Source organism: Sulfitobacter sp. HGT1 (assembly GCF_013282155.1).
GTDB lineage: Bacteria > Pseudomonadota > Alphaproteobacteria > Rhodobacterales > Rhodobacteraceae > Sulfitobacter.
Map to the genome: position 1 here is coordinate 113142 of NZ_BLWI01000010.1, position 113081 is coordinate 226222.

Sequence of the window (113081 nt, forward strand, 5' to 3'; positions counted from 1 at the left end):
TGGCGATCAGAAATCAGTTCTAAGAGTAATCTCGAACTTTTGTTCCTTATCAAAGGTTTCCTTTTTCAAGGCCTTTGACACGTTGAACTGGAGCGGCCCCACGGGGGTTTCCCAGAACAGGGACAGACCGACCACGTGACGGAATGAGCCGTCCTCGCCAACGATTGTGCCGCCGGTTGTGTTCACATCCGACAGATCCCAAAGATTGCCGACGTCATAGAACACACCGCCGGAAATCCCGTATTCCTCGGGCAGACCAACAGGGAATTCGGCTTCGAACCGGGCCACCACATAAAGGTTACCGCCAAGTGGATCGTCGAAACCTACGCTTTGATCGCGCGGGCCAATGCCACCGGCTTCAAAACCGCGCATGATCGACGGCCCAAGCACAAAGCGGTCAACCACACGGTTGGTGCCGCTGCTCCATGCCAATGCGCCGCCCTCAAGAGACGCACGCAGGGTGACTTCCTCGTTCAAGATCTTCTTTTCGCCGATGACCTTTGCCGCGGTTTTCACAAACTTCGAGTCACCACCCAGGCCGGCGAAATCCTGACCGAATTGCAGCAACACGCCGGATGTCGGGTCAATGCCGGTACGGCGGGTGTCATAGCTGTAGGTATAGCCGATCGTCGATGCGCTCTGCGCGCCGACGGCAATATCGTTGCCAATCACCGGACCATGCACAGGCACGTCACGGGCTATCATCTCGAAATCTTCATAGCCATAACGCAGTTGCAAACGCCCGTTTTCGCTGACGGGGAAAGACAGGCTCGGGCTGAAGTTGAACCGTTCGGAATCAAAGCTCGAGAAGGACGAATTGGTTTGGGCATAGTCAAGGTTCAGGCCAAATGCCACGTCACGCCCCAGCAGGCTGGGTTCAACAAAGCTAAGACCATACCGTTGGGCATCGGTCGCAGTACTGACCGCCAGCGTCAGCTTTTGCCCACGACCCATGAAGTTTTCCTCGGCAAAGCTGATCGCAAGACCAACCCCGTCCGCCGAAGAGAACGACCCACCAAAGTTCAGCGAGCCGGTTGGTTTTTCCTCGACGTTTACATCAATCACCACCTGTTCGGGGCTGGACCCCTCACGCGCGTTCACGTCTGCTGTTTCGAAATACCCAAGGGCCCGGATGCGTTCGGCACTGGCGCGAATTTCACGCGGGTTGAACGGGTCGCCTTCGACGCTGTCAAACTGGCGGCGCACAACGCGATCCATCGTGGTGGTGTTGCCTTCGATGTCGATCCGTTCGACAAAAACGCGCGGACCACGGGTAATGCGGTATTCCACATCCAATGTCTGTTCGCGGTCGTTGCGGGTGACCACGGGTTCGATGCGCATGAAATCAATGCCGTCCCGGATCGCCTGACGTTCCATCCGCGCGATATCGGTTTCAACCAATGTCGGGGAATAGACGCCACCCTGTTTGGATTTGATGATCTTTTGATATGCGGCGGCATCCACACCTTCGATGGTCGACGACACAGTCATTTCACCGAATTTGAACTGCTGGCCCTCTTGCACGTTGTACTGGACGAAATAGCCGTCACGTTCTTCGGTCAACTGGGCGTTCACCGCCGAAATGCGCATGTCGACATAGCCACGCGAGACATAGAAATCGCGCAGCATCTGTTTGTCGGCTTCGGTGCGATCCGCAACAAAGGTGTCACGCTTTACCAATATCCGGAAAAGCCCGGCCTGTTTGGTGCCCAATACCCGGCGCAAGCGGCGGTCGGAATAGACGCGGTTGCCGACAAAGCTCAGGCGTTCGATTTCGACATTGTCGCCTTCAAAGATTTCAAACACCAGATCGACGCGGTTCTGGCTGCGGCGGATGATCTTGGGCTGGACCCGTGCAGAGATACGGCCGTCGTTGCTATAGGCCTGTGCAATCGCATTCGCGTCTTTTTCGGCCTGGGTCGGGTTGAAAACACGGCGCGCATCGGAATCGATCACCGAGGCAAGCACCTCGTCCTTGATCCGGGCGTTGCCTTCAAAGCTGACGCGGTTGATTGTGGGGTATTCCACCACGGTGATCACCAAAGTGCCGCCGCGTGGCTCAATCGTCACAGATTCAAACAACCCGCTGGCTTGCAAGCGCTGGTATGCGTCGTTCAACTCTCCGCCCGACACCGCTTTTCCGCGTGCGATTCCTGCGCGGCTGAGCACGGCGCTGTCGCCGATCCGGTTATTGCCTTCGATCTGGATGGTGCTGAATGTGTATTCCTGCGCGTCCGCTGGTGAGCCTGGAACCATCCAAGCCACTGACATCATAACACAAAAGGAAGCGCCACGTAGCGATTTCGCAAATGTCGATGTCGCTGAGTTTCGGACGAAATTGTCCTGCCTGTTGGTACGCCCCATATTTCACACCCGTTTTTTAAATCTATTTTAAGTCTGACTAGACAAATTAACACGTGTTGTCAAAACCAAGAAGCCGATGATGCCCCTATATAAAGGCATCTATCGGCTTGTGGTCTCATCATCAGGTAGAAAAGCGGCAGGTTTAAAGCGATCCGAGGAACGCCCCGGCTGCCAAGGCAAAGGCCAGCGTGCCAAAATACAGGGCACGATCCCAGTTGAGATCAAGCAAAAGGCTGAGGCCCCGGCAGCTGGTTTTGATCGTCTGCATGAAATATTCCTTTGCGTGTTCCACAAAGGTCTAAATCCGCAATACGGCAAATTTTTGGCGAATTGTGGCGGAAATAAGGCGAAGGGATATTTTCCGATCTTACGGGCAGAAAATATCGTTCCCAAGGGCGAATACCATCAGACCCAGCACCAGCGTCAGGCCAATCGTCATCAATATCCGCAAGGCCCCATCACTGGGAGGCTTACCGGTTACGGCTTCGTAGGCATAAAACACCAGATGACCGCCATCCAGCGCCGGAATCGGGAAGAGGTTCAGGAGCCCCACCGCCGTGGACAGCACCGCGATGAAATAGATGAACGATTGCGCCCCTTGCGATGCCATTGCACCGGATGTCTGCGCGATCCCCACCGGACCGGACAGGTTGCAGGTGCTGATATTGCCGACGATCATGTGCTTGAGGCCGGAAATCGACCCTTGGATGATGCGGCCTGTGTTGGTCACCCCACCCCAAAGCGCCTCAAACACGCCGGGGGTTGTGGTGGCCGCGTCAAAGGCCGTGCCGCCGGCAATGCCGATGCGGGTCTGCGATTTGAACCCGCCATCGGGCTGGGGTTCGTCGATCACCTTGGGACGCATGGTAAATTCAAGGGTCTCTCCCTCGCGCCAGACGGTCAGCAGCACGGCCCGCCCCTCCGAGGCTTCTACGAATTTCTTAAGCTGGCTGAACGCAAAGATCGGCACGCCATCAATGGCAGTAATCACGTCACCCGCCATCAATCCTGCTTCGTAAGCGGCAGATTGCGGCATCACCTGTTTGACCAAAGTGGGCATCAGATAGGGGCCGGGCACAGTCATTTGCTGGCCATCGCGCATCACGTCGTAATCCAGCGGTTGCCCCAGCGGGACCGCGTCAAACGCATCGGAATAGGCCGTTTCATCATCCGCAGAGGGGATCGGAATTCCGGCAACCGACAGGATTTCATCGCCCGGTTGCAACTGTGACCCTTCAAACGGCAGCGCGCGCATCTCGCCCACGGTCAGCGGCTCCTTTGGCACACCGACCTGCAGGGCAATCACGAAAAAGATCAGGATCGACATGGCAAAGTTGAACACAGGACCGGCTGCAACCGTCGCCGCACGCGCCCATAGTGGGGCACCGTGCATGGTGCTGCGCAACCGGACAGGATCAACCTGAGCAGCCTCCATCGCGGCTTCGTCCTTGCCCGACGCGGCATTGGAATCGCCCGCGAATTTCACATAGCCGCCAAAGGGCAATGCCGCGATCTGCCAAACCGTGCCGCGTTTATCGACACGGCTGTACAACACCGGCCCGAACCCGAGCGAGAAAACATCGGCGTGAATGCCAGACCACCGCCCAACGATATAGTGGCCGTATTCATGGATCGCGACAATCACCGACAAGGCGATGACAAAGGCCAGCAACGTCCAGATCAGCCCGCCAAACTGCGGAATCAGTGCAAAAATGTCCAAAACGTTACCCTGCCCTTTTTGTGATGACGGCCTGCGCCGCTTCTCTTGCCAGATGGTCCACTTGTGCCACGTTATCAAGGGTCATGGTGGCATCAATAAGACCTGTGTCGGAATTTAGCTGTGTCAAAACGTCCTCGACGACCTCGGCCATTTGCGGAAACCGCAAGCGACCGTCGATAAATCCATCCAGCGCGGTTTCTTTGGCGGCGTTGAAAACAGCCCCCGCCATGCCACCGCGTTCCATCACCTCGCGGGCCAGACGCAGCGCGGGCCAGCGGATTTCATCCGGGGTGCGAAATTCGAAGCTGCCGATCTTGGCCAGATCCAGCCGTTCGACCGGCAAATGCTTGCGGTGCGGATGGTGCAGCGCAAAGCCGATGGCGTGGCGCATGTCAGGGGGGCCGACATGGGCCATCAACGCCCCGTCGTTAAAGCCGACCAGCGCATGGATCATGGATTGCGGATGTACCAACACCTCGATACGCGCGGGGTCGATATTGAAAAACTCATGGGTTTCAATGACTTCCATCGCTTTGTTAAACATGGAAGCGCTGTCGATCGTGATCCGCTGCCCCATGTCCCAATTCGGATGGCTAGAGGCCTGATCCAGTGTGGCATCGGCCAGTTTCTCAAGCGGCCAATCGCGAAACGCCCCCCCGCTGGCGGTGATGATGATGCGTTCGACGGCGGCCATATCCTCGCCGATCAGGGCCTGAAAGATCGCGGAATGTTCGCTGTCCACAGGCAGGATCGCGGCACCGTGGGTCTGGGCGGTTTCCAGCATCAGCCGACCGGCACAGACCAGCGATTCCTTGTTGGCCAGCGCCAGTGTGGCGCCTTGTTTCAACGCCTCAACGCCGGGGGCCAGACCTGCGGCACCGACGATTGCCGACATCACCCAATCCGCGGGGCGGGTCGCGGCTTCGCGGATGGCATTAGTCCCGGCGGCGGCGCGCACCCCGCTGCCCTGCAAGGCCGCGCGCAGATCATCCAACCGTGCGTCATGGGCGGTGATCGCAATATCGGCACCCAGATCGATGGCATCCGCCGCAAGCTGCGCAATATTGCCCGCGCCGGTCAGGGCCACCACATCATAGTCGTCTGGGGCACGCCGGATCAGGTCAATGGTGTTTTGCCCGATTGAACCGGTCGCCCCGAAGATACTTACCCGACGTTTCATGCCGGATCAGTTCAGGGTTGGCGTGATGGTCAGAAACTGGCCGATGATCAGCAGGAACAAGGCTGCGCCCAACATGCCGTCAAACCGGTCCAGCAAACCGCCGTGACCGGGGATCAAGTTAGAGCTGTCCTTGGCCCCGACCCGCCGTTTCATACCGGATTCGGCCATATCGCCCATCTGGGACGCCATGGACACCGCGATCGACACCCCGACAAGCTGCATCCCGATGCCGGTGTTGATCGAAAACACATAGCCGACAATTGCCGCACCGACCCAACCGGCAGCGGTGCCGGACCAGGTTTTCTTGGGGCTGACACGGGGCCAGAACTTGGGCCCGCCAATCGCACGACCGGCGAAATATCCCACAACATCCGTGACAACGACCACCAACACCAGCCACATCATCCAGCCAAAGCCATAGCCATCGCGCAGTTGCACCAGACCAAAGCCCGCAAGCAGGATCAGGACGGTAAAACACATAAAGATCGTGCGGTGTTTGGCAAGCTGGCCGAACCCGACCAGCGCAGGGGCCAGCAAGACCGGCAGCGCAAATCCGATTGGCAGATATATCGCCGCCAAGGTGGCACCGCCCACCAGCAGGCCCATCTGGATCTTGGTGCCCGGTTGGTCGGGGCTTAGCATGCCCACCAGTTCCCAGGCCATCAAACCGCAGATGATCGCGACCAGCACATGAAAAATATGCCCGCCCATAAAAATACCGGCAAGGCCGATGACGACCATTGCGGCCGCTGACCCCAGACGTGCTGCAAGGTCAGACCACTTGTCCGATTTATCAGTCATAAGCTGCATCCTTTTGTGCCGGTCATGGTTTCACGGCACCAAAACGCCGGTCCCTGCCTCCGAAAGAAGCGCAGAGTTCGCCAAATTCGGCCTTTGAGAAGTCGGGCCAGAGCGTGTCGATAAATTCATATTCCGCATAGGCCGACTGCCACAGCAAAAAGTTGGAAATCCGCGCCTCGCCGCTGGTGCGGATCACCAGATCGGGGTCGGGCAAGACATGGGTGTCCAGATACCGCGGCAGGGTTTCCTCGTCCACATCCTCGGGGGCCAAAAGCCCGGCAGCCACATCATGGGCCAGCCGTTGGGTCGCGCGGGCAACCTCGTCGCGGCCGCCGTAATTCAACGCGATTGTCAGATGAACGCGGGTGTTGCACTCGGTTTCTTGTTCCAGATCGTTCATCAGCTTGATCAGTTTGTCATCCAGCTTGACCCGGTCACCGATAAAACGCACGCGCACGCCTTCGGCCTTGAGCGCCCTTGTTTCTTTGGTGATGTAGCGCCGGAACAGGCTCATCAGGCCGGCCACTTCGACTTGCGTGCGTTTCCAGTTCTCGGTCGAAAAGGCAAAGATCGTCAGGTATTCCACCCCGAAATCGGGACAGGCTTCGACGATTTCGCGCACCCGCTTGGCACCGGCGTGATGGCCGAACAGGCGTGGCCTGCCGCGCTGCGTTGCCCAACGGCCGTTCCCATCCATAATGATCGCCACATGACGCGGTGCCCCTGGAACCAGTTCAGACGTTGGGTTGGACGCGGCAGGCATCAAACTTGCATGATCTCGGCTTGTTTCGTTTCAAGCTGTTCGTCGATCATGGCGATGTATTTGTTCGTCAAATTCTGAACTTCGCCTTCCCAGACCTTTTGGTCATCTTCGGACATGCCGTCAGCCTTGGCTTTTTTGATCTGGTCCATGCCGTCGCGGCGGATGTTGCGAATGGAGACGCGGGCGTTTTCGCTGTACTGGCCGGCAACCTTGGTCAGTTGGGTGCGGCGTTCTTCGTTCAATTCCGGGATCGGCAGCATGATGATCGTGCCGTTCAGCTGCGGGTTGATGCCCAGACCGGATTCGCGGATCGCTTTTTCGACTTTGCCAACCAGCCCTTTGTCCCAGACGTTGATCGTAACCATCCGAGGCTCGGGGACGTTGACGGTGCCAACCTGGTTGATCGGTGTCTTGGTGCCATAGGCATCCACCATCACCGGCTCCAGCATCGACGCCGACGCGCGGCCTGTGCGCAATGACGCGAATTCGGTGCGCAAAGAAGCAATTGCGCCATCCATGCGCCGCTGCAGATCGTCGGTATCCAGCATAAAATCGTCTGACATGATGTCCCCGGTGGTTTGGTATCTGTTAAAAGTTCAATCGATATAGCGGCAACAGTCCCCCATTGTATAGAGAGAGCTGCGCGCGCCCTTGATCCTGCGTTATCCCTGGACCCGCGTATAGGTGCCCTGACCCGCCAGAATGCCCCGGAAACCGCCCGGTTCATCCAGCGAGAATACGATGATCGGCAGGTTGTTGTCGCGCGCCAGTGCGATGGCCGACGCATCCATAACCCCAAGCCGCTTTTGCAGCACGTCGTCATAGCTGACCGTGTCATAGCGTTTGGCATCGGCGAATTTTGCCGGGTCTTTGTCGTATACCCCGTCAACCTTGGTGCCCTTAAAGATCGCCTCGCAGGCCATTTCATTGGCGCGCAGGGTCGCGGCGGTGTCGGTGGTGAAATAAGGGTTGCCGGTGCCGGCGGCAAAAATGCACACGCGTTTCTTCTCAAGGTGGCGCACGGCGCGGCGGCGGATATAGGGTTCGGCGACTTCGTTCATGGTGATCGCGGAAATCACACGGGTGTGGATGTCCAGCTCCTCGAGCGCGGATTGCATGGCCAGCGCGTTCATGACGGTGGCAAGCATCCCCATATAGTCGGCCGTGGTGCGTTCCATGCCCTGCGCGCTGCCCTGAAGGCCGCGAAAGATGTTGCCGCCGCCGATGACCATACAAATCTCGACACCCAGATCATGCACCGATTTGACTTCGCGCGCGATCCGCTGGACTGTTGGCGGATGCAGGCCGAACCCCTGATCCCCCATCAAAGCCTCCCCCGAAATCTTGAGCATCACCCGTTTGAATGTCACTTTAGGGAGGTCATCTGTCATGGGGGCACCTTTCGAGGGTGAGAGAAGGGTTTTCTTTGCGGTGTAAAATGTCGCAAATAGCAGAAATGTTCAATGCTCCGTCAAAGGTCCGTGCAAAGAAATGCAACTAAGCCCCCTCACGTCTGTCGATGCAGTGCTTGCAACCGTTGATCCTGCCTTGCCGGTGTTGATCGCGGGGCCGACGGCGTCGGGCAAATCCGCCCTTGCCTTGGCGCTGGCCGAAACCCAGGGCGGTGTGATCGTCAATGCCGATGCCAGTCAGGTCTATTCATGCTGGCGGGTGATTTCGGCGCGCCCTTCCATCGAGGAAGAAATGCGCGCCAAGCATCTGTTATACGGTCATATTTCGGCGGACCAACCCTATTCCGTCGGGCATTGGTTGCGGGAACTCAACGAGATTTTGCAGCAAGGGATCAGGCCGATTATTGTGGGGGGCACGGGGCTCTATTTCGGGGCCTTGACCCAAGGGTTGGCCGATATCCCCGCCACCCCTGATGCGGTGCGTGCCGAGGCAAACCAAATGACCCGCGAGGCGATGCTTGCCCAGCTTGATCAGCAGACCGCGGCCCGGTTGGACCTGAACAACCCCATGCGGGTGCAACGCGCCTGGGAGGTACTGAGCGCAACGGGCCGCGGTCTGGCCGACTGGCAGGCCAACACCCCGCCGCCGATGCTGCCATTAAGCGCCTGCACCGCCATTGCCGTGGATGCCGATAAGGATTGGTTGAACAAGCGCATCATCCAACGGTTCGACCAGATGCTGGATCAAGGGGCGCTGGACGAGGTGGCCGCCGTGCGCCCCGATTATGACCCCGCCCTGCCCGCGCACCGCGCCATTGGCGTGCCGGAGTTGATGGCCTATCTTGAAGGGCGCACGGATTTGGACACGGCGCGCGAAAGCGCGATCATCGCAACCCGCCGATATGCCAAACGTCAACGCACGTGGTTGCGCAATAACACCCAAGCCTGGCGGTCATACCGTCCGTCATAGGCATATCACCGATTTCACAAATATAACTTTTATTTGCCGCCTAACTGTATAATGCTGGGCTCAGCTTTAATATATGCGATGTTTGTTGGATAATGAATCTTAGCTCCGTCCGGATACTCTCGCTTGCCCAACTGTCTCAGGGACAGGATTGGCGGATGGTGCTGTGCCATGATATGCCGTCGCATCTTCTGATATGGATCACACGCGGTCAAGGATTGTTGCAACTGGATGGCCAGCGCCGGGGGCTAGGCGCGCATAACGCGGTTTTCATCCCCGCGCAGTCGTTGTTTTCAATGGAACTGGGCCGTCAGGGCATCGGACAGGCTGTCGTTATTCCGGACGGCACCCCCCTGCGTTTGCCGCAGGTGCCACGGCATTTGCGGATCAGGGATGTGCAGGCGCAGACTGAATTGACCGGATTGGTCGAGGCCGCGCAACGCGAACAACAAGCCTCGCGGCCCCTGTCCGGTGATGCGCTTGAGGGCCACGCCGCGCTGATGTCGGTGTGGTTACGGCGCCAGATCATGCAGGATGAACATATTCCGGACCGCCGCAGCGCAGGTGTCAGGCTTAGCGCACGGTTTTGCAAAATGGTGTCCGATAGATATGCAACCGGTGCCCCCATGGCCACCTATGCCGAAGCGCTGGATGTGACCCCGACCCATCTGACCCGCGCTGTCAAAGCGGCCACCGGCAAAACCGCGGCTGATATCCTGACAGAACGCGTCGTCTATGAAGCGCGGGTTTTGCTTGGCACGACAGATCATTCGGCGCAAAGCATCGCGCGGCATCTGGGCTTTGGGTCCGCTGCCTATTTCACGCGGTTCATTCAACACCACACGGGCAAGCCCCCCAGCAAGCTGCGGGCGGCCAAAACGGCGTGACCTGAACGGGGTGCATGTCGCAAATAGAATGGCCGGATGTCGCAAACTAATCGTGAAACGCCGAAAGCCGACATTGACCTTGCCCGCCAACTCGTGCCTCATGGGGGCATTAAGGTGCCGCCGCGAAATCCCGATCCTTCGCATAATGAGCACCAAGGGAGACCAGCAGCGCGTCTAAGTGGCCAAAGGCCCGACGACGTGCGGCGCAGAAAATCACATTGGGCTGACACGCCCGAAATTTCGGTTGGGCGCGGGTCGTCTGCCGCGCAATAGGGATGTTCCATGGGGATTTTCATTCTGCGCCGTCTGGGCGTGATGCTTTTGACAGCGCTTTGTCTGACATTCATCGTTTTTTGGTTAACCAATCTTTACCCCAATCTGGAAAAACTGGCCAAGACCCAAGGCAACTTTCGCATGTCGGACGAGGCGGTTACCAGCTATCTTGAAAACCGCGGTTATTTGCAGCCCACACCGGCCAAATTCGGGCAATGGCTGGGCGTTGTGCCCGGCTGGATCACCGAAGCCGAGAGCGGCAAGGTAACCGGACGCTGCTTTACCAGCGACACCCCGGTCGACGACCGCCCCAGATTTTGCGGGATCTTGCAGGGGGACTGGGGGTTTTCGACTGTTTTCAAAGAAGACGTTGGCCCCACGGTGCTGACCCGTCTGGCGCTGACGGGCAAGCTGATGCTGTGCGTTTTGCTGCTGATGGTGCCTTCGGCGTTGATTGTGGGCGTGCTGGCGGGGATGCGCGAAGGGTCGCGGCTGGACCGGTCGCTGTCGACCTTTTCAATCGCCACAACCGCCACCCCTGAATATGTGTCGGGCGTTATCTTTATCGCGGTTCTGGCGTCCTCGCGGTTTGGCCTATCGCCGTGGCTGGCCGACATGGGCTGGATCGACGGGAAAACCCTGTTTCTGGGCTCTGCCACCTCCGCGATGGAGGACGCGACATTCTGGAACTTCTTTCTGCCTGTGCTGACGATCTCGCTTTACGGGATGGGCTATATCGCGCGGATGACGCGGGCCTCGATGACCGAGGTGATGACCGCACAATATATCCGCACAGCGCGGCTCAAGGGGGTCAAGTTCAGCGATATCGTTTTGAAACACGCCTTGCGCAACGCCCTGATCGCGCCCTTCACGGTGATCATGCTGCAAATTCCGTGGCTCTTGAACGGGGTCGTCATCGTGGAAACCCTGTTCAATTACAAAGGCTTCGGCTGGCTGCTGGTTCAGGCCGCATCGAATAACGATATTGAGCTGCTTCTGGCTGTCTCTGTCGTCTCTGTCATCGTGGTTCTGGTCACACAGCTGATTTCCGACATCGGCTATGTGTTTTTGAACCCGCGCATTCGCATCACATAAAGAAAGGGCAAGGACATGGAAACTTTGACATGGACAGGCTCGATGGGATGGCTGAACCCGGTGCTGGGATTGGCCGTCGGGGTTATGGTGGTCGCCTATGCGCTGCAAATCCTGATGTCACTCATTCCCGATGCCCAAATACGCACCGTCGGGTCCGGCGGGGTTACCGCCGCAAGCCAGGGGGTATCGGGGCTGTTGGGCCGTCTTGGCGGCTACGGGTTTCTGGCCGCAATCGGCATTTTACTGGTCTACCTGTTGGCAGGGGTCATAATCGGACCCGCAGCGGGAATATTTGGCGGATTGGCACAGCAATTATTGCCGGTCTGGATCGCGCTTGTGGTGCTGTTTGCCCTGTCGTTCACCTTCAAGCGCAGGCTGGGGCTGTACGGCAAGCTTTTCGACAGCACCGTGGGGATGATCGGTTTCGGTCTGGTGATGTTCTGGGTATTTGCAGGAGTTTTCGGGGGCGTCTTTGACATGCTGATCACCCATGACAGCCTGAGCCAGGTGTCGGGGATGAAGAACAAACTGCCCGGCACGCCTTTGGCGCGGGCAGAACCGGAGGATTATCAATGGTTTCTGCTGGGCGGTGACAACCTTGCCCGTGACGTGTTCAGCCGGTTGATCAAAGGGTCGTGGGTCGTGGTGCAGATCGCGCCGATGGCCACTTTGTTTGCCTTTATGGTCGGGATCACGCTGGGCCTGCCTGCGGGGTATTACGGCGGCAAACTGGATGTGTTCCTGAGCTTTCTGGCGAACCTGATCCTCGCCTTTCCGGTGATCTTGCTGTTCTATCTGCTGGTCACGCCCGAGATCGTGCTGACCGGTATCCCGAATTACATGGCGCTGGTTTTGTTCATCTTTCCGCTGGTGTTTCTGGCCGTGCTGCTGAATTCGCGCTTTTACACGCAACCGTCCTTGCGCACGCCCTTGCTGATTGTGGTGCTGGGCATTGCGGGATGGCTGTATCTGTCGCTGGTGTCGACCGACGGGGCGATTGTGGATGCGCCCACCTACCGCCTGCCCGGCCTGCCCGCGTTTATGGATCTGTTCGACATTGATCCCGGTGTGCTGGTGGTGTTCGTGTCGGTGGTTTTCGTGAACGCGCCCACAGTCTTCAGAATTGTGCGCGGCCTCGCGCTGGACATCAAAACCCGCGACTACGTGGCCGCCGCCCAGACCCGTGGCGAAGGCCCGTGGTACATCATGCTTTGGGAAATCCTGCCCAATGCGCGCGGGCCGCTGATCGTCGATTTCTGTTTGCGCATCGGCTATACCACGATCCTTTTGGGGACCTTGGGGTTCTTTGGGCTGGGGTTGGAATCGGAAAGCCCGGATTGGGGCACCACGATCAACGCGGGCCGGCGTTTGCTGGCGCTCTATCCCCATGCCGCGATTGCGCCGGCGGTGGCACTGCTGAGCCTTGTTTTGGGGTTGAACCTGTTGGCGGATGGTTTGCGCGAGGAAAGTTTGCGCGATTGATATGAGGACGGGACCGGGGGCCAGCCCCCGGAGACCCCCGGGATTTTGGACCATTTGGAAGCAGGGTTTGCGACCAGCCGGTCAAGGGAGACGGACCATGGCGAAGCTTGAGTATGACGGCCCTATTCTGGAGATCGACAAACTGTCGATTTCGTTTTTCACGCGGCTGCGCGAAATTCCTGCGGTGATGGATTTTTCGGTCTCGGTGAAACCCGGCGAAGCGGTGGGTTTGGTGGGCGAATCCGGGTGTGGCAAATCAACGGTGGCGCTTGGGATTATGCAGGATCTGGGCGTGAACGGCCGGGTTGTCGGCGGGTCGATCAAGTTCAAGGGGCGCGATCTGGCCGAGATGAGCGATGAGGAGCTGCGCGATATTCGCGGCAGCCAGATCGCGATGATCTATCAAGAGCCGATGGCGTCGCTGAACCCTGCGATGCGGATCGGGCGGCAGTTGATGGAAGTGCCGATGATCCATTCCGGCATGTCCGAAAGTGACGCCCGTGCCCGCGCCTTGCAGGTGGTGACGGATGTGAAGCTGCCCGACCCCGAGCGGATATTGAAGGCCTATCCGCATCAATTGTCCGGCGGGCAGCAGCAGCGCATCGTGATCGCCATGGCCTTGATGTCGGAGCCGGCCTTGTTGATTCTGGATGAACCCACCACGGCGCTGGATGTCACGGTCGAGGCGGCGGTGGTCGAACTGGTCAAGGATCTGGGCAAGAAATACGGCACCTCGATGCTGTTCATCTCGCATAACCTTGGGCTGGTGTTGGAAACCTGTGACCGGATTTGCGTGATGTATTCGGGCGAAGCGGTTGAACGCGGGTCGATCGAGGATGTGTTCGACGAGATGCAGCACCCCTATACGCAGGCCTTGTTCCGGTCGATCCCCCTGCCCGGTGCCGACAAGAACGCGCGCCCGCTGATCGCCATCCCCGGCAACTTCCCCCTGCCCCACGAGCGGCCAACGGGGTGCAACTTTGGCCCGCGTTGCGATTATTTCGAGGCCGGGCGCTGTGATCAGGGGCCGATCCTGATGGAGGACGTGCCCGGCAACGAGCGCCATGCCACGCGCTGTTTGAGATATCAGGAAATCGACTGGAAAGCGCCGCTGGAGCTGGCCGAGGTCAAGACCAAGGGCGAGATTGGCAGGGTTGTCCTGAAGATGGACAAGCTGAAGAAATACTATGAGGTGGCGGCAAATTCGATGTTTGGCGGATCGGCCAGGAAGGTCGTGAAAGCCAATGAAGAATTAAGCTTTGAGGCGCGCGAATCCGAGACTTTGGCGATTGTGGGTGAATCCGGATGTGGCAAATCCACCTTTGCCAAGGTGTTGATGGGCTTGGAAACCGCAACATCGGGTCAGGTGTTGCTGGATGATATCGACATTGGCGGCGTCCCGATCGAGGAGCGGACCACGCAAAACGTGGCAGACATCCAGATGGTGTTCCAAAACCCGTTCGACACGTTGAACCCGTCGATGACCGTCGGGCGCCAGATCATCCGCGCGCTCGAGATTTTCCGGATCGGCAAGAACGAAAAGGAACGTCGCCAGCGCATGTTAGAGCTGCTTGATCTGGTGAAACTGCCGCGCGAGTTTGCGGGCCGTATGCCGCGCCAGTTGTCGGGTGGGCAAAAGCAGCGTGTGGGCATTGCCCGCGCCTTTGCCGGGGATGCGCGGATTGTGGTGGCCGATGAACCTGTGTCGGCCCTTGATGTATCGGTGCAGGCGGCGGTGACCGATCTGCTGATGGAAATCCAGCGCGAACAGAAAACCACCTTGCTGTTCATCAGCCATGATCTGAGCATCGTGCGCTATCTGTCGGATCGGGTGATGGTGATGTATCTGGGCCATGTGGTGGAACTGGGCACCACGGATCAGGTGTTTTCGCCGCCCTACCACCCCTATACGGAGGCGCTTTTGTCTGCCGTTCCGATTGCCGACACGCGGGTGAAAAAGAAACATATCGTGCTTGAGGGGGATGTGCCCTCTGCCATGAACCCGCCGCCGGGCTGTCCGTTCCAGACGCGCTGCCGGTGGAAATCACAGGTTTCGGGCGATCTGTGTGAAACGGTGGTGCCGACATTGCGCAGCGTTGCGGAGGGGCATCAGGTGAAATGCCATCTGACCGACGCGCAACTGGCGGAAATGGAGCCGGTGATCGAGATTAACGTCGCCGCAGAGTGAAGGCCCCAGACTAAAGGCCGCAGAATAAGCCAGGGGCGGCCGATGCATCTGCACCGACCGCCCCTGTTGTTTTAATTTGGTTGCCTTTGAAGGGCTGGTTACTTTTTGTAAACTGTATCCAGCTGGCGCACGATCACGTCGGCAAAACCAAGAATCATCGCGTTATAGAAATCTTCCTCGGAAGGTTGCACACCAATGAAGCCTTCGGGAATGACCTGTTCAGCCGGATAGGCCGCAACATTCACCGGAAAGCTTTGCGAACCGATGCTGTTGTTATCGTCCGAAATCACCACAACGCCGGCGATTTCGTTGAAACCTTCGATTGAGGTCAACATCGGGTTACCGTTCAAGGAAACGCTCCGCAAATCTACCTTGATCGTTGGCAGGCTGGCATCGGAGCCAAATTTCACACGGGTCGAGATGGCTTGCTGCAGATCGGTTGCGATCTCGGGGAAAACCTCAAGGGCGTTTGTGTCTTCGGCGGCCTCAAGGCCCGCTTCGACGGTGACTTCGGAGAAAATAATCTCTTCATTGGCGAAGGCGGCTGCCGACATGGCTGCAAGGCTGACCGAAGTTGCCAGAACAATACTTTTTACTGAGTTAAACATTTCATAGTCCTTATCGTCTTGCTTGCACGCAGGGGCGTTGCTGCCCGGATTGCGTTCTGCAGTATCAACATTGGATAAGGGTGTTTGGTTCCGTCCTTGCGCAGCCTATTATTGCGAAGGGCGCGGGGCGCATCAAGAGTTGTCTTTAAATCAATGTCTTACAGCCCGGCGATAACCTTGACGTAATTCTTGGTTTCCTTGAACGGGGGGATGCCGCCGTATTTCTTCACGGCACCTGGGCCTGCGTTATAGGCGGCAAGGGCCAGCTTCCAATTGCCAAATGCGCGAAACTGAAGCTTGAGATAGCGCGCGCCGCCATCAAGGTTTTGGTACGGGTCAGACGGATCAACGCGCAACACCCGCGCGGTTTCCGGCATTAACTGCGCCAGTCCCAAGGCCCCTTTGTGGGATTTCGCGGACGGGTTCCAGCCGCTTTCCTGTTGGACAAGACGCAAGAACAAATCTTCGGGGATGGCGTGGCGGCGGGCGGCTTCGCGGGCCATGCTGTGGTACTGGCCCTTATACTTGCCCTTGTATTTCGGCACGTCCCATTTGGTCGGGGTGACAACGCGGGTAGGTTGCAACCGAACCGACGCCGCATATTGTTTGGACGCGCGGGTATCGAGCAGTTTTTTCTGCGAGGCAAACAGCTTGGAGCGGCTCTTGGACGAGAAAACTTCGGCGGCGACGGGGCTGGAAACCAACCCTACGCAGCACAATGTCATGATGATGAATTTTTTCACGAAGCCCCCAAAGCAGCCTGATTTCGCAAAACATAGCAAGATGGCCCAATTGCGCCACCCTTTTATCGCCACTTGCGGGGGTGTGATCGCGCAATAAGCGATCCTTTGCCCTGTTTCTTGGAGGCGGCACTGGTATAACGTCGTCCAACGCAAGGGCCTGCGGGATTCGCAGCACCCTTCCAACCTCATAGCAGACAGGGGGCATCATGGCCGGCTCAGTGAATAAAGTGATCCTTATTGGCAACCTGGGGCGCGATCCCGAGGTGCGTTCCTTCCAGAATGGCGGCAAAGTGTGCAACCTGCGCATCGCGACCTCTGAAACCTGGAAAGACCGCAACACAGGTGAACGCCGCGAAAAGACCGAATGGCACACCGTGGCCATCTTTCAGGAAGGGCTTGTGCGCATCGCCGAGCAGTACCTGAAAAAGGGCTCCAAGGTATATATCGAAGGGCAGTTGCAGACCCGCAAGTGGCAGGACCAATCCGGTGCCGACCGCTATAGCACCGAAGTCGTGCTGCAGGGCTTTGGCGGCACATTGACCATGCTGGACGGCCCGTCCGGTGGCGGTTCCGGTGGTGGTGGCGGTGGCGGCTATGACAGCGGCCCATCCGATCCGGGCGGTTATGGCGGCGGCTACGATTCCGGCCCCTCCAGCAGCGGTGGCGGTTCCAGCAGTGGCGGTGGCGGCGGCGGTGGCCGGTCCTCGCGCGATCTGGATGATGAAATCCCGTTTTAATCGGGCGCAGCTGTGCTGGGTCTGACACGGTCAGACGCAGCGCAGCGTGATGGTTGGTGTGATACGCCAGAAATTAGCGATAGATTTAATGCCGCCGGTTCATCTGGCGGCATTATTTATTGGGGTATCCCAAATTTAAGGGGGCATCCCGAAACGCCCCGCCCGCAGTCAGCGGTCGGCTAGCGCATCCGCCAGCACACGCCGCACGGTTTCGCGGGGCACATCACCGGTCACGAATGAACTGCCAATCCCGCGCGCGAGGATAAAGCGAAGCTCGCCCTGCACGACCTTTTTATCCTGCCCCATCAGATCAAGCAGCGCATCGGCATCGGGCAAATCGCCTTCGATATCGCGCAGATCGGTCTTCATCCCCATCGCTTTCAAATGCGCGCGCACGCGGCTGGGGTCTTCCTGGGAACACAGCCCAAGACGCGACGACAGTTCGAACGCCAGCGCACAGCCGATCGCAACACCTTCGCCGTGCAAAAGCCGGTCGGAATACTGTGTGGCAGATTCAAGCGCATGACAGAACGTATGGCCAAGGTTCAGCAAGGCACGTTCCCCCTGCTCTGTCTCGTCGCGCATCACGATGTCAGCTTTCATTTGCACAGACCAGCGCACCGCCTCGACCCGCGCGGCCATATTCCCTGCGGCCAGCGCCGGCCCTTGGGTTTCCAGCCAGTCAAAGAACGCCGCATCGCCCAACAGCCCGTATTTCACCACCTCGCCATAACCGGCAAGGAAATCGCGCGGCTTGAGCGTGCCAAGAACGGCCGTATCGGCCAACACCAGCGCGGGTTGATGAAAGGCCCCCACAAGGTTTTTGCCCTGCGACACGTTGATTCCGGTCTTGCCGCCCACCGAACTGTCCACCTGCGCCAGCAGCGATGTCGGGATTTGCACAAATCGCACACCCCGACGCAAGATCGCGGATGCAAAGCCCACAAGATCGCCAATCACCCCGCCACCCAAAGCGATAACAACGTCTTTGCGTTCGACCTTTTGATCCAGCATCCAATCTACGCAGCGGGTCAATTGCGCCCAGCATTTTGTTGCCTCTCCGGGGGGCAGGCTCAGGGATTCCATCGTGATCCCATCCGCCGCCAACCCGGCGCGCAGGCTGTCCAGATGCAGGGCGGCAACCGTTTCGTCGCTGATCACCACCACCCGCGGGCGCGGCAGGAAGGGGGCGATATATTTGCCCGCTTCGGCCAGCAGACCCGGCCCGATATGGATGTCATATTCTCGGCCCGGCAGGCCCACATGGACGATTTCACGCATCTATTTTCTCGAGTACATCGGGGCGTGACAGCAAGGTGTCGATCACGCGGTTGGCCATTTTCTCAATCGACAGGTTTGCACCGGAAGTCGTTGAAAGATTGGCAAGTTTATAGATCGGCACCCGTGCCTTGAACAGCTGTTCCAAGGTCTGGCGCGGGTTGCTGGTGCGCAGCAAGGGGCGCGTGTTTTTGTATCTGACGCGGTTCCAGATCACGTCGATATCCGCATCCAGCCAGACCGAAACCCCCTTGGTCGAGATGTTATCGCGGTTGATCTCCGACAAGAACGCGCCGCCGCCCGTTGACAGGATACCGGGTTCTTCGTCCAGCAGACGGGCAATCACCTCGGTCTCGCGCTTGCGAAAAAACGGCTCTCCGTCGCGTTCAAAGATTTCGGGGACGGTCAGGTTGGCGGCGGTTTCGATCTCGTGATCGCTGTCCAGAAACGGAACGCCCAATTTGACCGACAGCGCCCGCCCAACGGCGGTTTTGCCCGCACCCATCATGCCCACCAGAACAACCGACTTTTTCAGCCGGTATGCAGGTCGTTTTTGGGCCGTATCGGCTGGGGTTTGCTCAAATTCGTTCATTTGTCTTTGAATGACGTGATCTTACTGAAAAGGCCATATATAGATATTCAAAATGTTCGAAAGAAAGCAGGCAGTATTTATGGGCAAGCTAATCAAGTTTTTGATTTTCCTTTTGGTCTTCGGATTCATGGGGCTTGTCGCCTATGCGTATCTTGGCCCGTTTTTTGGCGCAAATTTCGCGCCGGATCAGATCGAGGTGCGCGAGCCCGTGCAATTGCCAGCCAAGTGACGCCGATGTTCAGGCAGATTTCCGCGCTTTGTCTGATGTGCTGGCCGGCCCTGACCATGGCGCAGGCCCCTGCCGCTGAAACGGCCCCCCTGTCGGTGATCGACTGGCTTGGCCAGCAACCAAAGGCGATGCCCGTCCGCCCCAAGCGCCCCACCAAACCCGAGGAGGCCCCAGTGGCCAAGACGGCACTGCCCCCGTTGGTGACCGTCACCGCCCTTGGCGAAGGCAGCCCGCGCGCGATCGGTCTGGTCCCTGCGCATGTCACCGGTTTGCCGCAGGATCTATGGGCGGGCAGCAGCGTCAGCGACATCACCAGCCGCTTGGCCAACCTGCCCGACTTGCATCTGCCCGCCGCACGCGCCCTGTTTTTCAGGCTTTTACTGGCCGAGGCAACAGCCCCCGAAGGCCGCGCCGCCGAGGGTGATGCGCTGGCCCTTGCCCGTGTCAGCGCCTTGATCGACAACGGTGCCGTCGATCCTGCGCTCTCGTTGATTGAACAGGCCGGTGTCGCCACATCGGCCGATCATTTCGCGCTGTGGATGCAGGTCAGCTTGCTGGTCGGCACCGAAGACCGCGCCTGTACGCTACTGATGCAAAAGCCGTACCTGACCCGTGATTACAACGTCCGTATCCTGTGTGCGGCGCGTGCAGGCAACTGGGACACTGCCGCGCTGACCTTTGGATCGGCGCAGGCTCTGGAATTGCTGCCGCCCGAACGGCTGGCCCTGCTGGACCGGTTCCTGAACCCCGACCTGTTCGAAGGCGAGCCGAACCTGACGGTGCCGCGCACAATGGACCCGATGGGCTTTCGCCTGTTCGAGGCGATTGGCGAGCGGCCCCAGACACGGTCCTTGCCGCCAGCCTTTGCCGTGGTCGATCTGCGCGATGTGGCCGGTTGGAAGGCCCAGCTTGAGGCCGCTGAACGGTTGACCCGTCTTGGTGCCTTGCCCGACAACCGGCTGTTGGGCATCTATTCGGACCGGGCGCCTGCGGCTTCGGGCGGGATATGGGACCGGGTCGAGGCGCTGCAACGGTTTGACACCGCCCTGCGCACCCGCAGCGCGGACGCGGTTGCCAAAACATTGCGCCCCGCGTGGCAGGCCATGCAAGAGGCAGAGCTTGAAGTCAGCTTTGCCACGCTCTTTGCCGAAGGCTTGCAGGCAATCCCGCTCGAGGGCAGTGCCGCGGCCTTGCGCAACCGGATCACGCTGTTGTCGCCGTTTTATGAAACGGTTGCCTCTGGTACCACGGTTCCCCCAACGGCAGAGATCGCATTCATGAGCGCCATTGCCACAGGCACCGCCCCTGGCCGCGTTCCCGACATGAATCAGGCCGACGCCATTGCCAGCGCCTTTACCACCCCGTCGCCCCGCAGCAATCTGGTCAGCGATGCGCAGAACGGCAAACTTGGCATGTCTATTCTGGCAACGATCGCGCTGCTGGAAGACGGTGCAAATGGCGACACCGCCGCGTTGCGCGACGCCTTGTCCACGCTGCGCGCTTTGGGGTTGGAAGACTTCGCCCGCCGCGCCGCCCTGCAAGTGCTGCTGCTGGAGCGCGGCTGATGCACAGCGACACCTTTCACTGGATATCCACCTTTCTGGAGGCGCAGGCCGCAGAGCTGGGTGCCGCGACGAACACGCTTTTGGCCTATGGCCGCGATCTCAAGGATTTTGACAGCTATCTGGCCCGCAGAACCCTTGATTTCACCACCGCCACCCGCAACGACGTCGAAAGCTATCTGGTGTGGTGTGACGCGCAGGGCCTTGCCAAATCCACCCGCGCACGCAGGCTGTCGGCTGTCAAACAGCTTTACCGTTTCGCCTTTGAGGAAGGGTTGCGCGACGATAACCCCGCGATCCAGATCACCGGCCCCGGTCAGGAAAAGCGTCTGCCCAAGGTGTTGTCGGAAGACGAGGTGGACCGCCTGCTGGATGCCGCACGCAATTCGGGCCGCAGCTTGCAGGACCAGCTGCGCAACACCTGCCTGATGGAGCTGTTATACGCGACAGGCATGCGGGTCAGCGAACTGGTCAGCCTGCCGGTCAGTGCCACCCGTGGCGATCCGCGGCTGTTGCTAATCATGGGCAAGGGCGGCAAGGAACGGCTGGTGCCGCTGTCGCCCCCTGCCCGCCAAGCGCTGGCCGACTGGCTGGTCGAGCGTGACAAGATCGACGCCGCTGCGCAGGCAAAGCGACAGCCCGCCTCGCGGTTCTTGTTCCCGTCCCGTGGGGTTGCGGGATATCTGACGCGGCACCGGTTCTATCTGATGATCAAGGAATTCGCGGTTGCAGGCGGCGTTGATCCGGCCAAAGTGACCCCGCACACCTTGCGCCACGCCTTTGCCACGCATCTGCTGGCCAATGGTGCCGATTTGCGGTCGATCCAGACAATGCTGGGCCATGCCGATGTGGCAACCACCGAAATCTACACCCATGTCCTCGAGGCGCGCCTGTCAGAGCTGGTTTTGGAAAATCACCCGCTGGCCAAGGCGGCACGGCGCAGTTCCGGCGGCAGCACGTCTTCGGACGGCCAGTAGCCGCTGCGCAAGGCGCTGTGGTAGCCTTGGGTAAGTCCGGCGCGTTCCATCGCCGCCACCGCCGCCTCGACATCATAGCCCAGCTTGTGAAACGTCACCTGCCCTTGGTCCAGAACCGCAAAGCGGGTGTCCTGCCCGCCATCATGGGGCGGCATGCCGATCACGCCCGCATTGATCCAGCGCCCCTTTGCGCAGTCCTTGGTGAACGGTATCCCGCTATGGCCCGCGACAATCGCGTCCACGGGGCCAATCGCAGCCTCCACAGCGGCCCATTCTTCCTCGAAAACCTTCCGATCCGAACAGGGCCAGATAAACCGCGCAATATCGGTCATCCCGCCATGGATCACGGCAAAGCGTTGGCCCGCATGGGAGAAACTGATGATATCCGCCGCCGCCGCCATCCAGTCGCGTTGGTCCGGCCCGATCTGGCTATTTGCGACCCCGTACCACCCTTCCGACAGCAGATCGCAGGTCGTGCCTGCGTCAAACCCGCAGCCGCAATCCGGTGCCCCGGCCGCCAGCTGCTTTTCGCAATTGCCTGCCACCAGCGGGATACCCGCCGCGCGCAGGGCATCCGTGGTCGCTGACGGATCGCCGCAATAGGCCACCACATCGCCGGTACAAATCATCCGTTCCGCCGGGATCGCACGCTGCCGGGCCGCGTCCATCAGGGCATGAAGCGCCTGCAAATTCGAATATGGGCCACCAAACAGCAACACCGGGCCCTCGACCCTGCCCAAATCTTGATGCTTCACAATGCTCATCCCTTGAATGAAACCGCCCACGCGCCCATAACGTAACCACAATCGCAAAAGGTATATTCTCAAATGGACACGGTCCCCGCAATGCTTGACGGAGAGTTCTGGATCAGCGTCGGCATTATTTTGTTTCTTCTGGTGCTGTCGGGGTTCTTCTCCGGCTCTGAAACGGCCCTGACGGCGGCGTCGCGCGGCAAGCTGCGCGCCCAGGCTGACAAGGGGTCCAAGGGGGCCGAACGGGCATTGGCGATCACCGAAGACAACGAACGGCTGATCGGCTCCGTCCTGTTGGGCAACAATCTCGTGAATATTCTTGCAGCCTCCCTCGCCACCGCGCTTTTCACGCGGTTGTTTGGCGAATCCGGTGTGGCCATGGCAACATTGGTCATGACCCTGCTGGTCCTCATCTTCTCCGAAGTGCTGCCAAAAACCTATGCGATCACAAATGCCGAAGCCGCAGCCGGTCTGGTGTCGCGCCCGATTTCGATTGTTGTCTTGATCTTCAGCCCCATGGTCAGCGCGGTCCGGTTTCTGGTGCGCGGGATATTGCGCCTGTTTGGCGTAACGATCGACCCTGACAGCAACATTCTGGCGGTTCGAGAAGAAATCGCCGGCGCGCTGCAACTGGGCCATTCCGAAGGGGTCGTCGAAAAAGAGGACCGCGACCGGATTCTGGGGGCGCTGGACCTGCGCGAACGCGTGGTCGAAGAGGTCATGCTGCACCGCTCGGGGATCGAGATGATAGACGCCCGGCTGGACCCGGCCAAGATCCTCGAACAATGCCTTGAGTCCAGCCACACCCGCCTGCCCGTCTACCGCGATGATCCCGAAAATATCGTCGGCGTGATCCACGCCAAAGACCTTTTGCGCGCCATGTACAAACGGATCACCGAAGCGCCGGCCGGTGCCGAACCCTTCAAGGATTTCAACATCACCGATGTGGCGATGAAACCCTATTTCGTACCCGAAACCTCAACCCTTGACGAACAGATGCGCCAGTTCCTGCGCCGCCGCACCCATTTTGCCCTCGTCGTGGATGAATACGGCTCCCTGCAAGGCCTGATCACCCTCGAAGACATCCTCGAAGAAATCGTCGGCGAGATCACCGATGAATTCGACGCAGAGGCAGACATGGGCGTGACCAAAGCCGAAGACGGCCAGTATTTCGTCGATGGTGCCATGACCATCCGCGACATCAACCGCGCCACCGACTGGAACCTCCCCGATGACGAAGCCAACACAGTCGCAGGACTGGTGATCCACGAGGCGCAAATGATCCCGACCCCCGGTCAGGTCTTTGTGTTCCACGGCTTCCGCTTCGAGGTCACGGCCCGCGATGGCAACCGGATCACCCAATTCAAAATCCGCCCCCTCTAGCCCCTTCTCTGGCGTGAAAATATCCCGGGGGTCTTGGGGGCTGGCCCCCAATCTTCAAAAGAAATGGCCCCCGAGAACCAGTGCTAACCGCGCAACCGGGCCCCATCTGGGTCAAACGGGGCCTGTTCCAGCACGACCGCGCCATGGGGCACCCCCAGCACCATCACCTCGACCCTGTCGCCCGGCTTCACGTTTTTCACAAACCCAAGCGCCAGCGACAGCCCGACCGAATAGCCATAGCCCCCTGAGGTCACACGCCCAACCCCCACGCCATCCTTGAATATCGGCTCCCCGCCCGTCGCGTCCGCGTTTGACGCATCAGTCGCATCGGCATCCAGCGCCAGAACGACCAGCTGTTCACGGGCGGGCTTCTGCAGCACCTCCAGCAGGGCCGGTTTGTTCAAAAACTCTTTGTCCAGCTTGCACAAACGGTCCAGCCCCACTTCTTGTGGCCAGTATTCGGGGCTGTATTCGCGGCCCCATGACCCATAGCCCTTTTCGATCCGCAGCGACATCAACGCACGCGATCCGACAGGGCCAGCGCCCACATCGCGGCCTGCCTTTATCAGAGCCCCGTAAAGTGCGGGTTGATCGGCTGCATCACAATGCAGTTCCCAGCCCAGATCGCCGGTGAATGACACGCGCAAGGCCAGCACGCGGATGCCCGCTATCTCCAGCCATTTTGACCGCATGAAGGGGAAATCGGCCCCGTCCAGCGATGTGTTCGTCAGCCGTTGCAGCATCTCGCGTGATTTTGGCCCCGCGACGTTAAAGCCGCACATCGCAACGGTCTGGCTCTCGAACACGGTCCCTTCGGGCAAAGGCACCGCGTTAAAGAACCGCTGGTGATAGCGTTCGGCCATGCCCGACCCGATGATCCAGAACTCCTCGTCTCCCAATCGCGTCACGGTGAAATCGCCCGCAATCCCGCCGCGCACCCCGATCAGCGGGGTCAGACAGGACCGCCCCACAGCCTTGGGCATGGTGTTGGCGAAAACGCTGTTGAGCCAGCTTTCCGCATCCGGCCCCGTACAGCGGTATTTGGCAAAGTTAGAGATGTCGATGATCCCCGCCTTGTCGCGCAGCATCCGGCATTCATCGCCCACAGGCGCCCACCAGTTTTGCCGCGTAAACCCGTCGGTATCTGCGGTGCCGGGGGTGTCGGCAAACCACAAGGGGTGTTCCCAGCCATAATTCAGCCCGAACACGGCCCCCATCTGTTTCTGGGTCTCATAGACGGGGCGCGTGCGGACGGGGCGGCCTGCGGCGCGTTCCTCGTTGGGGAAATGGATCTTGAAACGGTTGGCGTATTGGTCCCCCACCCGCGCCTTGGTGAACGCAGCATCGGCCCAGTCGCCAAACCGCGCCACATCCCAGGCGAACATGTCATAGCGGGATTCGCCCGTGACGATCCAATCCGCCGCCAGCAGCCCCATGCCGCCTGACTGCGAGAACCCCGGAATAATCCCGTTACAACAGAAATAGTTGCGCAGTTCAGGCACGGGGCCAAACAGCACATTGGCATCGGGCGACCAGATCATCGGCCCGTTGATCACCCGTTTGATCCCGGCGGTCCCCACGGCGGGCACCCGGTCAATGGCGCGCATCATGTTGGGTTCGATCCGTTCCAGATCATCGGCAAACAGTTCATGGCCAAAGCCAAGCGGCGTGCCGTCCTCGGCCCAGAACCGCAGGTCTTTTTCATAGGCACCGACCAGCAGACCCTTGCCTTCCTGACGCAGGTAATATTCGCCGTCACGGTCTGCGACCGATGGCAGACGGCGGTCAAGCCCTGCGATTTCGGGGATGGTTTCGGTGACGAAATACTGGTGTTCGGTCGGTTGCAGCGGCAGGGTCAACCCCGCCATTGCCGCGACCTCGCGGCCCCATAGACCTGCGGCGTTCACAATCCATTGCGTTGCGATATCCCCCTTTTCGGTGCGCACGATCCAGCTGCCGTCGGGTTGCTGTTCGGTCCCCGTGACGGGGCAAAACCGGATGATTTCGGCCCCGTTCTGCCGCGCACCTGTGGCATAGGCATTGGTCACGCCCGACGGGTCCACATTGCCGCCCGAGGGTTCGAACATGATGCAGCGGATGCCGTCATAATTGACCAGCGGATGCAGGCGTTCGGCCTCGTCGCGGGTGACTTCGTGGAAATTCAGCCCATAGTATTTCGCCTTGGCCGCTTGCAGCCGCAACTGGTGTTCACGCGCCTCGGTCTGCGCCAGATACAGGCTGCCGGGCTGGAACACGCCGCACGACTGGCCGGTTTCGGCCTCGAGCGCATTGTACAGGTCCATCGTGTAGTTCTGGATGCGGGTGATGTTGTTGTTGTCATGCAACCCGTGAATATTCGCCGCTGCGTGCCATGTGCTGCCCGACGTCAGCTCGGACCGTTCCAGCAAAACGACATCCGTCCACCCCAATTTGGTCAGGTGATACAGGATAGAGCAGCCGATAACGCCACCCCCGATAACGACGGCTTGAGCATGGGTGCGCATATTTTGGGTTCCAGTTCCCTGTGACAATCGCCCGAGTTTGGCGGCCCGGGAACCATTGCGGTTGCTTAAAACCGACAAATCCCGTCGCCATCAAGACAAGCTCCGCAAAATATGGGGCATGTAGAAGGGCTTAGGTGGCTTGGCCCGCATCGAGTTTGGCGGTCACACTGTCACGCACTTCTTTAGCTGCGCTTTTCAGCAATTGGTCGCGATCGGGGGCGAAATCGATCCCTGACAGGGCGCGCAACAAATGCCGCTCAGCAGCACCGCGCGCAGCCTTGCACAAACCGTCATCGGGGTGGCGCATCAGCCCGCCCAAGGTGGATTGCAAACATTGCTGCACCTCGACCACCGTTTTGCCGTCCCGCGCCAAGGCCCCAAAGGCATCCTGGATCAAATCCTCCGGATCAAGCGGTCTGACAAATATGTTCTCCAGTATCTCGTCGCGGTCGCGCGCGACTTCGTCGTCGTAATCGGTCAGAATGCGCCCGATACGGTGGATCACGTCAATCGCCGTGCCAGGATCATTCACGCCGGGCGACAGCGCCTTGGACGCGACCTCGCCCATGACGATCAACCCGAAACGCGGGTCTTGGTCAAAGGTGCGGACATCGCCGACAATAATGCTGCGTTGAATGCCGTCGTGCAGGGTTTCATCGGTATGATCGTCGTCAATCGGCTCCCCCACACGGTGAACTTGCACCAAAGGTTCGTTGACGAACACGAAACCACCGATATTGCGCACCAGATAGATATGGACGCCGTGGTTCTTGGCGACACTGTCCAGCCCCTCAGGATAAATGTGCTGGATGTAGCCGCTTTCATTTGCCCTGATCACCTCGGCACCCTCGGGCACCGCATCAACCAGCGGATTGGCCCCAAGGCAGGGGTTGGCCAGACGGTCGCGGAATGTGCGGCAGGTTTCGCGCTCGACCTGACGGGAGGTGTCGATCAAGCTGCCAAAGCTTTGCAAATGCAGCACCCAGCGGATCAGGTAGAAGACGATCAGAACCAGCACCAACACGGTGGTGATAAACAGGACAAAGGCGCGTTTGTCGTCGAACACGCCCAATTCCCGCATGATGATCGCGATCAGCGCGTACACATAAGCCCCGATAAATACCGCCAATGTGTTTTGTGTAGTCAGATCCTGAATGATCAACCGGTGCACACGCGGGGTCCATTGGGTCGATGAACTGCGATAGACCGACACCATCACGCTGAGCGAGAATGTGGTGACAGCCAACATGGCGTTCGCGATGATCGACAACAGCCGGTCTGCTGCCGCGCCGGTCAGCGTCGTGCCTAGCTTTTCAGGTATCCAGCTTTCGATAAGCGAACTCAGCGCCACAGCACCGATGGCAAGCAGGCCCATAATCGCCACCCGCACCGAAAGCTGGCGGCTGTAATAGCGGGCTTTGCGGATCAGGGTCGACGGGTTGAGAAGGTCTTTTATCATAGCGTGCAATCTAATGTGGTGGCATCTCTTGTCCAGCGGCGCTTTGCCAAGCTGGCCAAAAGGGATGAGCCAAACCCGACATGAAATGTCGCTGCGCAACATGCCACATGTCTGTCACCTTGCAACGATCCCCTGAAACCGCCCCAAAGGGAGACCCAAGATGAAAACCACCACCCGTGCGCTCGTGATTGGGGGCGGCGTCGTTGGCGCGTCGGTTTTGTATCATCTGACCAAACTGGGTTGGAAAGACGTGATGCTGGTGGAGCGGTCGGAACTGACCTCGGGCAGCACATGGCACGCCGCTGGCGGGTTTCACACGTTGAATGGCGATACGAATATGGCCGCGTTGCAGGGCTATACCATCCGTCTTTACAAAGAGCTTGAGGAAATCACCGGCATGTCCTGCGGCTTGCATCACGTGGGCGGCGTGACCCTTGCCGATACGCCGGAACGTTTTGACATGATGCTGGCGGAACGGGCCAAGCACCGCTTTATGGGGCTCGATACCGAGATCGTCGGACCGGAAGAAATCGCCAGGATCGCCCCGATTACCAACCTCGAGGGCATTATCGGCGGGCTTTATGATCCGCTCGACGGGCATCTTGACCCGTCGGGCACGACCCACGCCTATGCGAAGGCGGCACGTATGGGCGGTGCCACCATTGAGACCCATTGCATGGTGCGCGAAACCAACCAACGCCCAGATGGCACGTGGGATGTGGTGACAGACAAGGGCACGATCCACACTGAACATCTGATCAACGCAGGCGGGTTGTGGGCACGTGAAGTGGGCGCGATGGCGGGTGTGTACTTTCCCCTGCACCCGATGGAACACCAGTATATCGTCACCGACGACATCCCCGAAATCTATGAACGCGAGGCCGAGCATCCGCATGTGATGGACCCCGCCGGAGAAAGCTATCTGCGCCAAGAAGGGCGCGGGCTGTGCATCGGGTTTTACGAACAATCCGCGCGGCCTTGGGCGGTGGATGGCACGCCATGGGGGTTTGGCCATGAACTGCTGCCCGATGACTTTGACAAGATCGAACAAAGCATTGATTTCGCTTATAAACGCTTTCCCGTGCTGGCCACTGCCGGTGTCAAATCCGTCATCCACGGCCCGTTTACATTTGCGCCCGACGGCAATCCGCTGGTGGGGCCCGTGCCCGGCCTGCGCAATTATTGGTCGGCTTGCGGCGTGATGGCCGGCTTCTCTCAGGGGGGCGGTGTCGGGCTGACGCTGGCGCAATGGATGGTCGAAGGTGAACCGGAGCGCGATGTGATGGCGATGGATGTGGCGCGCTTTGGTGACTGGATCAGCCCCGGCTATACCTTGCCCAAAGTGATCGAAAATTATCAAAAGCGGTTCTCGGTCTCCTATCCGAACGAGGAACTGCCCGCCGCCCGGCCCCATCGCACCACGCCGATGTATGATATTTTCAGCCGTCTGGGCGCGGTCTGGGGCCAGCAATACGGGCTCGAGGTGCCCAACTATTTCGCCACGGGGGATGAGCCGACCTTCGAGACACCGTCCTTCCGCCGCTCTGACGCGTTCAGCGCTGTGGCGCGCGAGGTTGCGGGGGTGCGAGGCGGTGTTGGCATCAACGAGGTGCAGAATTTCGGAAACTATCTGGTCACGGGGGCGGACGCCCGCGCATGGCTGGACAGGATCATGGCGGGGCGCGTGCCTGCCCAAGGGCGTATGTCACTGACGCCGATGCTGTCGGAAAAAGGCAAGCTGATCGGTGATTTCACCATGTCCTGTCTGGATGCGCAAACCTTCCAGCTGACCGCATCTTACGGCGCGCAGGCCTATCACATGCGCTGGTTTACCCGGCATTTACAAGGTGATGTGCGGGTCGAGAATATTTCCGACAAACGTACGGGGTTCCAGATTGCAGGGCCGAATGCCGCAGCCGTTCTGGCCACCTGCACCCGCGATGACGTCACCACCCTGCGGTTCATGGATGTGCGCAAAATGACCGTCGGCATGGTGAATTGTCTGGTGCAGCGGGTCAGCTATACCGGCGATCTGGGGTTCGAGATTTATTGCGACCCGATGGATCAACGCAGCCTTTGGACCACGCTTTGGGAAGCAGGCAAAGCCTTTGACATGGTGCCTTTTGGAATGCGCGCGATGATGTCGCTGCGGCTCGATAAATTTTTTGGCAGTTGGATGTCGGAATTTTCGCCTGATTACACCGCCGCCGAAACCGGGCTGGACCGGTTCATCAGCTTCAAGAAGAACGTTGATTTCATTGGCAGAACCGCAGCCGAGGCTGATCGGCGCGCTGGCCCGGATCGCACGCTTTGTGCATTCGAGGTGGATAGTATCGACGCCGATGTGCATGGCTACGAACCGATCTGGCATGACGGTCAGGTGGTGGGGTTCTGCACCTCGGGCGGCTATTCGCATTTCGCGGGCAAATCCATCGCCTTGGGGTTTGTCCCTACGGGCAGCAGGCGCGACGGTTTGCGGGTAGAGATCGAGATTTTGGGCAAGATGTGCCCTGCCCGTCTGATCACGACCCCCTTGTTTGATGCCGATGGCGCAAGAATGCGCGGCGCACCCTTAACCCCGTGTTGAAATCGCGCTAGTCATAACGGATGAGCAAACCCGTCCTCCCGATTATCCTGCTAGCCGCTGGCCAGTCATCGCGCATGAAAGGCCGTGACAAACTGCTTGAGCAGGTGGACGGGATGCCCTTGTTGCGGCGTCAGGCGATGATGGCTTTGGCTGCGCACTCAGGGCCAGTGATTGTGACCTTACCGGTCAAACCGCACCCGCGCTATGACGTGATCGCGGATCTTGAGATCACCCGGGTCCCCGTTCCCGATGCCGATGAAGGCATGGCTGCATCCCTAAGGCGCGGATTTGCTGCGCTGCCGCCAAACACGCCAGCCGCGAAGCTGTTGCTTGCCGATCTGCCGGATTTGACCATCGTCGACTTGAAGAAGTGCCTGCAAGCCGTTGATTTAAAATCAACTAACTCGATCTGGCGCGGGGCGACTTCGCAGGGTCAACCGGGGCACCCCATTATCTTTGCGGCTGTGCATTTTGCGGAATTCGCGAAAGTGACCGGCGACAATGGCGGTCGCGAGATCGTCGCCGCCGCAAAGGACCATTCAGTCCTAATTCCGCTTTCAGGACAACAGGCCCGCCGTGATCTGGACACCCCCGAGGCCTGGGATAAATGGCGCGCCGAAAACCCCGACCGTTAGCCGCAGCGGGCACATCGCGTGCATGAGGGCCAGTTAACGGTCGAACAGGATGACGTCGGCTTTCTTGAGGGTGCGGCGGGCAGATAGATAGGCGTTCGTGCCCTCCTGCGTGGCCAGTTCTGGAAAAATCTCTTGAATTTCAGTGCGCTGTGCGTTGCCGATCCCCGCAAGGCTTTGCTGGGTGGGTTGAAAGCTTTCGGTCCAGACACCGTTTGACAGCACGACCTCGTGGTGATCGCACATAAAGTGATAATAGGTCGTGCCGGTGCTGGCGACGACATCGACCCCTTGGACACCCGTCAGATGCTTGGCCGCAACCAGCACTTCGCGTTCCTCGAAATACAAGGCGGTTTTATCATTCGCTACCAGAACACGGTGGTTCGGGCTTAGCATCATGTCACGCTCCGGCAGATTGCTGCCCAAAGCCCCCTGCCGGATCAGAACCGGTTTCAGATGCGCGGCGCGGGAAAGATCACCTGACGTCATGGCGCGCCGCCCGGTCCAGCGGATTTCCTGAAGCCCATTGTCGCGCGTCACCACAACATCCCCGACCTGCAAATCCTCGACCTTGCGTTCGCCTTTTGGCGTGGCAATGCGTGTCCCTGTGGTAAAGCAAGGCGTTATTTCAGTATCGGGCGTTGGCAACGTCATTATCCTTGGTCATCGTAAATAGCTTGTCGTGAAAAAACCGTAAAAGCGCGGGCAAGTTTTATGCAGCCCAGCATAGCTGCCCCGGTTCGGCCCAGAAAGATCAAACAAGAAACAAAATTAACATATTAAGGGGCTTGTGGGGTTATATCGGCATTTTCAGAAGATCAACGTTGCGGGGATTTTCGGCCATTGTTTCCAAATTGATGCGCATTTTGCATCGGCCCTCCCAAGGAAATCGGCAATATTCCCCAAATTCCGCCCCAAATCACCCAGCAGGTCAGCGCATTGTTTCCAATGTCGAAAACCGGCATCGGCATAGAAAAAAGCCTGACCCCGGCAAAATTCGCGCAGGGAAAGAAACGGCAACAGGAACCAATCCCATCGGATTTTAAGCATTTTTTCAGGATTTGGGAGGGAGCCGCCATATTCGATAACAATCGAATGATGGCTGACTCGAGTCCAATTCATAAATCCCTGCAACACAGTCGCAGTCTTCATGCGGAATAACCTGCAAAGGTTATTGGTACCCAAGGCCGGACTCGAACCGGCACGCCTCGCGGCGGGGGATTTTGAATCCCCTGCGTCTACCATTCCGCCACTCGGGCACTGGGGGGCTGATACCGCGCAACGCACAGGTCGGCAAGGGTAAATTTGCGGGTTTTTCTTGACCCCATGCGATAGGCATGGTGTTGCCTTGAAACATTGTCATTTTAGCGGAGAACCACGCATGATCCGAGGTCTGTATGACTGGGTGTTAAGCCTTGCCAACCACCCGAAAGCACTGTGGGCGCTGGCATTCATCGCGTTCATCGAAAGCTCGGTCTTTCCGATTCCACCCGATATCATGATGATTCCGATGATTTTGGCGCGGCCTAACCGGGCCTGGCTGATCGCGGGCGTGGCACTGGTCGCGTCGGTGCTGGGGGGGATGCTGGGCTATGCCATCGGGGCATTTGCCTTTGATACGATCGGGGCCCCTATTCTGGCGAGCTTGGGCAAGGCCGATGCGATGGCCGAATTCTCTTCGCGTTTCAATGACATGGGGTTCTGGGCCGTGTTGACCGCTGGCGTCACGCCGTTTCCTTACAAGGTGATCACGATCATGTCGGGCTGGACGGCCATGCCGCTTGGCACGTTTATCGTCACCTCGATCCTTGCACGCGCCTTGCGGTTCTTTATCGTCGCGGCGCTGTTGTGGAAATTCGGCGCGCCGGTGCGCGACTTTATCGAGCGGCGGCTGCCGCTCATGTTTACAATTGCCGTTGTGCTTCTTTTTGGCGGCTTTTTTGCGGTGAGGTATCTGTGATGACGCGCAAGACTTTGGTTCTATTGGCAACCCTTGGTTCAGCGGCGCTGCTGTTGGGGGCCTTCGGGTTTCAGCATCTGGGCGGGATGGCCCCGTGCAAATTGTGCCTGTGGCAAAGATGGCCCCACGCGGCGGCAATTGTGATCGGTGTGATCGTGCTGTTCGGTGCGCCGCGGGCCTTGATCTGGCTGGGCGCGCTGGCCGTTACGGTTACAGGCGCAATCGGCGTTTATCATGCTGGTGTTGAATGGAAATGGTGGCCCGGCCCGTCAAGCTGCACAGGCGGCGGCATGGATTTGGGCGCGCTAAGCGGCAGCGATCTTCTGTCGACGACCGCGCCTTCTGGCTTGGTCATGTGCGACGAGATCGTGTGGCAGCTGTTCGGCCTGTCGATGGCGGGCTGGAACGCCGTGATCTGCGCTGTCTTGTTGGCGTTCTGGGTGGCTGCGGCGCGGGCGCGCACCTAACCCGCCTGCGCGCCCTGCCCGGTTTTACGGGTTTTCAACAACAGGCTGGTTTCACTGGCCACAACACCGTCAAGCTTGCGAATACGGGCCAGAACCTCGTCAAATTCCTCGAGGGTTTTGGTGCCGATTTCGACGATCACATCCCAGCGGCCATTGGTCGAATGCACCGCCCGCAACTGCGTCATGCCCATCAGCGTGCGGGTGATCCGGTCAGTGCCGCGCCCTTCGATTTCGATCATCATCAACCCGCGCACCGGATCGGCCAGAACATCCGAGCGCGTCACCACCGTAAACCCCAATATTTCACCGCTTGCTTGCAGCCGCTCAAGCCGGGCACGCAATGTTGTGCGCGAAATGCCCAGCCGTGCCGCCAGATCCGACAGCGACGCGCGCGCGTCCTCGCGCAGGGCCGAGACCAGTGCTTCGTCCGATTTGTTCATTTGATCCATCCAATCTGGTCAAAATATCTCCGGTTTGGTCACTTTATTACATTGTGACGATCCAGACCAGCCAGATATGTCTGTTGAAACGCAATCAAAGGGGTCTTTTCCATGACACAGCAAAACTGCATTCTTCTGGGCGCACCGATGGACAGCGGCAAGCGCCGTTTGGGCTGCCTGATGGGGCCTGACGCCTATCGCACCGCAGGGCTTGCAACGGCGCTGGCCGATCTGGGTCACACGGTCACAGACCGCGGCAATGTCCCGCCCGCCCCCTATACGCCCGGCCAGCACCCCAAATTGCACGCGCTTGAGGAAACGATCGCCTGGACCCAAAGCCTGGCTGACGCGGCCGAGGCAGCACTAGGCGAAGGCACCCCGATCTTTATGGGCGGCGATCATGCGCTGGCGTCCGGCACCGTCTTGGGCGCAATGCGGTTTGCGCAGGCGCAGGGTCGTCCCTTGTTTGTGTTGTGGCTGGATGCCCATAGCGATTTTCACACCCCCGAAAGCACCGACAGCGGCAATTTGCACGGCACGCCCTTGGGGTACGTGACGGGGCGCGAGGGTTTTGATGCCTTCCCCGATCTGCCCTATCCGCTGCCCCACGACAATATTGCCATCATCGGCTTGCGCTCTGTCGATGCGGCTGAACGCGCTGCCTTGCAGGAAACCACCATCCAGCGGGTCGACATGCGCGAGATTGACGAAACCGGCATTGCCACGCCGTTGAATGCCTTCCTTGCCAAGGTCGCGGCGGCCAACGGGATGCTGCATGTGTCGCTGGATGTTGATTTCCTTGACCCTTCCGTTGCGCCTGCTGTCGGCACCACGGTTCCGGGCGGTGCCACCGTGCGCGAAGGCCATCTGGTGATGGAAATCCTCCACGACAGCGGCTTGATGACATCACTGGATCTGGTGGAGCTGAACCCGTTTCTGGATGAACGCGGCCGCACTGCGCGTTTGATGGTTGATCTGGCCGCCTCTGCCTTTGGCCGCCGCGTCTTTGACCGCCCCACCCGCGCCTATTGATCCCGTGAAAGGATGCCAGCCATGACCAATCTCAACCCCTCTGCCAAGGCGCTTGTGCCGTTTGTTTCCGTTCACAACATGATGAAGCTGATCCACCACGTCGGTGTTGAACCCATGTTGGTGGGGCTTGGTGACTATATCGAGGCCGATTTCAAACGGTGGGAGCTGTTTGACAAAACCCCGCGTGTTGCCAGCCATTCCGAACAGGGTGTGATCGAATTGATGCCGACCTCGGACGGGGATGTCTACGGGTTCAAATACGTCAACGGGCATCCGTCCAACACGGCAGACGGGTTGCAGACGGTGACGGCTTTCGGGTTGCTGGCCAATGTCGCCAATGGCTATCCGGTGTTGCTGTCCGAGATGACGATGCTGACGGCGCTGCGTACGGCTGCGACCTCGGCTGTGGTTGCGCGGTTGCTGGCCCCCAAGGGTGCGCATGTGATGGCGATGATCGGCAACGGGGCGCAATCGGAGTTCCAGACACTGGCGATGAAGGCGATTGTCGGCATCGACGAAGTGCGCCTCTTTGATATCGACCCAGCCGCCACCGCGAAATGTGCGACAAATCTGGCGGGCCACGGGATCAAGGTCGTGGCCTGTGACACCGCCGAAGACGCCATATTGGGCGCGCAGATTGTCACCACCTGCACCGCAGACAAGCAATATGCGACGATCCTGACTGATAACATGGTCGGTGCTGGCATCCACATCAATGCGATTGGCGGCGATTGCCCCGGCAAGACCGAACTGGCCCCGGCGATTTTGCACCGTGCGGGCATCTTTGTGGAATACCCCGAACAAACCCGTATCGAGGGCGAAATCCAGCAGCTTGACGCCGATCATCCGGTGACTGAAATCTGGCAGGTGTTGACCGGACAGGCCAAGGGCCGCACGGATGACAAGCAGATCACCCTGTTTGACAGCGTCGGTTTCGCGATCGAGGATTTCTCGGCGCTGCGCTATGTGCGCGACCAGATAGCCAGCACGGGGCTGTTTGACCCGCTTGACCTGCTGGCCGATCCCGAAGATCCACGCGACCTGTTCGGGATGCTGCAACGCGCGGGCTAGGGTCTAGGCTTTCGCGGTCACGTCGTGATGATACAGCCAGTTAAAGGAACCGATCATGGCACCGGGGGCGATTTTGCTGGCCAGACGCAGGCCGGTATGGGCCGCGAACCTGTTCAGACCGGGTGCCATATGGTAGCGGGCCGCGTTGCCCGCTGCCGCCTTGATCACCCTTTTTGCGCGTGGTTTGCGCAAGGCCTGATACCGGTTCAGGGCCTGTTCTTCGGGGGCATTCAACACGCAATCGGCCAGCACCCACGCGTCCTCCAGCGCCATATTGGCCCCTTGGGCCAGAAACGGCAGCGTTGGATGCGCGGCATCGCCCACCAGCGCAACACCGTCGCTTTGCCACGTCTCGGCGACAGGATGCAGGTGCAGCCCCCATAACGTGCAGCGTTCAACGGCGGCGATCATTTCGCCCGCACGGCCGCCAAAGCCGTCGAATGCCTTGCGCAGATTTGCCGGATCATCCGCGATGGCCCAGCCTTCGGGGGCCCAGCTGTTGCGCTCTTCGACAGCGACGAGGTTCACCAGTTTGCCGCCGCGCAGGGGATAGCTGACCAGATGGCGACCGGGGCCCATTGTGACATGCGCCTCGTTGGGGTGACTGAACCGGTTCGGCACCAATGCACGCCACGCCACCTGCCCGCTAAATCGCGGCTCGTTTGTGGCATTCAACATGCCCCGCGTTTTTGAATGGATGCCGCTTGCGTCAACGACCAGCTTGGCACGCCTTGTGCTGGCATCGGCCAACCTGACCTGCGGCAAGGGCCCGGGAACGCAATGGTCGGACGCGATCCCCAATTCAACCGACACATTGCCCCGTTTGGCCGCCCCCCACAGCAGATCAATCAGATCGGCCCGGTGCATGAACATATAGGGATGGGCCGCCTGCCCGCGCATCAGGTCCAGCCGCGCCACCTGTTTTCCGTCCCTGTAGTCTTGCAAGACGACGGCTTCGCCCCGTACGGCCCCGCGGTTTTCCAACTGCGTTTCCAGCCCCATCGCACGCAACACGGCCATACCATTGGGGCTGATCTGCAAACCCGCGCCGACTTCGGTGATCTTGGGGGCCTGTTCTAGCAAGGTCACGGCCATACCACGGCGCGACAGGCACGCAGCAGATGCCAGCCCGCCAATCCCGCCGCCAATCACGATTGCATTACTGATGGCCATATTGCCCCCCATGAAAAAAGCGCCACGGCTTGCACCCTGACGCTTGTTTAATTTTTTTCTTAGGAACGCTCAATCGTCACGATGGACTTTTTCGCGGCGCTCGTGACGCTCTTGCGCCTCAAGGCTCATCGTTGCGATGGGCCGGGCGTCAAGACGTTTAAGCGAGATAGGATCGCCGGTCACCGAACAATATCCGAACTCACCATCATCAATGCGGCGCAAGGCGGCGTCGATCTTGCTGACCAGTTTGCGGGCCCGGTCACGTGTGCGCAATTCCAATGCACGGTCTGTTTCTTCGGAGGCACGATCGTTCACGTCAGGGATGTTGCGCGTGCCATCCTGCAGACCTTCGATTGTGTCGCGGCTGCCTGCCAGCAGCTCTGCTTTCCAGTTTAACAACTTGCGTCTGAAATACTCAACTTGCCGATCATTCATGAACGGCTCGTCTTCGGCAGGGCTATAGCCGTCTGCCAGAAAAACTTCCTGCTTCATATCATTCCCCATAGCGGTCCTTGATCCAGTCATTGAGGTCAGTCTCCCGACTCCGCTCCTGTTGCAGGCGTCTAACGCAGCGTTCACCGATTGTCACTACACAATGGAGTCGAAAATTGGTTTAAGGACCCCGAATGACGCGCCAGAGAAGGTTGATAACAAGATGAAATTCCAAGGTACTGATGACTACGTCGCAACGGATGACCTGACAATCGCGGTAAACGCGGCGGTGACGCTTGAACGTCCGTTGCTGGTCAAAGGCGAGCCGGGCACCGGTAAAACCGAACTGGCACGCCAGGTGTCCAACGCGCTTGGGCTGCCGATGATCGAATGGAACATCAAGTCGACAACCCGCGCCCAGCAGGGCCTGTATGAATATGATGCGGTCAGCCGCCTGCGGGATAGCCAGTTGGGCGAAGAGCGCGTGCATGACGTGAAAAACTATATCCGCAAAGGCAAGATGTGGCAGGCGTTCGAGGCCGAAGGCAAAACCGTTCTGCTGATCGACGAGATCGACAAAGCCGATATCGAATTTCCCAACGACCTTTTGCAAGAGCTCGATAAGATGGAGTTCTTTGTCTACGAGACAGGCGAGACCATCAAGGCGGTCAACCGCCCCATCGTGATCATCACCTCCAACAATGAAAAAGAACTGCCTGACGCGTTTTTGCGCCGTTGCTTCTTCCACTATATCCGCTTCCCCGAAATGGACACGCTGCGCAAAATCGTCGAAGTGCATCATCCGGGCATCAAAGAAAACCTGCTGACCACCGCGCTGACCCAGTTCTACGAGATTCGCGACCAACAGGGCCTCAAGAAAAAGCCGTCGACATCCGAGGTGCTGGACTGGCTGAAATTGCTGCTGGCCGAAGACATGGATGCGGCTGATCTCAAGAAAGATGGCAAAAGCGCGTTGCCCAAATTGCATGGTGCCTTGCTGAAAAACGAACAGGACGTACACCTGTTTGAACGTCTTGCCTTCATGGCCCGCGCTCAGAAATAGCGCGGGAAACCAAATCTAGTGGCGGCTGTACCCGCAGCCCATATGCACTTGTGGCGTGCACGACACGCACGCCACATGCCTGCCGTAATCGTTAACATTTTTCTCTCTTTTGACATTATTGGTCCTTAGAAAGGTCTGGTTAGTGGGCAATTTTGACCCTGTAATCAGCTCAAAAGGGCACGCAGGCAAATGATTGATATGAATTTGGCACGGTTCGTGCTGTCAATGCGCACTCTCGTTGCGACCCGCACCGGAGCGTTGCGCCCGGGCTTTTGTGGTGACCGCACGTGAGGGGCCGTTTTCTCTTTCCGATCATGTTGTTGGTAAATGCCTGTGTTCCGGCCTCCCATCCCGGCGTCGTCACCCGTGCGGCCTTTGAAAGCCCGTCCTCATCCTTGCCCGCGATGAAAAGCTTTACGGCCCATTACCCGCAAGCCGCCCCCCGATCCAATAACGACCTGTCGCTGGATTTCATCGATCTGTCATTCCGCATGGAAAGCGGCAAGGACCTGCGCGTTCTGACCCGGTTCGAAGGGCCAATCACGATCCGGGTCATAGGTGCCCCGCCCAGCACCCTTGGCCCCGATCTGACACGGCTGATTTCGCGGCTCCGGTCAGAGGCGCGCATCGACATCAGCCCGACCAAGGCCGCCGATGCAAACATCACCATCGAAGCGGTCAGCCGGTCCAAAATCCGGCAGGTGCTGCCGGAGGCCGCCTGTTTTGTGGCCCCCAATGTCAGCAGCATCGACGAATACAAGAAAGTCCGGCGCAACGCCCAGACCAATTGGTCGTTGATGACCACGCGCAAGCGGATCGCAATCTTTTTGCCCAATGATGCCAGCCCCCAAGAGGTGCGCGATTGCCTGCACGAAGAAGTCGCACAAGCCCTTGGGCCGCTCAACGATCTCTACCGCCTGCCCGACTCCGTCTTTAACGACGACAATGTCCATACGGTGCTGACCGGATTTGATATGATGATCTTGCGGGCCTATTATGACCCCGCCTTGCGGTCCGGCATGACACGCGGTCAGGTCTCAAACGCCCTGCCCGGTATCTTTGCCCGCATCAACCCGCGCGGCACATCGACCAAAGCCCGCTTTGTCACGCGGACCCCGCGCGAATGGAATCTGGCCGTTCAGGGCGCGCTTGGGCCCGGTCGTTCCGATGGCCAACGTCAGGATGCCGCCTATAGCGCGATCAAGATTGCGCAAAGTCTGGGCTGGCAGGATCACCGCCGCGCCTTTGCGCATTACGCCATGGGCCGCGCCTTGCAAAGCGGCGACCAGGAAGCCGCGCATAAGCAATACCAGCTCGCCGAGCTGTTCTATTCCCGCAACCCCGGCACCGATCTGCACCGCGCCTATGTCGCCACGCAATTGGGGGCCTATGCGATCGCCACTGGCGATGGGGCCGAAGCGCTGCGGCTAATTGGCCCACATATTGAAACTGCACGCCGCCGTGAAAACGCGGCCTTGCTCAGCACCCTTCTTTTACTGCGCGCCGAAGCACTGGAGCTGGAAAACCGCGTGGCCGAAGCGCAGCTTGTCAGGCTGGACAGTCTTGGCTGGGCGCGTTACGGCTTTGGCTCTGATTGGGCTGTGCGGGCCAAAATGCGCGAAATCGCGTCACTGAACCCGCTCAAATAACACGCAAAGCGGGCTGAAATGATCGTAATAATTTTCGCGCTGATTGGCGCTGTCTGGGGCGGTTTTACCGCGTATAAACGTCAGGGAAACCGCAAGGACATCGCACAATATGCCGCCGGCTATGCCATGGCCTTTATTATCGTGGGCATGATCCTTACAGTTCTCATCGACCGCATCCTTTCCGGAGCCTGATCGATGTTCCTGCCGTTTTTCGACCAATTGCGCCGCCACAAAGTCCCCGTTTCCATGCGGGAATTTCTGGCGTTTCTAGACGGGATGGCAGCGGGTCTTGCGACCTATGATGTCGATGCCTTCTATTACCTCGCCCGCGTCAGCATGGTCAAAGACGAACGCAACATCGACAAGTTCGACCAGGCCTTTGCCGCAGCGTTTAAAGGCTTGGAAAACATCGACTTGGACGACGTTCTTGAAGCGGTAGATATCCCCAAGGACTGGCTGGAAAAGATGGCTGAGAAGCATCTGACCGCCGAGGAAAAAGCCGAGATCGAAGCGGCAGGCGGTTTCGACAAGCTGATGGAAACCCTGCGCAAACGGCTCGAAGAACAAAAGGGCCGCCATCAGGGGGGCAATAAATGGGTTGGCACCGCAGGCACCTCGCCTTTCGGGGCCTATGGCTACAACCCCGAAGGCGTGCGCGTCGGTCAGGAAGGCTCGCGCCACCAGCGCGCGGTCAAGGTCTGGGACAAGCGCGAATTCAAGAACCTCGACGACACGGTCGAACTGGGCACCCGCAACATCAAGGTCGCCCTGAAACGTCTGCGCCGTTGGGCGCGTGATGGCGCAGCTGATGAACTGGATCTGGGCGGCACCATCCGCGCCACTGCCGAACATGGCTATCTTGACGTGAAAACCCGCCCCGAACGGCGCAACGCTGTCAAAGTATTGCTGTTTCTGGACGTTGGCGGTTCCATGGACCCGCATATCAAAACCGTCGAAGAACTCTTCAGCGCGGCCAAGGCCGAATTCAAACATCTGGAATATTTCTATTTCCACAACTGCCTTTACGAAGGCGTGTGGCGCGACAACCGCCGCCGTTGGGCCGAACAGCAATCCACCCAGGACGTCCTGCGCACCTACGGGCCCGATTACAAATGCATCTTCGTCGGCGACGCCTCCATGTCCCCCTACGAGATCGCCTATGCCGGCGGGGCCAATGAACATTGGAACCCCGAGGCGGGCTCCGTCTGGCTGGGCCGCGCCCAGGAACAGTGGAAAAGCAGCCTCTGGATCAATCCGACCCCCGAAAAATACTGGCCTTACACCCAATCCATCAAAATGGTCCAGGAAATATTCGGTGCCGATGCAATGGTCCCCATGACCCTCGAAGGGCTCAGCCGCGGCATGCGGGCCCTTACCCGCTGACCCATGTGACCCGGCCTTCGCTTCACCCTTTCATAAATACTCATCTGCGCTTGCCCTCGCGCGCAGAGCGCCCATATTGAGTGTATGATACGCGTCATCCCCATCCTGCTTGCGGTGCTCTATGGCCTTGCCATGTACCGCTTTTCCGCCTGGCGCACCGCCAAGGAACTGGACGAGAAATCCACCGAACTGGTTGACCCGGCCCTGGCCGAGATGAGCGCGAAGATGGCCAAGGCCCTCGATCTGCCCCGCATCAAGGTTCATATTTACGAAGTAGCCCCGGTCAATGGTCTGGCCGCCCCCGACGGGCGCATCTTTATCACGCGCGGGTTTTACAACAAATTCAGATCGGGCGAGGTTTCAGCCGAGGAACTGGCCAGTGTGATCGCCCATGAATTGGGTCATGTCGCCCTTGGCCATTCTCGCCGCCGTATGATCGATTTTTCCGGCCAGAACGCCATGCGCGCGGCCCTTGGGATGATTCTGGGGCGTTTGATCCCCGGCATCGGGGTCTGGATTGCCAATATGGTCGCCAGCATGCTGGCCGCGCGCCTGTCGCGGGCCGATGAATACGAGGCCGACGCCTATGCGGCCGCACTTTTGACCAAGGCCGGCATCGGGGTCGCGCCGCAAATATCGCTGTTCAAAAAGCTCGAGGCCCTGACCCAGACCAACCATGGCACCGCGCCGGCCTGGCTGATGAGCCATCCCAAGACCGAAGACCGCATCGCCGAATTGACCCGCCTGCAAAAGCGCTGGACGCCTTAATCAGACGCCCTAGCCAAGCGCCTTGGCCAGCCTCGGCAACCGCGCTTTCTTGAGCAGCGCACGCATCTCCCAAGCTTGCCCCGACAATCGCCGCGCCTGATCCAGCACGGCTTGTGCGACGGGTTCGATCATCGCAGGCTGGGCTGACCAGATCCCGTGCAGGTAACTGTCCGGATCGACCCGCGACAGCCCTTCCTCGGCCAAGGCCCCTCGGGGGAAATCCTTGGCGTTCAACGTCATGATGATGTCTGCATTGCCCGAAATCGCCGATGCCAGCACGTGAATGTCATTCTCGTCCGGCAGATACAGGCGGCGTTCCAGCCCCGGCGTAGGGGTGACCTCTGCCTTAGGCCAAGCCGCGCGCAACAGCGCGATTTCAGCGCGGGCCTGTGCCTCTCCGGTCGGGCCGATCTTGATGGCGGCGCGGGCCCATTCCTCAAGGATACGGGCGGACCACAGCGGGGTAAACGCGCCTGCGCGCGCGGCCCCCACCACGATCTCGCGCATCACAGTGGGGTATAGAACGCAGGCGTCAATCAGAACCCGCACAGTCATTTAGAGGCGGAAAAACAACGACTTGAGGTAGCCCGTTTCGGCCAGCTGTGGCAGTTGCGGGTGGTCTGGTCCGGCAAATCCGGTGTGCAACATCGCGGCACGCCGCCCTGCCCGACCGATCCCGCGGATCGACGAGGTGCGAAATTGCGTCAGGTCCGCTGCATGCGAACAGGAACACAGCGCCAAGATCCCGTTTTCCGCAACCAAGGGTGCTGCAAGACGTGCAAGGCGCTCGTAGGCCCGCAATCCGGCCTCAAGCGCCGGTTTTCCCGGTGCAAAGGCGGGCGGATCACAGATCACCACATCAAATTCGGCACCTTCGGCGCGCAGGGCTGTCAGAACGTCAAAGGCATCGCCCTGACGGGTGGCAAACCGGTCGGCCACATTCATCGCTTCTGCCCCTTTTTGCGCCAGTTCAAGCGCAGGTGCAGACCCGTCAACGGCCAGAACCGAACTGGCCCCGTTTGCCAAAGCAGCAAGGCCAAAGCCCCCCACATGGGCGAAAACATCCAGCACGCGCTTGCCCTTGGACAGGTTGGCGGCGAAAGCATGGTTGGGGCGCTGGTCATAGAAGATGCCGGTTTTCTGACCGCCGGTCAGATCGGCCATATAGATCGCGCCATTCATCGGAACAGGGATCGGCCCCTCGGGTGCCTGCCCTTGCAAGACAAGGCTGACATCGTCCAGACCTTCCAAGGTCCGAGTGCGTCCAGATGCGTTTTTCAGCACGTTCTTGATGCCGGTCACAGCCATCAGGGCCGCCACAAGCGCGTCGATATGGACATCGGCCCATGCCGCGTTGGGTTGGATCACAGCCGTATCGCCAAAACGGTCGATCACGACACCGGGCAAGCCATCGGCTTCGGCGTGGACCAGACGGTAGAATGGCGCATCATAGAGCTGTTCGCGCAATTGCAGCGCCCGCGAGATATGGGCGGCGAACCAATCCACATCAATCACGGCTTCAGCGTTTTGATCCAACATCCGGCAAAAGATTTTCGAGAGCGGGTTCACCGCGACAACACCCATCACCTGACGGGCGGCGTCCTCGAGAATGGCCAGGCTGCCGGGGGCAAGGCCCTTGGTCCGGCGGTCGATGACCATTTCATTGGCGTAAACCCATGGAAACCCGTGACGAATGGCACGGGCATTGGCCTTGGGCAGCAGGCGAACTACTGGCAAGTCAGGGGCGGAGGTCGGGGCGGATGCAAAAGGGGGCGTTGTCATAACGCCCCCTCTAGTCGGTTCTGATGGATTGGGAAAGCTCAGAGTTTGTTCAAAGCCTGAAACATGCCCAGTTTCGCATTTTTGTGACCGCCGGGCCGGGTCAGCTCTTGGCGGACAACTTCGGCAAGGTGGTCGGTGATGCGGACCTTCTGGGTCTGGCCGATGCGCTCTGCCTCGATGGCGACCTGACCGCCAAGACCGTCAAGGTCGGCTTTGACCTCATGCGGCTCTGCCAGCAGCAGACCGGTGCGCATATCGCGCAGGGTGATGCGGAACTTGATCGAATGCACGCCACCGGTGGTGTAGCGGGCTTTTTCCGTAAGTGCATGGAAACGCAGGACTTCGACACCGACGAGGGTCGGGATTTCACCGCTGACGGATTGGGCGGTTTTCTGGATCGCGGCCTCGAAGATCGCTTTGACCTGCGCATGGCGGTCGCCAATGGGGTCGCCGCGCCAAACGATGTCACCGGACGGGTAATAGCGGTTGGCCTCGGATACTTTGAGCGTTTCGGGAACGACCACCTTAATTTCGGAAATCTGCAAGTTTGACATAAACGCCGCTGGCGCTGCCGCTTGCTGTGTTTCCGTCGAGGCAAGACCCGGCGAGATCGGATAGCTGACCGCGTTGCGTGTTGCCGTGTCTGTCACTGCGCAGCCAGATACCAGCGTGCCAAGGGTTAGGACTGCAAAAATCTTAAAAAGTTTCATCATCATCTCCCGCCAATACGTATCGGCTGTTACTATGGTTAGGGAGTGTTTGACCCCGAAATGGGGCAGGTTTGGGGCGGAAATGCACAAGACCTGTGACGATACAAAGGTATTTCTGCACATTTCCGTACGATTTCAGTGTTTGGCTGCAATCTGCGGCCTTAATGTCGGGGGCGGCTTTTCCATCCACCGCGACGGCGAGGTGCGGCCATAGCTTGCAGCCCTTCGCGCATAACGCCGGTCATCGGGTGTTGCGGTTCGGTGATGCCGTACCTGTCCAGCATGACCCGAATCGTGGGGCCGGTGTCTGTATCCAGTGGCAGGCTCAACGCCCAATCCAGAAAGATCGTCCGGCATTCGGATTTGGTGATGCCCTCGATCTGGTAGGCTTCGAAAATCAGGCCTTTGGGGTCCAACGCATCGCCTTTTTTCATGGGGTGTCCTTTTCCGGGCCGCTGTCCGGGTCCTTGGTAAAGTCTTGCAACGCGCCGTCAATGATGGATGCGGCCACATTGTAGGTCTCGGCCAGATGGGTTTCCAACGCTTCGAGACTGTCGCAGTGCAGGCTGCGCGTCAAAAACCCCTTGCCCGCCTGCCCCAACTGGTCGCTGCGCAAAATCTTTGCCGATAAAAGCCGCGTCGCCGATTGCAGCGCCCAGCAGGTGTCATAGGCATCCTTGAGCCGTTGTGCATCCGCAGCACTGATGATCGAGGACGCAGCCGCCGCATCAAGGCCGGCGGTGATCTGGAACGCGGTTTCGCCCCGCAGCAACGCCCCCGCTTGGGCCAGTAATTCGATATCCTGCAACCGTCCCGGCCCGTTCTTTGCGTCCCAGATGCCATCTGCCGCCTTTGCTGCCGCCAGACGCCCCCGCATCTGCGCGACCTCTTCCAAGGTGGCTGACCTGTCGCGCGGCTTGGCCAGCACGTTGCTGCGCAGTGCCACGAAATCATCCGCCAGATCTTTTGGCCCCACGATCACATCGGCACGGGTCAGCGCCAGATGCTCCCAAACCCAAGCCTGGGTCATCTGGTAGCTTTCAAAACTGGCAAGGCTGGTGGCGACCGGCCCCTGATTGCCCGAAGGGCGCAGGCGCATATCCACCTCGTAAAGCCGCCCTTGGGACATGGGGGCGGTCATTGCGGTGATCATCGCCTGGGTCAGACGCGCATAATACAGGCGTGCGGCCAAGGGGCGCTTGCCGTCCGACGCCTCGACATCTGCCGGATCGTAAATCACGATCATGTCCAGATCAGAGGTCGCAGTCAGACGCCGCGCGCCCAGCGACCCCATGCCGACCAACACAGCGCCCCGCCCCGGTGGCGTTCCGTGTTTGCGGGCGAATTCATCCACGACCACCGGCCAAAGCGCCTGCAACACCGCGCGCGCCAGATCGGCATATTGCACCCCCGCCGTGGCCGCATCCGTCAACCCGCGCAGATGGTGCACCCCAACCCTGAAATGCCATTCACGGGCCCAGCGTCGGGTCGCATCCAGCCGCGCCTCGTAATCGCCCTCGGCTTTCAGCGCATCGCTCAAGGCGTCTCGCAGTGCCGCTTCTCCGGGCCAGTCGCTAAAGAAATCACCGCCAATTACCGCATCGAACACCGCCGCATTGCGCGACAGATATTCCGCCAGTTCCGGCGAGGTGCTCACGATGTCGATCAACAGTTCCGACAGCGACGGGTTGATCTTGAGCAGCGAAAACAACTGCACCCCTGCCGGAAGGCGCGACAGGAACCCGTCAAAGGCCAGCAAGGCTTCGGCCGGTTTGTCGGCTTCGGCCAGACGCGCCAGCAACCCGGGTTTGAGTTCGGCAAAAAGATCGGCCCCGCGCGCGTTGCGCAAGGCCGGATAGGTAAACCAGCGGTCCAGAACGGCGCTGTCAAAGACATGGGCCATGCCTTGGGACTGCGCCGCATCGGGTTGCGCGGTGTCCGATCCGGCAAAGAAACCTTCGGTAAGGTGGTGCACTTCGGCCAGACGGCGGTGCAGATCGGTTTCCAGCTCGCCAATGTCGCGGTCCATCATGGCGGCCAGTCTGGCGAACCCGTCTTCGGTGGTCGGCAAGGTATGGGTTTGCGCGTCGCGGATCATCTGGACGCGGTGTTCGACGGTGCGGTGCGCGCGGTAATGATCGGTCAGGGTCTCGGCCACATCCGCCGGAAGCCAGCCTTTTTCCCGCAGCACCGCCAGCCCTTCGCAGGTGCCCCGCACCCGCAGGTCGGCATCACGCCCCCCCGCAATCAACTGACGGGTCTGGGTGAAAAACTCGATCTCGCGGATACCGCCGCGCCCCAGCTTCATGTTGTGACCCGGCAAGGTGATCGGGCCACCCAGACCTTTATGTTCGCGGATCGCAAGGCGCATGTCATGGGCATCCTGAATCGCGGCGAAATCCAGATGGCGCCGCCACACGAACGGGCGCAAGGCGGATAGAAACCGGTTGCCGGCCCCCAGATCACCCGCCGCCGGTCGCGCCTTGATATAGGCAGCGCGTTCCCAGGTGCGGCCCAGGCTCTCGTAATACCGCTCCGCCGCCTCCATCGCCATGCAAACGGGGGTGACTGCCGGGTCAGGGCGCAGCCGCAGATCGGTGCGAAACACATAGCCGTCGCCGGTCAGATCGTTCAACGTCCCGCTCATCGCCCGGGTCGCGCGGACAAAGGCGGTGCGGGCATCGTGAAAATCATCCGTCTCGAAACGGGTTTCATCAAACAGACAGATCAGATCAATGTCCGATGAATAGTTCAGCTCGTGCGCGCCCATCTTGCCCATCGCCAGCACAACCATGCCCGCGCCGGTTTCGGCGTCCTCCGCTGTCATGCCGGGCAGCTTGCCACGCTTGATCTGGGCACGTAAACCCGCGCGAAGGGCCGCCTGACAGGCCGCATCGGCAAAATCCGTCAACGCAGCGGTCACCTGCTCCAGCTCCCAGGCACCCGCCAGATCGGCGAGCCCCGTCATCAACGCGACCCGGCGCTTGCCCTGCCGCAGATGGCTGGCAAGCTGGTCATCAGGCACATCGCCCGCCCCCGCAATCTCGGCCTGCACGGCGGCTGCCGGATCATCAAAGGCGGCTTCGCACCACGCGGCTTCCTTTTGCATCAGGTCCAGCAGATAGGGCGACACGGACCCTGCCCCGGCCACCAAAGCGCCAAGTTCCGGCGCAAGATGTGGCATCGCACGCCGCGCATCATCGGCCTGATCGGCGGTGAAAATGCGTGGAACGCGGGTGATCTGGCTGGCAAAACTGGTCATGCCCCAGCATTCGCTGTTTCGGCGGTTTCGGTCAATGGCTGGTTTTTCCCCATGAAATCAATCGGGTCATGCCCGCGCAGCAAAATAATGTAAAAAAGATTTACATTACCTCTTGCGTAAATCCCCAACAGCCACAATCTACTGTAATGTGAAGGGGATTTACATACACCCGCACAACATCAGGCCCGAGGTATTCAGGGCCACCACACTCTGACCGAAAGGGACGTTCATGACACAGACCTATACCCCCGCCTATGCACCGCAACGCAGCTGGTTGGGCCGCGCCGAAGACTTTCTCGACTCCAAAGGCAAGGCCGCCTGGATCGCAGCAACGGTTGCCGGTTTCATCGTCTTCTGGCCCGCAGGCCTTGCCCTTCTTGCTTATATGATCTGGAGTAAACGCATGTTTAAATCATCCTCCTGTGCCAAGCGCAGCAGCCACCGCCACATGACCACCCGGTCCACCGGCAACGCCGCATTCGACGCCTACAAGGCCGACACATTGGCCCGCCTCGAAGAAGAGCAAACCAATTTCGAGGCCTTCCTGACCCGTCTGCGCGAAGCAAAGGACAAGGCCGAATTCGACCAGTTCATGGCCGAAGGCTCCGACAAAAGCGAAGATGTGCAAAACGCATAATCTTGACCAGCCCCCTTGCCCCCCGACATACGGGGGGCAAACCCGCCATACCGCTGCCCCATAGCGGCACCGCCAATCCGACAAGGACACCGACATGAGCCTGACCCCCGATCCCGACATCCAGCCCGAATTCTACGACGGTGTTGCCGCCAAACGCCTGTTTGCCTGGGTCGTTGATGCGGTCATCATCTTTCTCGCCTGCCTCGTGACCCTGCCCTTTACCGCCTTTAGCGGGGTGTTTTTCTTTCCCCTGATGATCCTCGTCATCGGCTTTGTCTACCGTGTGGCCACCCTGAGCAGCGGATCGGCCACCTGGGGTATGCGCCTGATGGGGATGGAGCTGCGCACAAATGCCGACGAACCTCTGGATGCAGGCACTGCGTTCCTGCACACATTGGGCTATACCATCAGCATCGGCGTGATGCCGCTGCAACTGATTTCCATTGTTCTGATGGGCACAACCGCAAGGTGCCAAGGGCTTAGCGACATGGTGCTCGGCACGGTTGCGCTGAACCGGCGCAAGGAAATCTAGCGCACCGCGAAAGGGGCTTGGCGTCCCGAAACCCTGTTGGTATCCTTTTGTGAACAATATCGGAATAGCATGCGCCATACCCTTCCTATTGCCCCGCAGTTCTATGTGACAGCGCCCCAGCCCTGCCCCTATCTTGAGGGGCGGGTTGAACGCAAACTGTTCACGGCCTTGCAAGGGGAAACCGCAGCGATCCTGAACGACAGCCTGTCCGCCCAAGGGTTCCGGCGCTCGCAAAACGTGCTCTACCGCCCGTCCTGTGCCGATTGCGCCTCTTGCCTGTCGGCGCGGATCAATGTCGCGGATTTCACCCCCAGCAAAAGCCAGAAGCGGATTCTCAAGCGCAATGCGAACCTGACCCGCCGCGCCACGTCGCCCTGGGCCACCGAAGACCAATACGACCTGTTCCGCCGCTACCTTGACAGCCGCCATGCCGATGGCGGGATGGCCGATATGGATGTGTTCGAATTCGCCGCGATGATCGAGGAAACCCCGATCCGCAGCCGCGTCATCCAATATACCGACACCACCACCAAAGAACTCATCGGCGTTTGCCTGACGGATGTTCTGGGTGACGGGGTCAGCATGGTCTATTCCTTCTACACCCCCGACCTGCCGCAAAACGGCCTGGGCAATTATATCATCCTGGATCATATCGACATCGCCCGCACCGCCGGCCTGCCTTACGTCTATCTGGGTTACTGGGTGCCGGGCAGCCAGAAAATGGGCTATAAGGCCAAGTTCTCCGGCCTCGAGGTCTATGTCGGCGGCCAGTGGCAAAAGCTCAAAGACCCGTCCGATTTCAACCCGGACCATCACCCGTTGCACACCGACCCGATCGCCGAACAGGTGGCCAATATCGCCCTGCCCGATCTGTCCCCCAAACGCAGCTGATCCTCCGCCTTCTCTGGCTCTCAAATATCCTCGGGGGAGTTTGAGGGGGCAGACAGCCCCCTCATTTCGATTCCGGGTGCGCGGCTTGAGGTCCGACAAAGGATCACGCCCACACATTACCGAAAACGACAAAGGGCACCCAACCGGGTGCCCTTAGCTTTTTCTTAAACCTGATGTGCCCCGATCAGTTCGGGATCAGATCCGGCACGATCGTGACGATCACAGGGAACATCCACAACAGCCCCAAAGCCCCGACCTGGATCAACACGAACGGAATGATCCCGCGGTAGATATGGCCGGTTGTGACGCTCGCCGGGGCGACCCCGCGCAGATAGAACAACGCAAAGCCGAAGGGCGGTGTCAGGAAGGACGTTTGCAGGTTCACCGCGATCATGATGGTCACCCATTTAGGGTCAAAGGTGCCGCCGTAAATCACCGGCCCGACAATCGGGATCACGATATAGATGATCTCGAGGAAATCGAGAACGAAGCCCAGCACGAACAACACAAGCATCACGATCAGGAACACGGTCAGCTCGTTGTCAAAGCTCTTGAGCCATTGCTGGATGTAATGTTCGCCGCCAAAGGAGATCACCACAAGGTTCAGCAACTGCGACCCGATCAGGATCGTGAACACCATCGACGTGACTTTGGCAGTTTCGCGCACGACCGGGCTAAGAACCCCGGATGTGTACAAAATCCAGCACGAGAACAGCAGCCCGAACACCGCATAGAGATAGGCACCGTAAGCCACAAAGAACGCGACCCAGTTTTCGAACCCGACGTCGTCCTGATTGATGCGCAGGTCAAAGTTCACGCCCACGAGGATAGAGATCAGGATCGCCAGTGTGGACCAGATGATCACCTTGGGTGACCGGTCCAGATCGGTCAGCTTGCGGTAGGCCGCCAGCATGATCGCCCCGCCGGCACCAAGTGCCGCCGCCGGTGTCGGGTTGGTGATACCTCCAAGGATCGACCCCAGAACAGCAACGATCAGAACCAGTGGCGGGAACACCACGCGGATCAATTCATTGCCCGCGCAGAGCTTCAGCGCATAGAGCACCCCGTACATCACGGCAACAAACGGGAGCGCCATCAGCACGACCATTGTCCCCGGCGATGTGGTTGGACCGACCAGCAGGATATCGACCAGCACCGTCAAAACCAGACCGATCCCGCCGATGATCAACGGACGTCTGTCCGATGACGGCGACACGCCGCGTCCTGTCGTCAGCACCAAGCCCAGGAAGATCAGGATGATCGCAACACCGGTACCGATGGGCGCGGCATCGCTGATCTTGTCAGCCTGTTTTTGCGCCAGGGCTTCCTCGGACAGCTTTTCGCTGGCCTGCTGGCCCCCTGCTGCTTCGATTGCGGCCTGTTCGGCGACGGCGGTATCCCACGCTTCTTGACCGTGCAGCTCGATCATCGCGGTCTGACACTCGGGCCCGACATTGGTGCGCAGGCTGGCGCCTTCACCGATATCGCTAAAGCTGGACACGACCGTGGACTGGCTGCCGACGATGCCCATGTTGCCAAGGAAGATCGTGCCGACAATCAGCAAAACCGGTGCGCCGAGGAACCAGGTGAACCCTTCACCGCGGGTGATTGGTTCTGCATTGGTCGACCCCATCGGCACAGCAGGTGCCTTTTCAGGGTTAAACAGCGCATAGACAAAGGCATAAAGCGCATAAAGCAGTGCCAGCAGGATGCCCGGCAGCAAGGCCGCCTGAAACAAGGTCCCAACGGAAACCACCGCCGGTTGACCCAAATAGGTCAAGGCATCGGTACAGCCGGCAGATGTCGCGCGCGCCTCTTGGGCGGCGGAATACAAGTCACCAGCCAATGTGCCCAGCAGAACGATCACGATGGAGGGCGGAATGATCTGCCCCAAAGTGCCCGACGCCGCGATGACGCCCGTGGACAGTTCCGGCGAATAGCCGTTGCGCAGCATTGTCGGCAGCGCAAGCAGGCCCATGGTCACAACAGTTGCACCCACAATACCTGTCGATGCGGCCAGAAACGCGCCCACAACAACGATCGACACGGCCAGACCACCGGGCAGCGGGCCAAAGACGCGCGCCATCGTGGTCAGCAGATCATTCGCAATCTTGGAGCGTTCGAGCGTGATGCCCATCAGAACGAACATCAAAACGGCAAGCAGTGTTTCGATGGACTGGCCTGCCAGAACACGTTCGTTCATGCGGTTCACAATGAACGACACGTTGCGGTTCATCGCCTCTTCCCAACCGGCGGGGAAAACGCTTTCGCCGATACGTGGCAAATCAGGGTATCTGAACTTGGATACCGCATCATTGGGCACGCCGGAATTCACAAGATCACGGTAGGCTTGCGAGGATTGGTCGATCGCCTGATGGATCAACAACCCTGCGCTATCCAGCGCCGCAATGATCGCGAATGAGATAACACCGGCCCCCCCGATGGCAAAAGCCACCGGAAAGCCAGACAAAATGCCGCCAAAGAGACAGACAAAAACGATAATCAGGCCAACTTCGACCCCGTCGAGACCAAAAAGCATCGGACGCCCCTTAAATTAATGTGTGCCCTCATAGGCTTCTTCGCCCTCGCCCAGCGTATCGCGGTCGAGATATTTGTTTTCGCTCTCGGGTCCTTCGCGGAACTCGAGCATGGCGCGATAAAACGTCGAGATGGCTTGCAAAATCACCATGACGCAGAAGGCGCACAGCAGGATTTTGAACAGGAAATAGCCGTTGAACCCGTTTGGCGAGAAGCCGATGGTTTCGACGTTCCATTTCAGCAGGCGCGCTTTGCGCAGCAGCAGATCCAGACGGTCGGATGCAGACGGGTTTGGTGTGACCAGATGGCGCCACAGGAAGAACCAGCCATAGAGCCATGTCACGATCGCGAATGGCAGCATGAAGCACAGCGCGCCGAACATGTCGATCACCCGCTTGGTGCGGTATTTCGCCCCCGCATAGAACAGGTCAACGCGGACGTGACCGCCCTGAACGAATGTGTAGCTCACACAAAGGCAGACGACCAAGGCATTGAAAAGCTTTAGCTCTTCGGCAAACCAGCTGATGTCGAACTGAAGCGGAATACCAAAACCGACCGAAATATCGGGGCGGGTGAAAATCCGCTGCATGAAAACGATGATGATCTGTTGCAGCACCATCAACAGGCCGGCCCATGCGAAAAAGCGGCCCACCGTATTCGCGAAGCCTTCAAGGCCGCGCACGCAGCCCCACATGAAACCTTTGCTCCAGATCCCGAAACCGGTGACGATGACCAGCCCGATGAAAAGCACGAAAAACAGCTCGACCGATGCACCGTAATAGATGAACCGCATCAGCGATTCACTGTTTGACCAGTTCAGCCACATGCCCGGATTAAGCAAAGCGGCGAAAAAGTTGTAAAATGCCTCAAGGATGTTGCCGAGAACGAAGTTGACCAGATTGCCGTCCTGGAACTTGTCCAGACAGCTTATCTTGGCACCTTCTGCCGCGCGGAAAAATCCAGCGCATACCACATCGTCTGCCATGTAAGTCCCCCCTTCGCCTGCCCCGGTTAAGATAGGGCTTTATGCGAAATTCTGTGTTGCCCCCGGGGTGAAAACCCAAGGTCGTGGTGTGCGTCAGGGGCCGCACGATGGCGGCCCCTGACAAAGTGATCGAAAGGCTTAGCTTTGACCCAGAACGCGCTGACGCTGGTTCACATAATACGCGTCAGACTTGGACAGCCATTCTGCAGAGGACTGCAAGGATGTCTCGAAGCTGTTGCGGATGTCTGCGAACAGGCTGTCGCCCATGTTTTCGTCCATGACTTCTTTGGACGCGGCACCGAATGCATCCCAAACATCGTCTGGGAACTGCATGGTTTTAACACCTTGCTGCTGCAGACGTGCCAGTGCGGCACCGTTGTTTGCCAGCGTTTCGGCCAGACCTGTGTGCGTTGTCGCCATGCAGGAATATTCGATGATCTTTTGCTGGGCTGGTGTCAGGTCGTTGAAGACATCCAGGTTAACGGATGCTGTCAAACCGGAGCCTGGCTCGTGGAAGCCGGCTGTGTAGTAGATCTTGGCGACTTCCTGGAAGCCGGCGCGTTCATCCGCGAATGGGCCAACCCACTCAAGACCGTCCAGCGCGCCCGAGGACAACGCCTGATACAGTTCGCCGCCGGGGATGTTCTGAACGGAAGCGCCCAGTTTACCCAGAACCTTGCCACCAAGGCCCGGCATACGGAATTTCAGACCGTTGAAGTCTGCGGCAGAGTTGATTTCCTTGCGGAACCAGCCACCGGACTGCGAACCGGAGTTACCGGCAAGGAACATCTTCATGTTGAAGATTTCACCGATCTGGTTGTGCAGTTCATGACCGCCACCGTGCAGGTACCAGTTTGTCAGTTCTTGCGCTGTGCCACCGAATGGAACGGCGGTGAAATACGCCAGACCTGGGTGCTGACCGATAAAGTAGTAGTCAGCCGCGTGGTACATGTCGGCCTGACCGGAGGATACCGCGTCAAACACTTCGAAGGCACCAACCAGTTCGCCCGGTGCTTTCTTTTCGATGGTCAAGGTGCCGTCAGACATCTCGTTAACCATGTTGTTCAGGTAGGTTGCCGCGTCATCGAGAACGGCAAAGCCACGGGGCCAGGATGTGACCATTGTCAGTGTACGCTTGCCTTGGGCGTAAAGCGGTGCGGCCAGCGTGGATGCGGCGGCAGCTGTGCCGCCAAGTGCGGATGTCTTCAGAAATGAACGACGGTCCATAAGGATACTCCTCCCGAGTATAGGATGCCCGCGCAATTGACGTACGCGCGGGTCGTTTCAAGTGTTAGCAATCTAACCGATCCCCCCGGGTTTGAAATACCAATTAGTGCGTAGAGACCCGCCCCGAGCGCAAGATAATGACCCGTTTGACGCCCAAAAATTAGGCACACCGGGCTTCGTGGCCACGATTGAGCCACGGTTACCCCCTGAACTTATCCTTTGATTCGGCACTGATTCCCGTTACGAGAATCACATGCGTCGCCTGTTTTCCCGCCTTGCCCCGACCTATGCCCAAAAGCTGACACTGCTTGCTGCCGTGCCACTGGTGCTGGCCGTGGCAGGGATCGCGATTGTTGTGGCGCTTCAGGCCAAAGCGCTGGCGGACCGCGAGATCAACACGTTGGAAAACCAGCTGATCGCCGCCAAAAAGGTCGAACTGCGCAACTATGTCACCCAGGCCCGCAACGGGTTCTATTTTGTCTACGGCTCTGCATCGCCGCAGGACGACGCTGCCAAGGCGCAGGTCACGCAAATCCTGTCTGCAATGATCTATGGCGACGAGGGGCAGTTCTTTGTCTATGACTTTGACGGCACCGCCCTTGTCAGCCCCCGCGAAACCGACCGGATCAACCGGAATTTCAGCGGTGAAACCGACAGCAGTGGGACCCCTGTGGTGAACGAACTGATCCGCATTGCCCGCGATGGCGGTGGTTATCACACCTATCTGTGGCCCAAACCGTCGACCGGGGTCGAAGCGCAGATGATCACCTATGTCACCTCCTTTCCCAGTTGGCGGTGGGCGGTGGGCACGGGTGTGTTTATCGACGATATTCTGTCCAGCGTCGCCTCGGCGCGCGCAGATGTGTTGGCCCGCGTGCAACGGACGTTCCTTTATATCGGGGCGATTACGCTGGCGGCGCTGTTTCTTGTGTTCGGGACAGGCATGTTGGTGAACCTGCGCGAACGGCGTCTGGCCGATGCCAAGCTCAAGAAACTGACCCAACGGGTGTTTGACGCCCAGGAAGAAGAACGCGGCCGCGTGGCGCGCGAATTGCACGACGGGATCAGCCAGATATTGGTCGGGGTGCGCTATGCGCTTGAAAACGCCCGCCGCCGTCTGGACCGCGGCGACCGCCGTGCCGCCGACCCCTTGGGCAAAGGCATCGACAGTCTGGGTCAGGCCATTTCAGAGGTGCGCCGCATCAGCCGCGATTTGCGCCCCGGTGTGCTGGACGATCTGGGCTTGGGCCCGGCCCTGAAAACACTGGTCGACGAATTCTCGGCGCGGACGGGGATTGCGTGCCAATTCAACACGGTCGTGTTCCGCAACCGTCTGGACAATGACGCCAAGATCGCCCTGTACCGCATCGCCCAAGAAGCTTTGACCAATATCGAACGTCACGCTGGCGCATCAAAGGTCATCGTCGACCTGCGCGGCCACCGTCAGGGTGCCACCCTCGAAATCAGCGACAACGGGCGCGGCATCTATGGCGGGATACAAAGCTCCGGTGGTCTTGGTCTGCGCAATATGCAAGAACGGATGGACCAATTGGGCGGCACCTTGTCACTGGTGGCGGCGCAAGGGGGTGGCACGCGGATCAAGGCAACTGTTCCACTGACCCATCTGTTGCCGCCTGAATCCAGCCTGACGACCCCTGCCCCGAATTCTTAGGAAACCACACAATGACAAACCCTGTCAAAGTCATGATCGTTGACGATCACCCCATGGTCGCCGAAGGCATCCAATCCATTCTGGAAAGCTATGACGACATTCAGGTCGTGGGATGCCTGTCCAATGGCCGCGCCGCGATCGACCAATTCGAGGCCCTGGACCCCGATGTGATCTTGATGGATTTGAACATGCCCGATGTGGGCGGGCTGTCGGCGACCGAAATCGTGCTGGAACGCCGCCCCGACATGCGCATCGTTATTTTGTCGATGCATGATAACCCCGAATATATTTCATCGGCGCTTAGTCACGGGGCCATGGGCTATATCCTCAAGGACGTGCCAACCGATGAAATCAAGCTGGCCATTGATCAGGTGATGGAGGGTCAGCGGTATCTGTGCACGGGTGCCCAAGGCTCGCTTGAGCCAAAGGACACCGCCCGCGAGGCCCTGACCGAACGCGAACAAACGATCCTGCTGGAGCTGGCGCAAGGCAGGGCCAACAAGGAAGTCGCCGCGATCCTCGATATCTCGGTGCGCACGGTCGAAACCCACCGCAAGAACATCAAACGCAAACTCGGCATTTCCTCGACCGCCGGTTTGACGCGCTACGCGATGGAGCACGGCGTGCTGCAAGGAACCGGTGTGCGCATCTGAAATCACCTGATTCACCGACCTAATTTTGCAAAGCTTCAAATAAATTGAACCCCGCGCAATAAATGCAAAGATTTTTTGCCCGGTGCGACACTTTTTCATCAAATTGGCCATTGACGCCCCTTTTCCCCGCTCATAATGTCCCCAAACGTAAAGAGGAGCCTTTGGCCATGACATTTCTAGTCGTCATTGTAGGACACACGCGCATGGGCCGGTAACGGCAGACCATAATCGTCACCATGCGCCCCCGCCAAAACCGGGGGCTTTTTTATGCGCCACGACAAAATTGAAACCTGACCCACAAGACCCGAAACACCACCCTACGGAGCACCAAGATGACACGTAAAATGACCGGAGCGAAAATGATCGTCCAAGCCCTGATCGATCAGGGCGTCGATACCGTATTTGGCTATCCCGGCGGCGCTGTCCTACCGATTTATGACGAGGTGTTTCAGCAAAACAGCATCAAGCATGTTTTGGTACGCCATGAACAAGGGGCCGTTCACGCCGCCGAAGGCTATGCCCGTTCAACCGGTAAACCCGGCGTTGTTCTGGTGACATCCGGGCCAGGTGCCACCAATGCGGTGACCGGTTTGACCGATGCCTTGCTGGATTCGATCCCGCTGGTTGTTTTGACCGGTCAGGTGCCGACCTTCATGATCGGGTCTGATGCCTTCCAAGAGGCCGACACCGTTGGCATCACGCGTCCTTGCACGAAACATAACTGGCTGGTCAAAGACACCGACAAGCTGGCCGGCGTTTTGCACGAAGCCTTCCATGTTGCCACCTCTGGCCGTCCCGGCCCGGTTCTGGTCGACATCCCCAAGGACGTGCAGTTCGCCACAGGCCAATACGAGCCCAAGAAACCGTCGGTTTCCCATTACCAGCCGCCCGTAAAAGGCGACATGACAGCGATCACCGAACTGGTCGCCGCGATGGAAACCGCGAAACGCCCGGTATTTTACACCGGCGGCGGCGTCATCAACTCTGGCCCTGCGGCATCGCAATTGCTGCGCGAACTGGTCGAGGCAACAGGCTTCCCGATCACCTCCACCCTCATGGGTTTGGGCTGCTATCCTGCGTCCGGCGACAAATGGTTGGGGATGCTGGGGATGCACGGCCTTTACGAGGCCAACATGGCGATGCACGATTGCGATCTGATGATCAACATCGGGGCACGGTTTGACGACCGGATCACCGGCGTTGTCGATCTATTCAGCCCGAAATCGACCAAGGCGCATATCGACATTGATCCGTCCTCCATCAACAAGATCATCCGCGTCGATATTCCGATCGTGGGCGACGTCGGCCATGTATTGGAAGACATGTTGAAGGTCTGGAAATCCCGTGGCCGCAAAACCAACAGCGAAGCGGTGGCCAAATGGTGGAAGAAGATCAACGAATGGCGCAGCATTGACTGCCTGAAATTCGAACAAAACGGCAAGGTCATCAAGCCGCAATACGCGTTGGCCCGGCTTGAGGCACTGACCAAGAAATACGACCGCTATATCACCACCGAAGTAGGCCAGCACCAGATGTGGGCCGCACAATATCTCGGGTTCGAAGATCCGAACCGCTGGATGACCTCGGGCGGGCTTGGCACCATGGGCTATGGCTTCCCTGCCTCCATCGGGGTGCAGATGGCGCATAAGGACGCGTTGGTCATCAACGTGGCCGGTGAAGCGTCATGGCTGATGAACATGCAGGAAATGGGTACGGCGATGCAGTATAACCTGCCCGTCAAACAGTTCATCCTGAACAACGAACGTCTGGGTATGGTGCGTCAGTGGCAGGAATTGCTGCATGGCGAGCGCTATTCGCAAAGCTGGTCGGAATCCCTGCCCGATTTCGTGAAACTGGCCGAAGCGTTCGGGGCCAAGGGGATCCTGTGTTCCGATCCCGATGATCTGGATGACGCGATCATGGAAATGATCACCTATGACGGGCCGGTCATCTTTGATTGCCTGGTTGAAAAGCACGAGAACTGTTTCCCGATGATCCCGTCAGGCAAAGCGCATAACGACATGATGCTGGCCGGTGTGGATACGCAAGGTGTGATTGACGCAAAAGGGTCGGTCTTGGTGTAACGCGTTTTCTTTAAAAGAAAACGGACCGGAGTTTTTAAAAACTCCGGCGACGAAATCAGATGAAGAGGACAGTCAGATGTCAGCCCTAAAACTAAAAAAAGGCTCTACCAGCCATTCTGCCTATAACCTGCGTGCGAATTTCTCGGATGTAATCGAACGCCATACCCTTGCGGTTCTGGTCGAAAACGAACCCGGCGTGCTGGCCCGTGTGATCGGGTTGTTTTCCGGTCGTGGTTATAACATCGACAGCCTGACCGTGGCCGAGGTGGATCACACCGGCCACCGCAGCCGGATCACGATCGTGACCTCAGGGACGCCACAAGTGATCGAACAGATCAAAGCGCAGCTTGGCCGGATCGTCCCGGTTCACGACGTCCACGACCTGACCGTCGAGGGACCGTCGGTTGAGCGTGAATTGGCTATGTTCAAAGTGTCGGGGACCGGTGACAAACGTGTCGAGGCCCTGCGTCTGGCTGATATCTTTCGCGCCAGTGTCGTCGACAGCACGCTAGAGACCTTCATTTTCGAAATCACCGGCGCGCCCGAGAAAATTGACGCATTTGCCGATCTGATGCGCCCCTTGGGGCTGACCGATGTGGCGCGGACCGGCGTTGCGGCCCTGCCGCGCGGCGACTAGGCGAATTCGGCGCGAAACTCGTCCACATAGTTGGATCGTCTGCTGGAAAAATCGACAATTTCAGCAGACTGCCGCGCGGGAGGTTTGGCCGCTGGATTTGTGCAAGGGGCTTCGGCCAAAAGTTTGGCCGGCAACTGAATGTCCAGTTTTTCCTGAACAATACGCGGGTTTGTTGCGGTTCTAAGCTTGCTGTCGCGGCTTATGTCAAACTCGACAAGGTCCCCTGCATCAAAGGTCGAAACCGTACTGTCTTGCGACCCTGAAAAATACGCGAGATCCCCTTGGTCTTCACACCAAAACACGGCTTTTTTGTCGAAATCGTCGCTCCACAGGACCACACCATACATGAATTCATACTCCCTCGTGTATTTATTGATTGTAAGGATTGTTGCTAACATCCGATGATTTGTCGATTTTTTTGAGGTGTCATTTTGTGTCGGTCGCACCATGTTTTGACGCTAAGTAGCGTCATACTCTTGTAATCTGGTCCTGTCTTATGCAATCTAAAGTTTCAGAGGGTGGAAAGATGCCGAACAAAGAAAACCCCGCGCAAATCCGATCGGTCTTTGGCGAAAACCTGCGCAAATTATCTCAGGATCAACCCTCGGTCACGGTGCTTGCCAGCAGGCTCGGCATCAACCGGACGCAATTCAATCGCTACCTATCAGGGGAAAGCTTTCCCAGGCCGGATATCCTGGCCCGGATCTGCGCGTATTTCAAATTGGACGCGCGTATCCTGCTTGAACCTTTGTCCGAAATCACCCCGCAACCCCCCACCTTTGGCCACTACATGAGCGAATTTCTGGTCTCGGGCACCAATGCCATTCCGCAGAATGTCTTTCCCAGCGGGTTTTACCGCTTTTCAAGGCGCAGCTTCATTGACCATGATCTGTTTGTCATCGGCCTGGTCTTTGTCTTTCGCACTGGCAACGCCACGTTTTTGCGCGGCTTCGAGACAACCAAGGCGATGCGGATGCAAAGCCTCCCTACCTCGCCCATATATCGCGAGTTTCGCGGTGTCGTGCTGCCCCAGGAGGAAGGCTTGGCGATCATCGCCGGGCGCAAGAACGGAATGACATCTTCGTTCAACTACCTTGGGCGTACGGCCTCTTTCGGCAATAACTTTTGGGCCGGCTATACCACCCGGACAATCCCCGAAGTCACCGCCGGCACCCGTGCGACGCGGCTGGTCTATGAATATCTGCAACAAGACACGGCCACTGTGCTGAACGCGGCCCGCGGCAAGGGGTTTTACACCATCGAAGATATTCCCCCGTTCCACCGACGCCTGCTGCGCCCCGATCAGGATTTCGCCTGACACCATTTTGGCTGCCAAGTTCTGTGCCCGATGTCGCAGCCGTTAAAAACAGGTCGCTAAATGCACGCTGAGCGGTGGAATTTGACGCTAGCCTTGGATCACCAGCAAGGAGAGCGCCATGAACATGTCCCCTACCGATCTTAGCACGGTGCGCCGCCCGATCGATCAGGCCAATGGCCTTTCCAATGCCCATTACATCGATCCGGGCGTTTTTGCCGAAGAACGTCAGGCGGTATTGTTCAACAACTGGCCCGGCCTTGCCACCGCGTCTGATGTGCCCGAAATCGGCGATGCCGTGCCGCTGACCTTTCTGGGGATGCCGTTGCTGGTCGTGCGTGACAGATCGGGGCAAGTGCGGGTGTTCCAGAACACCTGCCGCCATCGCGGGATGATCCTTGTCGATGCACCCCGCAAAATCGACGGCGCAATCCGCTGCCCCTATCACAGTTGGTGCTACAGCACCGAAGGGCGGCTGGTCTCGACCCCTCATGTGGGCGGACCGGGGCAGAATACCCACGCCGGCATCGACCGCGCCTTGCTGGGCCTGGTTGAAATCCGCAGTCATGTCTGGATGGATGTCATCTGGATCAACATTTCCGGCACGGCGCAGCCCTTTGAACAGGCCAATGCCGATCTGATTGCGCGGTGGGCGGAATTCGACAAACCCCTGTATCACGGCGGGGCCGACAGCCGGTTCCAACTCACCGTGAACTGCAACTGGAAGCTCGCCGTTGAAAACTATTGCGAAAGCTATCATTTGCCGTGGGTGCATCCGGGTCTGAACAGCTATTCCCGCCTCGAAGACCACTACCATATTGAAAACGCAGGCCATTTCTCCGGTCAGGGCACGATGGTCTATCGCCAGCTCAAAGGGGAGGACGGCAAGTCCTTCCCCGATTTCGCGGATCTTTCCGATAAATGGGACACGGCGGCAGAATATGTCACGGCCTACCCCAATGTGCTGCTTGGTGTGCACCGCGACCATAGTTTCGCGATCATTCTGGTGCCCGAAGGCCCGGAAAAAACCACCGAAAACGTGCATCTTTACTATGCGGCCCCCGCCACAGACCCTGAATTGCGCGCGCGTAATACCGATCAGTGGAAACAGGTCTTCGAAGAGGACATCTTTGTCGTAGAAGGGATGCAACGCGGGCGTCACGGGGTTCAGTTTGACGGCGGACGGTTTTCACCCGCGATGGACGGGCCCACCCATATGTTCCACGATTGGGTCGCATCCCAGCTGGAAGCCCACCGCGCCGCCTCATGAGCGACCTGAACGACCGGCTTCTTGCGGCCCACCACGCGGATGACAAAGCCGCGTTGGTGTCGCTTTACACCCGGGCCGCCGCAGCCGCGGATGGGCCGGATGCGGCGGGTTTCTATCTGACCCATGCCTATGTTTTCGCGCTGGAACTTGGCCATCCAGACGCCCCCGCCCTGCGCGCCGAACTGATCGCGCAAGGCCGTGAGACACCGCTTTAGCCCAATGCAGGTGGCCGCTTTTGCGGACGTTAACCCAATGCAGGTGGCCGCTTTTGCGGAAATCACCCCAATGCAGGTGGCCGCTTTTGCGGCCAACGGGTCGCCTCGTGCCAATGCTGCGCCACCCGCAACAACATCGCGTCACTGCCATGCCGCCCGATCAGTTGGAGCCCGCCCGGCAACCCGTTTTCCCCAAACCCCGCCGGCACATTGACCACCGGCAGCCCGATCAGCCCGGCCGGTACCACGACCTGCATCCAGCGGTGGTAAGTATCCATGCTGCGACCGGCGATTTCCACAGGATGCACCTCCTCCACAGCAAACGGCCAAAGCTGCGCCGAAGGCAGCACCAGCACATCCACCGTATCAAACAAGGCCGCTGCCCGCCGATACCAATCCGACCGGATCACACTGGCGCGCTGGACCTGCATCGCAGTCATCTCAAGACCACGCCGGATCTCCCACTGGGCGGCCTCCTTCAAATGCCCGCGCTTGGCCTCATTCTCAAAGATCGCGCCCAACCCGCTGGCCACGGCAAAGGACCGCAAGGTAATCCAGGCCTCCCACATTTTCTCCGCATTAAAAGGCGCTGCGATATCAGACACCACATGCCCCAGATCAGCGAACTGCCCCAAGGCCGCCTCGCTCAGCGCGGCGATCCCTTCGGCATAGGGAAAGGCACCGCCCCAATCGCCCAGCCAACCGATCCGGACCTGCGGCCCCTGCCCGTCGATCTGCGGCAAGGTGGCGGCAGGGCTGATGCCAAACGGTTGGCGCGGGTCGGCCCCTGTCATCGTATCCAGCAAGGCCGCCAGATCACGCGGGCTGCGCGCCATCGGGCCAGAGGTGGCCAGTTGATGCAAAAACATGTCACCCTCAGGCTCCCCCGGAACGGTGCCCCAACTGGGCCGCATCCCATAGACATTGTTCCATCCGGCCGGATTGCGCAAACTGCCCATCATGTCAGACCCGTCGGCAACGCTGACCATCCCGCAGGCCAAAGCAGCCGCCGCCCCGCCCGATGACCCGCCCGCCGATTTGCTCAGGTCATAGGGGTTGCAGGTGGCCCCATGCACAGGGTTGAAGGTATGACTGCCCAATCCGAATTCGGGCGTGTTGGTTTTGCCAATGAAAATCGCCCCCGCCGCACGCAACCGCCCGACAAACACGCTGTCCTTTTGCGCCACGGTGCCGGTAAAAAGCGGCGATCCCATGGTGGTGGGCAGCCCCTTGGCATCGGATAAATCCTTGATCGCCATGGGAATACCATGCAGCCAACCACGGCGGGGGGTCACATCGGCGGCACGCGCCTCGGCCAACAACGCCTCGCGCTCGCGCAAAGACACAACCGCATTGACCGCACCGTTTACCGCCTCGATCCGCGCCAGGCTCGCTTCCATCAACGCAACTGCCGTCAAACTGCCCGCAGCCAGTGCCTCTGATTGCGCCACCGCGCCCATGTCCAGAATATCCAAAACCGTCCCCCCTGTTTTGCGCCATCAAACGCGTCAGGCCGGGCAGAAACAAGCCCCGGATGACATCCCCGGCTTCTCTGGCTCAAAAATATCCCGGGGGGCCCGCAAGGGCGGGGGCAGCGCCCCCTCGACCCTTAGCCGGCTTGCGCTTCGGCCCGGCTCTTGCCCGACACGGCTAGGGCCAATGCAGCCCCCATCAGCCCGTCAAGATCGCCGTCCAGAACCCCTTTGGTGTCCGAGGTCTCGTAATTCGTACGCAGGTCTTTGACCATCTGATAGGGCTGCAGAACATAGGATCGGATCTGGTTGCCCCATCCCGCATCGCCCTTGTTTTCATGGGCCTCGTTGATCGCAGCATTGCGGCGGTCCAGCTCCATCTGGTAGAGGCGCGATTTCAGCGCCTTCATGGCGATGTCGCGGTTCTGGTGCTGCGATTTCTCGGAACTGGTCACGACGATGCCGGTGGGATGGTGAGTGATGCGCACAGCGGAATCAGTGGTGTTCACGTGCTGACCGCCGGCCCCCGAAGACCGGTAGGTATCAATGCGAATGTCGCTGGGGTTCACTTCGATCTCGATATTGTCGTCCACCACCGGATAGACCCAGACCGAGCTGAACGAGGTATGCCGTTTCGCCGCCGAATCAAACGGGCTGATCCGCACAAGGCGGTGCACGCCGGATTCGGATTTCAGCCAGCCATAGGCGTTCAGGCCGCTGATTTTGTAGGTGGCGGATTTGATACCCGCCTCTTCGCCCGGGCTTTCGGATTGCAGCTCGACCTTGTAGCCTTTTTTCTCGGCCCAACGGACATACATGCGCGCCAGAATATTCGCCCAATCGCAGCTTTCGGTACCACCGGCCCCTGCGTTGATTTCCAGAAATGTGTCGTTGCTGTCCGCCTCGCCGTTCAGCAAGGCCTCGAGTTCCTTTTGGGCAGCGGTTGCGGCAAGCGCCTTCAGCGCGGCCTCGGCCTCGGCGACAACTTCGGTGTCGCCTTCCATTTCGCCCATCTCGATCAACTCGACATTATCGGCCAGCTCTTGCTTGATGCCGTCATAGGTCGCCATCGAATCGACCAGCGCCTGACGTTCGCGCATCAGCTTTTGCGCCGCATCGGGATCATCCCACAGATTGGGGTCTTCGACGCGGGCGTTGAATTCTTCCAAACGGTAGGGCGCGGTTTCCACGTTCAAACGCTGTGCCAACAGATCCAGCGATTTGCTGATCTGATCTGCTGTATTTTGTGCCTCTGCGCGCATCGTTTATGCCCTTTAAATGAACCGCGGCCCCGAAATGCCGGAGCCGCGTATGAGATAGACCAGCCTTGCTGTAGGGGCAAGCGGTTGGCGTGGTGGCAGCGCTAGTAAAGCCCGCCTGAACTGATCGTGCCAAAACTGGCCTTGGGCCCCACGACTGCCTTTTTGCCAGTGGATGTCGTGACTTCGCGCCCGGCGGAGCGGCCCAGTTCTTCGACCAGTGGCAAGTCTGCGCCCATGGCAAAGCCACCGTCAAAGGTGATCCCGAACAATGGCATCTCGCCATCCCGGAAATATTCGGCCACCACATTCGGCCCGCTTGCATCATCCGACAGGCGTGCGCCGGTAAAGCGGTCGATGTTGATAAAGCTACCACCCGGGGGCACTTCAAAGGGGCCGCCGCCGTATTTCTTGATGGCTTCGCTCATAAAGCGCTGGAACACCGGCCCGCACATCCCCGCCCCGTAGGCGCGTTTACCCAAGGACCTAGGGTTGTCGAAACCGATATAGCAGCCCGCAACGATATTGCTGGAAAAGCCCACGAACCAAACGTCTTTGGCGTCATTGGTTGTGCCGGTCTTGCCGGCGATCGGCACAGGCAGGTTAATCGCCCCTTTGGCCGTGCCGCGGTCGACCACACCCTTCATCATCGATGTCAGCTGATAGGCTGTGATCGGGTCCATCACCCGTTCGCGGTTGGAAATGATCCGCGGCCCCAGACCCTCTTCGAGGCTGGCCAGCTGGCAATCATTGCAGATGCGTTGGTCATGTTTGTACACCGTGCGGCCATAGCGGTCTTGCACGCGGTCAACGAGGGTGGGTTGCACCCGCTCCCCGCCGTTGGCGAACATCGCATAGGCCGATACCATCTGGTACAATGTCGTTTCCTGCGATCCCAATGCGTTGGCCAGAACCGGCGACAGGTCGTCATATACGCCGAACCGTTCGGCATAAGAGCCGATGGTGTCCATCCCGACCTCTTGCGCCAGACGGATGGTCATCAGGTTGCGCGATTGTTCGATCCCTGTGCGCAGCGGTGTGGGGCCGTAGAACTTGTTCGACGAATTTCGCGGGCGCCACAGGCCTTGCGGTGTGTTGATCTCGATCGGGGCATCCACCACGATGGTCGCTGGCGTATACCCGCTATCAAGGGCCGCGGCGTAAACGAAAGGTTTAAAGCTGGACCCGGGCTGGCGTTTGGCTTGGGTGGCGCGGTTGAACACCGATGACTGATAGGAAAACCCGCCTTGCATGGCGATCACACGCCCGGTGTTGACGTCCATCGCAACAAAGCCGCCCTGCACTTCGGGGACCTGCCGCAAAGTCCACCGGATGAACGACCCGTCACTATCCGCCGTCATGCGCCGCACCAGCACCACCTCGCCGACCGCCAGCAAATCGCCCGCGACCTGCGCCTTGCGGCCCAAGGTGCCATCGCTCAGGCGTTTGCGCGCCCATTCAACGTCTTTGGCGGTGATGAAATGACCATCAGCCGTTTCGGGCACCCCTTCGATGCCTATCCGCGCATTGCTGTCGCCCACGCTCAATACCACCGCCGGATACCAGGTGCTGTCCAAATCGACGTCGCGCGACACGCGGATCGCTGACAGGGCTTCGCGCCAAGTGGCTTCGTCGGTCAACTGGTCGGCCGGAATGGTTTTGCCGGTCCCGTGCCAGATGCCGACACCACGGTCGTAATCCTCAAGCTGGCGCTGCAAGGCCTGCGCCGCGATCGGTTGCATTTCGTTGTCGATGGTGGCGCGCACGGTCAGACCGCCGGTGAAAAACTCACCTTCGCCAAAGTTTTCAGACAGTTGGCGGCGGATTTCATCGGTAAAGTAATCGCGCGGCGGCAGTTCCGCCTTAAAACTCTCAAAGTCCCCGTTCTGAACCGAGCGCAGCGGCTGTGCGACTTCGTTCTCGTAGGAGGCTTTGGTGATATATCCGTTTTCCATCATCTCGCGCAGAACGAAATCGCGGCGCTGCTTCAGGCGGTCCTTGCGGCGCACCGGGTGGTAATCCGACGGGGCCTTGGGCAGGGACGCCAGAAAAGCCGCCTCGTGGGGGGCAAGTTCGCTCAGCGTCTTGTTGAAATAGGTCTGCGAAGCCGCCGCCACACCATAGGAATTCTGGCCCAGAAAAATCTCGTTCAGATAGAGTTCGAGGATTTTTTCCTTGGGCAGGGTTTCTTCCAGACGGGCAGCAAGGATGATTTCCTTGATCTTGCGTTCGGCCCGGCGGTCACCGGACAGCAAAAAGTTCTTCATCACCTGTTGGGTGATCGTCGACGCCCCGCGCACATCTTTGCCGCGCGTGCGCACCGCATCCACCGCAGCCGCACCGATGCCGCGCAGATCATAGCCTTCGTGGGTGTAAAAATTCTTGTCTTCGGCCGAGATAAACGCCTGTTTGATCAGGTCCGGAATGGTGTTCGCAGGCGCGAAAAGCCGGCGTTCCTTGGCGAATTCATCAATCAAGCGCCCCTGGCCGGAATAAATCCGGCTGATTGTGGGCGGGGTGTATTGCGCAAGGGATTCGTGGCTGGGCAGGTCGCGCCCGTACATCCAGAAGATCGCCCCGATGGTAAGAGCAATCATACCGATGCTCATGGTCAGGGTGGTAAAGATACCCCCGAAGAAGGATAGAATTAGGCGAAACACGTGTGGCAGTCCCTTGCAAGGCTGTTGGTTAACCCGTCTATACGCGGGCAAAGTGGAATCGTCAAAACACGAAGCAGTGGTAATTTGGCGATATACCGCGCAGGTCGGCTGTCTTTATCACCGCAATGGTTACTGGCGTATCAACGGCTTAAGGGCTGCATCCTGATCGCGCCAGACCTTGATCGCATCCGCGATGCCCGCCACCATGACGGCGCGCCAGACCGGATCGCGCAGGTTGTTCAAATCCCTTTGGCTGCTCAGAAATCCGATCTCGATCAGAACAGACGGGATATCGGCTGATTTGAGCACCGAAAACCCTGCCATGCGCAGCGGGCGTCGGTTCATCGGGCCACCTGCCCCCTTCATCCCCGCAACAAGCGTTTTCGCAGCGGCGACCGAACGCGGTTCGGTTTCCTGCCGGGCCAGATCCAGCAAAATACCTGCGACCTGATCATCCGAACCGGTCAGATCGGCCCCCGCGATGATGTCGGACCGGTTGTGGCGTGCGGCCAAATGTTCGGTGGCGGTATCGCTGGCCTCGTCCGACAGGGTATAGACGGTGGCCCCTTTTGCGCCGCCTTGCTGCAAGATATCCGCGTGTAGCGAAATGAACAGATCACCTTGGGCCTGATGGGCAATCGCGACGCGGGTTTCGAGCGCCACAAACATGTCGCTGTCGCGGGTCATCAGCACGTCAATCCCGTCGCGCACCAGCGCATCGCGCAGCCCGTTGGCAAAGGCCAGCATCAGGTCCTTTTCCGCAACCCCGTCGCTTTCGGCCCCCGGGTCCACACCACCGTGACCGGGGTCAAGGACCACCAAAAAACGGTCCTCGCCCTTGGGTTTCGCCGGTTTGGGCGGTGCCGCAAGGGCCATCGTCCAGGCCGGATCAGGCGGTGTGCCGGCTGCGGCGGAAAATTCGGCGGGATCAACGGGTTTGAGACTGATTTCAAGCGTGGCCTGACCGGAGCCGCTGTCGACGGGCATCCCGATTTCGCGCGGCAGCATCGGCTGGGCCAGATCGGCCACCAGCCGCGACCACCCCGGTTGAAACGGGCCAAAGCGCAAGTCGCTGATATTGCCCGGTTCCGCCAGCAAGTCCGACGTCTTGACCCCCGACCAGTCCGCCTCGCGGAAATCGACAACAAGGCGCGCGGGATTGTCCAGCAGGAACACCCGAAACGGCACCCCCTGGCTGAGCTGCAGCCTGAGCGTGGTGCCACCGAACCAGCCATCGGTGATCTCGCTTGGGCCCGGGTCAACGCGCGCCAAGGCCGTCAGCTCTTGGGCTGAAACGGGGTTTGAAAACGCCATAAGCGCCGCCAATATTGGGAAAAACCGCATGCCTGTCACCGTTCTGATCGTGGTGTTCGGGTGCAAACTAGCATTAACAATCCCGACGGGCCAGCCTTTCAGCGCGCCGCCATATAGGCCTTGAGCCGCGCAATCCCTTCGGCAATATCCGCCGTCCCGCGCGCATAGGAAAACCGCAAGGTCTGATGCCCGCGAATGGGGTCGAAATCCAGCCCCGGTGTGACGGCCACCCCTGCCTTGTCCAGAATGTCACGCGCCAGCCTACGACTGTCATCGGTGATACCGGATACATCGGCATAAACATAAAACGCCCCATCCGGCGGGGCGAAACTGCTAAAGCCCGCCTCGCGCAACCCGTCAATCATCATGGTCCGGTTGGCACGGTAGACATCCATATTGGCCTGCAATTCATCCTCGCAATCCATCGCCGCCAATGCGGCAACCTGACTGGCATGGGGCGCACAGATGAACATGTTTTGCGCAATCCGTTCCACCACCCGCACGTGATCTTCGGGCACGACCATCCAGCCCACACGCCAGCCGGTCATGGAAAAATACTTGGAGAACGAATTGATCACATAGGCATCATCGGTGATCTCGAGCGCGGTAACCGCCTTTTTCTCGTATTCGATGCCGTGGTAAATCTCGTCCGAGATAAACGACGCGCTCTGCCCTTGGGTGGCATCAATCAGGGCCTTCATCGCGGGGCGGTCCAGCATGGTGCCCGTGGGGTTTGCAGGGGACGCCACCAGCAGCCCCTTGAGGTCCATGCCCGCGAAATCATCCGGCACGGGCTGATAGCGGTTGTCGGGCGATGTGGGCAGGTCAACGGGGTCCAGCGCTAGCGCCTTGAGGATCTGCCGGTAGCTGGGATAGCCCGGCGCGCCGATGCCGACCTTGTCGCCGGTGTCAAAAAGCGCGGTAAAGGCCAGAATGAACCCCCCCGAGGAGCCGGACGTGATCACCACCCGGTTCGGGTCCAGATCAACGTTGTACCATTCGCCGTACATTTGCGCGATGCGCGCGCGCAGGGCTGGCAGGCCCAATGCAACCGTATAGCCCAAGGCCCCCTGATCCATCGCGCGGGCCAATGCGGCAGTCGCCCCGGATGGTGCCCCGGTTCCCGGTTGGCCGACTTCCATGTGGATAATGTGGCGGCCCGCGGCTTCGGCGGCGGATGCGGCTTGCATCACGTCCATCACGATAAAGGGATCGACCTGAGAACGGGTTGAAATACGCATGAGCTTAATCCTAAACTTGGGGCAAGAACCTTTCACCGCACCAGGTTGGTGCCGTCAACCCTTGTGCGATGGCTCGAAATCGCGCACCACAGGTGCCAAAGCCGCCCCAAGGGCCGCGCAATAACAGTGAGTGACCCCAATATGACAAAACTGACCGCCACTTCCCTTTTTTCCGGCGCGTTGATGGCTCTGGCCCTAAGCGGCCCGACCCAGGCGATGGATCTGACCGAACTGACAGATGCCGAGCGCGTCCAGTTCCGTGCCGAAGTCCGCGCCTATCTGATGGAAAACCCCCAAGTCATCATGGAAGCGGTAAGCCAGTTGCAGGCCAAAGAAGCCGAAGCGCAGGCGCAGGCGGATTTCACCCTCGTGTCCGACAATGCAGACGCGATTTTCAACGACGGCTATTCCTTTGTCGGCGGCAACCCTGATGGCGACATCACCATCGTCGAGTTCATGGATTACCGCTGTGGCTATTGCAAAAAGGCCTTTACCGAAGTTGAAAAGCTGATCAACGGCGACGGCAATATCCGCTTTATCGTCAAGGAATTGCCGATATTGGGCGAACAATCCATGATCGCGTCGCGCTTTGCGATTGCTACCAAACTGGTTGCGGGCGACGAAGGCTATAAATCGGTCCACGACGCGCTGATGAGCTTTAACGGGGACATCACGCCGACATCATTGGGCCGTCTGGCCGAAAGCTTTGGTCTGGATGCCGATGCCATTACCGAAAAGATGGACAGCGCCGAAGTGACCGAAGAAATCGCCCAAACCCGCGCGCTGGCGCAGATATTGTCGATTTCGGGCACCCCGACCTTTGTGATGCAAGACGAATTGCTGCGCGGCTATCTGCCCTATGACCAGATGAAAGCCATTCTGGAAGAAAAACGCGGCTGAATGCGGCTGATCCTTTTGCTCTGCGCGGCGGCCTTTCCGGCGGCCGCGCAGACCGATTTCACGGCCCTGACCCCAGCCGAGCGCGCGGCTTTCAACGCCGAAATGCGCGGGTTTCTGATGGCGGAGCCCGAGGTGTTGTCATCAGCGATGACGCCCCCCGACTATGCCACCGCCGGCTATCAGGATGAGGCCGCCGCCGATATCGCACTTTTGCGCGCGTTGGAAGATCAGGTGTTGCAGGGCGCTAACATCGCGATCTTCACGGCACCCGATTGCCCGACCTGCGATCAGGCACTGCAAGAATTACAAGCATTATCAGATAGTTCCGATGCGACCTTCACTCATCACAACATGTCTTCCCTAGATGGTGCTGCCCTGTCATCCAAGCTGGGTATGGTCGAGGCCCCGTTTTACGTGATGCCTGACATGATCCTGCGCGGGCATATGCCTGATATCGTTTTGCGGAAATATCTGACGCGCTAGGTCACAGGAATTTCTGGTGATACCGCACCAGCCGCGCGAAATGCGCATCCAGCGACCGCTTGAGGTGCGGGGCCTCTTTCACCGTCAGGATATAATCGACCAACAGATCATACTGCTTGATCTGGCGGGGCAACCGGTTGGACGGGGTCAGGCGCGACTGGCGTTCCTCTTCCTCGATCACCTGAGCGACCTGCTTTTCCGGCCAGATGACATCCCCCTCGCCCGGCACCATCGCCTTGCCGTTCATCAAGGGCAGTTCGGCATCGTAATGGGCGAAAATGGACCGCTCCAGCGGTTCGACCTGATCGGCGCTGTCCACGGGCCAGGCCCAGACAAAGGCGATTTCCCAGACATCAATCTGACGGTTGGCAATCACATCCGAACGGGCCGAGGTCAGATGCCTGCGCACCCGCGTGCGAATGCCATCCACCGATTGCCCCACATAAATCGGTTGCTGGTCCAGATCGCACAGCGCATAGACCCCGATCTGGTTGGTCAGCGCGCTAAGCGCCGTGCCGCGAAAGCTCTGCGCGGTTGTCATGCAACGGCCTCTAGGCTGCGGCGGGCAAGGATCGGCGCGAATAACACCTGATCCAGATAGCGCACCACCGGCACCGCCACCCCGTCACCCGCCACGCGGTAGGCGTTGTTATAGGTGTCGGGCATCCGGTAGCTGTCAGGCAGCCCCATCAGCCGCGCAACCTCGCGCGAGGAAACAAGCCGCGCACGGGTGCGGTTGCCCTTGATAAACAACAGAATTTGCCGCGATGATCCACCAGCAGGCGTGCGCAGGCAGCCTGCCAACCCGTCGGTGCGCAGTTCAGCACGTTGACGCACATTGCCATCCACATCGGGCCGCCCGCGTTTGTAGATTGTGCCAACCACCGTGCGCCCCGCCTTGCGGGCCACACGCAACCGTTCCAGACTGGGCGGCGACATCAGAGTTAACAAGCGATCCGTGTCGGCTTCGGAAAACCACGGCATCGGTGTGCGTTTTTCCAGCACATCATCCAGCAGATGATCGGCAGCGGGGGCATCATCCAGTTTCCACCACAGCCAGTTCGACCGCACAGGCCGCGAGGCCGCCCCCAGAAACTTTTGCAGCTTCTTGCCGTGAAACGCATGAGACGGCTTGGGCACCGTCAGACTGGTAATGTCGATGTCGTTGCGCACACAGACCACAAACAACCGCGGGCGGCTTTGGGGCAGGAAACGCCGCGCGTCGATCTCGAGCGCGCCAACCTTGTAGCCAAGGCGCACAAAGGTCGCGAGGACCGTGTTCAGGTCTGCCCCTGCATTGCGTGAGACCAGCCCGACGACGTTTTCGAAAGCAATGATACGCGGCGCAAACCCCGCCTTGATCGCAACGGTGATTTTGTCGGCCCAATGGGCGAATACGCCGCTGCGCGCGCCCGACAACCCCCGCCCCTTGCCCGCAAGGCTGAAATCCTGACAGGGGCTGGAGGCCCAGTACAGATCAATCTGTTCGCGCAAAAGGTCATCATCAAGGGCGGCGATATCGCCTTCGTGCAGCCCTTGAACGCCCCAATTCTGCCCGTAAACCTTGCATTTCATCGCATCAATGTCATTGGCCAGCACGCAATTCCACCGGTCGTGCAAGGCGGCACGCACCATCCCGCCACCGCAAAAAAACTCGGCGTATTTGGGGGTGTGATCGGGGGTTTCAGCCATGGCTATTAGTATGAAATGCGGTTTTGCGTGTCGATGGCTAATTCACCGAAACGCAGGTGCCGCATCACTCTGCCGCTTGCTCTTCGGCCTCGATCACGGCGGCGCGGGCTTCGACCTGTTCGACGATATGTTCGATCATGCCCTCATTGCCCAGCTTGTGGCTTTGCTTGCCCGCCAGATACACCATGCCCGACCCGTTGCCGCCGCCGGTAAAGCCGACATCCGTCATCAGCGCCTCGCCCGGCCCGTTGACCACACAGCCGATGATGCTCAGGCTCATCGGGGTTTTGATGTGTTCCAGCCGCTTTTCCAGCGCCTCGACGGTTTTGATCACGTCAAACCCCTGCCGCGCACAGGACGGACAGCTGATGATGTTCACACCGCGATGCCGCAGGCCAAGGGATTTGAGGATCTCGAAGCCCATTTTGACTTCTTCGACGGGATCGGCAGACAGGCTGACGCGGATCGTGTCGCCAATGCCCATCCACAGCAGGTTGCCCATGCCAATCGCGGATTTGACCGTGCCGCTGATCAGCCCGCCCGCTTCGGTAATGCCCAGATGGATCGGCGCGTCCGTGGCTTCGGCCAGTTGCTGATAGGCGGCGGCAGCCATGAACACATCGGATGCTTTGCAGCTGATCTTGAATTCGTGGAAATCATTGTCTTGCAGGATCTTGATGTGATCCAGCCCGCTTTCGACCATCGCATCGGGGCAAGGTTCGCCGTATTTCTCGAGCAGGTGCCGTTCCAGCGACCCTGCGTTGACGCCAATACGGATCGAACAATTGTGATCGCGCGCGGCTTTGATGACTTCCTTGACGCGCTTTTCGTCGCCGATGTTACCGGGGTTGATCCGCAGACAGGCGGCCCCTGCTTCGGCGGCTTCGATCCCGCGTTTGTAATGGAAATGGATGTCGGCCACGATGGGCACCGATACTTCGCGCACAATTTCCTTGAGCGCCTTTGAGGATGCCTCGTCCGGGACTGACACCCGTACGATATCGGCACCCGCCTCAGCAGCGGCCTGAATCTGTGCGATCGTGCCTTTGATATCTGTGGTCAGGGTGTTGGTCATGGTCTGCACGGTAATCGGTGCATCGCCCCCCACCGGCACATTGCCCACCATGATCTGGCGGGATTTGCGGCGGTAGATATTACGCCAAGGACGGATGTGATTCAGCGACATGGGCAGCACCTTTGGCAATAGATCAGCGTTGCCCGCAACCTATTCAGGCGCGGCCCTGCTTGCAATGGCATCTGGCTTATTCTGTCGGGCTTGTCGCGGTGTTTTGAAGTTCGGCAACCATGGTCGCAAGCGCCGAGTTTTCTTCCAGCAATGCCGGTTCATACACTTCGGCCAAGGCCTGACGCTGCAACGGCAGGTTCGACGTCACAGAACCGCGATCGCCAACGGGGCCGTAATACTGGCCGTCCATGGCAAAATACAACGCGCCGGATTCGCCAGTGCGCAAGGTTGGGGGTTCTTGCGTGGCAGGAACATCCCAGCTGTCGCCCTTGTTCATGATCCCTTCAAAGATCACTTTGCCATCCGCTGCGCGGATACGGACCCAGGACGGGTATGCCGCGACCAAACGCAATTCCGGTGCCGGGCCTTCAACAACCTGCGGCACGGCAATCGTGCTGTCGGGTGTATCGGTTGACGTTGTAACCGATGCAATCCGCTGGCTGTCGAAAGTCGGCGCGCCAAAGCTGCCGACGCTATGCGGGTCGATTGACGCGATCGGCGCATCACGCGCGACCAGAACCGGCACATCCAACGCCGCAGGGCGGTAGAGACGGTCCAGCGTATCCGTGCGCGGGATGGCCATGTTCTCGGCAGTCACTGTGTTCGAGGATGCCTGAGGCGCAGGGTTCAACGCCCCTGCCAAAGGATCAAGGTCGGACAAAACAACAGGTGTCTCATCAACGGGCGAAACCTGTACGCGCTGCACTTCTTTCAGCACGCTCCACCCGCCGAAACCGATGGCACCGATCAACGCGACCAAAACCAGCACAGACCCCAAGGCACCCGGTTCAATCCGGCTGAGCAGGCTGTCCCCCACGGGGGTAAACGGGGTCGAGGGGCGCTTGAAAATATCATTGTCGGCGGAACGTGTCATCCGTTCTTCGCGGGTCGGTTTTTTAATTACGGATGCTTCGGCAGACATGCCATGCGCAACAGCGAAACCGGATTCGCGGCAAAAAGACGAAAACGCCTGATCGGGATCCATGTTCAGATAACGCGCATAGGACCGCACGTAACCGGCGATGAAACCGGGGGTGTCAAATGCATCAGGGTCGGAATTTTCGATGGCAGCAATATAAGAGGCTTTGATCCGCAGTTCGCGCTGAACATCAAGCAGCGATTTGCCCAATGTGGCGCGTTCGCCCCGCATCAGATCACCCAATCGCAAATCATACGCATCAAAGCCACGGGCTTCAACTTGCTCGTCCGTATTCGCCTTGGAAATCCAACGCCCGATCATATGTTTGCCCCGTCGCTTACGTGCCTGCTACACTTACCCGGGCCGTTTTCACGATTCGAGCTGTGCTGTTTCTTTCTTTATCTTTAACATAAATCAACGGGCTACGAAGAAAAAACGTAGTTACCCCGCCAATTCGGCACGATTCAGCGCACAGTGGGACCAGAGCCCGTCCATCGCGTGGACCAATCCGTCCATTTCCCGCGGGCCATGTACGGGCGACGGGGTAAAGCGCAAACGCTCCGTGCCGCGCGGCACAGTCGGGAAGTTGATCGGCTGCACGTAAATGCCATATTGCTCTAGCAACATGTCGGACAAAATCTTGGTGTGGACGGGATTGCCAACAATCACCGGCACAATATGGCTGCCGTGATCGATGATGGGCAGGCCCAACCCTTTCAACCGCAGCTTGAGTATTTTTGCCTGTTCCTGATGCTTTTCACGCAGCTCCGGCGCGGTTTTCAGAAAGGCGACGGATGCCGCCGCCCCTGCCGCCACAGCCGGAGGCAAGGAGGTGGTAAAGATAAAGCCGGGCGCATAGGAACGGATCGCATCGCACATTTTTGCAGAGCCGGCGATATAGCCGCCCATCACGCCATACGCCTTGGCCAATGTGCCGTTGATGATGTCCAGACGGTGCATCAGGTTGTCGCGTTCGGCAACGCCGCCACCGCGCGGGCCATACATGCCAACGGCGTGGACTTCGTCGATATAGGTCAATGCGCCGACGTCGTCAGCAAGGTCGCAAATCGCTTCGATCGGGCCGAAATCGCCGTCCATCGAATAAATCGATTCAAATGCAATCAACTTTGGTGCAGCAGGATCGTCAGCCGCGATCAATTCGCGCAGGTGGTCGACATCGTTGTGACGGAATATGCGCTTTGCGCCGCCATTGCGCCGCACGCCTTCGATCATCGACGCATGGTTCAGCGCGTCTGAATAGATGATCAGCCCCGGAAACAGCTTGGGCAAGGTGCTGAGCGTCGCGTCATTGGCGATATAGGCGCTGGTGAACAGCAGGGCCGCTTCCTTGCCATGAAGATCGGCGATCTCGGCCTCAAGGCGTTTATGGTAAACGGTGGTGCCGGAAATATTGCGCGTACCGCCCGACCCTGCGCCTGTGGCATCAAGGGCTTCGTGCATGGCGGCCAGAACCACAGGGTTTTGACCCATGCCAAGGTAGTCGTTGCCACACCAAACAGTAATGTCTTTTTCGGAACCATCAGGCTGGGTCCATACCGCATGAGGGAACTGGCCCTTGCGACGCTCGATGTCGATAAAGGTGCGATACCGCCCTTCCTCGTGCAGACGATCAATCGCCTGATCAAGCTGTTTGGTATAATCCATCGCGCCTTCCTCCTCACGCTCGACTGAACCTTAAAGGCGTAGGGTCCAATCGCCATATTCGTGTTTTAGAATGAATACAGTTCTAACACCCTCGGTTCAATGCTTTAATCTGTCCGCATTGTCGCAGGGGTTCCTTAACCCCGGCGAATTTGGCGGTAATATGCCCCCTCCTCCTTTCATGCCTTGATCGAGATCAAGTTTGTGCGCCGTTCATCATTTTTATGAACGGTGTTCATTTTTCCTTTGTCAGGGCCGATTTTACCCCCTATCAATTGTGAACGTTGTTCATGAATTGGAGAATCACATGTTCAAGAAAATCGTACAGATCGCCACCGCCCTGACCCTTTCAGGCACGATGGCGATTGCTGGCAGCAGCACCCAACACAGCGCGCGGGCATCCAACCACAGCGCCGCCGCCGCCAGCCATGGCTCTGCGGCCGTGGTCTCTGGTGCGGCAACTGTTGCTGCGGTCCCGCTTATGGTCGTGGGCGCGACATTGTCCCTGTCGGGCGCAGCCCTGCAAAGTGCGGGCAACGGTGCAATGACTGCCGGATCGCAAATAATCGAAAGCCTGGATACACCCGTTACATTGGCCCCCGCCCCTGATGGCCCCCCGACGCTCGACGGCACATATGGGGCAAAACGATGAAGGCGCTTGTCACGGCGCTGGCCCTGACGCTGTGCGCGGTTCAGCCCGCTGCGGTTGATGCGGGCAGCAGTCAGGCGGGCAAGCCGCTACTGCCAGCCGAACAGGTCGCCGCGTTTTCAGACAAGGTGCAGGTCGATCTGGCTGCCCGCGGTGCCAGTGTCGCCATCGTCGCCCGCAAAGGCCGCCGTGCCTCCGAACTTCCCCAAGGGGTGACCTATACCCATGTGGCATTCTGGGTGTTCTCGCAGATCAAGCGCGCGGACGGGTCCAGCTATCAGGGCTACCGTGTCTATAACCTGTATCAAGACGCCGATAAGCCAATGCGCAGCAGTCTGGTGCAAGATGGCCCTGCCGACTTCTTTGCCGGTGCCCATGCGCTTGAGGCCGGCATCATCATCCCCGATCCGCGCTTGCAACGCAAATTGCTCAAGGTGATCGCCAGCCCGACCTATCGCAAGCTCCACAACACATCCTATTCTGTTCTGTCCAACCCCCAGACGCGGCAGTTCCAGAACTGTACGGAACACACCTTGGATGTGCTGATGGCCGCGCTTTACAACACTGGTGATGCCGCGCAGATCAAATCGAACATCACCGCCCATTTCACCCCGCAGGTGATCAAGATTGGCGGTCTGAAACGGAGCTTCGCGCCGCTCGCTTCCAAGGCGCTGACAACCGAGGACCACGGCCCCCAAATCCGGACCGCCACCTTTGGATCAATCCTGCGCTTTATGAAACAAAACAAGCTGGTGGCGAAATCCTACACCCTGTCCCCGACCCGTGCCGTCGGGATCTAGGCAAATTGGCATCCAAGCAAATTGACATGGGGCCCGACCTGTTCCACACCCGCCCCATGTCACCAAAACCCACCCCCACCCTATCCAGACGCGAACGCAACCTTGCCGATATCCGCGCGCGCGCGACTCTGATCGCGGAACAGATTATTCTGGCCGAAGGGGTCGAAGGCCTGTCGGCGCGCCGTCTGGCACAAGAGCTCAAGGTGTCGGTCGGCTCCCTTTATAACGCCTTTGGTGATCTGCATCAGGTGATCCGGTCTGTCATCGCGCGCAGCGCCGAAATGCTGGCCTCCAGCCTGATGGCGGCGGTTGATACTGCGGCCCCCGACAAACGGTCCCGCGTTGTTGCGTTGGGCGAGGCCTATTTCGACTTTGCCATGGCCGAACCGCGCCGCTGGTCGCTGATGTTCGAATATCGCGCCGAGCTTGAAATAGACGACAAGGCCCGTGATTTTCAGGGCGGGCTGCTGGACATGCTGATCGCCGCTGGCGAAGCGGACCCGAAATTGGACATCCACCGCCAGTTCTTTTTGGTGCTGTGGGCGTCGGTGCACGGGGTTGTGTCGCTGGCCACGCGGCCCACGATCATCGCGATCCGGCCCGAACTGGCCAAGAAATACATCACCGATCTGGTCGATTCCGCGCTGACCCGCTTTCCTGCCGACTGACACGGGCACCCCTAGACATGGCGCGCGCCCCTGATACGGTCGCGGCAAAATCCATGTTTATGAAAGGTTTCCCCCATGTCCCTTAGCGAAGTTCTGTCCCGGATCGACACCGATCTGGATGCCGCCACCGATCGCCTGCTTGATCTGCTGCGCATCCCGTCGATTTCGACCGATCCCGCCTACAAAGCCGATTGTGACCGCGCCGCCGACTGGCTGGTCGAAGACCTCAACAGCATCGGCATTGAAACGACCAAACGCCCCACCCCTGGCCACCCGATGGTGGTGGGCCATGTGGACGGTCCCGCCGACAAGCCGCATATCCTGTTTTACGGCCACTATGATGTGCAGCCCGTTGACCCGCTGAACCTGTGGAAGCGCGACCCGTTCGACCCCGCCATCGAAGACACCGCCAAAGGTCGCGTGATCCGGGGCCGCGGTGCGGCGGATGACAAGGGCCAGTTGATGACCATCGTCGAGGCATTGCGCGCATGGAAGGCCACCAACGGCGATTTCCCCTGCCGCATCACCATGTTCCTTGAGGGCGAGGAAGAATCAGGGTCCCCGTCGCTGATCCCGTTCATGAAAGAAAACGCGGCCGAGCTGACAGCCGATTATGCGATGATCTGCGACACCGGCATGTTCCAGTCCAAAACGCCGTCGATTGTGACCATGCTGCGCGGTCTGCTGGGCGAGGAAATCACCATCACCGGCCCCGATCTGGACCTGCATTCGGGCATGTATGGCGGCGTGGCGATGAACCCTGCCCGCGTCCTGGCAAAGATCATCGCGTCCTTGCATGACGACACGGGCCGCATCACGGTGCCCGGTTTCTATGACGGCGTGCCCGAACTGCCCGATGACATTCAGGCGCAGTGGCAGGGCCTTGCCTTTGACCATGCCACATTCCTGGGCGATGTGGGCCTGTCACAGCCCGCCGGCGAACAAGACCGCATGCCGATCGAGATGATCTGGTCGCGCCCCACCTGCGAGGTCAACGGCATGTGGAGCGGCTATACCGGCGCGGGTTTCAAGACCGTGCTGCCCTCCGAGGCCCATGCGAAAATCAGCTTCCGTCTGGTGGGCGATCAAGACCCCCACGCCATCCGCGAAAGTTTCCGCAAAATGGTCACCGATATGATCCCCGCCGATTGCAAAGTCAGCTTTCACGCGCACGGGGCCAGCGGCGGATCGGTGTTTGAGACCACAGACCCCGCCTTTGAGAAAGCCCGCCACGCGCTGACCGACGAATGGAAAATCCCCGCAGCCTATGTCGGTTGCGGCGGATCGATCCCGATTGCCGGGCATTTCCAAAAACTCGTGAACACCACGCCGGTTCTGATCGGCTTTGGCAAGGACGACGACGCGATCCATTCTCCGAATGAAAAATACGATATGGAGAGCTTCCACAAAGGCATCCGCAGCTGGGCGCGGATTCTGGACGCCTTGACGTAAAACGACGCTTGGGGCGGTGCCGGTTTACCGCGCCGCCCCTATGCGATGCCGCGCCCCAAATCAGGCAGGTGCTGCGCTATATCGGCTGAATGCGACCCCCACCCCACAAACGAAAAAGACCACCCGATGGGTGGTCCGTTTCGTACCCAATGAAGGGGAAGATAGTGGCGCGGTTGACGGGGCTCGAACCCGCGACCCCCGGCGTGACAGGCCGGTACTCTAACCAGCTGAGCTACAACCGCGCGATGAGGGCGGAATAGGCCAAGCCCGCGCAGGGGTCAAGCGATTAACGCGCTAAATGTCAGGAATAAATTCATGCAGGCTGCGGATGTATTTTCAGGGCCAGCAAACAGTCGAAACGCACGCGGCCAGCACCCCGTGAGGGGGTGAACTGACTGCGCATGTTTTGAAAAATGCAGCGGTGGCGCGGTTGACGGGGCTCGAACCCGCGACCCCCGGCGTGACAGGCCGGTACTCTAACCAACTGAGCTACAACCGCCCACTGCACGCTTTGTCGTAAACTTCAAAGCGTTGGGTGGTCATAGGGTCTGGCCCTGCGCCCGTCAAGCATGGTTTTAACAAGATGTCGGGTTTTGGTGAAAATAATTTCAGCCCCACCAACCAAAGGCCAACAGCACGCCGACAGCCTGCAAAAAAGCCCGCACATTTCTGCGCGGGCTGATGGTTATTTTTCTGAATAGGTGCCCCAGACATGGTCATCGGGCGGCGGTGGCAGGGCCTGTTTGCCGCGCAGGCTGTGCATGTTCACCTTGGCGATGAAATTGCCCGAAATCGGCGCTGTGACGAACAGGAACGCCATCACCAGAATCTCGTGGACGGACCCGTCGGCGGTGTTGAAGGAATAGACCACCGACGCCAGCAAAAGCGCCCCGACCCCCAGTGTCGAGGCCTTGGTGGGCCCGTGCAGGCGCGACATGCAATTGTCCAGCTTGATCAGCCCGATGGAGCCAACCAAGGTAAAGAACGCGCCAATCACCAGCAATGCGGCAATGATGGCTTCGGTTATCATGCCAAGATCATTCAATGATATCACCCCGCAAAACAAATCGCGCGATGGCGACGGTGGATACAAAACCCAGCATCGCAATGATCAACGCGCTTTCAAAATAGACCTGGGTGCCAAGACGCATCCCAAGCAGGATAATCAGCGCGATTGCGTTGATCACCATCGTATCCAGCGCCAAAATCCTGTCCCCGGTCGAGGGCCCTTTGACAAGGCGCAGCATCGCCAAAAGCTGTGACAATGCCACGGCAACAAATGCAAAGTTCAAAGCCATCAGGATCATTCGAAAATCTCCTTTAGTCGGCGCTCGTAGCGCTGTTTGATGTCATCGCGCACCGCGTCGGGGTCTTCGGCATCCAGCGCATGGACCAGCAACGCCCTGCCGTCATCGGACAGGTCTGCGCTGACGGTGCCCGGTGTCAGGGTGATGGTGCCCGCGAGCATCGTAATCGCCTCGGGGGTGCGCAGATCAAGGGGGATCACGACCCATTGCGGGCGCATGTTCTTGTTGCTTTTGAACAGCACGATCATCGCCACCACGACATTGGCGACAAGAATATCCCAGATCACCAGCACTAGATAGGACAGCAGTTTGATCGGCCGTCCGACCGGCGGGCGGTCAGGCCAATAGGCAGCGGTCACAATTGGGATCAGCAGACCAAGGAGGATGCCGAACACCACCGTGCCCAGCTTTACCTCGTTCACCAGCAGGCACCAGACAATCGCCAGCAACACGGTCAACAGGGGATGCGGAAACAGACGTGCGCGCATATCAGTGATCCTTTTTCGCGGCTGCCGGGGCTATGGCGTCGGCATTGTCGGCGGGCTTGGGTTCTTCGGTCTCGTGTTTTTCGCCCCCGTGTTTTTCGCCCCCGTGGTCATCGTTGATCTGCTTGCCCGGCGTGGTCAGCACCACAGCGATATAGGCCTCGGGGTTGAACAGCTGCGCCGAGGTCGCTTGCAACACCCGCGTCACCGGCCCCGCGGCAACAGTCAGCGCCATCAGCAAAGCCAGCAAGGCCCCGATCGACACCATCGGCAGTACGGAGGCTGGCACGGCTTCGGGTTCGGCCATTTCCTCGGCCGTATCAACCGGTTGATGGGCCTTCCAGAACACCACGCTGCCTGCACGGGCAAACCCGACCACCGCGACCAGCGAGCCGACCAGAATTGTGCCCCAGATCCACCACATCAGGTCAGACGCCCGCGCCGCATCCAAGATCAGCAGCTTGCCGATGAACCCCGACAGCGGCGGCAGACCCGTCATGCCAATCGCCGCGACAAAGAACATGCCCGCCACCAGTGCACCGCCCACAATCGGGGGGGCCACGTCAAAGCTGACACCGGCAGCACCGCGACGCGACCGGATCACATCGACCAGCAAGAACAACGCCGCAGCGGCAAAGGTGGAATGGATCGCATAATAAAGCGCGGCCGTGACACCCGTGGGCGTGAACACCGCCACCGCAGCCAGCAGCATCCCCATTGACCCGATCACCGAAAACGCGACCATGCGGTCAACGCGTTTGGCCCCCAACACGCCCAACATGCCCAACGCGACGGTCAGCAAGGCGGCAGGGATCAGCCATAGATCGAACAGCCCTTGGGTGATCTCAAGATCGGGGGGGAAGACCAGCGTGAAGATGCGGATGATGCAATAGGCCCCCACCTTGGTCATGATCGCAAACAGGGCGGCCACGGGCGCAGGTGCCTCGGAATAGCTGGCAGGCAGCCAGAAATGCAGCGGCAGGATCGCGGCCTTGACCGCAAAGACCATCAGCAACGTCACGGCGGCCACACGAATGCCCGCGCTATTGGCCGCATCCAGCGTCGCCACACGCACCGCCAGATCGGCCATATTCAACGTGCCGGTTTCCGCATAAAGCGTGCCAAGCGCAAACAGGAACAGGGTCGATCCCAACAGGTTATACAGCACATATTGCGTCCCTGCCCGCAGCCGCTTTGGCCCGCCCGCATGGATCATCAACCCGTAGGACGCGATCAGCAGAACCTCGAAAAATACGAAAAGGTTAAAGATGTCGCCGGTCAGGAAAGCCCCGATAATGCCCATCAGCTGGAATTGGAACAGCGGGTGAAAATGCTGCCCGCGTTCGTCCCAGCCCGACCCGATGGCATAAAGCAAGACAGGCAAGGCCAGCACGCAGGTCAGCAGCACCATCAAGGTCGACAGACGGTCAGCGACCAGCACGATGCCAAAGGGCGCAGACCAGTTGCCCAGCAAATACAGGCTGACGGTGCCGTCAGACGCCTGCCAGAACAGACCAAGCGCCAGCCCCAGCAACACCAGTGCCCCCGCAACCGAGAACACCCGCTGGATCGTCAGGTGATAGCGCGCCACCAGCACCAGCATCGCGGCCAGCATGGCAGGCACAAGGATCGGAAGGATCAGCCAATGGGTCATGCCGCATCCCCCTTCTTGTGATCCGCGTCGGGGTCGTTCACCAGATCATCATCCGAGCTGAGGTAAGACCCGACAGCGATCATCACGATCACGGCCGTCATGCCAAAGGAAATCACAATCGCCGTCAGCACCAGGGCCTGGGGCAGCGGATCGGTGTAGACTTCGACGCCGTCGCGCAGAACAGGCGGCGCATTCAACGCCAACCGTCCCGACGCGAACAGGAACACATTCACCGCATAGCTAAGCAAGGATGTCCCGATAATCACAGGAAAGCTGCGCAAACGCAGGATCATATAGATACCCGCAGCCGTCAAAGCGCCGATCGCTGTTGCTAGCAAAAGCTCCATATCAGCTCTCCCCTCCCGTTAAGGTTTCGGTACGGGACGGGTCGATATCCATCGCATAGTCGCTTTCTTCGATCCCGGCACGACGTCCCAGCCGCGAGAAGCTTTCCAGCGACAGCATCACCGCACCGACCACGGCCAGGAAGACACCCAGATCAAAGCCCATCGCGGTTGCCAGTTCGAATTTCTCCATCGGGGGGATGCGGAAATAACCAAAGGCCGAGGACAGGAACGGCGCGCCGGCAAACCATGCGCCGATACCGGTCAGACCCGCACACAGCACCCCTGCCCCGATGATCCCGTGATAGGGATAGCGCTGGCGCCGGTCCGCCCAGCTGAACCCGCTGGCCATATATTGCATCAAGACCGCAATCGCCACGACCAGTCCGGCGATGAACCCGCCACCCGGTTCGTTGTGGCCGCGCAGGAAGATAAAGACACCGACCATCAACACCACGGGCATCAACACGCGGGTCAAGACAACCATCATCAACGGGTGTGCATCGCCTGCGCGGGCTTCTTCATAGCCACGGTTCAGCAACCGCGCGCGCACAGGCCCCGCCAGCAAGGCTTCGGTCAGGGCATAGATCACCAGCGCTGCAATCCCCAGCACGATGATTTCGCCAAAGGTATCAAAGCCACGGAAATCAACGAGGATCACGTTCACCACATTGGTACCGCCACCGCCCTTATAGGAATTGGCCAGATGGTATTCCGAGATCGAGGCGATCGGGAAATCGGACATCAGCATCGTATAGATCAGCCCCGTTGCCGCGATGCCCCCTGCCAGCGACAACACGATATCGCGGGTGCGGTGTGCCACTGTCGATTCAATCGGCGTGACGTTGGGCAAAAAGTTCAACGCCAGCAGCAACAGCACAATCGTCACCACCTCGACCGAGATTTGCGTAAGCGCCAGATCGGGGGCCGAGAAATAGTTGAACCCGACCGACACCATCAACCCGACGATCCCCATCAGGATCAGCGTCGCAAGGCGGTTGCGATGGACGGTCACCAGAAATCCGGTGGCAAGGATCAGCATCAGCCACCCCGCAAAGGCAACCGGCGTGATCGCCAGCATTTCGCGGGTGGGTGCCGCGTTGACGCCGGTAAACCACGCATGGGTCGCAACGGCGATCACGGATGTGGTGAATATGGCGGCGTAGCGGGTAAAGGAACTGTTGTGCAGCCGGTCCGCAAAGACATCCGCAAAGGCAACAGCGGCAGCGATGATCCGGTCAAAGATCGCCTTGGCCTCCGGGCGCGGCGTGGCGGCCCAGAGCTTTGCCAGCGGGGCAAATGCCGCCAGCAGGATCAGACCGCCGACCACAGCAATCACCGACATCCAAAGCGCAGGCACCAGACCATGCCAGATCTTGAAATGCGCATCAGGCAATTCGGCGGCATTGCCGATCACCGCTTGGGTCACGGTCTTCACAAAGGGTTCTGCCAGAAACGGTGCAACACCGATGGCGATCACCGGAATGATCAACAAGGCTGGCGGCAGCAGCAAACCGACCTGCGGATCATGGGGCGCGTGTGGGTAATCATCGCGCACGGGGCCCAAAAACGTATGGGCAATAAAGCGAAAGCTATAGGCCGCCGAGAACAGCGCGCCCAGTGTCGCCACGGCGGCCACCAGATAAGGAGAGCCGAAAAGCGTGGTGTGATACGCCTCTTCCAGCATCATTTCCTTGGACAGGAACCCGTTCAGCAGCGGGATGCCCGCCATCGACAGCGCGGCAATCGTGGCCACGGCAAAAGTCAGCGGCATCAAGCGGCGCAAGCCGCCCAGCCGTTTCATATCGCGTGTGTGCAGGGCGTGATCAACGATGCCCGCCGACATGAACAAGGCGGCCTTAAAGCTGGCGTGGTTCAGGATGTGAAACACCGCCGCCATCGCGCCAAAGGCGGTCCCCGTCCCCAAAAGGAAGGTGATCAACCCCAGATGCGACACGGTCGAGAACGCCAGCAGCGCCTTGAGATCGTCTTTGAACAGAGCAATCACCGCGCCTAGGACCATCGTGATCAAACCGGCAGAGCAAACCAAAATCACCCAGATGTCAGTGCCAGACAGAACAGGCCACAGCCGCGCCATCAGGAACAACCCCGCCTTCACCATGGTGGCCGAATGCAGATAGGCCGAAACCGGTGTCGGGGCCGCCATCGCGTGGGGCAGCCAGAAATGGAACGGGAATTGCGCGGATTTGGTGAAACAGCCGATCAGGATCAGGATCAGCGCCGGCACATAAAGCGGCGAGGCCTGGATCAGATCGCGGTTTTCAAGGATCGTGGTCAGGTCGTAGCTGCCCGCGATCTGCCCCAGAAGCATCATGCCACCGATCAAGGCCAGCCCGCCCATGCCGGTCACCGTCAGCGCCATACGCGCCCCTTGGCGCCCGTCGGCAGTATGTTTCCAAAATCCGATCAGCAGGAAGGACGACAGCGACGTCAGTTCCCAGAAAATCAGCAACATCAAGATGTTGTCAGACAGAACGATCCCGACCATCGCGCCCTGAAACAGCAGCAGATAGGTGTAAAACTCGCCCATATTGTCGTCACGCGACAGATAGAACCGCGCATAGGTGATGATCAGCAGCCCGATCCCCAGGATCAACCCCGCGAACATCAGGCCCAACGGATCAAGGAACAGGTTCACGTTCAGCCCAAGCGACGGCAACCAGTTCAACTGGGCGGTCACGACCTCCCCTGCCAGAACGGCGGGCGCGTGGGTCGCAAGCCCGATCGCCGCAGAGGCGGTCACCAGAAATGTGATGATAAAGCAGCTTTGACGGCCGGCCTGAATCATCAGACCGGGCAGCAATGCGCCAAGAAACGGGAGGGCAATAATCAAAAATAAAGACATGGCCGCAACTATCGGCGAGCAGTGCGAAAACAACCAGCCCTTAATTTCCGAATTTCCGCCGAAACGACCGCTTTTTCAATGATTTTCCCGCAGGAAATACGCGGCGATCACCCTGCGCCGAACAGCCGATTGTCTGAGATAGTACTACGGCTTGCGGAATAAAGGGGTGATCGCGCCTATGGGTTGAAAATTCGCGAAACCGGACAATTTGTCCGCACCACGGATCAGCACGAAATCCGGTCGGGCGTCAGGTGATTCACCCCTGCCCCGGTTCCTCGTCATCGCTCAAAGGCCCCTTGAAACCGGTCGCCACGACAAATTTCTCGGAACTGTCCTGACGGCTTGCGGGCGGTTTGATGTTCAAGACCTTGGTAAAGCGGCGTTTCAGCAGCTTTTGCAAATCGCCCTCGGCACCACCGGCCAAAACCTTGGCAACAAAGGTGCCGCCTTCTTCCAGCACATCAAAAGCGAAATAGGCCGCGGCCTCGCATAGGGCGATGATCCGGTTGTGGTCGGTCTGTTTGTGGCCCGAACTGGACGCCGCCATGTCGGACATGACCACATCGGCCTTGCCACCCAGCCAGCCTTTGACGATCTGGTCGGCATCGTCCTCCATGAAATCAAGCACGTGCAATTCACAGCCCGCAATCGGCTCCATCTCTTGCAGGTCGATGCCCAGAATGGTGCCGACGTTCTTGCCCTTCTTTTCGCCCAAGACGTTGCAACGTTTCACCGCGACCTGACACCACCCGCCGGGGGCAGCCCCCAGATCGACGATGCGCGCACCGGGAACCAGAAAGCGGAATTTGTCATCCAGTTCCATGATCTTATAGGCCGCGCGGCCACGATAGCCTTCGGCATTGGCGCGTTTCACATAGGGGTCGTTCAACTGACGCTGCAACCAGCGGGTCGAGCTCAGCTTGCGGCCACGGGCCGACTTCACCTTGACCTTCAGGTCACGCTGACCGCGCCCCGAGGTGTTCTTGCCGGTTGGGGTTTTGCCACCTGATGTCTTGCCTGTCGGTGTCTTGCCTGTCGGTGTCTTTCCGGTTGGCGTCTTGCCGCTTGGTGTCTTGTCCATCAGTTTGGTCCTTCTTCCAAAACGCCATCCGCGCTCATCTGGGCATACAGCAGCCCCTCGCGCAGACCACGGTCTGCAACACTTAATCTATTGGTCGGCCAGCACCGCATCAAGGCCTGCAAGATCGCAGCCCCCGACATGATCAACGCCTGACGGTCTTGTCCGATACGCGGGTCGGCACGTCGCCCCCCCGGCCCCATCGCCAGATAGGAATGAATGACCTTGTCGATCTGCGCACTGCTCATCCGCAGGCCGTCGACCTTGGTCCGGTCATAGCGCTTTAGCCCCAAATGGCTGGCAGCAACAGTGGTGACCGTGCCCGATGTGCCAACGATCTGGAAATGATCCTGCGACTGGGTGGATTGATAGGGGGTAAAGCTTTGCAGGTTTTCCTCGAAGAACCAGCTCATCAAGGCGAAACGCGCCGCGTCGTCTTCAACATCGGAAAACTGGTCGCGCAAGGTGGCGACGCCCAAGGGCACGCTGATCCAGTCAACCACGCGGGCCTCGGGGATGCCGGTCTTGGCCTGATTGAACCCGCCATGCAGCCGCATAATCGACCGCGCGCGGTCTGCCTTAGGCACCTTTGAGATGTCGATCCAGACCAGTTCCGTCGATCCGCCGCCGATATCGACGACGAGCAGGTTGTGGGTTTTGCGGTTCACCAGCGGCGCACAGGAAATCACCGCCAGTTGGGCTTCTTCCTCGGGTTTGATGATGTCCAGCTTCAGGCCGGTTTCACGCTGGATCCGCGCCATGAACTCCGCACCATTGCTGGCACGGCGACAGGCTTCGGTTGCGACCAGACGCATCCGGCGCACTTTGTTGCGGCGCAGTTTCTGCTGACAGATGCGCAATGCCTGAATGGTACGCGTCATCGATCCGCGCGACAATCGCCCGGTCTTCTCAAGCCCCGCCCCAAGCTGGACGGACTTCGAGAAACTGTCGACGACATGAAAACCGCTCCCCTTAGGTTGAGCGATCAACATGCGACAACTATTTGTGCCCAGATCAAGGGCCGCATAGAGTTCGGTCGATCTGGGCGGAACTGGCGCGGGGCTCAGAGCCGGCGGTATATCGAGCGCGCCCGCACCTTTGGGACGCTGTGGCGCCATGGTTTGCGCCTTTCATTACGAGTTGCCCTTAAGGTAGTGTTTCCCACGCCCATGAGCAAGCGGGAAACACCAAGTTTGTAGCGCCTGCATGTGATGCACCTCACAACCATCTTGAGAATTATGAGGGCTTCGTCCCCTCGCCCCTTGGGACATGCCGGTGTACTGTGGCTACGTCGCAGACGCCGTTTTGAGTGTCGAAAAACGGCGACGGGGACAGATCAACAAACGCTAGAAAAACTCTAGTGCAATCAAGGGAATCGATCATGCCAGAAGTTACCATCGTTTATTGGCGTGATATTCCAGCGCAGGTGATTGTCGGCAAAGGCCGTCGCGGATCGAAACGGGCGCTGCCCGAACGGTTCGAACAAGCGATTGACCGCGCCGCCATGAAGATCGGTGCCGAAGATTCCGATGCCTATCTGGCGGAATGGCGCAAGGCGGACCCTTACACTGTCGAGGGTGAACCGGATGCCGTTGCCGATGCCGAAGCCGCCCGCATTGATGCCGAATACGACCGCGACCGCATCAAGGCGCTGATTGCAAAAGACGGCTGGGCCTGACCCCCATGCCCCGACCCGAGTTCCAAAGTTGATCCCCTTCATGAAAGACACGCTCATGGCTCTTCTCAATTTTCGACGCAAAGAAGCCCCTGCCCCCGACATGCCCAACCGGGAGGTCGAGGCGTTCTTGCAGGATTACTCCATCGAAGTGATGCCGCGCACCGCCGAGAAGGTTGAAAACTTTCGCGATCTGCTGCCCGCGGGCACCCGTGTCTATATCGCCCATATCGAGGGCACGCCCATTGAGGATATGGTCGCCACCGCCGCGCGTCTGAATGCGGACGGGTTTAAGGTGATGCCGCACATGCCCGCGCGGATCATCAAGGATAAGGCCACGCTGGAAAACTGGATCGCCATGTATCAGGGCGAGGCCGACGTAAAACAGGCGTTGCTGCTCGCCGGTGGCGTTACGACGCCGCATGGTGATTTCAGCGACAGCATGCAGCTGATGGACACCGGATTGTTCGACAAGCACGGGTTTGAACGGCTGCACATCGCGGGCCACCCCGAAGGCAACCGCGACATCGACACCGACGGAGGCCGCCTGCGCGTCGATGATGCGCTGCGCTGGAAACAGGGGTTTTCCGAACGCACAGATGCAAAAATGGCCATCGCCACCCAATTCGCCTTTGACGCACAGCCGATCATCGAATGGGCCGACAGCCTGAAACACGCAGGGATCGACCTGCCGATCCACATCGGCATCGCAGGCCCGGCCAAGCTGCAAACCCTGATCAAATTCGCCATCGCCTGCGGTGTCGGCCCGTCGCTCAAGGTGCTGCAAAAGCGCGCGATGGATGTGACGAAACTGCTGTTGCCCTACGAGCCGACAGATGTGATCACCCAACTGGCCGCCCAAAAAGCCGCCAACCCCGACTTTAACGTGACCCATGTGCATTTCTTCCCGCTGGGCGGGATCAAAGCCAATGCAAACTGGGCCATTGAAAATGGCGGTACCGCAGCGCAACCTGCCAACGCCGTATAATTTCCGTCTTACAGAAAGAACAACCATGACCAGAACCGTCGTCGAATCCAAAACCAAATCAGCGATCATCGGCTTTGACGAGCCTTTCTGCGTCATCGGGGAACGCATCAACCCCACGGGTCGCAAAATTCTGGCCGAAGAACTGGAGCGCGATGATTTCAGCCGTGTCGAGGCAGACGCCATTGCCCAAGCGGCTGCGGGTGCCAACATCCTCGATGTGAACTCCGGCGCAGTGTTCTCAAACAAGATGGCCGAAGACCCCCGCTATGCGGATAACAACTTTGTCGAACCCACGTTGATGCGCCAGTTGATCGAAGTCGTGCAGCGCGTGGTCGACATCCCGCTGTGCATCGACAGCTCGGTCCCCGGCGCGCTGGAAAACGGCCTTGCCGCTGCCGAAGGGCGCCCGCTGCTGAACTCGGTCACCGGCGAAGAAGAGCGCCTTGAGCTGGTGTTGCCGCTGGTCAAGAAATACAACGTGCCGGTTGTGGCGATTTCTAACGATGACACCGGTATTTCCGAAGACCCCGATGTACGCTTCAACGTCGCCAAAAAGATCGTGGAACGCGCCGCTGATTTCGGCATTCCCGCCCATGATATCGTGGTTGACCCGCTGGTCATGCCCATCGGTGCCATGGCAACGGCTGGTCATCAGGTATTCACCCTTGTGCGCCGCCTGCGCGAGGAATTGGGCGTGAACACCACCTGCGGTGCCTCCAACATCAGCTTTGGCCTGCCCAACCGTCACGGCATCAACAACGCGTTCCTGCCCATGGCCATGGGGGCCGGCATGACATCGGCGATCATGAACCCGATCACCCTGCCCGTAAACCAGACCAAAATCGCCGAACACAAGGCGCTGATCATGGCCGCTGGCATCATCCTGCCCGAGGATATCGACGACGAGACATTCGTGACCCTGTTCGGCCTGGGGTCCACCAAAGCGACCCCGGGCAAGGAAATGGAAGCCATCCGCGCTGCCAACTTCCTCTATGACCGCGACCCGAACGGCACCGAATGGATCAAGTTCAACAAAGTCGCGCCCAAAGCCGGCCAAGAAGGCCGCGGCCGCGCAGGCCGTGTCGGCGGACGCCGTCGGGGGTAAGGTCTAACTTACCGCGATTTGAGTTGGGAAGCCCCTGAAGACGTTGGTCTTTCAGGGGCTTTTTCTTTGACGGTGTGTGGGTTTTTTGAGGGCGGCTATGCAGGCCTTAGTGGCCCTCCACGACCGGCTGGATGCTTTCAAACGTGTCGTCTCAACAGATAATACCATTGCGAATGAACTCAGGCCGTTGTCGGCGCAGCCTTTCGAACCGTGTTGAGATTCATTCCCATTGTCAGTATCAAACTTGGGAGCAGCTAAGGACATCACTATGATGCTCAAGAAAATATTTAAGAATTTTTCTTTAGGGGGCGAAAGAACTGGGCAGCCCTTGGTTGTCTTGGGATCGAGCAGTTCAGAAGTGTTCGACTATATATTTGGAGATGCACCCAATTATTTCCCCTACTGGGCCAGCGGATGGAGCGCCCGTTCACTCGGAAAAGACAAGCATAAGCAGTACCTTACCAAGATACTTGAACCAATACCTCGCGAAGCAAATGTTATTCTTAACTTTGGCACTGTAGATGTGAATTTCATCTGCAGGCACATGGCTGCATCAAAGGGCATATACGATTTCAAGCGGATCATTGATGAAGCTGCAGAAGGAATCCTTGAAGCAGAAAGCCTAATTAAATCCCAAGGCTTTATGAGCGTCTATGCGTCCTTCATTTCACCTTGCATATCGCTGCCTCAGCCTTACTGGGATCGATTTAATCAAAGCAGGCAACTCCCAGATCGAATGCTCGGCAACATGTATTATGACCTTTTCAAGAAAACATCTCAGATGATGCCTGCAATAGACGCATTTGAAGAACTTTCTCAAACACATAATGGAAGCTATCTACTAGCGCGGGAGTTTATGAGAGACGATCAGGACCATCACGCAGACTACATCAAAACTCAAAAGATAGCCTGGAGCAAGCTTAGCAATATCAGGGGCATTATTCCGATGAGACGCAAAATTCTTACGTCCCAATACCCCCACGTTCCGGCTCCAATTAATGATCTGTTAAAAACCGGAACGGTTCGGCCTAGTACGTGCAGATGATGCCAGATTCGTGAGGGTGTGACGCCACTTCAGTATCCAAAACATCCCTGATGCTTCGCAAAACTTCCTATTTGATGTGAAGCTCCGGTGGATATGGACTCAAAGCGGACCTAGAGCTTCTTTCTACGTGCGCAGATCAAAACACGCCTACACATATGTCCACTTTGCAAATAATACGCGATCAAAAGCAAAGCCCCAACAGACGCAAATCTTACAAAATATCAGGAAAATGGTGAACCCAGCTGGATTCGAACCAGCGACCTCTGCCTTCGGAGGGCAGCGCTCTATCCAGCTGAGCTATGGGTCCGTCTGGGGGCGGTATAGCCAGCCACGCCGCCCCCTGCAATTACAAAATCAACCCTGATCAAATCAGCGACGCGTCACGCGAACAGATCATGGGCCAGTTCCAACGCCTCGATCAGCGTGTCGACTTCGGCGGTCGTGTTATACATGCCGAAAGACGCGCGGCAGGTGGCGGTTTGGCCCAGATGGTCCATCAGCGGGCCGCAGCAATGCTGCCCTGCCCGCACGGCCACGCCTTTTTTATCTAGGATGGTTGAGATGTCATGGGCATGCCCCGCCCCGTCCAGCGTAAAGCTGAAGATCGCGGCCTTGTTGGGCGTGGTGCCCTGCACCTGCACCCAGTTCAGACCGGCAAGCCGTTCCACCGTGTAATCGCGCAAGGTGGCCTCGTGGGCGGCGATGTTCTCCATCCCGATGCCCATCATGTAATCCAGCGCGACACCAAGGCCGATGGTCTGGACGATGCCGGGGGTGCCGGCCTCGAACTTCATCGGGGGGTCGTTATAGGTCACGCTGTCCTTGGTCACTTCGCGGATCATGTCACCGCCGCCCAGAAACGGACGCATCTGCGCCATGCGGGATTTCTTGATATAGATCGCACCGGACCCAGACGGGCCATAGAGTTTGTGACCGGTAATCGCGTAGAAATCGCAGCCGATGTCTTGGACATCCACGGGCATGTGCACAGTCGCTTGTGAGCCGTCCACCAGCACCGGCACGCCCTTGGCATGGGCCCCTGCGGTGATCGCTTTGACATCCACGACAGTGCCCAGCACGTTCGACACATGGGTGACCGCCACCAGCTTGGTCTTGGGGGTGATCGCGTCAATCACCGCCTGCGGGTCCAGCGCGCCGGAGGCATCGACATCGACCCATTTGATCACCACGCCCTGGCGTTCGCGCAGGAAATGCCAGGGCACGATATTTGCGTGGTGTTCCATCACCGACAGGATGATCTCGTCGCCCGCCTGAAGGTTCGGCATGGCCCAGCCGTAAGCCACCAGATTGATGCCTTCGGTGGTGCCCGAGGTGAACACGATCTCGTCTTCGTCACCGGCATTCAGGAATTTGGCGATGGTGCCGCGCACGGATTCATAACGGTCGGTCGCAAGATTAGAAAGGTAGTGCAAGCCACGGTGAACATTGGAATACTCATGGGAATAGGCATGGCTGATTGCGTCGATCACGACCTGCGGTTTTTGCGCTGAGGCACCGTTATCCAGATACACCAGCGGCTTGTCGTTCACAGTACGCGACAGGATCGGAAAGTCGCTGCGGATTTTGTTTACGTCATACATTTGGCACTACTCCTTGTGCGGCGATGCCGACGATCGACAACAGAAAGCTAAGGCCCAGAACAATCGCGGCCATGGCGATCAGCAAGGTGCCAATGGCGCGGCCCATGCTGGTAAAACGGTGGGCAGCGGCGATGAAATTCACCAGGATCCAAAGCCCGATGATCCCCGTTGCCAAAGACAGCAGCAGCGACAGGCCCGGTGCTACGAACATCACCACGAATATCACGATCTGCGCCAATATCCGCAGCACTTGCAGGAACACGACCAGCGACAGCATGTCGCCCAGATCACCGGTCCCGCCAATGGCGCGGCCCGTCCAGTACAGGCCGTGGGTCGTGACAACCAGCACCCCTGCAAGCAGGACGAACATGGCCAGCGGGCTGGTGAAAAACGCGGGCATCGCGGCAGAGGGCTGCAAGACAACAGAGATCGAAAAGATCAGCGTGTTGACGGCCGCAGCCAGCGCCAGCGCGGTCCACAGCGTTTCACGGTTAAGCTGCCAGCCAATGATTTGTTCAGCCGCCTTGCGCGGTTCACGCAAGGACAGAACCACAAGATTGGTCAGCAACTGACGCAGGTCGGTATTATTCATTTTGATTGCCTATATGCGACGCGCAGGCCACTGATCCAGAACCACGAAAAGATGCAAAACCAGATCAGCCCCACGATCTGAAGCTCTATCCCCGGCCCGACGAAGCCCGCCGTCAGCCCGTGCAACAGCAAAACGGGGCTGGAGGCCAGCAAGGCCCAGAACAGCGCCAGACGTGTGGCGTATCCCGTCGGGTTGCCGCGCAAAATTTTCAGTATCACAAAGGTGACACCGGCCAGCCCGTACAACATCAACGGCGCCACAAACAGCCATGCCATCAGGGATGCCCCCAGCAGCATGTTCAGTTCAGTGCCGTCGATAAAAGATTCCCGGGCAAGGCGCGGTGTCTGGGCCACGAAAAAGATCAGGCACGCCACCATGAGATAGATCAGGTTGCGGTCCTCGCGGGTACCCTGCCCCAGCAGCCGTGCGATGACGGCTGCCGGGTTGCGATAGCTTGCAACGATTTCGTGCGTCGCGGCCATTAGGCTGCGTGCCGCTCAAGCCATGACGCAAGCCGGGCTGTGACTTCTTCGCGCAGGGCTTCGTCTTCGACTTCCAACACCGCTTCGGCCAGGAATGCCAAGGTCAGCAGATCGGTTGCCGCGCCGTGGGGCACGCCGCGCGAGCGCAGATAAAACAACGCGTCCTCGTCGATCGCCCCTGAGGTCGAGCCGTGCGAACAGGCCACATCATCGGCGTAAATTTCAAGCTCGGGCTTGGCGAGGAACTGGCTGTCTTCGTCCAGCAGCAAAGATTGGCTGATCTGGTAGCCATCAGTCTTTTGTGCGCCGGCCTTGACCAGAATCTTGCCCTGAAAAACGCCCGTCGCCCCGTTGCGCAGCACCTTTTTGAAAACCTGACGGCTTTCGCAATTCACTGCGTCATGGGTGATGAAAACCGTGTCGTCGTGGTGGAAATCTCCGCCATCGCCGACGCAGGCCCCTGCGACTGTCGCATTCGCATCATCGCCGGTCAGCTCGATCACGCAGTCGTTGCGCGTCATCACGCCGTTGGCAGTCAGGGTAAACGACTTGAAGGTCGATTCCGCGCCAAGACGGGTAAAGATGTGGGTCGCAGCGCGTTGTTCATGGTCACGACCTTGGGCGCGCACGTGGTGGAACGCCGCCTTATCCGCCACTTCGACCTCAAGCACACCGTTAAAGCGCGCGGCAACAGGGCCGTTTTCCAGCAAAGTCATTTCGGCACCGGCATCCAGCTTGATGCAGTTATGCAGCATCGCGTCGGCTGTGGTCGATGTCCGGCGATAAATAATGTTGACCGGCTTGGACGGTTTGCCCGTCACGTGGATCAGCACACCATCGGCGGCAAAGGCCGTGTTCAGCGCGGCCAAGGGGCGCGGCACCGGATTTTGACCGTTGTTTTCCAACACGCCATAAACGTCACGCGCCCAATGCAGATCGGATGTCGCATCGGCAAGCCGTTCGATCGTGATCCCGTCCAGGGAAAGATCATCGGAAGCTTCCGCGTCAAAAACGCCATCGACAAAGACGATCTTTAGCCGGTCAACCGTGTCGAACAAAACGGTGTCATCGCCATCGCGCAAGGCAGCCGGAAGTGCTTGCGCCTGAACCAGCGTATCAGGCCGTGTGTATTTCCAGTATTCGTCGCGGCGTCCGGGCAGGCCCATCGTTTGGACCCGCGCCAAGGCGTCGCGGCGTGCGGCATCCGACCACCCGCCTTGCGGCATGTCGAGCGTCGCAATCATCGCGTCGGTCGGGGTTTGTTTTACTGCTGCTTCGGCCATTACGCCACCTCGGCAAGGATATCCGCATATCCGTTGTTTTCAACTTCGAGCGCCAGTTCGGGACCACCGGTTTTGATGATCCGGCCATCCGCCATGATATGCACAACGTCCGGTTTGATGTGGTCCAGCAGACGCTGGTAGTGGGTGATGACCAGAAAACCGCGGCCTTCGGTGCGCAAGGCATTCACACCTTCGGCAACCAGTTTCATCGCATCAACGTCCAGACCGGAATCGGTTTCATCCAGAATGCACATCTTAGGTTCAAGCATGGCCATCTGAAGGATTTCATTGCGCTTCTTCTCGCCACCCGAAAAGCCGACATTGACCGGACGCTTGAGCATTTCCGCGTCGATCTTCAACTCTTTCGCGCGGGCGCGCACGACCTTGAGGAACTCGGCAGCGGTCATTTCTTCTTCGCCGCGCGATTTGCGCTGTGCGTTCACCGCCGTCCGCAGGAATGTCATGTTGCCCACACCGGGAATTTCCACGGGGTATTGGAACGCCAGAAACAGACCGGCAGCGGCGCGGTCTTCGGGTTCCATGTCCAGCAGATCAACCCCTTCGAGGGTGGCAGAGCCGCCGGTCACTTCGTAGCCGTCTTTGCCCGACAGCACATAGGACAGCGTCGATTTACCCGACCCGTTCGGGCCCATGATCGCATGCACCTTGCCGGCTTCGATCTCCAGATCGACACCTTTCAGGATTTGCTTGTCTTCGTCTTCCAGTTTGACCTTCAGGCCTTTGATGCTCAGCATGGGAGGTTCCTTTACTTATAGGTTGGCGCTGCAATGACAGCGAATTTGGTGAATGAAAAGCCCGCGCTTGCGGTCGTTTCGTTGATCGGTTTCATGCATCAACTCCGGCCCGCAAGGCTTTGGGAAAGCTGGCATAAAGAGCGTCTCGGCAGGCATCAATTCCTGCCTGATAGGGTGGTTTTGCGTCCGGTTTTGGCAAATCCAGCATGGGGATATCTTCGATCATCACAGGGGCGGCCATGACCCGCCCGACCGATGCCGCATAATCCAGATATTTCAGGCGCGACTGCCCGGTTGGTGCCAGCCAGGTGTTCGGCACGCCGTAAGCATCCGCCACAATCAACCCGTGCAGGGACGAGGCAAAGACATGGTCGCAGGCCGCAATTGCCGCACAAACGTCTTGCGCAGGGCCGCGCGGGTCAATCAGCTGGTATTTCGGGTCGCTGTCCAACAGGGCCGCCAGCACAAGATCCTCCATCAGCGAATGATGGGGCACGATCCCGATCTTGCCGTTCGGCACCCGATCCTGTGGCCAGACATCGCTGATCAAAAGCCCCGGATCGCCAAAGCGCGACACCTCAAGATCCAGCAGGGCCGCCGTAATCGGGCCGCGCACCAGCGCGATATTCACGTGTTTGGTAAACTTGGTGCCGTGAACCGGATGCAAAAGCCCCGTCCCCCAGATCGTCGGGCGCATGTCTTTCTTGGCGGTATAGCTGCGTTTGACCACCTGCAACAGCGATCCGACACCCCAGACCTCGGCCTTGTTCACACCGGCATGAACCACCTTGCGGCCCGACACATGGGCCAGCACCACAGGGCTGATCGCGTCCCCGAAATTCGGGACCGCCTTCCACCAATGCAGGGACAAAGGGTTGGTATCGACAGCAACAGTCATCAGGCCAGCCGCACCGCCGTACCCGATACAGACACCATCATCATGCTGTCGCCGATGATTTCATAGTCGATATCAATGCCCACAACCGCATCCGCCCCTTTGGCACGCGCCTCTTGCTCAAGCTCTGCCATCGCGGCCTCGCGGGCGTGGCGCAGCTTGTTTTCATACTGGCCGGAACGTCCGCCGACGATATCAGTGACTCGCGCAAACATGTCGCGCACGATATTGGCCCCCATGATCGTCTCGCCGACGACAATGCCCTGATAGGCCGCAATGCTGCGCCCTTCGATGGTTGGCGTTGTGGTCAGGATCATTCGTCTTTCCCCTTGCGCAACACGACCAGCGCGACACGGATCGCGGCATAGATCATCGTAAAGATCAGCACCGACGGCAGCGTCGATTTAAACGCTTCCAACGACAGGCCATCCGCCCTGAAAAAGGTGATCAACACCCAGAACACCAGTGCAGCGACCGCCACGTCCCATGTCAGTTTGCGCATCATCCCGATTTACCCCACCGATCCTTCAAGGGAGATCGCAACGAGCGCCTGCGCTTCCATCGCGAATTCCATTGGCAACGCTTGCAACACGTCCTTGCAGAACCCGTTGACAACCAGGGCAACGGCCTCTTCCTCGTCCATGCCACGGCTGCGGCAATAGAACAGCTGGTCGTCATCCACCTTGGATGTGGTCGCCTCGTGCTCAACCCGGCTGCTGTTATTCTTGACCTCGATATAAGGCACGGTATGCGCCCCGCATTGAGAGCCGATCAGCAAGCTGTCGCATTGGGTATAATTGCGCGATTCCTTGGCCTTGGGGTGCATCGACACCAGCCCGCGATAGGTGTTCTGCGCCTTGCCCGCACTGATCCCCTTGGACACGATCCGCGACTTGGTGCGCTTGCCCAGATGGATCATCTTGGTGCCGGTATCGGCCTGCTGCATGTTGTTGGCGATGGCGATGGAATAGAACTCGCCCTGGCTGTCGTCGCCGCGCAGGATGCAAGACGGGTATTTCCACGTCACGGCAGAGCCGGTTTCAACCTGCGTCCACATCACCTTGGCCCGGTCACCGCGACAATCGGCACGCTTGGTCACAAAGTTGTAAATCCCGCCCTTGCCGTTTTCATCACCGGGGTACCAGTTCTGAACGGTCGAATATTTCACCTCGGCATCTTCCTCGATGATGATCTCGACCACGGCAGCATGCAGCTGCGATTCGTCGCGCTGCGGTGCGGTACAGCCCTCAAGGTAGGACACATAAGACCCCTTGTCGGCGATGATCAGCGTGCGTTCGAACTGACCGGTGTTTTCAGCATTGATGCGGAAATAGGTCGACAGTTCCATCGGGCAGCGCACACCCGGCGGCACGTAAACGAACGATCCGTCGGAAAATACCGCCGAATTCAGCGTGGCATAGAAATTGTCATTCACCGGCACGACCGAGCCGAGGTATTTCTTGACCAACTCGGGATGCTCACGGATCGCCTCGGAGATCGAACAAAAGATCACCCCCGCCGCCTTAAGCTCCTTCTGAAAGGTTGTGCCGACGGATACGGAATCGAACACCGCATCCACGGCCACCTTGCGCGGCGCATCGGTCAGCTCCTCTGCCCCCTCAACGCCCGCCAAAAGCGCTTGCTCTTTCAACGGAATGCCAAGCTTTTTATAGGTCGCTAGCAACTTCGGGTCCACATCATCCAGCGACTTGGGCTTGACCGCCATGGATTTGGGGCGCGCATAGTAGTACTGGTTCTGGAAATCGATTTCGGGGTAATCGACCATCGCCCAATCGGGCTCTTTCTTGGTCAGCCACACCTCATAGGCGTCCAGACGCCACTGCGTCATCCACTCCGGCTCCTCGTTCTTCTCCGAGATCAGCTTGACGATATCGGTGTTCAGACCCAGCGGCGCATAGTCCATCTCGATGTCGGTGGACCAGCCGTGCTTATAGGCACCGCCAACTTCGCGCACCGCATCAACGGTTTCCTGATCGACGCCGTCTTTTACTATCGTAGTGTCCACGCTCATATTCCTCTCGCTTCGGGCATCACGCCGCCCGCATCTTGTGTTTCTCGAATTTCACTGCCCAGGCTTGTGCAAAGCGCTGTACATCTTCTTGTGTTGTCTCAAGGCCAAGCGACACGCGGATCGCACTTGCCGCATCGCCGTCGCAATAGCCCATCGCCTGCAAGACCTTGCTGGCTTTCACCTTGCCGCTTGAACAGGCCGACCCGGCCGAAACAGCAAATCCCGCCAGATCCATCTGCATCACCTGGGTCTCGCCCTTCCAGCCGGGGGTCAGCACGCAGGTGGTGTTCGGCAGACGCGGCATGTCATTCCCGACAAAAATAGTCTGATCAGAGGCAGCCGCAATAGCGTTTTCCAGTATATTTCTGAACTCGGCCACTTCGTCCCACCGTCCCGCAGCCACATCACGGCCCGCCGCCTCGGCAGCGGCACCAAAACCGGCAATCCCGATGACATTCTCGGTGCCCGACCGACGGTTCATTTCCTGCCCCCCGCCGCGCAAAATCGGTTCGGGGTCATGGGCGGTAAAGTTGATCAACGCCCCCACGCCTTTCGGCCCGCCCATCTTATGGGCCGATAAAATCGCATAGGACGGGGTCACGTCTTGATAGATCACCGGCATCTTGCCGGCCAATTGCGTGATATCGCAAATGGTCGAAAACGCATCAGTGCTGCCAATCACCCGGCCCGCATCGCCCAGAAGTCCGGTTTCGCTATTGGCCGCTGAAACCGCAACCAACCCGGCCCCGGCCGCACCCAAAGCCGGATCAACCGCGACCTCGCTCCAGACGCCCAGACAATCATGCTCTGTTGCAAGCGCGCCGAAAACACCGCCGTGCCGCCCCTTCTGCGCCACAGCCAAAGCCGCCGCCTCGGTCGCACTGCTGGTAAAGATCACCTGCGTGGTTTTACACCCGACCAGCTGCGCCACCTGCGCCCGCGCCCGCTCGACCAGCATCTTGGCCGCACGCCCCTCGGAATGGACGCTGGACGGATTACCAACCACATCCATCGCCGCAATCATCGCAGCCCGCGCCTCGGCCCGCAAAGGCGTGGTCGCATTATGATCCAGATATACCCTCACTGCCCATTCCAAATGGTCAAAAATCCCAGGGAGTTTGAGGGACAGCGTCCCTCATTCCTTAACAAAAGAAATCGCGCTTGCGCGGCCATCGCCCTCATTCCTCATCCACCACCGCAAACAGGTTCGGCACCGCAGGGCATGGGGCCAGCTCGTTGGCCACCACATCCGACAAACGCGTCTGGTGCAAATACACATAGACCTGCGCGCTCAGCCCTTCCCACAAGCGGTTGGTCAAGGATTGCGCCCGGCTGCCCGACGATCCGCCCGATGCCCCTGCGCCCACATGCATCGCATCGACCTTTTCATCGACGGCCGCCAGAATATCGACCACACGAATATCCGACGCAGGCCGGCCCAGCCGGTAGCCGCCACCGGGGCCGCGCACGGATGCAACCAGCTCGGCGCGGCGCAGCTTGACGAAAAGCTGCTCAAGATAGGGCAGCGAAATCGACTGGCGATCCGCGATATCACCCAGTGACACCAATGCGCCGGCGGGTTGCAGCGCAATATCGGTCAGCGCCACCATGGCATAACGCCCCTTGGTCGACAGCTTCATCGCAATGATTCCTTTGCCAAAATCGCCTGTTTGATTGACGGCGACGCCTTAAATGCCTAAGTGCAGTGCCTGACCCCCAGAAAAGCTGGGATCAGACAAGTTAGAACCGTTCTAAGATGTCTTAGGGAATTCGTCAACTATTCCGCTGGATCTTTAGAACCCAATGTAGGGACGCCCATGCCCGAGGTAATTTTTCCCGGACCCGAAGGCCGCCTCGAAGGCCGCTACCACCCGCAAAAAGAGCGCGACGCGCCAATTGCGATTTTGCTGCATCCGCACCCGCAGTTTGGCGGGAACATGAACCACAAGGTCGTGTATAATCTACACTATGCCTTCTATAAAATGGGCTTCACGGTCCTGCGGTTCAATTTCCGTGGCGTTGGCCGCAGCCAGGGCGAATATGATCAGGGTATCGGCGAATTGTCCGATGCCGCGTCGGCGCTCGACTATCTGCAATCGATGAACAACAACTCCAAGCATTGCTGGGTTGCCGGTTTCTCGTTCGGTGCCTGGATCGGTATGCAGCTTTTGATGCGCCGTCCTGAAATCACCGGTTTCATCTCGGTCGCCCCCCCTGCGAACATGTATGACTTCAGCTTCCTTGCGCCCTGCCCGGCTTCGGGTCTGGTGATCAACGGCACGGCTGACCGCGTGGCACCGCCTGCTGACACCGTTAATCTGGTCAACAAGCTGCACGAGCAAAAAGGCATCACCATCACCCATCAACAGATCGAGGGTGCCGGCCACTTCTTTGAAGAGCCGCATATGGAGACGCTGATCACCTCGACCACCGATTACGTGAAACGCCGCCTGACCGAGACGACACGCTAATGGCCGACCAGAACGTCACGGATATGGCCAACCAACTGGCCGAAGAATGTCTGGCTGTTCAACGCGAGACCGGAAACGAACGCCTGTTTATGGAGGTCGCTTCCGTTCTCGGGGCGTCCTCCCAGACCATGGAAGAAGCCTTTGTTACAGCGATCCGCACCCGGATGGCGACGTTTCAGGGCCGTGCGTTTATGGAAAAAGCGCTTGCGGCCCATAAGGCGAAAGCCGCGCAGGAATGACGAGGCGGCTTGAGCAGCAAATCGCCTTTCTGAACGAGGCGGACAAGCTCAAGTCGGTCATGCGCGGCACCCTGCTGTGTGACGGGTCGCGGTCGGAAAATTCCGCCGAACACAGCTGGCATCTGACGCTTTATGCCCTGGTTCTGTCCGATCAGGCCGGCCCCGAGGTGGACATGATCCGGGTGATCAAAATGCTGATCCTTCATGATCTGGTCGAAATCGACGCGGGCGATAATCCGATCTTTGGCAGCTATGATACCACTGACATGGAAGCGCAGGAACAAGCGGCGGCTGATCGGATATTCGGGCTGCTTCCCAAGGACTTGGGCGACGATCTTCGCGCAGCCTGGGAGGAATTCGAGGCCAACCAGACCCCGACCGCACAATTCGCCAAGTCGCTTGACCGCTTTCAGCCACCGATGCAAAACCTCGCGTCGGGCGGCGGCAGCTGGATCGAATATCAGGTGACCCATGACCAGTTCATCGAAAAGGTCGGAACCAAGATCAATACAGGCGCACCGGGCTTGTGGGACTATGCCCGCACACGGGTTTCCGCCTGGTTTGCCGCACATACATAATTGAAATTCACGCTGCGTTTACCCTGATGCTGCAAAGCAGAGGGGGTGACCCAGCCCCAAGACAGCCAAGCCAAAGGAACCTCTTGCGATGACCAAGATCAAGGTAGACAACCCGATTGTCGAACTCGACGGTGATGAAATGACCCGCATCATGTGGGATTTTATCAAGAAAAAGCTGATCCTGCCCTATCTCGACATTGATCTGAAATATTACGATCTGGGGATGGAGGTCCGCGACGAGACCAACGACCAGATCACCATCGATGCGGCCAATGCGATCAAGCAATACGGCGTTGGCGTCAAATGTGCGACCATCACCCCGGACGAGGCGCGCGTCGAAGAATTCGGCCTGAAAGAGATGTGGCGCTCGCCCAACGGGACGATCCGCAACATTCTGGGTGGTGTGATTTTCCGCCAGCCGATCATATGCAAGAACGTGCCGCGCCTTGTGCCCGGCTGGACCAAGCCGATCGTCGTGGGCCGCCACGCATATGGCGACCAGTACAAAGCCACTGATTTCAAATTCCCCGGCAAGGGCAAACTTACGTTGAAATTCGTCGGTGAAGACGGCACGGAGATCGAACGCGAGGTGTTTGACGCACCGGATTCAGGCGTTGTGATGGCGATGTACAACCTTGATAAATCCATCATCGATTTCGCCCGCGCGTCGATGAACTATGGTCTGAACCTTGGCTGGCCGGTCTATCTGAGCACCAAGAACACGATCCTCAAACAATATGACGGACGGTTCCTCGAACTGTTCCAGCACATCTACGAGACTGAATTCCAAGACAAATTCAAGGCGGCTGGCATTACCTATGAACACCGCCTGATCGACGACATGGTCGCTTGCGCGATGAAATGGAACGGCGGTTATGTCTGGGCCTGCAAGAACTACGATGGCGATGTGCAGTCCGATACTGTGGCTCAGGGCTTTGGCTCGCTTGGGTTGATGACCTCGGTTCTGATGACCCCCGATGGCCAGACGGTCGAGGCCGAGGCCGCCCATGGCACCGTCACCCGCCACTACCGCCAGCACCAGAAGGGCGAGGAAACCTCGACCAACTCCATCGCGTCGATCTATGCCTGGACCGGTGGTCTCAAGCATCGCGGCAAACTGGACGGCAATGCGGCGTTGACCAGTTTCGCCGAGACATTGGAAAAAACCGTCGTTGATACGGTGGAATCGGGCCACATGACCAAGGATCTGGCGCTGCTGGTTGGCCCCGATCAGGGTTGGCTGACCACGATGGGTTTCCTTGAGAAGGTGGACGAGAACCTGAACAAGGCCTTGAAGGGATAAGATCACAAGGGCCGCTCCGATCGGGGTGGCCCTTTTTTTGTGCAGAACTTCCATATGACGCGAGGTTTCGCTGCGCTGCGGCAAATTCTGCGGGACACCCCCTAGACAGGTCAACATAGCTGTCCTACCTCAAGAGGATGAAGAAACCTCTGAGCCCCCATCACAATCTGGTCGACGATATCCAAGGACTGAGCCTTGGGGTGTTTTTGTGCGGGCTTGGCATTCATGTTCTGACCTCCGTGGGCTTGATCACGGGGCAGACGGCGGGTCTGGCGGTGATTATCGCCTATCTGACGGGCACCTCCTTTGGCGTCGTGTTTTTCGCGATCAACCTGCCGTTCTATTTTCTGGCCTATAAACGGCTGGGGGCGGCGTTCACGATCAAATCGCTGATTTCAGTTACGCTTTTGTCTGTTGTCACCACGCTGCTGCCCTTGGGCTTCACGATCCAGTCGCTTGATCCAGCCTTGGGTGCGGTGATTTTCGGATCACTCGTGGGTCTTGGGCTGCTGGCGATGTTCCGTCACAACGGATCACTTGGTGGGCTGGGTGTCATTGCGCTGCTGGTACAAGATACCACAGGGTTCAAGGCGGGCTGGGTGCAACTGATCACCGACGCGGTGATTTTCACCGCCGCGATGTTCCTGTTTCCGGCTTCGGTGGTGTTTTATTCGCTGCTGGGGGCTGTGGTGCTGAACATGATCATCACCTTCAACCACCGCAGGGACCGCTATATCGCGACCTGATCTCAGGCCCCGCGATTATGGGTCTTGGCATAAAGCTTTGCGATGATCCCGCTGGCGGTCTTTTCGAAGAGGCATGGCACAAGCGCATGAACCAAGGCCGCGCCTGCCGCTGCAAACAGCAGACCCGCAAATTTCAGCGCAAAGGCCATATGCTCCAGAAATGTTTCGTCGACCTTGGCGGGATGTTCAAGAAAGATGCGTGAGATCATGGGGATGTTCCTGTTGCTTACCGGCTTTTGAGGAAGATACCCAAAACACCCCGTGCATTTATCCCAAAGATCACTGAAAATCCCCTTGTCGTGGGATATTTTCACATTAATGATGCCCCCATGAGGACATTTGATGACATAGACCGCCGTATCCTGGGTGAATTGCAACGTAATGCGGATCAATCGCTTGACCAGATCAGCGAAAGCGTCGCCCTGTCGCGCAATGCCTGCTGGCGGCGCATTCGCACCCTTGAGGAAAGCGGCGTCATTACCGCACGGGTGGCGCTGCTGGATGCCGCAAAACTGGGGCTGGGGCTGACCGTGTTCATGCAGATCCGCACCAATGCCCATGAACCTGGCTGGCTCGACGCATTCTCCAAGGCCACAAAAGCCATGCCCGAAATTCAGGGCGTGTACCGCATGACCGGTGATCTGGATTATTTGATCCGGGCGCGCGTTGCGGATATGGCGGGGTATGATCGTTTGTATCAATCGCTGATCCGGCGCGTATCGCTTGTTGATGTTTCCGCCAGTTTCGTGATGGAAGAGATCAAGGAGACCACGGCCCTGCCCCTTTGAAAAGGTTTTAGAACAATGCATTACCTCTGGCTGTTTATCGCGATTGTGTCAGAAACGATGGGCACCACGGCGCTTCAGGCCTCGCAGCAGTTCACCCGTTTGTGGCCCTCGGTCGGGGTGGTGATCTTCTATTTGATCTCGTTCTACTTTATGGCGCTGGCGCTCAAGGTGATGCCCGTCGGCATCGTCTATGCGATCTGGTCCGGTCTGGGCATCGTGTGCATTGCGGGCATCGGTTATGTGATTTTCGGGCAGAAGCTGGATCTGCCTGCGCTGGTGGGTCTGTTCATGATCATTGCCGGAATTTTGGTGATCCACCTGTTTTCAAACACCACAACGCACTGAATCCTGCCGAAGCGCGCCTTTGGTTTGGTATTAGGGCTGGCTTTCTGGCGCGCACCACGGTATGCGCGGCGCAAATGCTGCGGTGCAACAGTGCGCGCGGCCCTCTTTCCTATCAAAGGCATACCCCAATGGACATGCGCAACATCGCAATTATCGCTCACGTTGACCACGGCAAAACGACGCTGGTGGACGAACTTCTGAAACAATCCGGTACCTACCGCGAAAACCAGGCGACCACAGAACGCGCCATGGACAGCAACGATCTGGAGCGCGAGCGCGGCATCACGATTTTCGCCAAGCCGACCTCGGTCGAGTGGAAGGGCCTGCGCATCAACATCGTTGACACCCCCGGCCACGCCGATTTCGGTGGCGAAGTCGAACGGATCCTGTCGATGGTTGACGGTGTTGTGTTGCTGGTTGACGCGGCCGAGGGCCCGATGCCACAGACCAAATTCGTGACCTCCAAGGCGCTGGCACTGGGCCTGAACCCTATTGTTGTCCTCAACAAGGTCGACAAGGGCGATGCCGAACCCGACCGCGCGCTGGACGAATGTTTCGACCTTTTCGCCAGCCTTGGTGCGAATGACGAACAGCTCGACTTCCCGCATATGTACGCGTCGGGCCGCAATGGCTGGGCCGACATGGAACTGGACGGCCCGCGCAAGGATCTGTCGGCGCTGTTCGACCTGATCGTCAAGCACGTACCTGCGCCAAAGCAGCTGAAAGACATCGACAAGCCGTTTACCATGCTGGCAACCACTTTGGGCGCGGACGCGTTCATTGGCCGGATGCTGACAGGCCGCGTTGAAACCGGCCAGTTGAAAACAGGCGAGCAGGTCAAGGCGCTGTCGCGTGACGGCAAGCTGATCGAGAACTTCCGCGTCACCAAGATCATGGCGTTCCGCGGCCTGAGCCAGCAGCCCATCGACGTTGCCGAAGCCGGTGATATCGTATCGATCGCAGGGATGACCAAAGCGACCGTGGCTGATTCCATCGTGGCCACATCCGTGGACACCGCCCTGCCCGCACAGCCGATCGATCCGCCCACAATCACCATCACATTCGGCATCAACGACAGCCCGCTGGCGGGTCGTGACGGCAAGAAAGTTCAGTCCCGCGTCATCCGTGACCGCCTGATGAAAGAAGCCGAATCCAACGTTGCGATCAAAGTCACCGACACCCCCGGTGGCGAAGCCTTCGAAGTCGCCGGTCGTGGCGAACTTCAGATGGGTGTTCTGATCGAAAACATGCGCCGCGAAGGGTTTGAACTGTCGGTATCGCGCCCTCAGGTTCTGTTCCGCGAAGGCGAGAACGGCGAGCGTCTTGAGCCCATCGAAGAAGTCACCATCGACGTGGACGACGAATATTCGGGTGCTGTGATCGAAAAACTGACCGGTCCGCGCAAGGGCGAACTGTCAGAGATGAAACCAGCCGGTGCCGGTAAAACCCGCATCATCGCCCTGGTGCCATCGCGTGGCCTGATCGGCTATCACGGTGAATTCCTGACCGATACCCGCGGGACCGGTGTGTTGAACCGTGTTTTCCACGACTGGGCCCCGCATAAAGGTCCGATCCCGGGCCGTCGCGCCGGTGTTCTGATTTCGATGGAGAATGGCACATCGGTTTCCTATGCGCTTTGGAAACTGGAAGACCGCGGCAAGTTCTTTATCGGCGCACAAGAAGCCGTTTATCAGGGCATGATCATCGGCGAACACAGCCGTGACAACGATCTGGAAGTGAACCCGTTGAAGGGCAAGCAGCTGACCAACGTCCGGGCGTCGGGTACCGATGAAGCCGTGCGTCTGACAACGCCTGTCACGCTGTCACTGGAACAGGCGATTGCCTATATCGATGACGACGAGCTGGTGGAGGTGACGCCAAACGCGGTACGTCTGCGCAAGCGCTACCTTGACCCGCACGAGCGCAAGCGGATGTCGAAGTCTGCATGATTTAATCACCGGACCGGGGGCCAGCCCCCGGACCCCCGGGATTTCAGACCATTTGGAAGGGGGGCTTTGCGGCCCTCCTTTTTTATTGTGGTTGGTGAGGTGTTGAAATTGGGGTGTCGGAAAAGCAATTAGGCCCGCGAAAGCGGGCCTAATGTATTTTTATAAACTGGGGTGGTTTGGGATCAGTCTTCGATCTCGACAACCATCAGTTCGCGTTCAGACGCCCCTTTGGCATGGCTTAGCGCCTCTTGGTAGGCGGGCGAGTTGTAGCAGGCCACGGCCTCTTCCAGCGAGGGGAAGCGGGCCACGACGTTGCGTGGGCGTTCCTTGCCTTCGAGCTGCACAAAACGCGCAGCGCGGGCCAGAAACTTGCCGCCGTGATCCGCAATCGCGGGGCCTGCTAGTTTGGCGTATTTGCCGTAGGCGTCTTCGTCTGTGACGGTGACATGGGCGATCCAGAGTGCTGGCATGGGGTTATCCTTTCAAGATGGCTTCGGCCGCCGCGATGGCCGCGTCTGCGTTTGCAACGTCTTTCGCCCCGCCTTGGGCCATATCAGGACGGCCACCGCCCCCTTTGCCGCCCAATTGCGCGACAACGGCCTTGACGATATCCACGGCCGAGGCCTGCCCGGTCAGATCGGCGGTCACCCCTGCGGCAACGGCCGCCTTGCCGTCCGCGTCAGCGATCAACAGCACGACGCCGCTGCCAAGCTTGGCTTTGTATTCGTCGACCAGAGCCGGAAGATCCTTGCCCGTTACACCGGACAGAACCTGCGCCATAAACGTCATGCCGTTCACATCGCGTGTTTCAGGGGCGGAAGCGCCGCCACCGGACATCGCCAGCTCGCGGCGCAATTGCGCGACCTCATTGCTGAGTTGCTTGCGTTCATCGATCAGCGCCCGCACCCGGTCTGGCACATCGGCGGTCGAGGTTTTCAGCTCGGATGCCACGCGCGACAATGCGGCTTCCTGGGCACGTAGCCAGGTCAGCGCCTCGTTGCCGGTCAGGGCTTCGATCCGACGGATGCCAGAACTGCTGGAGCTGTCGCCCAACACAACAAACGCGCCGATGTCGCCGGTCTGGCGCACATGGGTGCCGCCGCAAAGCTCCAGCGAATAGGTCGCCTTGTCCGCGCCCTTGCCCGATCCGGCCTCACGGCCCATCGACACAACACGCACCTCGTCGCCATATTTTTCGCTGAACAGCGCCTGCGCGCCCAAGGCACGGGCGTCATCCGGGGTCATGATCCGCGTCTCGACCGGCGCGTTCTGCCGGATATAGGCGTTCACTTCCTGTTCGACCTGCGCGATCTGGTCGGCGGTCATGGCGTGGTTGTGGCTGTAATCAAAACGCAGACGGTCTGCCGCGTTCAAGGACCCGCGCTGTGCCACGTTGTCACCAAGCGCGTTGCGCAGGGCCTCGTGCAGCAAGTGCGTTGCAGAGTGGTTGGCGCGAATGGCGGTGCGGCGGGCATGATCAACGTCAAGCACAGCCGCCTGCCCGGGGGAAACCGTGCCCTCGGTCACATCGCCAAAGTGAATGAATACACCGGCCGTTTTACGCGTATCCGTGACCGTGACGCTGCCGGTTTCCGTCTTGATCAGACCGGTATCGCCCACCTGACCACCGCTTTCGGCATAAAACGGCGTTTGGTTCAGGGCGATCTGCACCTTGTCACCCGCTTTGGCGGTCTTGACCTGTTCGCCATCCTGAACCAGCGCCACAATCTGACCTTCAGCGGTTTCCGTGTCATAGCCAAGGAAATCAGTCGTCCCCGCGGCCTCGGCCACGTCAAACCAGACGGTCGCATCAGCGGCTTCACCCGAACCGGACCACGCGGCGCGGGCCTGCGCCTTTTGCTTGCCCATCGCGGCGTTAAAGCCGTCCAGATCAACGCCGCGGTCTTTTTCACGCAGAGCGTCCTGGGTCAGGTCGACCGGGAAACCATAGGTGTCGTAGAGTTTGAACGCGACATCGCCGGACAGGTTTGCGCCTTCGGGCAGATCACGCAATTCGTCGTCCAGCAGCTTGAGGCCGCGATCGAGCGTCTTTTTGAAACGGGTTTCTTCAAGCAGAAGTGTTTCCGTGATCAGCGCTTGGGCCTGCCCCAGTTCGGGATAGGCACCGCCCATTTGGCGCACCAGTTCAGGCACCAAACGGTGCATCAGCGGGTCCTGAATGCCCAGCAAATGCGCGTGACGCATGGCGCGGCGCATGATCCGGCGCAAGACATAGCCACGCCCGTCGCTTGCCGGCATCACGCCATCCGCGATTAGGAAAGAGGTGGAGCGCAGGTGATCCGCGATCACGCGATGATGCGTCTTGCCGGGGCCGTCGGGGTCGGTATTGGACGCATTGGCGCTTGCGACGATCAGGTTGCGCATCAGGTCGGTGGCATAGTTGTCGTTGGTGCCCTGCAACAGCGCGGCAACCCGTTCGATGCCCATACCTGTGTCGATCGACTGGTTCGGCAACGGCTTTCGGGTGCCATCCTCCAACTGCTCGTATTGCATGAAAACCAGGTTCCAGATTTCCACAAACCGGTCGCCGTCCTCCTCCGGAGAGCCGGGAGGGCCACCCCAGATGTGGTCGCCGTGGTCATAAAAGATTTCCGAACACGGGCCACAGGGGCCGGTCGGGCCCATCATCCAAAAGTTGTCATCCGTTGCGATGCGGATAATGCGGTCGTCAGGCAAACCTGCGACTTTCTTCCAGATGTTCGCCGCCTCGTCATCGGTATGGTAGACCGTGACATAAAGCCGGTTGGGGTCGATCCCGAGTTCTTTGGTGATCAGCTCCCAGGAAAACGCAATTGCGTCGGCTTTGAAATAGTCGCCAAAGCTGAAATTCCCCAACATTTCAAAGAAGGTATGGTGGCGCGCGGTATATCCGACATTGTCCAGATCATTGTGCTTTCCGCCAGCGCGCACGCATTTTTGCGCTGTTGTGGCACGTTTGTAATCGCGGGTTTCGACACCGGTGAACAGGTTTTTGAACTGCACCATGCCAGAGTTCGCAAACATCAAAGTGGGAT

Annotated in this window: 110 protein-coding genes and 4 tRNA genes (1 of these 114 only partly in view); 49 read left to right on the forward strand and 65 right to left on the reverse strand. The window is 58.9% G+C overall.

Features of this window, described 5'->3' with window-relative positions:
• Window positions 1-6 precede the first annotated feature (6 nt).
• The 8 genes from bamA to pyrH form a co-directional block, all read right to left on the reverse strand.
• The gene (bamA, locus tag HGT1_RS10580) at window positions 7-2256 is read right to left on the reverse strand and encodes an outer membrane protein assembly factor BamA (protein WP_255200167.1); all 2250 of its coding nucleotides are present in this window, start codon (window positions 2254-2256) and stop codon (window positions 7-9) included.
• 250 nt (window positions 2257-2506) lie between these two features.
• A complete protein-coding gene (locus tag HGT1_RS18310; protein WP_255200168.1) occupies window positions 2507-2632 on the reverse strand; it encodes a hypothetical protein in 126 nt (41 codons plus the stop codon).
• 99 nt (window positions 2633-2731) lie between these two features.
• Window positions 2732-4084 (reverse strand): RIP metalloprotease RseP, encoded by a 1353-nt coding sequence (gene rseP / locus HGT1_RS10585; protein ID WP_176249913.1) that lies wholly within the window; start codon window positions 4082-4084, stop codon window positions 2732-2734.
• Between the two features lie 4 nt (window positions 4085-4088).
• A complete protein-coding gene (gene dxr / locus HGT1_RS10590; RefSeq protein WP_176249914.1) occupies window positions 4089-5264 on the reverse strand; it encodes a 1-deoxy-D-xylulose-5-phosphate reductoisomerase in 1176 nt (391 codons plus the stop codon).
• 6 nt (window positions 5265-5270) lie between these two features.
• On the reverse strand, window positions 5271-6065 hold the full coding sequence (locus HGT1_RS10595; protein WP_176249915.1) for a phosphatidate cytidylyltransferase: 795 nt from the start codon (window positions 6063-6065) through the stop codon (window positions 5271-5273).
• A 22-nt stretch (window positions 6066-6087) separates the two neighbouring features.
• On the reverse strand, window positions 6088-6828 hold the full coding sequence (gene uppS / locus HGT1_RS10600) for a polyprenyl diphosphate synthase (protein WP_176249916.1): 741 nt from the start codon (window positions 6826-6828) through the stop codon (window positions 6088-6090).
• Window positions 6828-7391 carry a ribosome recycling factor gene (frr, locus tag HGT1_RS10605; protein WP_176249917.1) on the reverse strand — a complete coding sequence of 188 codons (564 nt, stop codon included), beginning with the start codon at window positions 7389-7391 and terminating at the stop codon, window positions 6828-6830. Before frr ends, uppS begins: the two co-directional genes overlap by 1 nt.
• Before the next feature lie 99 nt (window positions 7392-7490).
• On the reverse strand, window positions 7491-8219 hold the full coding sequence (pyrH, locus tag HGT1_RS10610) for a UMP kinase (RefSeq protein ID WP_176249918.1): 729 nt from the start codon (window positions 8217-8219) through the stop codon (window positions 7491-7493).
• Window positions 8220-8319: 100 nt separating this feature from the next.
• Here pyrH and miaA point away from each other — a divergent pair, with 100 nt between their 5' ends.
• The 5 genes from miaA (at window position 8320) to HGT1_RS10635 (ending at window position 15132) form a co-directional block, all read left to right on the forward strand.
• A complete protein-coding gene (miaA, locus tag HGT1_RS10615; protein ID WP_176249919.1) occupies window positions 8320-9210 on the forward strand; it encodes a tRNA (adenosine(37)-N6)-dimethylallyltransferase MiaA in 891 nt (296 codons plus the stop codon).
• 92 nt (window positions 9211-9302) lie between these two features.
• Window positions 9303-10094 carry an AraC family transcriptional regulator gene (locus HGT1_RS10620; protein WP_176249920.1) on the forward strand — a complete coding sequence of 264 codons (792 nt, stop codon included), beginning with the start codon at window positions 9303-9305 and terminating at the stop codon, window positions 10092-10094.
• A gap of 282 nt (window positions 10095-10376) precedes the next feature.
• A complete protein-coding gene (locus HGT1_RS10625; protein WP_176249921.1) occupies window positions 10377-11462 on the forward strand; it encodes an ABC transporter permease in 1086 nt (361 codons plus the stop codon).
• 15 nt (window positions 11463-11477) lie between these two features.
• Window positions 11478-12944, forward strand: a complete 1467-nt coding sequence (locus HGT1_RS10630) for an ABC transporter permease (RefSeq protein ID WP_176249922.1) — start codon at window positions 11478-11480, stop codon at window positions 12942-12944.
• Between the two features lie 97 nt (window positions 12945-13041).
• Window positions 13042-15132, forward strand: a complete 2091-nt coding sequence (locus tag HGT1_RS10635; RefSeq protein ID WP_176249923.1) for an ABC transporter ATP-binding protein — start codon at window positions 13042-13044, stop codon at window positions 15130-15132.
• Window positions 15133-15230: 98 nt separating this feature from the next.
• Here HGT1_RS10635 and HGT1_RS10640 read toward each other — a convergent pair whose 3' ends face one another.
• Together HGT1_RS10640 and HGT1_RS10645 are read right to left on the reverse strand one after the other, a co-directional pair.
• Complete coding sequence (locus tag HGT1_RS10640) at window positions 15231-15740, reverse strand: hypothetical protein (RefSeq protein WP_176249924.1); 510 nt, start codon at window positions 15738-15740, stop codon at window positions 15231-15233.
• A 158-nt stretch (window positions 15741-15898) separates the two neighbouring features.
• Window positions 15899-16465, reverse strand: a complete 567-nt coding sequence (locus HGT1_RS10645; RefSeq protein WP_176250217.1) for a lytic transglycosylase domain-containing protein — start codon at window positions 16463-16465, stop codon at window positions 15899-15901.
• A gap of 224 nt (window positions 16466-16689) precedes the next feature.
• Between HGT1_RS10645 and HGT1_RS10650 the strand changes: the two genes are divergently transcribed.
• Window positions 16690-17220: a single-stranded DNA-binding protein gene (locus HGT1_RS10650; RefSeq protein WP_176249925.1), complete on the forward strand. Its 531-nt coding sequence runs from the start codon at window positions 16690-16692 to the stop codon at window positions 17218-17220.
• A 168-nt stretch (window positions 17221-17388) separates the two neighbouring features.
• Here the strand turns inward: HGT1_RS10650 and aroB are convergent, their stop codons facing one another.
• A complete protein-coding gene (gene aroB, locus HGT1_RS10655) occupies window positions 17389-18501 on the reverse strand; it encodes a 3-dehydroquinate synthase (protein ID WP_176249926.1) in 1113 nt (370 codons plus the stop codon).
• Window positions 18494-19090, reverse strand: coding sequence for a shikimate kinase (locus tag HGT1_RS10660; protein WP_176249927.1), 597 nt, complete (start codon window positions 19088-19090; stop codon window positions 18494-18496). Before HGT1_RS10660 ends, aroB begins: the two co-directional genes overlap by 8 nt.
• Window positions 19091-19169: 79 nt before the next feature.
• On the opposite strand from HGT1_RS10660, the gene HGT1_RS10665 reads away from it, so the two are divergent.
• Genes HGT1_RS10665 through HGT1_RS10675 form a run of 3 tightly spaced genes read left to right on the forward strand, consistent with a single transcriptional unit; the run spans window position 19170 to window position 21858 of the window.
• Complete coding sequence (locus HGT1_RS10665) at window positions 19170-19319, forward strand: hypothetical protein (protein WP_176249928.1); 150 nt, start codon at window positions 19170-19172, stop codon at window positions 19317-19319.
• 5 nt (window positions 19320-19324) lie between these two features.
• On the forward strand, window positions 19325-20884 hold the full coding sequence (locus HGT1_RS10670; RefSeq protein WP_255200169.1) for a hypothetical protein: 1560 nt from the start codon (window positions 19325-19327) through the stop codon (window positions 20882-20884).
• A complete protein-coding gene (locus HGT1_RS10675) occupies window positions 20884-21858 on the forward strand; it encodes a site-specific tyrosine recombinase XerD (protein WP_176249929.1) in 975 nt (324 codons plus the stop codon). The genes HGT1_RS10670 and HGT1_RS10675 overlap by 1 nt, the downstream gene beginning before the upstream one ends.
• Here HGT1_RS10675 and HGT1_RS10680 read toward each other — a convergent pair.
• Entirely contained in the window at window positions 21795-22622 is an 828-nt protein-coding gene (locus HGT1_RS10680; protein ID WP_217902983.1) for a metallophosphoesterase, read from the reverse strand. The two genes, HGT1_RS10675 and HGT1_RS10680, sit on opposite strands and share 64 nt — an antisense overlap.
• 63 nt (window positions 22623-22685) lie before the next feature.
• Here HGT1_RS10680 and HGT1_RS10685 point away from each other — a divergent pair, with 63 nt between their 5' ends.
• Window positions 22686-23993, forward strand: coding sequence for an HlyC/CorC family transporter (locus HGT1_RS10685; protein ID WP_176249931.1), 1308 nt, complete (start codon window positions 22686-22688; stop codon window positions 23991-23993).
• Window positions 23994-24076: 83 nt separating this feature from the next.
• Here the strand turns inward: HGT1_RS10685 and HGT1_RS10690 are convergent, their stop codons facing one another.
• Both HGT1_RS10690 and HGT1_RS10695 read right to left on the reverse strand, forming a co-directional pair.
• Window positions 24077-26497, reverse strand: coding sequence for an FAD-dependent oxidoreductase (locus HGT1_RS10690; protein ID WP_176249932.1), 2421 nt, complete (start codon window positions 26495-26497; stop codon window positions 24077-24079).
• Between the two features lie 130 nt (window positions 26498-26627).
• Window positions 26628-27956: a DUF2254 domain-containing protein gene (locus HGT1_RS10695; protein WP_176249933.1), complete on the reverse strand. Its 1329-nt coding sequence runs from the start codon at window positions 27954-27956 to the stop codon at window positions 26628-26630.
• A 160-nt stretch (window positions 27957-28116) separates the two neighbouring features.
• Here HGT1_RS10695 and HGT1_RS10700 point away from each other — a divergent pair, with 160 nt between their 5' ends.
• Complete coding sequence (locus HGT1_RS10700; protein WP_176249934.1) at window positions 28117-30543, forward strand: FAD-dependent oxidoreductase; 2427 nt, start codon at window positions 28117-28119, stop codon at window positions 30541-30543.
• A gap of 20 nt (window positions 30544-30563) precedes the next feature.
• Window positions 30564-31178: an NTP transferase domain-containing protein gene (locus tag HGT1_RS10705; protein WP_176249935.1), complete on the forward strand. Its 615-nt coding sequence runs from the start codon at window positions 30564-30566 to the stop codon at window positions 31176-31178.
• 33 nt (window positions 31179-31211) lie between these two features.
• Here the strand turns inward: HGT1_RS10705 and HGT1_RS10710 are convergent, their stop codons facing one another.
• The 3 genes from HGT1_RS10710 to HGT1_RS10720 all read right to left on the reverse strand — a co-directional run bounded on the left by HGT1_RS10710 (window position 31212) and on the right by HGT1_RS10720 (window position 32434).
• Window positions 31212-31829, reverse strand: coding sequence for a Hint domain-containing protein (locus HGT1_RS10710; RefSeq protein WP_176249936.1), 618 nt, complete (start codon window positions 31827-31829; stop codon window positions 31212-31214).
• A 156-nt stretch (window positions 31830-31985) separates the two neighbouring features.
• The gene (locus HGT1_RS10715; protein WP_176249937.1) at window positions 31986-32327 is read right to left on the reverse strand and encodes a hypothetical protein; all 342 of its coding nucleotides are present in this window, start codon (window positions 32325-32327) and stop codon (window positions 31986-31988) included.
• A 23-nt stretch (window positions 32328-32350) separates the two neighbouring features.
• Window positions 32351-32434, reverse strand: a tRNA-Leu gene (locus HGT1_RS10720).
• A 122-nt stretch (window positions 32435-32556) separates the two neighbouring features.
• On the opposite strand from HGT1_RS10720, the gene HGT1_RS10725 reads away from it, so the two are divergent.
• Entirely contained in the window at window positions 32557-33135 is a 579-nt protein-coding gene (locus tag HGT1_RS10725; RefSeq protein WP_176249938.1) for a YqaA family protein, read from the forward strand.
• The gene (locus HGT1_RS10730; protein WP_176249939.1) at window positions 33135-33602 is read left to right on the forward strand and encodes a disulfide bond formation protein B; all 468 of its coding nucleotides are present in this window, start codon (window positions 33135-33137) and stop codon (window positions 33600-33602) included. Before HGT1_RS10725 ends, HGT1_RS10730 begins: the two co-directional genes overlap by 1 nt.
• Here the strand turns inward: HGT1_RS10730 and HGT1_RS10735 are convergent.
• Window positions 33599-34042: an Lrp/AsnC family transcriptional regulator gene (locus HGT1_RS10735; RefSeq protein WP_176249940.1), complete on the reverse strand. Its 444-nt coding sequence runs from the start codon at window positions 34040-34042 to the stop codon at window positions 33599-33601. The two genes, HGT1_RS10730 and HGT1_RS10735, sit on opposite strands and share 4 nt — an antisense overlap.
• A 111-nt stretch (window positions 34043-34153) precedes the next feature.
• Here HGT1_RS10735 and rocF point away from each other — a divergent pair, with 111 nt between their 5' ends.
• Both rocF and HGT1_RS10745 read left to right on the forward strand, forming a co-directional pair.
• The gene (gene rocF, locus HGT1_RS10740; RefSeq protein ID WP_176249941.1) at window positions 34154-35074 is read left to right on the forward strand and encodes an arginase; all 921 of its coding nucleotides are present in this window, start codon (window positions 34154-34156) and stop codon (window positions 35072-35074) included.
• Window positions 35075-35095: 21 nt separating this feature from the next.
• Entirely contained in the window at window positions 35096-36145 is a 1050-nt protein-coding gene (locus tag HGT1_RS10745) for an ornithine cyclodeaminase (protein ID WP_176249942.1), read from the forward strand.
• A gap of 3 nt (window positions 36146-36148) precedes the next feature.
• Here the strand turns inward: HGT1_RS10745 and HGT1_RS10750 are convergent, their stop codons facing one another.
• Entirely contained in the window at window positions 36149-37318 is a 1170-nt protein-coding gene (locus HGT1_RS10750; protein ID WP_176249943.1) for an FAD-dependent monooxygenase, read from the reverse strand.
• Window positions 37319-37387: 69 nt separating this feature from the next.
• Window positions 37388-37822, reverse strand: a complete 435-nt coding sequence (dksA, locus tag HGT1_RS10755; RefSeq protein WP_176249944.1) for an RNA polymerase-binding protein DksA — start codon at window positions 37820-37822, stop codon at window positions 37388-37390.
• 151 nt (window positions 37823-37973) lie between these two features.
• Between dksA and HGT1_RS10760 the strand changes: the two genes are divergently transcribed.
• The 5 genes from HGT1_RS10760 to HGT1_RS10780 all read left to right on the forward strand — a co-directional run bounded on the left by HGT1_RS10760 (window position 37974) and on the right by HGT1_RS10780 (window position 42613).
• A complete protein-coding gene (locus tag HGT1_RS10760; RefSeq protein ID WP_176249945.1) occupies window positions 37974-38813 on the forward strand; it encodes a MoxR family ATPase in 840 nt (279 codons plus the stop codon).
• A gap of 314 nt (window positions 38814-39127) precedes the next feature.
• Window positions 39128-40462, forward strand: a complete 1335-nt coding sequence (locus tag HGT1_RS10765) for a DUF2927 domain-containing protein (RefSeq protein WP_176250219.1) — start codon at window positions 39128-39130, stop codon at window positions 40460-40462.
• A gap of 18 nt (window positions 40463-40480) precedes the next feature.
• A complete protein-coding gene (locus tag HGT1_RS10770; protein WP_176249946.1) occupies window positions 40481-40654 on the forward strand; it encodes an apolipoprotein acyltransferase in 174 nt (57 codons plus the stop codon).
• Between the two features lie 3 nt (window positions 40655-40657).
• Window positions 40658-41845 carry a VWA domain-containing protein gene (locus HGT1_RS10775; protein WP_176249947.1) on the forward strand — a complete coding sequence of 396 codons (1188 nt, stop codon included), beginning with the start codon at window positions 40658-40660 and terminating at the stop codon, window positions 41843-41845.
• Window positions 41846-41929: 84 nt separating this feature from the next.
• Entirely contained in the window at window positions 41930-42613 is a 684-nt protein-coding gene (locus tag HGT1_RS10780) for a M48 family metalloprotease (protein ID WP_176249948.1), read from the forward strand.
• Window positions 42614-42622: 9 nt separating this feature from the next.
• Here HGT1_RS10780 and HGT1_RS10785 read toward each other — a convergent pair whose 3' ends face one another.
• The 5 genes from HGT1_RS10785 to HGT1_RS10805 all read right to left on the reverse strand — a co-directional run bounded on the left by HGT1_RS10785 (window position 42623) and on the right by HGT1_RS10805 (window position 48367).
• Window positions 42623-43168: an RSP_2648 family PIN domain-containing protein gene (locus tag HGT1_RS10785; protein ID WP_176249949.1), complete on the reverse strand. Its 546-nt coding sequence runs from the start codon at window positions 43166-43168 to the stop codon at window positions 42623-42625.
• Entirely contained in the window at window positions 43169-44395 is a 1227-nt protein-coding gene (locus HGT1_RS10790; RefSeq protein WP_176249950.1) for an RSP_2647 family RNA methyltransferase, read from the reverse strand.
• Between the two features lie 38 nt (window positions 44396-44433).
• On the reverse strand, window positions 44434-45105 hold the full coding sequence (locus HGT1_RS10795) for a DUF6778 family protein (protein WP_176249951.1): 672 nt from the start codon (window positions 45103-45105) through the stop codon (window positions 44434-44436).
• 161 nt (window positions 45106-45266) lie between these two features.
• A complete protein-coding gene (locus HGT1_RS10800; protein ID WP_176249952.1) occupies window positions 45267-45539 on the reverse strand; it encodes a hypothetical protein in 273 nt (90 codons plus the stop codon).
• Window positions 45536-48367: a bifunctional [glutamine synthetase] adenylyltransferase/[glutamine synthetase]-adenylyl-L-tyrosine phosphorylase gene (locus HGT1_RS10805; RefSeq protein ID WP_176249953.1), complete on the reverse strand. Its 2832-nt coding sequence runs from the start codon at window positions 48365-48367 to the stop codon at window positions 45536-45538. The genes HGT1_RS10800 and HGT1_RS10805 overlap by 4 nt, the downstream gene beginning before the upstream one ends.
• Window positions 48368-48596: 229 nt before the next feature.
• Between HGT1_RS10805 and HGT1_RS10810 the strand changes: the two genes are divergently transcribed.
• From HGT1_RS10810 to HGT1_RS10820, 3 genes are all read left to right on the forward strand, one after another.
• Window positions 48597-49004: a DUF2852 domain-containing protein gene (locus tag HGT1_RS10810; RefSeq protein ID WP_176249954.1), complete on the forward strand. Its 408-nt coding sequence runs from the start codon at window positions 48597-48599 to the stop codon at window positions 49002-49004.
• 94 nt (window positions 49005-49098) lie between these two features.
• Window positions 49099-49536: an RDD family protein gene (locus HGT1_RS10815; RefSeq protein ID WP_176249955.1), complete on the forward strand. Its 438-nt coding sequence runs from the start codon at window positions 49099-49101 to the stop codon at window positions 49534-49536.
• Between the two features lie 69 nt (window positions 49537-49605).
• Window positions 49606-50427, forward strand: coding sequence for an arginyltransferase (locus tag HGT1_RS10820; RefSeq protein WP_176249956.1), 822 nt, complete (start codon window positions 49606-49608; stop codon window positions 50425-50427).
• Window positions 50428-50611: 184 nt separating this feature from the next.
• Here HGT1_RS10820 and HGT1_RS10825 read toward each other — a convergent pair whose 3' ends face one another.
• The 3 genes from HGT1_RS10825 to HGT1_RS10835 form a co-directional block, all read right to left on the reverse strand.
• Window positions 50612-52966: a TRAP transporter large permease subunit gene (locus tag HGT1_RS10825; protein ID WP_176249957.1), complete on the reverse strand. Its 2355-nt coding sequence runs from the start codon at window positions 52964-52966 to the stop codon at window positions 50612-50614.
• A gap of 15 nt (window positions 52967-52981) precedes the next feature.
• Window positions 52982-53950, reverse strand: coding sequence for a TRAP transporter small permease subunit (locus HGT1_RS10830; RefSeq protein ID WP_176249958.1), 969 nt, complete (start codon window positions 53948-53950; stop codon window positions 52982-52984).
• 138 nt (window positions 53951-54088) lie between these two features.
• Entirely contained in the window at window positions 54089-55177 is a 1089-nt protein-coding gene (locus tag HGT1_RS10835; RefSeq protein WP_176249959.1) for a TRAP transporter substrate-binding protein, read from the reverse strand.
• A gap of 253 nt (window positions 55178-55430) precedes the next feature.
• On the opposite strand from HGT1_RS10835, the gene HGT1_RS10840 reads away from it, so the two are divergent.
• From HGT1_RS10840 to ilvN, 4 genes are all read left to right on the forward strand, one after another.
• Window positions 55431-56849 carry a cache domain-containing protein gene (locus HGT1_RS10840; RefSeq protein WP_176249960.1) on the forward strand — a complete coding sequence of 473 codons (1419 nt, stop codon included), beginning with the start codon at window positions 55431-55433 and terminating at the stop codon, window positions 56847-56849.
• A gap of 11 nt (window positions 56850-56860) precedes the next feature.
• The gene (locus tag HGT1_RS10845; RefSeq protein WP_176249961.1) at window positions 56861-57502 is read left to right on the forward strand and encodes a response regulator transcription factor; all 642 of its coding nucleotides are present in this window, start codon (window positions 56861-56863) and stop codon (window positions 57500-57502) included.
• A gap of 332 nt (window positions 57503-57834) precedes the next feature.
• A complete protein-coding gene (locus HGT1_RS10850; protein WP_176249962.1) occupies window positions 57835-59586 on the forward strand; it encodes an acetolactate synthase 3 large subunit in 1752 nt (583 codons plus the stop codon).
• A gap of 76 nt (window positions 59587-59662) precedes the next feature.
• Window positions 59663-60223 (forward strand): acetolactate synthase small subunit, encoded by a 561-nt coding sequence (gene ilvN / locus HGT1_RS10855; RefSeq protein ID WP_176249963.1) that lies wholly within the window; start codon window positions 59663-59665, stop codon window positions 60221-60223.
• On the opposite strand, the gene HGT1_RS10860 is transcribed toward ilvN, so the two are convergent.
• Complete coding sequence (locus HGT1_RS10860; RefSeq protein WP_176249964.1) at window positions 60220-60672, reverse strand: hypothetical protein; 453 nt, start codon at window positions 60670-60672, stop codon at window positions 60220-60222. The genes ilvN and HGT1_RS10860 overlap by 4 nt on opposite strands.
• A 77-nt stretch (window positions 60673-60749) precedes the next feature.
• On the opposite strand from HGT1_RS10860, the gene HGT1_RS10865 reads away from it, so the two are divergent.
• The 3 genes from HGT1_RS10865 to HGT1_RS10875 all read left to right on the forward strand — a co-directional run bounded on the left by HGT1_RS10865 (window position 60750) and on the right by HGT1_RS10875 (window position 63023).
• The gene (locus HGT1_RS10865) at window positions 60750-61541 is read left to right on the forward strand and encodes a helix-turn-helix domain-containing protein (protein WP_176249965.1); all 792 of its coding nucleotides are present in this window, start codon (window positions 60750-60752) and stop codon (window positions 61539-61541) included.
• A 118-nt stretch (window positions 61542-61659) separates the two neighbouring features.
• Window positions 61660-62808, forward strand: a complete 1149-nt coding sequence (locus HGT1_RS10870; protein ID WP_176249966.1) for an aromatic ring-hydroxylating dioxygenase subunit alpha — start codon at window positions 61660-61662, stop codon at window positions 62806-62808.
• Complete coding sequence (locus tag HGT1_RS10875; RefSeq protein WP_176249967.1) at window positions 62805-63023, forward strand: hypothetical protein; 219 nt, start codon at window positions 62805-62807, stop codon at window positions 63021-63023. Before HGT1_RS10870 ends, HGT1_RS10875 begins: the two co-directional genes overlap by 4 nt.
• A 62-nt stretch (window positions 63024-63085) precedes the next feature.
• Here HGT1_RS10875 and HGT1_RS10880 read toward each other — a convergent pair whose 3' ends face one another.
• The 5 genes from HGT1_RS10880 to HGT1_RS10900 form a co-directional block, all read right to left on the reverse strand.
• Window positions 63086-64498, reverse strand: coding sequence for an amidase (locus HGT1_RS10880; RefSeq protein ID WP_176249968.1), 1413 nt, complete (start codon window positions 64496-64498; stop codon window positions 63086-63088).
• A 134-nt stretch (window positions 64499-64632) separates the two neighbouring features.
• Window positions 64633-65757: a peptide chain release factor 2 gene (gene prfB / locus HGT1_RS10885; protein WP_176249969.1), complete on the reverse strand. Its 1125-nt coding sequence runs from the start codon at window positions 65755-65757 to the stop codon at window positions 64633-64635.
• A 101-nt stretch (window positions 65758-65858) separates the two neighbouring features.
• Window positions 65859-68414, reverse strand: coding sequence for a penicillin-binding protein 1A (locus tag HGT1_RS10890; RefSeq protein WP_176249970.1), 2556 nt, complete (start codon window positions 68412-68414; stop codon window positions 65859-65861).
• A gap of 129 nt (window positions 68415-68543) precedes the next feature.
• Complete coding sequence (locus HGT1_RS10895) at window positions 68544-69758, reverse strand: N-acetylmuramoyl-L-alanine amidase (protein ID WP_176249971.1); 1215 nt, start codon at window positions 69756-69758, stop codon at window positions 68544-68546.
• A gap of 68 nt (window positions 69759-69826) precedes the next feature.
• A complete protein-coding gene (locus HGT1_RS10900) occupies window positions 69827-70969 on the reverse strand; it encodes a pyridoxal phosphate-dependent aminotransferase (protein ID WP_176249972.1) in 1143 nt (380 codons plus the stop codon).
• A gap of 141 nt (window positions 70970-71110) precedes the next feature.
• On the opposite strand from HGT1_RS10900, the gene HGT1_RS10905 reads away from it, so the two are divergent.
• Window positions 71111-71869: a DsbA family protein gene (locus HGT1_RS10905; protein ID WP_176249973.1), complete on the forward strand. Its 759-nt coding sequence runs from the start codon at window positions 71111-71113 to the stop codon at window positions 71867-71869.
• Window positions 71870-72352, forward strand: coding sequence for a disulfide bond formation protein DsbA (locus tag HGT1_RS10910; RefSeq protein ID WP_176249974.1), 483 nt, complete (start codon window positions 71870-71872; stop codon window positions 72350-72352).
• A gap of 1 nt (window position 72353) precedes the next feature.
• On the opposite strand, the gene HGT1_RS10915 is transcribed toward HGT1_RS10910, so the two are convergent.
• The 5 genes from HGT1_RS10915 to hemA all read right to left on the reverse strand — a co-directional run bounded on the left by HGT1_RS10915 (window position 72354) and on the right by hemA (window position 77874).
• Window positions 72354-72893, reverse strand: coding sequence for a GIY-YIG nuclease family protein (locus tag HGT1_RS10915; RefSeq protein WP_176249975.1), 540 nt, complete (start codon window positions 72891-72893; stop codon window positions 72354-72356).
• Window positions 72890-74044 (reverse strand): DNA cytosine methyltransferase, encoded by a 1155-nt coding sequence (locus HGT1_RS10920; protein WP_176249976.1) that lies wholly within the window; start codon window positions 74042-74044, stop codon window positions 72890-72892. The genes HGT1_RS10915 and HGT1_RS10920 overlap by 4 nt, the downstream gene beginning before the upstream one ends.
• A 64-nt stretch (window positions 74045-74108) precedes the next feature.
• Window positions 74109-75230, reverse strand: a complete 1122-nt coding sequence (gene ispG, locus HGT1_RS10925; protein WP_176249977.1) for a flavodoxin-dependent (E)-4-hydroxy-3-methylbut-2-enyl-diphosphate synthase — start codon at window positions 75228-75230, stop codon at window positions 74109-74111.
• Between the two features lie 76 nt (window positions 75231-75306).
• Window positions 75307-76530, reverse strand: a complete 1224-nt coding sequence (locus tag HGT1_RS10930; protein WP_176249978.1) for a helix-turn-helix domain-containing protein — start codon at window positions 76528-76530, stop codon at window positions 75307-75309.
• 120 nt (window positions 76531-76650) lie between these two features.
• Window positions 76651-77874: a 5-aminolevulinate synthase gene (gene hemA, locus HGT1_RS10935; RefSeq protein WP_176249979.1), complete on the reverse strand. Its 1224-nt coding sequence runs from the start codon at window positions 77872-77874 to the stop codon at window positions 76651-76653.
• A gap of 304 nt (window positions 77875-78178) precedes the next feature.
• Between hemA and HGT1_RS10940 the strand changes: the two genes are divergently transcribed.
• The 4 genes from HGT1_RS10940 to HGT1_RS10955 all read left to right on the forward strand — a co-directional run bounded on the left by HGT1_RS10940 (window position 78179) and on the right by HGT1_RS10955 (window position 81440).
• Window positions 78179-78523, forward strand: coding sequence for a hypothetical protein (locus HGT1_RS10940; protein WP_176249980.1), 345 nt, complete (start codon window positions 78179-78181; stop codon window positions 78521-78523).
• Complete coding sequence (locus tag HGT1_RS10945; protein WP_176249981.1) at window positions 78520-79320, forward strand: DUF2145 domain-containing protein; 801 nt, start codon at window positions 78520-78522, stop codon at window positions 79318-79320. Before HGT1_RS10940 ends, HGT1_RS10945 begins: the two co-directional genes overlap by 4 nt.
• Window positions 79321-79346: 26 nt before the next feature.
• Window positions 79347-79988, forward strand: coding sequence for a TetR/AcrR family transcriptional regulator (locus tag HGT1_RS10950; RefSeq protein WP_255200171.1), 642 nt, complete (start codon window positions 79347-79349; stop codon window positions 79986-79988).
• A gap of 75 nt (window positions 79989-80063) precedes the next feature.
• Window positions 80064-81440 carry a M20/M25/M40 family metallo-hydrolase gene (locus tag HGT1_RS10955; RefSeq protein ID WP_176249982.1) on the forward strand — a complete coding sequence of 459 codons (1377 nt, stop codon included), beginning with the start codon at window positions 80064-80066 and terminating at the stop codon, window positions 81438-81440.
• A 165-nt stretch (window positions 81441-81605) separates the two neighbouring features.
• On the opposite strand, the gene HGT1_RS10960 is transcribed toward HGT1_RS10955, so the two are convergent.
• The 10 genes from HGT1_RS10960 to HGT1_RS11005 form a co-directional block, all read right to left on the reverse strand.
• Window positions 81606-81682, reverse strand: a tRNA-Asp gene (locus HGT1_RS10960).
• Window positions 81683-81862: 180 nt separating this feature from the next.
• Window positions 81863-81939: transfer RNA gene (locus tag HGT1_RS10965), tRNA-Asp, on the reverse strand.
• Between the two features lie 186 nt (window positions 81940-82125).
• Window positions 82126-82470, reverse strand: coding sequence for a Na+/H+ antiporter subunit G (locus HGT1_RS10970; RefSeq protein ID WP_176249983.1), 345 nt, complete (start codon window positions 82468-82470; stop codon window positions 82126-82128).
• Window positions 82471-82477: 7 nt separating this feature from the next.
• The gene (locus HGT1_RS10975; RefSeq protein WP_176249984.1) at window positions 82478-82747 is read right to left on the reverse strand and encodes a K+/H+ antiporter subunit F; all 270 of its coding nucleotides are present in this window, start codon (window positions 82745-82747) and stop codon (window positions 82478-82480) included.
• Window positions 82744-83235 (reverse strand): Na+/H+ antiporter subunit E, encoded by a 492-nt coding sequence (locus HGT1_RS10980; RefSeq protein WP_176249985.1) that lies wholly within the window; start codon window positions 83233-83235, stop codon window positions 82744-82746. The genes HGT1_RS10975 and HGT1_RS10980 overlap by 4 nt, the downstream gene beginning before the upstream one ends.
• A gap of 1 nt (window position 83236) precedes the next feature.
• Window positions 83237-84886, reverse strand: coding sequence for a monovalent cation/H+ antiporter subunit D (locus HGT1_RS10985; RefSeq protein ID WP_176249986.1), 1650 nt, complete (start codon window positions 84884-84886; stop codon window positions 83237-83239).
• Window positions 84883-85233: a Na+/H+ antiporter subunit C gene (locus tag HGT1_RS10990; protein ID WP_176249987.1), complete on the reverse strand. Its 351-nt coding sequence runs from the start codon at window positions 85231-85233 to the stop codon at window positions 84883-84885. The genes HGT1_RS10985 and HGT1_RS10990 overlap by 4 nt, the downstream gene beginning before the upstream one ends.
• Window position 85234: 1 nt before the next feature.
• A complete protein-coding gene (locus tag HGT1_RS10995) occupies window positions 85235-88096 on the reverse strand; it encodes a monovalent cation/H+ antiporter subunit A (RefSeq protein WP_176249988.1) in 2862 nt (953 codons plus the stop codon).
• Between the two features lie 256 nt (window positions 88097-88352).
• A complete protein-coding gene (locus tag HGT1_RS11000; protein WP_255200172.1) occupies window positions 88353-89177 on the reverse strand; it encodes an RlmE family RNA methyltransferase in 825 nt (274 codons plus the stop codon).
• Window positions 89177-90292, reverse strand: coding sequence for a Ppx/GppA phosphatase family protein (locus tag HGT1_RS11005; protein ID WP_176249989.1), 1116 nt, complete (start codon window positions 90290-90292; stop codon window positions 89177-89179). Before HGT1_RS11005 ends, HGT1_RS11000 begins: the two co-directional genes overlap by 1 nt.
• 263 nt (window positions 90293-90555) lie before the next feature.
• Between HGT1_RS11005 and HGT1_RS11010 the strand changes: the two genes are divergently transcribed.
• From HGT1_RS11010 to HGT1_RS11025, 4 genes are all read left to right on the forward strand, one after another.
• Window positions 90556-90852 carry a virulence factor gene (locus HGT1_RS11010; protein ID WP_176249990.1) on the forward strand — a complete coding sequence of 99 codons (297 nt, stop codon included), beginning with the start codon at window positions 90556-90558 and terminating at the stop codon, window positions 90850-90852.
• Window positions 90853-90907: 55 nt separating this feature from the next.
• Complete coding sequence (locus tag HGT1_RS11015) at window positions 90908-91837, forward strand: methylenetetrahydrofolate reductase (RefSeq protein ID WP_176249991.1); 930 nt, start codon at window positions 90908-90910, stop codon at window positions 91835-91837.
• Between the two features lie 25 nt (window positions 91838-91862).
• The gene (locus tag HGT1_RS11020; RefSeq protein ID WP_176249992.1) at window positions 91863-92942 is read left to right on the forward strand and encodes a dihydropteroate synthase; all 1080 of its coding nucleotides are present in this window, start codon (window positions 91863-91865) and stop codon (window positions 92940-92942) included.
• A 268-nt stretch (window positions 92943-93210) separates the two neighbouring features.
• On the forward strand, window positions 93211-93987 hold the full coding sequence (locus tag HGT1_RS11025; protein WP_176249993.1) for a hypothetical protein: 777 nt from the start codon (window positions 93211-93213) through the stop codon (window positions 93985-93987).
• A gap of 230 nt (window positions 93988-94217) precedes the next feature.
• On the opposite strand, the gene HGT1_RS11030 is transcribed toward HGT1_RS11025, so the two are convergent.
• The 12 genes from HGT1_RS11030 to HGT1_RS11085 form a co-directional block, all read right to left on the reverse strand.
• Window positions 94218-94294, reverse strand: a tRNA-Arg gene (locus tag HGT1_RS11030).
• 73 nt (window positions 94295-94367) lie between these two features.
• Window positions 94368-95588 (reverse strand): cysteine desulfurase, encoded by a 1221-nt coding sequence (locus HGT1_RS11035; protein ID WP_176249994.1) that lies wholly within the window; start codon window positions 95586-95588, stop codon window positions 94368-94370.
• Complete coding sequence (locus tag HGT1_RS11040; RefSeq protein WP_176249995.1) at window positions 95581-96180, reverse strand: Yip1 family protein; 600 nt, start codon at window positions 96178-96180, stop codon at window positions 95581-95583. The genes HGT1_RS11035 and HGT1_RS11040 overlap by 8 nt, the downstream gene beginning before the upstream one ends.
• On the reverse strand, window positions 96177-96662 hold the full coding sequence (locus tag HGT1_RS11045; protein WP_176249996.1) for a YIP1 family protein: 486 nt from the start codon (window positions 96660-96662) through the stop codon (window positions 96177-96179). Before HGT1_RS11045 ends, HGT1_RS11040 begins: the two co-directional genes overlap by 4 nt.
• On the reverse strand, window positions 96662-97945 hold the full coding sequence (locus HGT1_RS11050) for a SufD family Fe-S cluster assembly protein (RefSeq protein ID WP_176249997.1): 1284 nt from the start codon (window positions 97943-97945) through the stop codon (window positions 96662-96664). Before HGT1_RS11050 ends, HGT1_RS11045 begins: the two co-directional genes overlap by 1 nt.
• Window positions 97945-98700, reverse strand: coding sequence for a Fe-S cluster assembly ATPase SufC (gene sufC / locus HGT1_RS11055; RefSeq protein WP_176249998.1), 756 nt, complete (start codon window positions 98698-98700; stop codon window positions 97945-97947). The genes HGT1_RS11050 and sufC overlap by 1 nt, the downstream gene beginning before the upstream one ends.
• Before the next feature lie 91 nt (window positions 98701-98791).
• Window positions 98792-99598 (reverse strand): polysaccharide pyruvyl transferase family protein, encoded by an 807-nt coding sequence (locus HGT1_RS11060; RefSeq protein ID WP_176249999.1) that lies wholly within the window; start codon window positions 99596-99598, stop codon window positions 98792-98794.
• Entirely contained in the window at window positions 99598-99912 is a 315-nt protein-coding gene (locus HGT1_RS11065; RefSeq protein WP_176250000.1) for a heavy metal-binding domain-containing protein, read from the reverse strand. Before HGT1_RS11065 ends, HGT1_RS11060 begins: the two co-directional genes overlap by 1 nt.
• The gene (locus HGT1_RS11070) at window positions 99909-100100 is read right to left on the reverse strand and encodes a hypothetical protein (protein ID WP_176250001.1); all 192 of its coding nucleotides are present in this window, start codon (window positions 100098-100100) and stop codon (window positions 99909-99911) included. Before HGT1_RS11070 ends, HGT1_RS11065 begins: the two co-directional genes overlap by 4 nt.
• 6 nt (window positions 100101-100106) lie before the next feature.
• Window positions 100107-101627 (reverse strand): Fe-S cluster assembly protein SufB, encoded by a 1521-nt coding sequence (gene sufB / locus HGT1_RS11075; protein WP_176250002.1) that lies wholly within the window; start codon window positions 101625-101627, stop codon window positions 100107-100109.
• 19 nt (window positions 101628-101646) lie between these two features.
• The gene (locus tag HGT1_RS11080; RefSeq protein WP_176250003.1) at window positions 101647-102711 is read right to left on the reverse strand and encodes a cysteine desulfurase family protein; all 1065 of its coding nucleotides are present in this window, start codon (window positions 102709-102711) and stop codon (window positions 101647-101649) included.
• 94 nt (window positions 102712-102805) lie between these two features.
• Window positions 102806-103267, reverse strand: coding sequence for an Rrf2 family transcriptional regulator (locus tag HGT1_RS11085; protein ID WP_176250004.1), 462 nt, complete (start codon window positions 103265-103267; stop codon window positions 102806-102808).
• 177 nt (window positions 103268-103444) lie between these two features.
• On the opposite strand from HGT1_RS11085, the gene HGT1_RS11090 reads away from it, so the two are divergent.
• The 5 genes from HGT1_RS11090 to HGT1_RS11110 all read left to right on the forward strand — a co-directional run bounded on the left by HGT1_RS11090 (window position 103445) and on the right by HGT1_RS11110 (window position 106964).
• Window positions 103445-104098: an alpha/beta hydrolase gene (locus HGT1_RS11090; protein ID WP_176250005.1), complete on the forward strand. Its 654-nt coding sequence runs from the start codon at window positions 103445-103447 to the stop codon at window positions 104096-104098.
• Window positions 104098-104337, forward strand: coding sequence for a hypothetical protein (locus HGT1_RS11095; RefSeq protein ID WP_176250006.1), 240 nt, complete (start codon window positions 104098-104100; stop codon window positions 104335-104337). Before HGT1_RS11090 ends, HGT1_RS11095 begins: the two co-directional genes overlap by 1 nt.
• Entirely contained in the window at window positions 104334-104915 is a 582-nt protein-coding gene (locus HGT1_RS11100; RefSeq protein WP_176250007.1) for an HD family hydrolase, read from the forward strand. The genes HGT1_RS11095 and HGT1_RS11100 overlap by 4 nt, the downstream gene beginning before the upstream one ends.
• An 88-nt stretch (window positions 104916-105003) precedes the next feature.
• Window positions 105004-106218, forward strand: a complete 1215-nt coding sequence (locus tag HGT1_RS11105; RefSeq protein WP_176250008.1) for an NADP-dependent isocitrate dehydrogenase — start codon at window positions 105004-105006, stop codon at window positions 106216-106218.
• 137 nt (window positions 106219-106355) lie between these two features.
• The gene (locus tag HGT1_RS11110) at window positions 106356-106964 is read left to right on the forward strand and encodes a YitT family protein (RefSeq protein WP_176250009.1); all 609 of its coding nucleotides are present in this window, start codon (window positions 106356-106358) and stop codon (window positions 106962-106964) included.
• A gap of 2 nt (window positions 106965-106966) precedes the next feature.
• Here the strand turns inward: HGT1_RS11110 and HGT1_RS11115 are convergent, their stop codons facing one another.
• A complete protein-coding gene (locus HGT1_RS11115) occupies window positions 106967-107173 on the reverse strand; it encodes a DUF6356 family protein (RefSeq protein ID WP_176250010.1) in 207 nt (68 codons plus the stop codon).
• Between the two features lie 120 nt (window positions 107174-107293).
• Here HGT1_RS11115 and HGT1_RS11120 point away from each other — a divergent pair, with 120 nt between their 5' ends.
• From HGT1_RS11120 to typA, 3 genes are all read left to right on the forward strand, one after another.
• Window positions 107294-107752 (forward strand): Lrp/AsnC family transcriptional regulator, encoded by a 459-nt coding sequence (locus HGT1_RS11120; protein WP_176250011.1) that lies wholly within the window; start codon window positions 107294-107296, stop codon window positions 107750-107752.
• Window positions 107753-107767: 15 nt separating this feature from the next.
• Entirely contained in the window at window positions 107768-108097 is a 330-nt protein-coding gene (locus HGT1_RS11125; RefSeq protein ID WP_176250012.1) for a multidrug efflux SMR transporter, read from the forward strand.
• 128 nt (window positions 108098-108225) lie between these two features.
• Window positions 108226-110046, forward strand: a complete 1821-nt coding sequence (gene typA / locus HGT1_RS11130; protein WP_176250013.1) for a translational GTPase TypA — start codon at window positions 108226-108228, stop codon at window positions 110044-110046.
• Window positions 110047-110228: 182 nt separating this feature from the next.
• On the opposite strand, the gene HGT1_RS11135 is transcribed toward typA, so the two are convergent.
• Complete coding sequence (locus HGT1_RS11135) at window positions 110229-110516, reverse strand: DUF1330 domain-containing protein (RefSeq protein ID WP_176250014.1); 288 nt, start codon at window positions 110514-110516, stop codon at window positions 110229-110231.
• Window positions 110517-110520: 4 nt separating this feature from the next.
• Window positions 110521-113081: the 3' portion of an alanine--tRNA ligase gene (alaS, locus tag HGT1_RS11140; RefSeq protein ID WP_176250015.1), read on the reverse strand. 97 nt of this gene lie beyond the right edge of the window; only the last 2561 of its 2658 coding nucleotides appear in the window; the start codon falls outside the window, past its right edge — the gene reads right to left on this strand; the stop codon is at window positions 110521-110523.

Excerpts from the sequence above, each read along its gene's own strand:
- bamA (WP_255200167.1), bottom strand. The coding sequence starts at position 2,256 with ATGGTTCCAGGCTCACCAGCGGACGCGCAGGAATACACATTCAGCACC.
- HGT1_RS18310 (WP_255200168.1), bottom strand. The coding sequence starts at position 2,632 with ATGCAGACGATCAAAACCAGCTGCCGGGGCCTCAGCCTTTTGCTTGAT.
- dxr (WP_176249914.1), bottom strand. The coding sequence starts at position 5,264 with ATGAAACGTCGGGTAAGTATCTTCGGGGCGACCGGTTCAATCGGGCAA.
- HGT1_RS10595 (WP_176249915.1), bottom strand. The coding sequence starts at position 6,065 with ATGACTGATAAATCGGACAAGTGGTCTGACCTTGCAGCACGTCTGGGG.
- uppS (WP_176249916.1), bottom strand. The coding sequence starts at position 6,828 with ATGCCTGCCGCGTCCAACCCAACGTCTGAACTGGTTCCAGGGGCACCG.
- frr (WP_176249917.1), bottom strand. The coding sequence starts at position 7,391 with ATGTCAGACGATTTTATGCTGGATACCGACGATCTGCAGCGGCGCATG.
- pyrH (WP_176249918.1), bottom strand. The coding sequence starts at position 8,219 with ATGACAGATGACCTCCCTAAAGTGACATTCAAACGGGTGATGCTCAAG.
- miaA (WP_176249919.1), top strand. The coding sequence starts at position 8,320 with ATGCAACTAAGCCCCCTCACGTCTGTCGATGCAGTGCTTGCAACCGTT.
- HGT1_RS10620 (WP_176249920.1), top strand. The coding sequence starts at position 9,303 with ATGAATCTTAGCTCCGTCCGGATACTCTCGCTTGCCCAACTGTCTCAG.
- HGT1_RS10625 (WP_176249921.1), top strand. The coding sequence starts at position 10,377 with ATGGGGATTTTCATTCTGCGCCGTCTGGGCGTGATGCTTTTGACAGCG.
- HGT1_RS10630 (WP_176249922.1), top strand. The coding sequence starts at position 11,478 with ATGGAAACTTTGACATGGACAGGCTCGATGGGATGGCTGAACCCGGTG.
- HGT1_RS10635 (WP_176249923.1), top strand. The coding sequence starts at position 13,042 with ATGGCGAAGCTTGAGTATGACGGCCCTATTCTGGAGATCGACAAACTG.
- HGT1_RS10640 (WP_176249924.1), bottom strand. The coding sequence starts at position 15,740 with ATGTTTAACTCAGTAAAAAGTATTGTTCTGGCAACTTCGGTCAGCCTT.
- HGT1_RS10645 (WP_176250217.1), bottom strand. The coding sequence starts at position 16,465 with ATGACATTGTGCTGCGTAGGGTTGGTTTCCAGCCCCGTCGCCGCCGAA.
- HGT1_RS10650 (WP_176249925.1), top strand. The coding sequence starts at position 16,690 with ATGGCCGGCTCAGTGAATAAAGTGATCCTTATTGGCAACCTGGGGCGC.
- aroB (WP_176249926.1), bottom strand. The coding sequence starts at position 18,501 with ATGCGTGAAATCGTCCATGTGGGCCTGCCGGGCCGAGAATATGACATC.
- HGT1_RS10660 (WP_176249927.1), bottom strand. The coding sequence starts at position 19,090 with ATGAACGAATTTGAGCAAACCCCAGCCGATACGGCCCAAAAACGACCT.
- HGT1_RS10665 (WP_176249928.1), top strand. The coding sequence starts at position 19,170 with ATGGGCAAGCTAATCAAGTTTTTGATTTTCCTTTTGGTCTTCGGATTC.
- HGT1_RS10670 (WP_255200169.1), top strand. The coding sequence starts at position 19,325 with ATGTTCAGGCAGATTTCCGCGCTTTGTCTGATGTGCTGGCCGGCCCTG.
- HGT1_RS10675 (WP_176249929.1), top strand. The coding sequence starts at position 20,884 with ATGCACAGCGACACCTTTCACTGGATATCCACCTTTCTGGAGGCGCAG.
- HGT1_RS10680 (WP_217902983.1), bottom strand. The coding sequence starts at position 22,622 with ATGAGCATTGTGAAGCATCAAGATTTGGGCAGGGTCGAGGGCCCGGTG.
- HGT1_RS10685 (WP_176249931.1), top strand. The coding sequence starts at position 22,686 with ATGGACACGGTCCCCGCAATGCTTGACGGAGAGTTCTGGATCAGCGTC.
- HGT1_RS10690 (WP_176249932.1), bottom strand. The coding sequence starts at position 26,497 with ATGCGCACCCATGCTCAAGCCGTCGTTATCGGGGGTGGCGTTATCGGC.
- HGT1_RS10695 (WP_176249933.1), bottom strand. The coding sequence starts at position 27,956 with ATGATAAAAGACCTTCTCAACCCGTCGACCCTGATCCGCAAAGCCCGC.
- HGT1_RS10700 (WP_176249934.1), top strand. The coding sequence starts at position 28,117 with ATGAAAACCACCACCCGTGCGCTCGTGATTGGGGGCGGCGTCGTTGGC.
- HGT1_RS10705 (WP_176249935.1), top strand. The coding sequence starts at position 30,564 with ATGAGCAAACCCGTCCTCCCGATTATCCTGCTAGCCGCTGGCCAGTCA.
- HGT1_RS10710 (WP_176249936.1), bottom strand. The coding sequence starts at position 31,829 with ATGACGTTGCCAACGCCCGATACTGAAATAACGCCTTGCTTTACCACA.
- HGT1_RS10715 (WP_176249937.1), bottom strand. The coding sequence starts at position 32,327 with ATGAAGACTGCGACTGTGTTGCAGGGATTTATGAATTGGACTCGAGTC.
- HGT1_RS10725 (WP_176249938.1), top strand. The coding sequence starts at position 32,557 with ATGATCCGAGGTCTGTATGACTGGGTGTTAAGCCTTGCCAACCACCCG.
- HGT1_RS10730 (WP_176249939.1), top strand. The coding sequence starts at position 33,135 with ATGACGCGCAAGACTTTGGTTCTATTGGCAACCCTTGGTTCAGCGGCG.
- HGT1_RS10735 (WP_176249940.1), bottom strand. The coding sequence starts at position 34,042 with ATGAACAAATCGGACGAAGCACTGGTCTCGGCCCTGCGCGAGGACGCG.
- rocF (WP_176249941.1), top strand. The coding sequence starts at position 34,154 with ATGACACAGCAAAACTGCATTCTTCTGGGCGCACCGATGGACAGCGGC.
- HGT1_RS10745 (WP_176249942.1), top strand. The coding sequence starts at position 35,096 with ATGACCAATCTCAACCCCTCTGCCAAGGCGCTTGTGCCGTTTGTTTCC.
- HGT1_RS10750 (WP_176249943.1), bottom strand. The coding sequence starts at position 37,318 with ATGGCCATCAGTAATGCAATCGTGATTGGCGGCGGGATTGGCGGGCTG.
- dksA (WP_176249944.1), bottom strand. The coding sequence starts at position 37,822 with ATGGGGAATGATATGAAGCAGGAAGTTTTTCTGGCAGACGGCTATAGC.
- HGT1_RS10760 (WP_176249945.1), top strand. The coding sequence starts at position 37,974 with ATGAAATTCCAAGGTACTGATGACTACGTCGCAACGGATGACCTGACA.
- HGT1_RS10765 (WP_176250219.1), top strand. The coding sequence starts at position 39,128 with ATGTTGTTGGTAAATGCCTGTGTTCCGGCCTCCCATCCCGGCGTCGTC.
- HGT1_RS10770 (WP_176249946.1), top strand. The coding sequence starts at position 40,481 with ATGATCGTAATAATTTTCGCGCTGATTGGCGCTGTCTGGGGCGGTTTT.
- HGT1_RS10775 (WP_176249947.1), top strand. The coding sequence starts at position 40,658 with ATGTTCCTGCCGTTTTTCGACCAATTGCGCCGCCACAAAGTCCCCGTT.
- HGT1_RS10780 (WP_176249948.1), top strand. The coding sequence starts at position 41,930 with ATGATACGCGTCATCCCCATCCTGCTTGCGGTGCTCTATGGCCTTGCC.
- HGT1_RS10785 (WP_176249949.1), bottom strand. The coding sequence starts at position 43,168 with ATGACTGTGCGGGTTCTGATTGACGCCTGCGTTCTATACCCCACTGTG.
- HGT1_RS10790 (WP_176249950.1), bottom strand. The coding sequence starts at position 44,395 with ATGACAACGCCCCCTTTTGCATCCGCCCCGACCTCCGCCCCTGACTTG.
- HGT1_RS10795 (WP_176249951.1), bottom strand. The coding sequence starts at position 45,105 with ATGAAACTTTTTAAGATTTTTGCAGTCCTAACCCTTGGCACGCTGGTA.
- HGT1_RS10800 (WP_176249952.1), bottom strand. The coding sequence starts at position 45,539 with ATGAAAAAAGGCGATGCGTTGGACCCCAAAGGCCTGATTTTCGAAGCC.
- HGT1_RS10805 (WP_176249953.1), bottom strand. The coding sequence starts at position 48,367 with ATGACCAGTTTTGCCAGCCAGATCACCCGCGTTCCACGCATTTTCACC.
- HGT1_RS10810 (WP_176249954.1), top strand. The coding sequence starts at position 48,597 with ATGACACAGACCTATACCCCCGCCTATGCACCGCAACGCAGCTGGTTG.
- HGT1_RS10815 (WP_176249955.1), top strand. The coding sequence starts at position 49,099 with ATGAGCCTGACCCCCGATCCCGACATCCAGCCCGAATTCTACGACGGT.
- HGT1_RS10820 (WP_176249956.1), top strand. The coding sequence starts at position 49,606 with ATGCGCCATACCCTTCCTATTGCCCCGCAGTTCTATGTGACAGCGCCC.
- HGT1_RS10825 (WP_176249957.1), bottom strand. The coding sequence starts at position 52,966 with ATGCTTTTTGGTCTCGACGGGGTCGAAGTTGGCCTGATTATCGTTTTT.
- HGT1_RS10830 (WP_176249958.1), bottom strand. The coding sequence starts at position 53,950 with ATGGCAGACGATGTGGTATGCGCTGGATTTTTCCGCGCGGCAGAAGGT.
- HGT1_RS10835 (WP_176249959.1), bottom strand. The coding sequence starts at position 55,177 with ATGGACCGTCGTTCATTTCTGAAGACATCCGCACTTGGCGGCACAGCT.
- HGT1_RS10840 (WP_176249960.1), top strand. The coding sequence starts at position 55,431 with ATGCGTCGCCTGTTTTCCCGCCTTGCCCCGACCTATGCCCAAAAGCTG.
- HGT1_RS10845 (WP_176249961.1), top strand. The coding sequence starts at position 56,861 with ATGACAAACCCTGTCAAAGTCATGATCGTTGACGATCACCCCATGGTC.
- HGT1_RS10850 (WP_176249962.1), top strand. The coding sequence starts at position 57,835 with ATGACACGTAAAATGACCGGAGCGAAAATGATCGTCCAAGCCCTGATC.
- ilvN (WP_176249963.1), top strand. The coding sequence starts at position 59,663 with ATGTCAGCCCTAAAACTAAAAAAAGGCTCTACCAGCCATTCTGCCTAT.
- HGT1_RS10860 (WP_176249964.1), bottom strand. The coding sequence starts at position 60,672 with ATGGTGCGACCGACACAAAATGACACCTCAAAAAAATCGACAAATCAT.
- HGT1_RS10865 (WP_176249965.1), top strand. The coding sequence starts at position 60,750 with ATGCCGAACAAAGAAAACCCCGCGCAAATCCGATCGGTCTTTGGCGAA.
- HGT1_RS10870 (WP_176249966.1), top strand. The coding sequence starts at position 61,660 with ATGAACATGTCCCCTACCGATCTTAGCACGGTGCGCCGCCCGATCGAT.
- HGT1_RS10875 (WP_176249967.1), top strand. The coding sequence starts at position 62,805 with ATGAGCGACCTGAACGACCGGCTTCTTGCGGCCCACCACGCGGATGAC.
- prfB (WP_176249969.1), bottom strand. The coding sequence starts at position 65,757 with ATGCGCGCAGAGGCACAAAATACAGCAGATCAGATCAGCAAATCGCTG.
- HGT1_RS10895 (WP_176249971.1), bottom strand. The coding sequence starts at position 69,758 with ATGCGGTTTTTCCCAATATTGGCGGCGCTTATGGCGTTTTCAAACCCC.
- HGT1_RS10900 (WP_176249972.1), bottom strand. The coding sequence starts at position 70,969 with ATGCGTATTTCAACCCGTTCTCAGGTCGATCCCTTTATCGTGATGGAC.
- HGT1_RS10905 (WP_176249973.1), top strand. The coding sequence starts at position 71,111 with ATGACAAAACTGACCGCCACTTCCCTTTTTTCCGGCGCGTTGATGGCT.
- HGT1_RS10910 (WP_176249974.1), top strand. The coding sequence starts at position 71,870 with ATGCGGCTGATCCTTTTGCTCTGCGCGGCGGCCTTTCCGGCGGCCGCG.
- HGT1_RS10915 (WP_176249975.1), bottom strand. The coding sequence starts at position 72,893 with ATGACAACCGCGCAGAGCTTTCGCGGCACGGCGCTTAGCGCGCTGACC.
- HGT1_RS10920 (WP_176249976.1), bottom strand. The coding sequence starts at position 74,044 with ATGGCTGAAACCCCCGATCACACCCCCAAATACGCCGAGTTTTTTTGC.
- ispG (WP_176249977.1), bottom strand. The coding sequence starts at position 75,230 with ATGTCGCTGAATCACATCCGTCCTTGGCGTAATATCTACCGCCGCAAA.
- HGT1_RS10930 (WP_176249978.1), bottom strand. The coding sequence starts at position 76,530 with ATGATCGGGCGTTGGATTTCCAAGGCGAATACGGACGAGCAAGTTGAA.
- hemA (WP_176249979.1), bottom strand. The coding sequence starts at position 77,874 with ATGGATTATACCAAACAGCTTGATCAGGCGATTGATCGTCTGCACGAG.
- HGT1_RS10940 (WP_176249980.1), top strand. The coding sequence starts at position 78,179 with ATGTTCAAGAAAATCGTACAGATCGCCACCGCCCTGACCCTTTCAGGC.
- HGT1_RS10945 (WP_176249981.1), top strand. The coding sequence starts at position 78,520 with ATGAAGGCGCTTGTCACGGCGCTGGCCCTGACGCTGTGCGCGGTTCAG.
- HGT1_RS10950 (WP_255200171.1), top strand. The coding sequence starts at position 79,347 with ATGGGGCCCGACCTGTTCCACACCCGCCCCATGTCACCAAAACCCACC.
- HGT1_RS10955 (WP_176249982.1), top strand. The coding sequence starts at position 80,064 with ATGTCCCTTAGCGAAGTTCTGTCCCGGATCGACACCGATCTGGATGCC.
- HGT1_RS10970 (WP_176249983.1), bottom strand. The coding sequence starts at position 82,470 with ATGATAACCGAAGCCATCATTGCCGCATTGCTGGTGATTGGCGCGTTC.
- HGT1_RS10975 (WP_176249984.1), bottom strand. The coding sequence starts at position 82,747 with ATGATCCTGATGGCTTTGAACTTTGCATTTGTTGCCGTGGCATTGTCA.
- HGT1_RS10980 (WP_176249985.1), bottom strand. The coding sequence starts at position 83,235 with ATGCGCGCACGTCTGTTTCCGCATCCCCTGTTGACCGTGTTGCTGGCG.
- HGT1_RS10985 (WP_176249986.1), bottom strand. The coding sequence starts at position 84,886 with ATGACCCATTGGCTGATCCTTCCGATCCTTGTGCCTGCCATGCTGGCC.
- HGT1_RS10990 (WP_176249987.1), bottom strand. The coding sequence starts at position 85,233 with ATGGAGCTTTTGCTAGCAACAGCGATCGGCGCTTTGACGGCTGCGGGT.
- HGT1_RS10995 (WP_176249988.1), bottom strand. The coding sequence starts at position 88,096 with ATGTCTTTATTTTTGATTATTGCCCTCCCGTTTCTTGGCGCATTGCTG.
- HGT1_RS11000 (WP_255200172.1), bottom strand. The coding sequence starts at position 89,177 with ATGGACAAGACACCAAGCGGCAAGACGCCAACCGGAAAGACACCGACA.
- HGT1_RS11005 (WP_176249989.1), bottom strand. The coding sequence starts at position 90,292 with ATGGCGCCACAGCGTCCCAAAGGTGCGGGCGCGCTCGATATACCGCCG.
- HGT1_RS11010 (WP_176249990.1), top strand. The coding sequence starts at position 90,556 with ATGCCAGAAGTTACCATCGTTTATTGGCGTGATATTCCAGCGCAGGTG.
- HGT1_RS11015 (WP_176249991.1), top strand. The coding sequence starts at position 90,908 with ATGGCTCTTCTCAATTTTCGACGCAAAGAAGCCCCTGCCCCCGACATG.
- HGT1_RS11020 (WP_176249992.1), top strand. The coding sequence starts at position 91,863 with ATGACCAGAACCGTCGTCGAATCCAAAACCAAATCAGCGATCATCGGC.
- HGT1_RS11025 (WP_176249993.1), top strand. The coding sequence starts at position 93,211 with ATGATGCTCAAGAAAATATTTAAGAATTTTTCTTTAGGGGGCGAAAGA.
- HGT1_RS11035 (WP_176249994.1), bottom strand. The coding sequence starts at position 95,588 with ATGTATGACGTAAACAAAATCCGCAGCGACTTTCCGATCCTGTCGCGT.
- HGT1_RS11040 (WP_176249995.1), bottom strand. The coding sequence starts at position 96,180 with ATGAATAATACCGACCTGCGTCAGTTGCTGACCAATCTTGTGGTTCTG.
- HGT1_RS11045 (WP_176249996.1), bottom strand. The coding sequence starts at position 96,662 with ATGGCCGCGACGCACGAAATCGTTGCAAGCTATCGCAACCCGGCAGCC.
- HGT1_RS11050 (WP_176249997.1), bottom strand. The coding sequence starts at position 97,945 with ATGGCCGAAGCAGCAGTAAAACAAACCCCGACCGACGCGATGATTGCG.
- sufC (WP_176249998.1), bottom strand. The coding sequence starts at position 98,700 with ATGCTGAGCATCAAAGGCCTGAAGGTCAAACTGGAAGACGAAGACAAG.
- HGT1_RS11060 (WP_176249999.1), bottom strand. The coding sequence starts at position 99,598 with ATGACTGTTGCTGTCGATACCAACCCTTTGTCCCTGCATTGGTGGAAG.
- HGT1_RS11065 (WP_176250000.1), bottom strand. The coding sequence starts at position 99,912 with ATGATCCTGACCACAACGCCAACCATCGAAGGGCGCAGCATTGCGGCC.
- HGT1_RS11070 (WP_176250001.1), bottom strand. The coding sequence starts at position 100,100 with ATGATGCGCAAACTGACATGGGACGTGGCGGTCGCTGCACTGGTGTTC.
- sufB (WP_176250002.1), bottom strand. The coding sequence starts at position 101,627 with ATGAGCGTGGACACTACGATAGTAAAAGACGGCGTCGATCAGGAAACC.
- HGT1_RS11085 (WP_176250004.1), bottom strand. The coding sequence starts at position 103,267 with ATGAAGCTGTCGACCAAGGGGCGTTATGCCATGGTGGCGCTGACCGAT.
- HGT1_RS11090 (WP_176250005.1), top strand. The coding sequence starts at position 103,445 with ATGCCCGAGGTAATTTTTCCCGGACCCGAAGGCCGCCTCGAAGGCCGC.
- HGT1_RS11095 (WP_176250006.1), top strand. The coding sequence starts at position 104,098 with ATGGCCGACCAGAACGTCACGGATATGGCCAACCAACTGGCCGAAGAA.
- HGT1_RS11100 (WP_176250007.1), top strand. The coding sequence starts at position 104,334 with ATGACGAGGCGGCTTGAGCAGCAAATCGCCTTTCTGAACGAGGCGGAC.
- HGT1_RS11105 (WP_176250008.1), top strand. The coding sequence starts at position 105,004 with ATGACCAAGATCAAGGTAGACAACCCGATTGTCGAACTCGACGGTGAT.
- HGT1_RS11110 (WP_176250009.1), top strand. The coding sequence starts at position 106,356 with ATGAAGAAACCTCTGAGCCCCCATCACAATCTGGTCGACGATATCCAA.
- HGT1_RS11115 (WP_176250010.1), bottom strand. The coding sequence starts at position 107,173 with ATGATCTCACGCATCTTTCTTGAACATCCCGCCAAGGTCGACGAAACA.
- HGT1_RS11120 (WP_176250011.1), top strand. The coding sequence starts at position 107,294 with ATGAGGACATTTGATGACATAGACCGCCGTATCCTGGGTGAATTGCAA.
- HGT1_RS11125 (WP_176250012.1), top strand. The coding sequence starts at position 107,768 with ATGCATTACCTCTGGCTGTTTATCGCGATTGTGTCAGAAACGATGGGC.
- typA (WP_176250013.1), top strand. The coding sequence starts at position 108,226 with ATGGACATGCGCAACATCGCAATTATCGCTCACGTTGACCACGGCAAA.
- HGT1_RS11135 (WP_176250014.1), bottom strand. The coding sequence starts at position 110,516 with ATGCCAGCACTCTGGATCGCCCATGTCACCGTCACAGACGAAGACGCC.